The following is a 115,343-nucleotide window of genomic DNA, read 5'->3' as shown; positions in this document are numbered from 1 at the left end:
TGAAATCGTAATGAATCCATATGTTGTTCTATAAGTTCAGTTTCCCGTTTGAAAGCAGGCACTCTCTTAAATATACTTAAAGTATCTTGCTGTATATTGGGCATTAAACTTTCGATATATAGTTTCCATTCTTGCAATAACTCTTGGCCAACTGATGTCACAGTAGTACTAATGACCTTTATAAATGCATGGAAAGATGTCTTCTCCAAAACCACCTGCGGATTCTCAATAAATAATTGCGCCTTATCGTTTGCTATTACTTCTACAGGGCTAAGCATCTCTGTTAATTCTGGACAAGGTATCCCAGCATCTCGCATTAACAAGTATTTAGACCGAATCTTTGCTAATTCGATAAGAGCATTACGAAGTTCACCCTGACGTGTTTTATACAATTGAATCTGTTCTTTATTTTTTTCTAATAGCTTTTTTTTCTCTACTAACTCAATGAATGTTGCCGCTTTTACAGCAAGCATTTTCCCATCTCCTTTAAAAAGATTTAAAAGCTAATTCAACTAAATCCAAATCCTTTTGTATATCATTTCTAATTGTTTCGAGTTCCAGTACTGCTTCATTGCCTTGTAGGTGAACCAGATCATTTTCAACTTTTTTAGTAGACTGCTCTAAAAATTTTTCTATTATTGTTAAGCTATTCGTAATATCTGTTATATGTTTTGTAGCCAATTTACCTAAAGAAACTGCCAGTTCTAAACCATGTTTTTTTTCATTATCACTAATAATTCGGACTATGTTACTAATTGATCTAGCTTCTAGAGTAGCAGTAGCCGCCTGAATTTCATGTTGATCTCCTCGTAATGTTGCAGATGAAACAGCAGTTTTTAGTGCTTCGTTGACTTGCATAGCAGTTGCCTTTCCGTCTAACGTATCCCCAAAGGTCTCCTTCATTTTTTCCGTCCACTTCAATTTATCTTGATGCTCAGACTCCATCACCTGGCATACTTGCATGCGTAACATATCCGAGCATTTAATTAATTTATCAAATGCACCCACCTTATCATCTGGAGGTAAGGTTAAATTACTCAAATTCAAATTCATAACATGATTATAAACTATTGAAGCATCCACCATTCTCACACGATTTCTGGTTTCACCTTTAATGATAGACAACCTTGCTAGCGCTATACTTTTTATTTCTTCTCTATGAAGGAGTAATAATTCAAATAATTTAATCCACTCTGATGTCCTTACGCCACTTGGTAAAGCGATAGGGTTAAAAAGAACTTCAGTTATGCCTTCAGGAGAATTATTCTTAACTCCCCCCCCCATTGCGGCAGTTATTGCAAGCACATCTAAAGCCAGTGGAAGAGGGTCGAATGCTTCATTATTTAAAGGAATTTGACGCATCTGCTTTATTAGCATGGAACACCATTGCTCAAGATAACGGGCAGAGTAACGTAAAAATTCAGATCCTTTGTTAAATTCCCAGTGCTTATAGTATTGATGGTAGATCAACCCTTGAAGAGTAAGTGCTGTATCTTTTCGTTCATTTTCCCTACATGGTAAATTCAAACGAATTTGACCTAACGCTTGCTTTTGCTGTGTAGATTGAGATTCAAAATTTATACTTCGTTTTGACCATAGGCCGTTATCTTGGAACCATTTCTGATTTATTTGCTCAAAATCCCAGTTAATATAATCATTAACTGCCTCAAACAAAATATCACGCATAAATTGTGAATGACTTTGACTTAAAGAACCCCCGTTAGCCCATTGATCTAGGATCTGTATACGTTCCATCAAGGATTGCGGTAATTCATCATCAAGCGACCTTGAGGTAGACTCAATTTCATTTTTTAAATTTTGCTTATTCTCTGGAGAGTGCTCTCTTATTGAAAACTGATCTTTTGACGTATAATCAATAACTAATTCTCCGTTTGCTTGTTGACTAGTTGCTGCCTCTTGCAAGAAAACTCTTCGATCATGTAAAGGTGGAAGGTTGAATGCTTCATGAATAAAAGGATGAAAATCAACTACATCGTATTCTTCTGTCCACAATTCAATTAAAGCTAATCGTCGGTCATAATGAACTGGATCAAGGCGTTCTATTTCCTTTTGGGCTATTACGGAAAGTCGATTTATGGATTTGCCACCAAAATGGTCGAACAACGCCGGTGATGGAAATTGTCCTTCACATATTGGTTCTGCGTAATTCTCTAAAATATAACGCAATACTTTTCCTATTAAGAGACGAGGATTGAAATTCTCCTCTGAGGTTCCTCTTTTGTACATTATTTGAAGTGCCTTTTTGTTAAAAGGATATAATCCAATCCCATCTGTTTGTCCGAATGCTTCGTGACATGATTCAACAAAAGAACAGTCCTCACATGCAGACCTCAACGGTTTAGTATTCTCTTTATCTAAAGCCCACTGCCTAATTTCTTGCTCAGGAGTACGCAAAGCATTTAGATATTTAGCAGAAAATCTCTCTATCTCTTCTGGGGGCACTAAATCTTCTCCAACATCAAGCGTCACCCTAAAGGAGATTCTTGTTAGGACAGTATCTTCAAACCTTTGGAAATATCCAGTTGTACAGCCAAGAGCAACGCGCATATTACATAGTTTGTCTTTTTCCTCTTCATCTTCTAATGTTTTGGTATCATTATTTTTAGCGGATGTGTAGATAAGCGCATCAAGTAGTTGATAATCAATGCCTTGTAGTACAGTGAAATCTTCTATGAGTAAAATAAGTTCAATATTTTTGGCTGCTAATTCAATACGTATCTGATTCATGATTTTTACCAAATCGGTACTAGACAAGCTAAGCATTGTAGAAATCGCTTGATCCAAATTTCGATTGATCCATTCAACTGCCTCTTGCTGTAGTTGATAATCTGCTACAAGTTCACTATAAACATACTGAGCATCTTCGCTTGCACGGTTAATATATGTCAGATTTATTGGTAAATCCTGAATAGTGAATTCTCGACGTTCATTTAAGCGGCCTCCGTTACCACCAACAATATGTTCCGCCAACTGATGGATAATCCCATCTTCTTTAAACCACTCGTGAATGAATGCTGGATCGCGGAATAGATGAGGTAAATTTTCCATGAGAAACAGTTCAGCATCACTTAAGCGTTCAACCACATGGTTACCATTCTTACCGATGGCAAGAGTAATGTTGTTATGTAATATTTCTTTTGCTTGTTCGGACGTTATATTACCTACTGAATGTCGGACACGTTGCCGATATTCTTCAAACAATGGATCTTCGAGATCTTCCAATATCATAAGGATGATTTCTTTAAGGTTTGTTAACCTTGGAATAAGCAGGACCTTACGTCCTCTTTTATCTATCTTTGCATGTAACCAGCGAATAAGATGTGATTTCCCTGTTCCTGATTCTCCAAGAATGGGAACAAAAACTTGATCTTTTCCAGATGTAAAGTTATTTAAGAAAGTTGTCTCATCGTAAGATGCACCTTTGTCGTGAACTTTTGGGCTTGCCGTCTGTTTATACATCTTAATTGGATGGTGAGTAGCAAGAAATAAGTGCTGCTGAACATGTAGCGCATCCTTATCCATAACTTTATATACTTGCTCTGTCTGCCAACACAACAATGGCTTCAAATCTCTTCCTCCTATCCATTCCATGTTATTTCAGAATAACGATATTTTTTCTCTTGTGCCGTTAAAACGTAAACGTCTGCATCCGATTTCATCTTCAAATCAACAATGCCTTCGTCCTGCAACCTCAGCCAAGCATAAGAGGTTGACTGTGATAAGTGATTCTGAAGCAGTTCTTCTGTTCCATATATGTCATTCATTTTTCTCCGATAACTACCATGCTCAAATACCGGGCATAACTTTGCCAATCTATGAACAATCGTATCTATAAGATGAGTTTGACTGTCATGAAATAGTTCAGGTAGAAAGTATCTAATTACTTTTGTAGGGTCTGGTATCAGTTGTTTCAATATACGAGTAGTAAAACCTAAATACAGAGACCAATCTTCAAACTGACCATAACGAGCATCACTAGAACATTCCATTTTGTCGTTTAATTGCTTTAATAGTGCTTCTTCAACTTCTTTCCAATTACCAGGTGCTCGATATGGGTTCTGTGACAAGTACCATGCAATGATTCTTCCTAAATCATCATTTTGCCCTTCCTCTGGAACTAATGCTCTTTTTCTAATGGTATGTGGCAGAAGCATAGCTATTTGGGAAGATATTGATCCCTTTGGAATCGTTGTATCGGTTATTTCCAAGAAGTTATTCTCTTGCTGAATAAGTCCAAATGAAATCATCTCAGGGATTGTTTTCCCAATAAAATCCGTTTCACTACGCTCCAGATTTTGAGAAGCAAAAACAGATGGCATAATCATCTTCTTAAGTGCATCAATCTCTAATCGTTGTCCATTCATTTGAGCCATCAGTGCATAAATGGCATATATACGTGCTGGAGAAGCTTCTGGTGTTTTAATTAAACTCATATTCCGACCTCCTGCTTAAAAACTTCATACTGATAAAATCGTATATTCGAGGTATTCTGCAACAACGTTTCAGGACGTATTGGATTCGCCATTGTACTAGAAACTATAAAGATAACAGGATTTTCTTTGGTAGTTGGATGCTCCATCCAACGAAAAACATTTACTGAATCTTCTGGTTGTTCATTAATAACCAATGTAGGTATTTGCCACTTTACACGTGCACGACGTGAATGTTCACCTAAAGAAGATGTAAAGAATATATGTCGTTGTGACAATGCTTCATGTTCCTTTATCCATTGAATCCATTTTGAATCTGCAACAATATGCCGGATTCCTTGATGTAGAAACCATTGAATTGTCCTAAACATATTTTGTTTTTCTCGCATACTGTAAGCATTTTGCATACTTCCTTTTGCTTCCCTAAACAATAACAACTGATGTCGGACAGGATCTAAGTACTTTTCAAGTAATTCTGTTGTAGTATTTTCAGCAGGCCATTGAAGGGGGTACGATGTGCCAGGAACTCCTCTAGGAAGTTTGTTCGTTCTTCGACATGCTGGACATCCTCCACAAGCTGGTACAGCAACAACAGAATTTTTTGTGTATATTCCTTCAGAATGATCGTTAATAGAATAGAGATCTTTCAACACATCAGAAACACATTCTTCACCTTTCAGTAACCTATTAATAAGATCGAACTCTTCTCTATCATTCCCCCTGCTCGACCTCCTATATTTCTCCACCTCATTCCAGAAACTTTCTTCTTGATGATGGTGTTTTAGAATCCGTACAACTCGTGTAATATTATCATTTGAATCTGAAATCTGTCCCCTTACTCCCCAATCAAATTCAATTATCCCCATACGCGACATCATTGTTAGAATACGTAGGTTCCACTGTTCATTATAATCATTTCTACCATTAATTCTTTTAGAGCGCTTACCAATCGGGAATAGAAAAGTATCTATTTGCCCTGGAAGTTGCTGTTTTCGTGCAAACATCCGGTCCCAACGAAGACGCCCTTTTTCTACTCCAATCAGTTGAGCAGCACTCATTCTTCTTCCGCGACTAACATCTTCTTCATCATAAATAAGAAGAGAAAGGCATGCCTTCCCATCTCGCCCACCACGACCTACCTCTTGATAAAAACGGTCTATGCTTTCAGGAATACAGACATGGATGACGGCACGAACTTCCGCTTGGTCAACACCAAGTCCAAACGCTGATGTAGCAACAATAATATCCAACTGCCTTTTGCTCCATAATTGAATAATTGCTTCTCTATCATCTTGTCCCGTATTTCCATGAAAAACACGAATTCGTTTGTACCCATCCGCCAGAATTGCTGAGTATATTTCTTCGGCATCCTTAACTTCGGTGGTATAAACGATAAGAGGACGTGGTAGACTTCGGATTGCCTCCAACATCTTATTAATTTTCTCCGTTCTGCTTGAACACTTTCTCATCCAATAAGCCGGTTCTGGTCGAAGAGTTACCGATGAGAACATCTTAAGTTGTACCGGACTACCGAATAGAATTTGTAATGTTTCCAAACAATCTTCGGTCACAGTTGCAGAAAGTAGTAACGTACGGAATGGAGTAACTGAATGACGCAACATCATTTTACGCCATCCTGCAAGTTCTTGAAAAGCAGGACGAAACCCCTCACCCCAGCCAGAAACAATATGCGCTTCATCAATGACTAACATCTTGAAATAACCACGCTCAGCAGCAATCTGCAACGAATAATCTAAAGATTCAAGAACACTTTCTGGAGAGGCAAATACGATACGCTGCGTTCCATTCATTATCGATTCTTGAATTTCTTTATTTTCTCTTTGACGTGAACTACTGGAAAAATATGCAGATGGCCGATTAATCAGTGGCATTAATGCACGTTCCTGATCCAAAGCTAGTGCAACGGTTGGAACTACGACGACCGTAACGCCTTCTTGTCTTGAGAACAGGAGCGCTGGCAATTGTCCACACAAACTTTTTCCAGTTCCAGTAGGAAGGTTTAATAATATTGTTGCATCTTGAGGTGAAGTAAGCACAGTGCGCACTGCAGCACGCTGTGCATTACATCTGTAATTCAGTCTATTTACTTCCTTTAAAAATGGATCTCCTTCTACTTCCTTCATTTGATTACGTGGTTTCAATGCAAAAAGTGGTCTTTCAGGACCTTCTTTATCGGCCTGTGGGAGCCAATTAGGCAACCAAGTCTCAGCACACAATAAATACGAATCCCGAACTTCATCCAATATAACTATTCCAACTAATTTATACATTAATTCATTTGGCCAATTGGCTCTGCGAGGGACACGCAGAAATATGCGCTCCCCTCCACTTCTTTCAGATTCATAACGTAAAACGCCCCGAATCAGTGCTGCTAAATCCATCCCAATGGCACCACTCTGAATTGCTTCAACAAATCTACTAATAAAAGGATTGCTTGGTTTAAAGATTAAGTTTTCATTTAGAATCCATTCCTGCAATTCATCAAATTCATTCAAAATGTGGTTCCTCCTCTTCGCACTGACTTCAACAAGTCCCTTCCTGATAAAATTATAAATCCTGCCGAATCCAACTGAACTTTGGGTTGCTTTATACCCTGGACTAGAGCCTCATACTGCTCCTCGTCAAATACATCATATGTTACCGAATCACCTTCGAAAAGTTTTCTCATCTCCACTTGAACTTTTAAATAATTGAAATGGTTGATTGCAACTTCTGCTTTTGTTCTGCATTTTTCAATAAACTTAGGATCCTCATTTAAATATTGGCGTGACTGGGATGAAATCAAATCACATACTTTTTGCCATTGCTTTGTTGTAAAAATGTCACGTATTACTTTTAATCTATCTTTTATTATACTCGTATCCGTTCCACCGTCTTCCACATCACAATAGGGCCTAGCCAGCAAGTATTCAAGTTCGTCATCTACTCTATTGCCTTGATAATCAAGTATAACTTCGACATAAGTAGGCTCGAAGAACTTATCCAATAGTCGTTGATATACTTTTGAATCCACTTGGAGACCCCTTACCTCCAATAGATTTAATAACGGTTTAAGATCCCCCTCTACAATGTAATGGAGGCGAAATCCTAACCAATCTGTATCTTGTGTCCAAGACTTTACTTTTCTCCAAAATGCATAAGTTTGACCTCGATCATCCTTACGTAAATATTCACTAAGAATATCAAAGAATGGATCACCAAGACGAAACAATTTGTAGTTGTTGTTTTTAATCACAATTTCGCGATCAAAGCAACCTGGTCTTTCCATCTGCTCGTTAAGAGCAACCAAGTGTTGCGTAGGTAAAAGCGTGCCAAAAGCGGGCTTGTAGATAATTCGGCCTTCTTTTTCAATTTTTTTAAATCTCATAGCTTCACATACCCAAGGCTCAAGTGATTGCTGTATTCTCTCTGGGTTGCTTTCGTGAAGAACTAACTGATCAAAGAAACCATTTGCCTGTTGCTCATGAGCATCGATTTCATCAATAATCTGTTGTTCAGCAATCCGCACTTTCTCATCATGAATTTTAACCCTCATTCCCTCTATGCTTTTTTCTAACCCTGGTAACCCATCAATATAAAGATCGCGTAAAACGTCGGGTAGGATAGCATCAATGAAAAATTGCAAAGATGATATTGAATCGTTATAAATATTTAGGCCTTCTTTCAAAAATTGATGCCATCCCCACTGATAATTGACCTCTGCATCTGGGCCAGTTAGAACTGATATTCGAAATGGCTTATTACGACCTATACGATCAAGTCGTCCAATTCGCTGTTCCAGTTGATTTGGAGCAAACGGCAGGTCATAATGAATCATTTCATCTGCAAACTGAAAATTACGACCTATTTCACCAGTTTTATCACATACGAGTATCTGACACTCGCTATTATCACGAAAATTAGTTGTAACTAACTCAATTTGCTCTCTATTCAATCCCATATAATATCCGCCTACTGCCTCATCACCAAACGTTTCTTTCAGAAACTGAGTAACCTGCTTACAGACACGAGTATGTTGAGTGAATACTATAATTTTTTGAGGGGACATTTTTTTTTGTTGTGCCCGTATTTGAGTATGTTGAATCATTGTCGCTAGTAATTGATTTTTATCCCCCATTTCACTAGGGTAAGCAAATACTCTCAATAGGCGATCCAACATTTCTGATTCTCCCTCAAAATGCGGAGTCTCAACAATATACTGCAAATTAATTTTACTGAAGATTTCAGACATATCTTCTATCAGTTTTTGTTCTTTACGAATTTTAACTAGATCACGAAGCAAATTTTCATCGGTGCATACTGCTTCAAGAAAAGACCTCCAAATACTAAGCCGAGGGGAAGTGACTGCACTTTCATCCTCCCATACCTCCCTCTCTGCTGCCCACGATTCTATACGATAATCATCCAAAATAAGATGAAGTTCTTCCGTTCTCTCATCCAGATCCCACTCTTCCATAACCGATAGCTCTCCCCTGTGATGTTGAAACAAGGATGTAGCATTATCCCTTCGATTACGAAGCATCCGACGATGTAAGCGATAGGTTTCTGATATATGTATCCGTATCCGGCGTATCAATTCCTTCCTTTTTTCTTCATACTTTGAATCCAAATTAATTTCCAATTCGTCTAATAATGACAGTAGTAATTTATCTTCACTAAAGAGAATTCGGAAATTTCCAATTCGTCGCTGGATTAAGAACGGTTTCGTCTCCTCTCGGAATGACAAGAGACTTTTACCTACCTCTTGTCGCTTATCTAGCTTATACCTAAAAGCATCAATGTCCTCTAAGCGGTGTTGCTCAGGAGCCAAAATATGCAGCATAGACAAGAACTCCCATTCATTGTTTAGCACTGGAGTAGCAGATAACAAAAGCAATGTTTTGGCACTATGACATATACTCTTTAAAATGTCATATTGTTTTTGTTCAACAGGGTCCTTAGAGAAGGCCATTCTTGCTAGTTCATGTGCCTCGTCTACAATAATAATGTCTGGTATGTTGTTGTATTTATTATCAATAGATTCTAGCCCAGCAAAATGAATTCGCTCAGGGAATTGATCAATTAAACAACGCTGTGTTAATTCTTCTTCCCACTGAGTTAACAAATATTTAGGAGCCAAAATGATTGCTTGATGATTTGGATGATCCAATAGCTTCTGACGAAGAATTACTCCTGCTTCGATAGTTTTGCCCATTCCGACCTCATCTGCAAGTAAGTATCGAGGAACAGGATCCTCTAAGACGCGTCGAATCACCTCAACTTGATGAGGAAGTATTTCAATGCCCGAGGAGATCAGTCCCGTCATTCCGCCAGCTACTGCTCGCTGTTCTATTAGCATCTGTAAAAATGAATTGCGTCTCTGATAAAAAAAAGATGTCTCCTGCCCTAGAATTGACAACACTTCCATAGGATTAGTAGTAGAATCAGCACATCGGACAAAAAGATCCTTTTGAGAAATATAACGAGAATATGTATCTGGAAAATCTACTTCATACTCGTCATCAAGTTTGCGAAGAGCCCTTCCCATCTTCCACTCGTCTTTTTCCACATCATAGTAGTAACATCTCGACTGGTGTTCCAATACTACCGATTTAATATCAAGTATAGAGAACCAGTCACTCGTTTGTTTATTAATTGAATGAAAATAAGTTACCTCAACTGTTTTCTTGTCTGCTGAGATGGTTGATAAACTTCCAATTCCCATTGAGTTAGAAGTGACTGTAACAAATGAACCTACATAGATTCTAGACATTGAACTCCTCCAAGTAGAAATTGAACTCTAGTAAGTACTGACGATCTGATTAAAAAAATAAGACCCTACAAAAGTAGGGTCTCTCTAAGTCCAAATTATAGTTTAATATATTTCAAGTGCCACTACGCCCTTATTGTTAGTATAATCATACCAAATACCAAATGATTGTCAATCTCTGTATTGTAAAAATACGGATGAAACTTCTTTTGAATTACTTCCCTAGGAGACCACGTCTTCTCCAAACAAATTACTTCAAACCCCACGCTTATTCCCCCACAACAAAGTGTGTAACTGCGGGAGAACTTTAACCTGTTTCAACTCCGTTGATACCATGACTTGATTAATCAACCACTCGTATTTCTCTAATAAAGCAAATACCAAACTTTCTCTATCAACTGTCGTTACATCGCTATTTCCGACCTGCAAAACCAGTCTCATGTGAGGATAGCGCTTATGAACTTTTATAGCATACTGAAGATCATCTTCATCAAAAATGACTACTTTAATACATATTTCATTCGGACTATTATTCAAGTTCTTGATAACCCCATCTAATCTATCCCAATCGGTTATCATTCCTGAACTTGGTGGTTTTGGGGAAACCGTCAAGTCGTCAATATCCGCCATCCAATCTTGCCATCTGCTTCCTTGTGTTTCTAACCCAACTCGAATCCCCTTATCATGAAGCAAATCGACCAAATATCCAATATTCTTTATAAGTGCTGGATTACCGCCAGAAATTGTTACATGCTCGAACGTAGTTCCACCAAGAGAATTCAATTCATCGTAAATCGTTTGAGCAGATAATTGTTTAATTTCATTCTTTGCAGAACCATCCCATGTAAAGGAGGAGTCACACCATGAACAGGAATAGTCACAGCCAGCCGTCCGAACAAACATCGTTTTTTGTCCGATTACCAAGCCTTCCCCTTGAACAGTTGGCCCGAATATTTCTAAAACCGGGATAGAATTTTCTCTGTGAGTCAATCTGCCATCCACTCCCGTCTTGCTTCAGCATAGCTGGTTGGCGTTTCGAATAACCTTACAAACTCAGTTCTTGCGTCCACTTCTTTTGATGAGTATTTTTCCGTACTTAGTGCCGCTTCCATCTGCTCATACAGCCAAACAACTATGTTTTCCGCAGTCGTGTTCATTAATGGCAATGTTTCATTTAGATATCTGTGGTCTAAGAATGGTTCAATTTGCTCACGCCAAATTGTTTTCAACATGCTAAAGTCTATCGTCAGGCCAATCTCATTTGTATAGCCACTTATTCCAAAAACCACCTTATAGGTATGGCCATGTAGATTTTTGCATTTGCCTTCATAAGCATGTAAATGATGCGCGGCGTCAAAGGTGAATTCCTTACTGACCAATACTCTGCGCTGATGATATTTTAACTGATTTTCAGTAATATCCATTCCAAACTTTTGCAATGCATCTACAATGACAAATTGTCCTGGTACTTTATTCATGACATTTGCTCCAAATTTCTTGTCTGTAAAAAAGTATCCAGACCAGCTTTTCTCAACTGACAAGCCGGACAATTACCACAACCATCCCCGATAACCCCGTTATAGCAGGTTAATGTCTTCTTACGTACAAATTCAAAAGCACCTAACTGATCAGCCATCTCCCACGTCTCTGCTTTATTAATCCACATCAACGGAGTATGAATGATAAAGTTATGATCCATCGCTAAATTTAACGTTACATTTAGAGATTTAACGAAATCATCCCTGCAGTCGGGATAGCCACTGAAATCTGTTTCGCATACACCTGTTACAATATGTCGAGCCCCTACTCCTTTAGCAAAGACCGCCGCGAAACTTAAAAACAAGTGGTTTCGTCCTTCTACAAATGTACTTGGAAATTCGCCATCATTATGAACAATTTCTACATCATCACGTGTCAACGCATTTTGAGTTAATTGGCCGAGTAGGCTCATATCAAGTAAAGTCCATTTTACTCCTAATTCATCAGCAATTTGATTAGCACATTCAATTTCTAATGCATGCCTTTGACCATAATTGAAGGTGACAGCCTCCACCTCATCAAATTGCTTCATTGCCCAAAACAAACAAGTTGTACTATCTTGACCGCCACTAAATACTACAACGGCTTTTTTGTTTTTTTTATCCATTTGCTTAACCTACTTTCTTACCAGTCTCATTTTAATGTTAACAGATGTGCTACCTTATCGAAAGTTGACTATTTATCGTCTCCAACAACTAATCTAATCTCTACAACATCAAACAAGTTGGGGAATTTTTCTTTAATCTCATCCAGCAGACGCTTCCATTGTATTGGAGGAAGTGTACTATATCCATTTTCGATAAGTAATCGGATATGCCGTTTTATGGAGGGCCTAATTTGTGGGCTTTCGTTGATTTTTTCTAGTAGGTGACAGATACTTTCAACATCTTCACAATCAAAATCATTTCTGATTACTTGAAGAAGGTGCAATTTGGTCTGCTCATGTTGAAGTTTTCTTTCGACCCGCTCTCTTAATTCATAGAAATCTATAGATTGCCATTCAGCAATTAAGGAACTCAACTCAGCACCAATATGTTTCTTTTTCCCTAGACGATTTACACCATTCCCCAATCTAATCAGGAGTTTCTTTATATGCTCTAAATCCCCTAACTTAATTTGAAGATCCAGCAGATACTTCACTAAATTTCGTGGAGTAAGAGCAAGGCAGTTTTTCAAACTTTCCAATTCCTGAATAATAATTATTAAGTTAGCTTTACTCGCCTCTAATTCAGACCAGATTACTTCGTCCTTTTCATTGATCTTCGCTTCTTCTTGTCTATAGTTTGTTTGCGCACAACTCTCAGTGAGAAGATTTGCAACTTCAAGCATTATCTCGTCAAAATGTTTACTCAACTGCCTTAACTCATTAAATAAATTAGTAGCACTTTTATATTGAGCGGCGAGTGCTTGATCATCCAATTCTTGTTCCAGCAAAGTGTAAGCAACAAAGTCTTGTTGTGTAATACTCTTCTTCCCGCTAAAAGCTTTAATTTGTTCAGCAAGTTCTATCAATTTCAAATTATTGGAACCAAGTAAAAATGGAATCATGTTCATCCTTTTTTCGAGTGACTGCTTAAAGCTCTCTTGAAGTAATTCAAAGTATTTATGGTAACTTTCTTTCAATTGGGATAGAAATACCCTTAGAGTAGTATCTCCAATTTGGTAGTTTTCTAAGATTTTCGATGGCACAAGATTCATAAACCAATAATCAAATTCTTCATTCGTCAAAACCGCTTTACTAGGCGGCTGAAAAAAGTTATCACGTAACAAGTACCAATCTGAATAACAATCCTCAAGAAGAGCTAATAATTCTGTTCGGAATGGAGAATATTCAATTACATTTGAGGCCCAAGATGATTTGCTGTATATTTGAGCATTTTGAACCCAGTTTTTCATACCGTACACAAATACAGGAAGATTCAACCCAAGAGCCTGTTCAAGAGAATTAAGCCATTCATCATGGATTGACTCTGCTTGATGTATCCATTTAGCAATTTCATATTCATTGGAATTTTTCTGAAATATCCTTACCTTTTCTGAATACTTCATGGTTTGAAAGTTGGCAATTTGAATAGCAGTAAATCCTCTGCTGACGCTTATTGTAGACTCATCCTTGTTATTCTGGAGTGTAATCGGATACCTTGTTCGATTCACAACTTCATTTCGCTGAATGGATGATGAAGTTTTGGATGTGAATGAACGGGACATATGAATTCCCTTTACAGCATCATGAACCAATGCAGCTACCCCGGATCTAACCGGCAATAATAATTCTTCATTTACATCTCTTCCTTCTACCCAATCTCTAACCACTGCCTTTTCATTGAAACCATTATTACTATCTTTTTTCGGCTCATCAAGAAATTGCTGCTCCTCTCTTAAGCTACTTCCAACACTATTTAGTTTCACAGTGATTTGATTATCCTTATATCCAAAATACCTTAATACAGGTTCTGAAATTGTAATCTTCTCCGCTTCTTCAGAGGCATACCATTCTGCGAGAGTTTTGATAAAAACATCCGAATGCTCAGCGAACATCTCCCTCCTTATTATAGGAAGTATTCTACTAATATCTTTCTTACCTCTTAGAAAAAAGCGAATAACTTCTTTACTATTCAAAATCATGTAACGTAATTTCCCTTTTCCCATTGGAATTGCATCATACGTTCTCCTTAACATATGGCTATTAAATGGAAGCAACTGAACTTCAATATCATTTAATTTAGATTCAATCTCACTTGATTCTGTGGTAATACTTGAACATTGGTCGTAGTACGGACACTCAGGAGCGCATTTAAAGCCTTGTGTTGCTTTCAACTGTGTAAGGTACTTAGCCATATAAGGTATTACTTGTCCACGATCTAGGTTGAAAAAGTCTTTCCCTGATTCGTCAGATAGCCATAACTTTTTTACCCGGTCATTTATGGTGTCAAGATTTTGGATTCTTTGTGTAAGACTGAATCCTTGTTCTGTATCCTGAACCGCGCCAGGCGTTAGACCAATTACTACATCCCAATTCCCCTCTTCTAATGTAATAAGTTGATCCAATATATTGGTTGCGTAAATATTAACCGATTGAACAAGATCGTCAATGAGTAGCAATGGACGGATACCCTTGCTTTTTATCTGCTGGGATAATTGTTTAAACAGGGTTCCAATGTCCCGTCCTTCAAACAGAAAATGGTCCAGTTTCCGAGAAAGTGTTTGTCGAAATGTTGCATACTCCAGGGGGATATTAACAGTCGTGTTAGCAAGTAACGATTCGAATTGCTCACGATGTAGAACTTCTAGTGGTTTTTTGATTCTTCCTCGTTTAACTTGAGAAGTAAATTCAATAATATTCTTCTCAATTATTGATCTCAACAATAGTGCTGCTGGAACAATTTCCTCATCTGATTCTAGCGATTCGGCAAGTGCCGTCCAGACCATTTGGTTAACAAGCGTAATAGGCTTTTTAAGTAATAGCCCCCACTTATCTTCGTCAATACAAACATCTAAAGACAAATTTAATGCGTTTAAACATTTTTTGATTAGTGTCTGAGGGTTTAACTCTGTCCGTGAAATTCGTACCACCGGTCGTTCAGATACCTCCACTAACCATTTATCTTTTAGCCAACGAAGCAGTTCAGATTTCCCTGATCCCGTCGAACCAAATACTAAATAAACCCTGTTGCCATCAGAATCAACTTCCTTGAGTTCTTCCAGCAATTCGCCTTCCGTAACCTCGGCGATCAGTTGATTGTCATTAAATCTATGCATTACTTGAGGGAAATGGGTCTTTCTAAAATACTCAGGCGATTGGTCATAGCGCTCGTCTGCAGTTCCTACTAAAAGTTTAAGCGAATTTTTGTTGAGACAGGGCATCATTTAAATCACATCTCCTCTCCACCTTAATCCAATTTAATTCATTTTTGGGACCATATGACTTATAGTGTAAATCTTGCATGTAACTCAGTTCCAACACCCCTTCTTGATGTAATGCCATTAAAGAAAAGATAACCCCTCTGTATATATTTCCTTCCGCTGTTAAACATGGTATGACCGGATGAATAATATTTTCACAAAATGGATGCAATCCGCCCTCCCATGCCTCATTCCCCTTAATGATACTTTTCATTAACGAAAGCTGTGGAAGTGCATAGAAGCCTGAATATATACGTCTACCCAATCCCCAGCATTCCATCATTCGCTTCCATGCATTAACTTTCTCATGCCCAACTAATGTTTTCATTAATTGGCTATTGATTTGGTAGTGAATATTGCTAACAAACAATCTATCCGGCTTGACAAATAATTGTTCAAATAGGGAAGCAAATATTTTATCAAGCGAATCGCTAGGTAGATCTTCAGAAATTGAAAGTTTCCTTAATTTTAATAAAACCTCTTTGTTGCACCATGGTTTGTCTTGTAGAACAAAATATTTACATTTGTCTTTATATACAAACTGTAAATCCTCTAATACGGTCAAACCGCATTCAATTAAAGATGTGATGTCCCCGCTGTCCACATGCTGAAATTTTGCTTTTAACTTCTTTAAATCCAGTCCTGGATTAGTTCTTAAATTTTCGTAAATCACTTCAATTTCCGGTCCGTAGCACATTTGAAACAACATGCTCGCTCCTCCTCTTCTTATTTTCTAAAATATCGTTAAACGTTCTAAGTAAGTGGTAATAGTTATGGATTGATCTTAACTTCATATATTCTCTTGGGGATGGGACTAAGATCTGTTTTGCATCATTTTCACATACAGGGCATTCACAATTAAGCGGATTTTCCAATCGTGGACTTGTGGGTTTAGCTCGAGATTCTGAGAGGAAAAAGGTTCTAAATGGTCTGCTGTAGAACACTTGAAAGAACGCAGCTGCCATCGTTGGTCGTGTTGAATCAAATGAATTTACACCAATATCAACCATTGCACTAAGTTGGGGAATCCCTGTTACTCCAAAGACATGTAAGTTTGAAGACCCAACAACATCTGCAGCACTTCTGATCATTTCAATTTGGTGCGTCTGATGTTTAAAAAGTAACGATCCAATTCCAAATTTGGTATACCCCATCTTGATCAGTTCATATGCAGAGAACTCAATACTAGCTTGGTCATAACCTTGGATGACTCCCATTGGTTGAACATATTTCGGAAGATTACACTTATGAAAAATATTGAAATACTCATAAGCGTTAAATAGCGTTCTTTCTATCGCCATGTAACGTTCAGATAAAGAGGACTTATTTAACAATGGTTCATCAAAATGAACCATTTGAACATTTGCTTCTTTTTCGCAATCTTCTAAGATCGAGAGTTGAATATCAAAAACATCTTTTAGTGGAGGCCTAATTTTTTGTTTAACATAAAACACTGATCCACAGTCTAGTATTAGCTTGCTAGGTTTATTTTTATACCTTTTTACCCCACCTCTATTGTCAGGTATAGCACTAATTAAAACTGGACATTGAGGAAAGTAATCACAAAATACAGCATCACTGTGTGACCAACCAATATAAAATTCCATATTCTTATCTCCTTTCACAAAAAATATTACGTGATCATACGTGATAATTTGATTTTAGCACAGTTTACCATCTCTCATCTACTCTTGGAATAAAAAAAAGAAGCCATCAGGCTTCTTTTATCCATTGTCTCCATATTTCATATATTAAATCGCGTTGTGCATCATTAAATTTATAACTTCCTTTATTAACAAATAACACTGGGTTGTCTCTGTCAAAAAACTGACCTTTCCAATTTTCATAATGAAATTCTTTTGAGAGTAGGGGCAGCGGCAGATTGGTTAACTGAGAATCCTCAGTCCATTGCTCCATGAAATATCTAATATAGCAATACCAAGCAATGGCTGAGTCGGCAATGGATTTTTTTCGGAACTGTTTCCTCTGTGCTACAGGAAGATACCCTAGTACAGGATAATCATTCATTATTGAGTCAACATACTTAATTAAATCTTTAGCTAATCGAGGACATAAACTCCGTTCAACTCGATACCTTTGAAAATCCTTAAAAATATCATGCAGTGATCTAGTGGTCATTAATTTAGTGGAATTGCTGCTTATTTTCTCCCCCTTCTCAATCAACCGTTCGAAACGCTCAAAAGACATTAATTGATGCATACAGTAACTAGGAAAATACTGGGCTTCAGATACAATTAGAACGACGTATTCATCACTTATACTGCCGCTGGGCAATTTATAAGTAAACCGGGGGTTCGTCACTTGTAACTTATTGTTTATTAAACTTACCACAGCATCATAATTTACTAAAATGACGTCTTCACCAATTACATCAGACTGAATTATAGGAAAACCCCAGTCTTTAATCGCACCTAATGGCATTACCGCAAAATAAACGTCATTATTCTTTCTGGTTAAATTGCTTACGTTTTCAAAAGTAAAAACCATGGAATTTCCCCCAACGCAAATATGCCTTAGTGTACCACACTAAGGCGTAACTGCGCACTATTTATTCCACCGTTTTTTCAATTCCTGGATTTGACTGTAGTAGACATGTGTATTATGAAACCCTCTCCGTCTGTTTCTATTATTACCTCTGAATACAATCACATCAATTCCAATTTCCTTACATATATTACAATCACATTGTTCCCATGGACGTTCAGACAAAACCTCTCTGTAGAGATCCTCATGCACTTCACGGTTTTCCCCTAGAATTTTATCGTATTCTAGTATAGCTTCAAGTGTAGATGATATTTCTCTTTCTCCATCACTGAATTCCCTTAAAGCGATTAATGCCCCCTGTTCAAGCCTCTTATAATCATCAAACTCAATCTCATCATTATTTTGCATCATTTTTTTTACTCTTCCGGACGTTTCTTTTGCTTCGGGTATTCTGATCGCTGTGTAATGTTTACCACTCAAGGTATGATAGTTATGCCCTGTTCCTAACCACGCTCTTCTCAAAGGGGAAGAGGAGTCAAAAGAAGTAACACCCAGTTTATGGAATGATTCCATTGTTTTCATATCTCGTGCAACCCCAAACAAGTGCATACGAAACGTAGGATCAGGAATAACAGGTGCTATTTCTTTAAGAATTTCATATATTTTTTCGGATTGTTCTCTAGCCAATCCACCCAAGGCAACATAGTCATAGCCTAGTCCAATAAGATGCTCTACTGCTCTTCGGAAAGAAGGCGGGTCCCATCCTTGGACTATACCTATCGGATGAAATTGATAGTTACTTGTTTCCCTATTTTCCCTATACATGCGTATAAACTCTTCCGCCATAGTAAGGGTTAGTTCATAACGCCGGTTTCTAATATTTTCATCTCTCTGGAAGGGACCCACTATTAGATGGTCAATTGACACCCCATAATCAAAACCCAGGTTGTGATAGTAATCTATAATCTCTTGAGTCGTATACGGCGGTACTTCTTTATCAATATAACTAAAGGCACCACAATCCCCCATAATCGGGTATTCCCTAGGTAGTCGATAAAAATCGTGTAACCCCATATCATTAATCATCAGATTTTTTTGCTTAGTAGCATTATCGATATTCACTTTAGAAACAAGCAGTCCATCAAACTGAGGTCTTTCAAAAATCTGATGAGCATACACATCATTTTCTAATGGATTCCTGTTTTTTTCAGAGAAATCAGCCATAAAGTCATAATTTGGATCGACTCTATCATCATTCTCTGGAAGATAAAATCTGGGTTCCTCAATGCAATTTATAGCCACTAACTCATCTGGTACAGGAAACATTTCATTATAGAACCGTAATAAGTCTTCTTTTTCAGATGAATCACTAAATAACTCAGGTTGTTTTGTTGAATCAATTGAATCCAAAATAAACTCTCTAACCTGATCAGGATGATTCATTATTGTACTCCACTTCTGATCTATGTTAGATGTAATAATATTCCTTAATAAATGTGCAAAAAGATACCCTTTGATTCCTATCAAACCATATTTTAACGTTTTAGCTTCTTTTTCTCCAATAGTTAATACATGATAATCGTCCCAGTTTAGAATTCGAGAACGACTGGATGCTCCTGCAAAAAAGATCGCTTTTTGATTACTTTGTAACTTTAATGGCCACTCCACCGCTTGCAAGTATTTGTCTCCAAGCAAGAAAAAAACAAGATTATAATCGGCAACTTTCTTTTGTAAATTTTGTGTAATTTCAAGTTGACGCGCCCATTTTTTTATAGTCTGCGAGTCCATTGTATTAAAAGTCACTTCATACGGAACAATTTGCGCATCTTCATTCAAAAGACCATAACCCGCTGAAATAATGCAAAGATCAATTTCCCCGCCTTGTTTCCGGTATTCTTTAATACCACTCATTAGCGCAAGGTGTTGACTCCCTGTATACATTTCATCAGCACGTTCTTTGAACTCCAACAATTCTGCTTCTCTTTGTTTCAATACATTTTCATTTTTGAAATCATCAAATACAAGTTGATTTATCGGTTTGTGTAACTTCTCTCCAGTACAAGAAGTGACAACAAGAATACGTTTTGACAAAATCATCACATCCCTTATCAACACAATATAAAATAGGGCGAGAACGCCCTATTTCTAAACAGCTTTTGTGTGTTTCAAAAAAAAATTTTTAACAATAATTGCAGCAAGTATTTGAACCAATGTCTTAAAAATGATTTGACCAACAATCGCCAGAAATACAGCATTCCAGGGAAGAATATTAGCTCCCAGTGGGGATAGTCCCACAATAACAAAAATAATACTATCTAGTATTCCACCAACAATACCACTGTATGCTACCCTCATATGAAAAGGTAGTTTAAGGCGCGAATAGATTTCGGTATCTGTGGTCTCAGATACCGCAAATGTAATGATTGAAGCAAATACAATCCAAAGTGTATCACCAAGTAAATATGATGTTAATGCTGATAAAACCATTGCTATTAAAATGAGGAAATAGGTCTTCCGCCTACCAACAAAATTTTGTACAAAATCGCGGAATATAAATGTTGCCCCTATTATAAATGTCCCTGCCGGAATAATAAAAGGTCCAATAAAAAATGGGGGTACTCCTGCTGTTACGACATTTGATAAAACAATAGCAAGCAAATAAGCTAATATCGTAAAGTATTTAATATTACATCACCTCTTCAGTCCGGTCACCCTCTAATTATAACACCACTTTTTGTTCCGAGCTACCCTCACCAAACAAAATAAAACTACAAATTTCGACTCATTCTGCTAAAAAAAATATTGAGAGAGGAATTTTCTGCTTTAAGTTGAATAATTATATGAACACTTTTTCCTTATAACTTGGTTGAAAAAATGGAGGTTATTTAATTGAACAATTATGGTAAATCTGCTATTCGTTCAGTAGAACTCATTCATTCTGGTGAAGTTTCCTATACAGAAGAAGCATGGGAAATAGCGACTAGAGAATTTTTTACAATTAAGACCAAGGCATGTCCCAGAAGTGCTTTTCTAGGATTATGCGAGGCAGGTTTGATAAAAGATGTGTATCAGACACATATCAAACAGCCTCTTAAAGCTTCCACTAACAAAGACCATACAGTAGAAGCTGTTAAACTACTTTCAGAGAATGAAGCATATGCTTCATTTAAACCGCTTCAATTGTGGCGAACTCTTATGAATGGAAATCCTAAGTCTCATAATTTTCAAATGGATGTTGTTTTGGCATTATGGAAAAATGATTTGATTGTTCCTTATAAATCTCTTGTCGCACTTTAGAATTTCAAAGTTGGCAATCAGAATTATTACCAATTGTTTCGTTTCTTCCTAACTGACTATCAATTAGAACATTATGCATATTGACGGTAATACTATCGAATACTAATTCTACCCTTATTTTTCATTTCATCACGCCCCTTGGGAATAGCCACGCCTGTAAAGGAGCCAAGACGAGTTCACGTCAACCTTTACAGGCCATCGTGATGAATTGCTAACTTGTTCGAGCATCGCATACCACTCATGTGAGGTGATAAAATCCTGCGTCAATCCCTCATCAACACCGCCACACTCTCCACATGCACTGTATGCGGAAACATATCCACCGGCGTAACCTCTACCGTGCGATATCCGCCATCCTTCAGCACCCGCAGATCCCTTGCCAACGTAGACGGATTACAGCTCACGTACACCACGCGCTCCGGCTTCATCTCAAGAATCGTCTCCAGCAAGCGAGGGTCGCACCCTTTACGCGGAGGATCAACCACGATGACATCGGCCTCGATGCCCTGCTCTTTCCAGCGCGGAATCACGTCTTCGGACGCGCCGACTTCAAACTCTACATGCTTCATACCGTTCAGTTCCGCATTCGCACGCGCATCCTCGATCGCTTCCTTCACGATTTCGACCCCATACACCTTCTTGGCATGTTGGGCCAAAAACAGGGATATCGTCCCAATGCCACAATAGGCGTCAATCACGGTCTCCGCTCCGGTTAATCCTGCATACTCCACCGTTTTACCGTACAGTACTTCTGTCTGGGCAGGGTTCACCTGATAGAAGGAACGCGCGGAAATGGCGAACTTCACATCGCCTATATAGTCATGGATGACCTCACGACCCCACAGGACGCGGGTCACATCCCCGAAAATAACGTTCGTTTTGCGTGTGTTAACATTTTGGCAAACACTCACAACAGCCGGGAGCTCCTCACGAATAGCAGAGATCCACTCGTTAACACATGGAATCCGCTCGCCATTGGTCACGAGTACAATCATCATCTCCCGGGTAGCAAAACCGATCTTCACCACGACATGGCGAAGCAAGCCCTGACCTGTCTCTTCATTGTAGGCGGTGATGCCTAGCTTCCGCCCAATGGCTTTGACGCGGCTGACGACCTCGTCGTTCTGTTCATGTTGGATTAGGCACGTTTCCATGTCGACGATCCGGTGGCTGCCGCGGGCGTAAAAGCCGCCGACCAAGCCACCTTCCGTTACACCGATAGGTACCTGGGACTTGTTGCGGTAGCGCCAAGGCTCGCTCATGCCGAGTGTCGGACGCACGAGGATTCCCTCTCGATCTGAATTGCCAGTATCTTGTCCATCTTCCACACGCGTCTCTCCAGCACCTGCCGCCTCACGCACCACCCGCAGCTTCCCGATCCGCTCCAGGTTGTCCACCACCAACTGGCGCTTCCACTCCAGCTGTCCGGCGTAACTCATATGCTGCAGCTGGCAGCCGCCGCATTGGTCGTAGATCGGGCACGGTGCCGCGATGCGGTTCGGGCTCTGCTCGACCAGTTCCAGCAGCTTGGCGTAGCCATACTGCTTCTTGGTCTTGAGCACCTTCACCCGGGCCTTCTCGCCCGGCAGGGCGCCCTGAACGAACAGGGTGTAGCCGTCGGCACGGCCGACCCCTTCCCCGTCATGGTTCATTCCTATAATATCGATCACGACCTCGTCGTTCTTGGCCACCGGCAGGTCGAGGAGGGCGGCCGAAGACACCGCCGGCTTGCCGCTGCGGCGCGTGTCGCTTCCCTTGCGGTTCTTCTTCATGATGTGCTGTTCACTTCTTTCCGTTCAACTTGTCTCTTGCTACTCTATATTCCCCATCGGATCATCATCCATTATAAAAGCGGATGCTCTCCGTTACTGTTCCTTCACTTAAACAACAAAAAGCTCCCCCAAGGGAGCTTATCGCACAAGCTCTCGTCCATCATTATACGGGAGCTTCCTATGTTATTCAATCCAAGAACCTGCAAATCCAATCATTTACTTACAACAGCCTGGAGTCTTAACGGCGACTCGCAGCCTGTTCCATCTCTTCCAATGGCCCATTGCCTCAATCGCCTGCCTATCCCTGATATCCTGGCTATTACACTGACTCAGACAAAACAACCATGGGTCATATACGCACTCGGCGCTATCTCTAGCCTTGGGTTATTGCTTAGTTAGCATTTCGGATCTGACTCCCAACTATCGGCCAGACCACCGTGTCTTATGCACTCGATGCTATCGCCCAACAGTCAGCTATCGCTCCCTACGCACACCAACGCCATTTCTCACAACCGCCATCTCACCCAAAAATCCTTAAATGCTGCGGCAGGACACGGAACGTGCCCGGCAGGACGCCACCGAACTCGCCGTCCAGGTTCAGCTGAACCGGTCCGGGAGAGACGACCTCCATATAGTCGGTGCGGAAATGCACGACCTTCTTGTCGTTGATATGCTCGCCGCGCAGGGCGAGGGTAGCGACGCGTACGAACTCCGCCAGATTGCACTTGCGCAGCGCAATGACGTCGAACAGACCGTCGTCAATGCTCGCGCCCGGCGCGATTTTGTCGAAGCCGCCGACCGAGTTGCTGTTGGCAATGAGGAATACCATGAATTCGTCATGGATCGCCTCATGACCGCTGGCGTTGATGATGAGCTCCTGCGGCGTAAGGCTGACCATTTTCTCGATCCCCTTCAAATAATACGCCAGCTGCCCGATCATCGTCTTCAGCTTGCTCGGCACCTCGTAGGTGAGCTCGGTCAGCGTACCACCGCCCGCTATATTAATGAAGTAGCGATCATTGGCTTTGCCCACGTCAATCGGACGTGTCTCGCCTCGAATCACCAGATCGCAGTACTCCTCCCAGTTCTTCGAGATGCCGAGTGCCCGTGCAAAATCATTCGTGGTCCCCATAGGGAATATGCCGAGCGGCGGAAGGTTATCCCTGCCAGCCATCCCGTTGATGACTTCATTGATCGTTCCGTCGCCTCCGGCGGCAATCACAAGATCGTACCCCCGCTCTACAGCATCTGCAGCTTCACGGGTAGCATCTCCCTCCCCCTTGGTAGCATGACTGGAGGTTTCAATGCCAGCACTGTCCAGACGGTCCAAAATATCAGCAAGCCGACGCTTCATCTCCTCCCGGCCGGAGGTTGGATTATAGATTAACCTTGCACTTCTCATTAACGATACGCCACCTACTTATGATTTCAAGGATTGAAGAAGAAGTTTGGCCTGCGACTCCATCCACTGCGGAAGCAGCGGGTGTGGAAGCAAAGTCCTGCCGGAATACCGGCACTCAAGCCCCTCGAGCCGATCGGGTATAACCTTCTCCGTAAAATACCCCTCACTCAAAAAAAGCGGAGCTACGATCACATCGCAGCCGCGCTCCATCCATGCTGTCACTTTGTCCCGCACATCGCCGGGACTGAGTAAGGCATAATCCGCGCTTGTACCGCTTACTTCGCTAACTCGCCGTGCCAATGAGTTAATACCCTTTTCCCAGCGGCGGCGAAACAGATCATGCCTGCTGCCGTGTCCGACAAGAAGAATGACCTCCTTCGCCGGATTCACGGACAGCTCTCTTACTTTATCCCATACCATTGCGGCAATCTCGGGGTCGTCATCCATCGGCGCACCGAAGTGAATCCGGGATCGTACCCTGAACGGCGCAAGGTTGGTTTCCATGTCCGGAACAGCCTTCGCTCCTATAGCATAAGCTATTTCGTCAACATGTGTGCTGCCGGACGAGACAAATAACGGAATGACCACGATGTCAGTGACACCCTGATCCTCCAAGGCCGTAATGCCGTCCTGAATCAGACGGCCTTCTACCAATTCCAGATAGGAAGATACGACCGGTATATCCATGTCGGGACGCCAATTCGTGGACAGCTTCGTCCACCAGCGATACCCAGTTCTGTTCACGCGAACCATGACTAATAACCAGCACACCCGGCTTCGTCATGATTTTAACGCCCTAAACGCTCCAGCGTCATTTTATAACCGTCATTGCCGTAATTCAGGCAACGCTTCACACGCGAGATGGTTGCGGTGCTTGCTCCCGTTTCTGCTTCAATCTGGTTGTATGTGCAACCCTTGCCAAGCATACGCGCTACTTCGAGCCGTTGTGACAAGGACTGGATTTCGTTCACGGTGCAGAGATCATCGAAGAATACATAGCATTCTTCCACACTGCTCAGGGTTAATACAGCTTCGAATAATTGATCGATGCTTTTATCATTTAACTTCTTTAATTGCACTGGATGATCATCCCCTATTGTTACTGTGTATAACACTCGCACTCCCATTGTACCCGAGCGGATATAGTCTTTTCAAGCATTAACGATTTCACGCACTGCAGGACAACCATTACGAGAGGTCATTCACCCTGATGTACTCTCTTATTTTAACCTAACGAAGGACACGCCAAAACCTTCCTGGGCCATCGCCCGATTCCGCTCCTATCCCGAAAATAGGGGTATTCGCCTAAACCCATCGCCCGCCCGTATCATACAGTATAGTATCTTAACTCACAAAGGAAAGTGATATCATGACTGGTCATTCTCACTATTATCATCGCCGACCTTCCTCTTCTAAGCGCTCGCTAAGCGAATATGATTCACTGCCGCAGGAGCCAACGTCATACCCCGGTATTTCTCCATACAGCGATTTTCCAGAAGTCGGCGAATCCAATCTGTATCCATACGCTGACGCTCTTTCAAACGATACGCTGCCTGTACCGGGCATGGAGGCTTCGGCTTCGGCTCTAACACCATCCAGCAACTCTGGCGGCGGGGGTCTGGCAAGTCTCCTCGGCGGAGGCGGCAGCGGGAGTGGAGGCGGAATAAGCAAACTCCTTGGCGGCCTCGGGGTCAACAATCTGAGTGACGTCAAGGGCCTCATCGATCGGATGGGGGGCATCGACGGGCTGGTTAACAACATCGGCAAGGTACAGAAGGTCATGCAGGGCTTCCAGCAGCTTGCGCCCATGGTTTCCCTGCTTGCAGGCGCGTTCACGAAGAAGAAGGGCGGCCGCGGATCATCCACGGCATACACGGACCAGAACGACGACTACGAATACAGACCGCGGAAACGCCGGTCCTCGGGGGGCAGACGACATTCCGGCTCGCGCAAAAGCTCAGGATCACGCAAAGGCAGACGTCGTCGTTAATCTGAAGTGAAATCTCGGCATCAGCACCAGCACCGCGCATTTCAGCAAGACCACAGCCTCTGAACAGCTGAGACGATCTGCTCTGACCAACAGCGCAGCTGCGCCTTAGCGAACAACAGGCGGGATAAATAGTAAGCTCATACATGACGAAGTAGGCTCCGGTCTGTCAATTCCAGACTGGAGCCCTATCTTTTTTCCTAAAATATGATCCTATTCAGCGCGTCCAGTCCCCTTCGGGACCGGCTTCTTGCTGCTCGTCGCTCTCGAGTGACTTCAGGCGGAACCAATAAGAGCCGCGCAGACCGGAACGCAGCAGCATCGTAATGCTGCCCAGCAGATACAGCACCGTCGCAATCCGCTTCATCTGCGGATAGAACATCAGAATGCTGCCCGCAATGAACAGCAGCCCTGTCATAATTTCGCTGATGACCATGCCAACCTCGTAACGGTTCGTAACGGCCAGCTTACGCTTTCGTTTCCAGGCCGAGCGGAACATCCGGCGCAGGAGCCGGTTACGAACAGGCTCATCTTGGTGACGCGATGTACGCTTCTTGGGATGTGGTTTGAGCCCAGGCTTCATATGCAGTCCCCCCTCAGCAAGCTTATACCCCTTACGGAAGAACAAGAACCACAGCGATTCAGCATTGGCCTTTTTTATGTAGGACAACCCTTCCCGATAATCCGATCAACATTTACCTAACACTTGGAACGGCAGAGACACTGGAAGGAAGTCCGTCTGATTCAGAAGAGCTTAACGACTTCACGTCCACGAACCCTCTTATTTAAACCAGCCTCGCCGAATAAACCACGTCACCATGCCTCCGCCGAGCACAAACATCAGCAGAAGCACAAGGAAATATCCATAATGCCACCCAAGCTCCGGCATATTCTCAAAATTCATCCCGTAAATCCCGGCGATCAGGGTGAGCGGCATGAATATGGTCGTGATGACCGTGAGTGTTTTCATAATCGTGTTCATCCGGTTCGAATTCACCGATATGTAGCTGTCCCGAAGATCCGCCGTCATCTCGCGGTCCGCCTCAATCATGTCCGCCAGCTTCAGCAGGTGATCATAGATATCGGAAAAATAGGCATGGTGCGCGTGATGCTCCATATGCTGCGAATTCACGATCCGGTACAGCAGATCCCGCATCGGCACGACCGTCCGCCGCAGGCGCAGCAGTCTGGAACGAAGCGCAAACACCTGATTCATCAGGTCCTCAACGGAATCCTTCTCCCCTTGGCTTTCCAGCTCGGCCAGCTCATCCTCTATGGCAAACAGGCTTGGGAAATACTGATCCACCAGCTTATCCATAATGGTATACGCCGTAAAGCTTGGACCATCCTGACCGAGCGGTCCCTTGCCGGCGACTGAGGTCACCCGTTCCCAGGCATCATCCATTTCGGACAGCTCCTGCTGGTGGAAGGAGACCACAAACGCAGGGCCCAGAAACAGATCCACCTCCACCGCCTGCAGCGTATCCGGCTGAAGCGCATGCAGGACAAAAAACTTCGTTTGTTCGTAATAATCCAGCTTGGGCCGCTGCAGAATGTGCAGACAGTCCTCCACCGCCAGCGGATGAAAATGAAAATAACTCTCCAGCATCCGCGCTTCCTCCGGCGTGGGATTGCTGAAATCCGCCCAGATCCAGGCGTAGTCCTCCATCCGGATCTCTTCGAGTGAAAGCCCGGTGACCGTTTCATAGCTTGGCGTAATGCCTAATGTGCGAATCATGATAGCATTCTCCCCTTCCCTGCACCTGCTGTTTTCTTTAAACAAAAAAAGCCAATCGATTCCTGATTGGCCCCACAACTATCCATAATCTATGTGTAATGTAGCGTTAATTGGTTTAGAAAAGAATTTTAAATATGATGCCTGCCAGCACGGCCGTAATCGGAATGGTAATAAACCAGGTTACAATAATACGTCCTGCCAGCGACCATTTTACAGCGGAGAAGCGTTTTGCTGAACCTACCCCGAGTATGGCCGATGTGATCGCATGCGTCGTACTGATTGGCAAGTGAAGCAGCGTAGCTGAAAAGATAACGGAAGCTCCCGTGAAATCAGCAGCGAATCCGTTGATCGGCTCGATTTTGAAAATCTTCGTGCCCATGGTTTTGATGATCTTCCAGCCACCTACCGAGGTCCCAAGGGCCATCGCCGTAGCTGCAGAGAGTTTAACCCAGAATGGAACTTCCATCTCGGACAGCTGACCTGACGTAACCAGGGCAAAGGTGATAATCCCCATCGCCTTCTGTGCATCGTTGGTACCGTGCGTGAAGGATTGCAGTGCCGCGGTAAAAATCTGCATAGTACGGAAGCCTTTGTTCACCGTATGCGGACTGCGCTTCGCAAAGATGACTTTTAGCAGCTGCATCACCAGATAACCGATAACAAACGCGATAATGGGTGACAGGATGAGCGCAAGCACAATATCGGTAAATCCGCCATAATTCAGCTTATCACTACCCGCTCCAACGAATACCGCCCCTGCCAAAGCTCCGATCAGAGCATGGGAAGAAGATGACGGCAAACCAAACCACCAGGTGACCAGGTTCCAGATAATCGCTGACAGCAGGGTTGCAATCACAACCTGCAGACCGTTATCCAGTGCTGCGGGATCCGCCACGCTGCCCCCTATCGTCTTGGCAACGCCGGTAAACATCATCGCACCGACAAAGTTCATGCCGGCTGCAAGTAAAATTGCCGCACGCGGCTTCAAGGCCCGGGTTGATACCGATGTTGCTATGGCGTTCGCCGTATCGTGGAACCCGTTAATGAAGTCAAATGCAAGCGCCAAAAAAACAACAATTACTAGTACTACCATCGTTGTATCCATAGTTCAGGACTCCCTTACGAGTTGCGCATAATGATGGATTCCAGCATATTAGCCACGTCTTCGCAGGTGTCCGTGGTTGTCTCAAGTCGTTCGTAAATCTCTTTTTTCTTGATCAGCAGAATCGGGTCAGATACCGTAGCGAACAGATCCTTGATGCTGATACGCAGCAGTTCGTCGCCTTGGTTCTCCAGATCGTTCAGGCGAATCGTGTACTCACGAATAGCCAGAAGTTTTTTCTGGGAGAGCAAATGAATGGCTTTCTGGATTTCATAAGCCGATTGACGCAGAATTTCCGCAAACTGCACCATGTATTCATCAGGTTTACCCAACTGATACATATAGAATCGGGATGCCGTAGCCTCCAGTCCGTCCATCACATCGTCCAAGCTGGTTGTCAGGTCCATAATATCGTCGCGTTCGATTGGCGTGATAAACGTTTTGTTGAGCTCGGTGATAATTGTATGTGTATAGGTATCACACTGCGACTCATATCTCTTCATTTCGTTGGCGAATTCAAGCACATCCTGAAGATTGGAAACGTGCTGCGAAAAATAATCTGCGGCTTGTACCACCGTATCGGCCATATTCTCCAGCGTTTGGAAGAATATATCCTTCTTCTTCAATTTCATACTCTTAACCCCTTTTTTCGATAAATTGCCGCGAACGTCCTTAAAGATAAGACAACCTTGAATATCTTATCACATCCATGGCAGGGTGTGTATAGAAAAGTAACACTCAAAAATGTGAGAAAACAACAGCTGAGTTAATGTATGGATATCATTCCATTTCCCTTGCCTATTAACATCTCCGTAAGCGTGCAAATTATCCCAGAACCGTGTCGATTATCCGAACTTAGAACCTAAGGATTCGAGATGGTTACATGGCTTTCAAAAGAAGGCGCATTCGGCACAATGTTGAAATAAGTCGTTCCCGGAACCAGCGGCACTTCCTTGCCATCCTTCACAAAACGGATCGCATCACCCGCAGCTCTTGCCCACTGGCCCGTAATGACCTCTCCACGCTGGAACAGCATCGCTTCCCCGCCAGCTTCCACGTTCACGGCAAGTCTGCCCACATCATCCAGCACCTTATGGTCTGCCCCGAGGACAATTACATTCGCAGCCTCAAGCTGAACGTTATCGTTGAGATCCACGTGCGGAGATCCATTGACCGACCGTTTGTACGTATTCGAGGAGCCGTCATACTGATAATCCACCACATAGCTGTCCAGTAAAAATTTGATTTCGACCTTCTCTGCGGGTTCGCCGGAAACCCCCTCCACGGGTTCAGTGCCCTCTGCCCCGTCGCCGCTTGCAGCGATTGTCTCCGGATAGAACGTATACTGCGGCACCTGCACATCGTTGCCGTAATTGAGCTTGGCCGCTCCTTCGCGGAGCTTCTCGTCGCTGGAATACAAATTATGCGGAGCTTTGCGGTCGTTGGCCCTCCAGAAATAGGCCCCTGCATTTCCGATCTCATCCATGTCCTGCTTGCGCTGCTGTTGAATGATCGTATAAGCTTCAGGGCTGCCTCCTGCATGCACAAGAACGCCGCCATAGCTCTCGCCCAGATTAATCAGATATGGGCGGATACTGCGAATCGGTCCGATCTTCTCGATCCCGGACTGGCTTTGAAAGATGCCGATCAGTCTCGTGATTCCTCCCTCCGCCAGAACTTCATATACCATATCCGCTTGTCCCAGACCCGACTGCGGCCTAGCAGCTGGTGCGTTATTGATCATAACGGCCAGCGGCCTCTGCGTCAGTGACGCTTCTAACGGCAATCCCGTCAGAGGTGCGTGATAAGGAGAAGACGTATTCTCCTGCGTTTCTTCTGCCGGCTGCTCTATTGGAGCCTCCACCTCCGGTGTCGGAGCAGGCTCCGCCTTCTTATCCCCATTGCATGCTGACAGCAGCAGAACAACCGCAATCGACAACAAGCTTGTCCTCCATGCAAACCTCTTGAAAGACAAAGACCCTTTGCTAAACATATTGTTTCCCCCTATGAACGCTCCCGTTACTTATTACCCTAATATTCCAACCCTTTTACCCGAAATTTCCAACCGACGTTTCAACTTTAATTTACATTTAATCACAAAATCCGTGCTTTGTCTGTATATACAAGGGATACAATCGGCTAAAAAATACCCTTGTTGCGATTGACTTGGCAGCGCTTTATGGCTCTCTGCCGCAGGAGGCAGATGGGCGATTGAGCAATCATTCAAGCAGGCCCGGACATGTACTGAGTGTGCGAGATGCGGTGTGCACGAGATACAAGGGTGCAGGACTCGTGATGTAGAGATTGCCAGTACACGTATTGTATAGGGTGCTGCGTTCGTGAAGGTGTGGAGTGCAGTGACACAAGATGCATTGGGTGATGCGTTGCTTGCAATGTATAGAGTGCTGTGTTCGAGATGTATGAAGTGCAGTGTTCGAGATGTACAGAGTACAGTCCACATGTTGCACAGGATCTAATGACACAAGATGCTTGAGTCGGGTGGCATGTTATGTACGAGATAAGTAGATGCTCAGAGATAGTGCTCACGCAGTACCAAGGATCCGCTGCGAGCGGCTTATTCTGGAACGTTCACAACTTTGTGATATTTATCACATATATTGTGAATATTTTCACTTATAATAAAGACATAGAGAAGGTGATCACTTCTAGACAACAAGAACCCACAACATGGACATCGAAAACACAGCAATTATCCAAAAATCAAAAACTCACTTAAGGAGTGGTTTATATGTTTAACAACTGGCTGAGAACAAACAAATTTGCAATGTGGCTGCTGACCATCATTCGGGTCTACCTCGGATACGAGTGGATGACGGCAGGCTGGGGTAAACTAACCGGCGGCTTTGATGCCGGAGGTTTCCTGCAAGGCGCGATTGCCAACGCAAGCGGCGATCACCCGGCGGTACAAGGCTGGTGGGCAGCGTTCCTCGAACATGCGGCACTTCCGGGCGTGAACCTGTTTAACTTCATCATCCCACTCGGTGAATTCCTGGTCGGTCTCGGACTGATCCTCGGTACCTTCACCACCTTCGCCGCACTGATGGGACTGGTCATGAACGCCGCGTTCCTCTTCTCGGGTACGGTAAGCACCAACGCCCAAATGCTGCTGCTTGAAGTACTGGTCATCGTAGCCGCTACTAATGCCGGTAAAATCGGGTTTGACCGTTGGGTACTGCCTTACCTCCGTGGTGTGTGGGGCCGGATTACGCACCGCGCCAGCGAGCCTGAAACAACGACAACAAATTTTAAAAAGCGCACAGCTTAACATAGTCTGATTCACCAGAAAAGATGATGGGAACTTCGGTTCCCGTCATCTTTTTTTTCATGCCAAGAACCCAGGCCAAATCGCACCTTACGCGAATACTGTATTTAAATACAGTTTTTTGCAAATATGAATAATTTGTTTAGAGACGACATTAAATAGATCGTTGCTGTTTTTTTCGGTGATCTTCGCTTTAACGAATTTCAAATTTGCAAAAATCTGAAAACAAAAAAGAGAATGATTATTCATGGAGGAGTGGTGCTGGTGTTTATTCAATGGTTGCAATCAAGCAAAATCGCAATGTGGCTGCTAACGGTCATCCGGGTGTATGTCGGGTATAAGTGGTTGACGGCAGGCTGGGGCAAGTTAACGGGAGGTTTTGATGCAAGCGGATTTATGCAAGGGGCGATTGCCAAATCTACAGGAGAACAACCCGCGGTTCAAGATTGGTGGGCCGTATTCCTGAAGCATGCCGCACTGCCGGGCGTCAAATGGTTCAACATTATCGTTCCCCTTGGTGAATTTCTCGTTGGGCTCGGTCTAATCCTCGGCACGTTTACCGCGTTCGCGGCACTTATGGGACTTGTGATGAACTCAGCGTTCCTGTTCTCGGGCTCCATCAGTATCAATGGTCAGCTCCTGCTCCTGGAATTCCTCATTATTCTCGCTGCTGCCAACGGCGGCAAGATCGGTATTGACCGCTGGCTTATGCCATATCTCCAGGAGAAATTCACACGCCGGGTCAAAATCAGCAGCGATCCCTCCACTCTTCAGAAGCAAACCGTCTGAGTAGAAGGAGTCCCTATGGTGCACCAATGGCATTCAGCAGAACAGAATCAATAGATTACGTAATACCAGCTTAACTCCAGTTTTAATGTGGTTATCTTTTTCCTCGATCAGGTGGCGTTTGGCTTCCTCTGCTGTCTGAGTCGACTCATTCGATTAACTTTAAGTATATTGTCCGGGCTTTTCCCCTCTGTCGCTTACAGCAGTGAACCACTTCTTTGCCAGCTTAAAACATGAATGTACTGCTCCTGCTAGGCTGGAAAATGCAGTCGTTCTGATCATTACGACTACTCCTTAGCTTGATACCTGCTCTTTCTATTACTTGGAGCCTGAGAGCTTGCTCCTGCTGTGTTGATACGCAGTTGTTCTGCTCATTAGTTTCAGGCACAGTACGGAACAGCTTTGTGCTCCACTCACACCAACGGGTGACTGCGGCATTCCATCCCGGTCATCCGTATCTTATTAGGCAATCCTTGCTCTCCGTACGACCCTTGATCTATATTTATACCGCATTCACATGTTAGACTATTTCTGCACATATGCACCCACAACTTACGACTTCCTGCTTACTCCTGCTAATGAGCGCACTCCTGCCACTGCCTAGCACACCAACTTCAAGCACCTTCACTTACGTTTGCTACATCTACACTTCATCCTACGTACGGTTGTCCCTAATCCTATTCCTCTACACTACCGCCTTACTCATCCGCACTCTTGCCACTGCCCTTTGCACACCAATTTCCTGCTCCCTTACCTTGCACATCACCTTCAAGTACTTTCTACATCTAACTTCATCCAACATACAACTCCCCTAATCATCTTCCTGTACACCGCTGCCCTGTTTGCTCATGTACAATTCCTGACACTGCCCTAAGCACATCAACTCCCTGCTCCTTCGACTAGTTCCTACATTTGAACTTCATTCTGCTTACTGACCTCTACTCTACTCCTTCTATTCCACCACACTTCTGCACCGGCTCATGCTCCCTCCGACTACTGCCCTTTGCACACCAACATGCTGCATCTTCACTTACTTTCTACATCTGCTCTCCATCCTGGCATACTGCTGCTCTCCACTCCTACTCCTCTATCCTACTGCTCTTGAGTTCTCATACTCTTACTCCTGCACATGCTTCCATTTCCAAGATGATTATTTTTTATGATATTAATCACAAATGTGATTTTTATCACATATATTGTGATTTATTTCACTTATAATAAAGACATGAAAGAGATGATCATCTTCCTAAATCAACACCAGCGCACAACTTCAACACATCCGAGAACCAGCAAGGAAGCTTTCATAAAAAAGAAATCATACTTTTAAGGAGTGGTTTATATGTTTAACAACTGGCTGAGAACAAACAAAATTGCAATGTGGCTTCTGACCTTCATTCGGGTCTACATCGGTTATGAGTGGATGGTCGCAGGCTGGGGGAAATTGACGGGCGGTTTTGAAGCAGGCGGGTTCCTGCAAGGCGCGATTGCCAAGGCAACCGGAGATCATCCAGCCGTGCAAGGCTGGTGGGCAGCATTCCTGGAACATGCAGCACTGCCAGGCGTGAAAATCTTCAACTTCATCATACCGATGGGCGAGTTCCTCGTAGGGGTCGGGCTGATCCTTGGTACCTTCACTACCTTCGCCGCACTGATGGGACTTGTCATGAATGCCGCGTTCCTCTTCTCGGGCACGGTGAGCACCAACGCCCAAATGTTACTGCTAGAGGTACTGATCATCGTCGCAGCAGCCAATGCCGGTAAAATCGGTCTCGATCGTTGGGTACTCCCTTACCTTCGCGGCCTGTGGAACAAAGTAACGCACAAAACAACCAAAGGCGACGGCAACAACCCTACACCGCTAAAAAAACAAACGGCTTAATATAGTAACCAACTAAAACTTAAAGGATCTAACCTATTGATTAACAGCCCGACTTGAGCAATCAAGCCGGGCTGTTTTTGTTCTGGCATGCGTTGGGGCATACATTTGAGCATTTGCATACGTTCGAGGTTTAGCATACGTTCGAGGTTTAGCATAATTCGGGGTCTAGCATACGTTCGAGGTTTAGCATACGTTCGAGTTTTGCATACGAGCTTGTACTTTCTTTCGAGCGTTACTTTATAAGGCACTGACTAGTTACTTCAATTTTAGCGGACTCAGCGGACCTTATTTTGACCAAAACCACCTTTTCTTTAACACTAACGGACCAGAGATCCGTTATTCATCGAATTAGCCCCTCATTTTACGTGATATCCGCAATTTAACGGATCGTGTGTCCGATAGATCCCCCAATTGCGAGCAAAAAGCAATAATAGCGGATCTGCGGTCCGGATACAACCCGGCCCAACCCTATCGTGTGTCCGATAGGTCCCCCAATTGCGAGCATAAAGTAAAAATAGCGGATCTGAGGTCCGATACAGCCCGGCCCGATCCTATCGTGTGTCTGATAGATCCCCCAATTGCGAGCAAAAAGCAATAATAGCGGATCTGAGGTCTGATACAGCCCGACCCTGCCCGGCCGACCCTACCGAACGCTGCGTCCGGTGCAACATGAGAGGTTCTCCCCACGACATCTACCCGACTCGCACACATAGACATCTCCCAGCTCAGGCATCCCGCCAATACACAACAAAAGCCGAGCCTGTCATCCAGGCCCGGCTTCTCATTATTCGAATGACCAGCAGTTCAGACTCAAACTGCCATATTGGTAAGATTGAAACAATCGCTTCGCCTTGCGGCCATTATCCGCAGCCCCCATCGCATAGAACAGAGGAACAAAATGCTCCCGTCCATAGGAGGGTACCGCGTCGCTCGCGTGAGGCGCTTTTTTGTCGTACGCAAACAGATTGTGCAGATTCCATTCCGACAGCTGCTCTGCGATCCATTCATCGAACGCAGCCGCCCATGCATCCGGCTCATCACTCTTGTGCACCATCCGCAGATTATGCACCAAGCCGCCGCTGCCGATTATCAGTATGCCTTCCTCCCGCAGATCGGACAGCATCCTACCGATGGAATATTGTTCGCGTGGCGAGCGCTTGGAGTCCACGGACAAGGCCACCACAGGAATATTCGCATCGGGATACATTTTGCGCAGAATGACCCATATGCCATGGTCCAGTCCACGGCCGGTTACGGCTTTGGCATGCAGATTGTTTGCCGAAAACCGTTCACGGATTTGAGCCGCCAGCTCCACGCTTCCTTTAGCAGGATACGTGATCTGGTACATCTCCTCCGGAAATCCATAAAAATCATGCATCGTGCCATGCTCGGCGTCTTCAGTCAGCCGTTGATCCGGATCATCCCAATGAGCAGAAAATACCGCTATGCCTCTAGGTGTCGGCAGCTCCCGTCCCAATTGCTCCAGGAAGCGGATGTACTCGTTGTCCTCCAGGGCCATCATCGGCGAACCGTGGGCAATAAATAAAGCAGGTAACGTCATCGATGCCACCTCCAGCTTCAAAATCAAGGGACAACTCTATTGTAACGTTAAACCGCCCAATATGCCAAATAACTCCCTTAAATACTCCAGTTCTGCCATTCTTGCTGAATATGCTCCTGCTCGTTCAGCCAATCCCGTGTCCGCTGGAGAAGCAGCTCCCGCTGTGGTCCCGCAGAGTAGGTGTGATCCGCCTGGAACACGATTTCCTTATCGCAGCGCCCTTCCGGACGCATCCAGAACACCTTCTGATACAGGAAAGCATAATCCACCGGGATGACTTCGTCCGAGGTGCCATGCACCACCAGCACATTGCCCGTAAACTTGATCGCTTCCTGGAATGGCTGCCCTTGAGCCAAGGAATCGAAAAATACCGGTGTAAACGAGTATCCCAAATAATCAGCGGAACCTGTCTTAACGGAGGTATCATATACGCCGCGCCCGGTGATTTTGACGATGTCATTGAATGGATAACCTACCGCCGACCACAGAATCAAATTCTTCACCCGCCGGTCCCGAACGGCGGTTTGCAAGGCCACCGCGCCGCCCAAGCTGTGTCCGATGAGCGTGATGCGCGTAGGATCGACATCGGCACAGCTGAGGCCATAATCCAAGACGGAACGCGTTTGGGCAATCATTGAATCGAGGCCCTCGCTGCCATAATTCCCAGAGCTTTCACCGCATCCGATATAATCAAACCGGATGACCATATATCCGTCCTCGGCAAACTCGCGTGCCGTTTTGACAAACAACCGATCCACGCCGATCCGGCTTCCGACAAACCCATGGCAGATAACGACGAGCGGAACCCGCTGGCATCTGCCACCTTTTGCCGCTTCTTTTAACGGATAATGTATCGTAGCTGTAAGCTCCTCTTGGTTATGACGAATTGTAATTTGCCGCTCCATGCCGACTCCTCCTTGCGATAACGCGCCTTTATCATTAATATTAATAATTCCGATAAGATTAATATGAATTAATTAAACTTATCTTAGCATCGTGATCAGGGATTTGTCAACGCAATGGGAACGAGGCCGTTTACATCTATTGGATATGGAGCTTTAGCTCAGAAACATGGATTCAGCGATTCCGTTACCTGCTTGACTAAAGCCTACGCCAGAAGACGTAAACCCGCACTACTCATAGCTCTGGCGAAACATGGCATGCGTCTCCTTACGTCCGCTCCAACCATTCATCCAGGTTTCCTCACTCGGTTCATTCCCCCATAAGGTGGAAGCCGAAGAATCCTGCTCATCGCTGCCGGAAGTGTATCCTTCTTCTAACTCACCTACCGTCTTTTCAGCTGAACTGTCGTCGACAACCCATTGCCCGTTAGCCGGTATAGATTCTCCCCCGCTTAATTCATCATCATATAAGTTAGCGCTCATCTGTGATTTCCTCCTTCTTGTCCCTGCACCTGCAGGGAGTCGTGTATAGATTCAGAATGCTTATTATTGTGAAATAGGAGGCGCGGAATTATACCCGTTTCATGAATACGACATGGATTGTTCATGCTACCTTGCATTGCAAGCATGCTGCTGATATGATATATTGCATAACAAGGTAGTTGGCAGATAGCACTTCTTATACAGGGTGCATAGGGTTTTGAGGTCTATCACATTCAGAATAATAATCTTATTTCGACCCAGTACCTTGCATAACAACATACCCAGAGGAGGATCATCGGATTCATGACCACCCAAAGTCAAATGCTCAAAGGCATTCTCGAAGGCTGCATTCTCTCGCTTATGGAGCATCGGGAGGTGTATGGATATGAGCTTGGTACATTACTGGAAGACAGCGGGCTTACGTTTGTAAGCGAAGGCAGCATCTATCCTTTGCTCCTTCGCATGCAGAAAGAACAGCTTATTGAAGGAACCATCCGACCTGCGCCCGGAGCCGGCGGGCCACCCCGCAAATATTACAAACTCACCGACAAAGGCCGGAACATTCTACAACAATTCAAGGAACATTGGGGAACGCTTAAAGATAGCGTGGACCATATTTTAACCCGTGGAGGACAATAAAGATGAATACCAAACAGATGATCAAGGAAAACAACAGGCTCCAGGATGCCATGAAACCAGACAATCTGAGTTATTATCAGGACATGGTTGTATATATTCGTAGCAGCTCCGTCGAGGAATCAAAAGGCGAGGAATTGCTGCTTGAGATCGCCCAGCATCTGCTGGATGCCCAGGCCAAAGGTAAAACAGCCGAGGAGGTATTCGGCAGCGATCCCGAATCCTACTGCAAGGAACTGGTCGAGCAGCTGCCCAAAATGAAAGGCTTAAACCGTCTGCAATACCATCTCATGATTCCGTGGATCGCCTTAACGTGGTTTTTCTTCGTTCAGGCCCTGGTCGGATTTATAACAACGTGGACAGGCGGACCGGTAGAACGCATGACGCAGGTGCGAATTTCAACCCTGGTGCTGATTGCCGGGGGCTCTTATGTGCTAATCCACGCATTGATGAGATGGATGAAGAATGATACCTTTCAGCCCGATGAAGCTCGGCGCAAGATCAACGTGCGCAGCATGGGGATTTATATGGCCATCACGGTGTTGATTCTTATAGCTGGTGTGTGGCTGGGACGGCTGCTGCCGGTACTCACGATTGCGCCATGGATCAGTCTCGTGCTGTTCCTGATCGGGATCGCAGGGACAAAATTTCTTTTTTCGAGCAAATGATACAAACTCGTCATGAATTCGATACGGAAGCATAACAAAATCTTTAATATTTTTTAGTACATTGTAAACTACGGATCTGAAGAAGATGATAGGATAAGGGTAATGTGTGGTAAGGGAGGAATATATATGTCAAAATCCAAAAAATCCGCGATTGCTGCCATCCTTGCACTTATTCTGTCCATCCAGACCGGTGTCATCGCAAGCGCAGCACCCGCTTCTGAACCTCTAGCTGATTCCAGCGCAGCTTCAAGTAAACCCACGGCCTTCGGCAATGCGGTGTACAACAAAGCCAATAAACTGCTGAAGGATTCAGACGTGGCTTACGCCAAGTCTTATATCACCAAGCATATCGGAAGTGTGACCAAGTATCAGGCCACCATGCTGATACTCAAGCTGGAGAACGCAATGAACGACGCGCTCCCTGCAAAAACCGATAAAGTGTACACAATCGGCATTCAGGATAAGCTGATGAACCTCTACAAGTACGGGGAGCCGATTAACACCACCATCAGCAAAGCCAAAGACGAAACGCTGCGGAAGGTGCTCATTAACCTGCGCGACAGCGGCTACCGATTGTACACAACCGAAGGCGTGATATTCCCGATTATAGATTATAAAACGCTGGAGCCTTACAAACCCTACATCAATAAGGATGTTCAGGCATACATCGATATTATGGTCGTAGAATCCGAGAAGCCTGCGGTCAGTGATGCGGCATTGGTTATCTCTTGGTCCGAAGTGATCGACCGGGGGCTTTCACTGGAAGCCTTTCTCACGGCTTATCCCAAATCCAACCGGGCTGCTGACATGAAGCTGAAGCTTCGTTTTACCGAACTAAGTCTGTTTTATGGGTATAACAATACACCGCTTATTAAATACGAGGACAACCTCTTGGATCCGGAAGTGCGGCAAGCCTTCGATAAAGCCCTGAAGAACAGCGACGCCGTATCCAAAAGCGCCCTTCTACAAAAAACTGAAAGCCTGGTCCGATGTGCTTGAGAGCAACAAGGACAAGCTGACACAGGAAGTGGAACAATACCGTGCCAAGGCGGTTCCGGTCGTTGACTAGAAACAGTTGATGGTGAGCATGCAAATGCAGTGGCCTCTATTCACCAGGGCAAGCATCCAATTAAATGTTAACTATGTTAAAAAAGCCGGACTCCCGATGGTAACAGGGGTTCCGGCCTTTTTTATCACACCTGGGCGCTGCCTGATTCTGAAGTTTAAATCAGCAGATTAAACAGGTTCATGTTTTTGTTCAGCTCTGTATAATCCAATCCCTTGCGCTGCATTCGCTCAACTAGCGGACCATAATCCTCCGGTCTCAGAAGCTCGATGCCCACGAGGGCTGGCCCATCTTCCTTGTTATGCTTCTTGGTATATTCAAAGCGGGCGATATCGTCATCCGGACCAAGCACTTCTTCCAGAAACTCGCGGAGCGCACCTGCACGCTGCGGGAAGTTAATCATGAAGTAATGCTTCAATCCTTCGTATATCAAGGAACGCTCCTTGATTTCCTGCATCCGGTCAATATCGTTATTGCCCCCGCTGATGATGCATACCACCGTTTTTCCCTTAATGCGGTCCCGGTTCATATCCAGCGCAGCAACGGCCAGCGAGCCCGCAGGCTCAACAACGATGGCATTCTCGTTATACAGCTCAAGGATGGTAGTACAGGCTTTTCCTTCCGGGACAGTCACAATGTCATCAACCAGCTCGTTGCAGATATCGTAGGTCAGCTGCCCGACACGCTTCACCGCAGCGCCATCCACAAACTTGTCGATCTCGTTCATGGTGACGACCTCGCCCTGCTTCTTGGACTCGATCATGGATGCTGCGCCGAGCGGTTCAACGCCAATGACTTGCGTCGTTGGGCTTACGGTTTTGACATAAGTTGCAACCCCTGCAGCAAGACCGCCGCCGCCAATCGTTACAAATATATAATCCGCTGGCGTATCGAGCTCCTCCATTACCTCCATGCCGATCGTACCGTTGCCCGCGATAATCTTCGCTTCATCAAACGGATGGATGAAGGTCATGCCGAATTCATCGCAAGCCTTGATCGCTTCGGCATAAGCATCGTCAAAGGTATCGCCTGTCAGGATGACCTCCACGCTGCCCCCGCCAAAACGCTTCACCTGCTTCACCTTCTGATTCGGGGTCGTGCTTGGCATATAAATCTTGCCTTTAATATTCAGCGCATTACAGGAAAAAGCCACCCCTTGCGCATGGTTTCCAGCACTCGCACACACGATGCCCTCGCTTCGTTCCTCTTCGGTCAAGCTGCGAATCATGTTGTAAGCGCCTCGGATCTTGAAGGATCGAACTACCTGCAAGTCTTCGCGCTTCAAGTACACTTCGCAGTCATATTTGGCTGACAGCACAGCATCCCGCTGCAGCGGTGTCCGCACGATCACTTCGCGAAGCACGTGGTGTGCGCGTACGATGTCCTCCATGCTGACTGTTCGTTTTGTCGTATACGTCTCTTCCATTCTCTAAGATCACACTCCCACTTCGCTGCCAGGTTTGCGTATATCCCTCCGCTACCCTTCGTTACGTATTTCTATCATTGTATCACTTTTCATGAAAATATCCCGCCCTTTTCTGACATGCTTTCGGAAAAAAGGGCATTTTCACAACAAGTATAAGCCGGTGCACAGCCGGTACCCTGGATAGGTCCATGAAGGATCGGACCTTCCCTTTCAAGAGGTTGACTTCCTTCTGACACTTTACTACTATAAAGTATGAAAGTTAACCTAAATTTTGGGAGGGGTTTTAAATGAGGAAGAAAGTATTGTATGGGTTATTGGCGGGTACGCTCACGCTGGGGATCGGTACAGGCGCTATGGCGTCGTCAGCTTTGGAGCCAATCAAAGCCTATTTGAACAGCAAGATTTCCCTGAAGTTAAACGGTACGGTGGTAACGCCAAAAGACGCAAACGGCAAAACCGTGCTGCCGATCACCTATAACGGCACGACGTACTTGCCTGTGCGAGCTGTAGGCGATCTGATGGATATCGACATTCGTTATGATAGCGCAACTTCTTCAGTACTGATTGGCGGCAATCAGGGATCCCCATCCGAAACCTCCAGTCCGTTATCATTAAGCTCACTCGGAGCCTCCGTATTGGGGACATCGGCCTGGCACACCAAAGATTCCAGCGATACGGTCTACAAAGGCAAGGATTATAAAGACGTTTATTTACATACCAATTCGGCCAAACAAGGCAACAGCTTCCAGATCATGACGGGTAAAAAATATGCCAAACTGCATCTCGAGCTGGCCGTGACTGGCGGTGCGCAAGAAATCGTAATTATGGACCACAACAACTCAACGCTCAAAAAGGTGTCCCTGACTGCTGAAGATGGCCTGGTCGGCGTAGACGTCGATGTATCGGCTGCCGATTTTATTTTTGTGGAGATCGTTGATGAAGGTCCGGGCACTTCCCTGTTTGTTCCTCTGACCAGTTCCTATTTGACAAAATAAGTCCTTGCGATGATTCGTGCGGGCGGAAGGCCATGATATTGAAAGCCGGGGGTTAATGCCCCCGGCTTTCGCGTGTCTATCTGTATGATCTATTTTAATTCTGACAAACACTGCTTCATACCTGTTCGGGTGAGACCACCTGCTTGTTAGTCATCGGAATCACGATCACGTTCCCCGTCTGCGTGGTGATTGTAATCTGACGTTGCAAGATCTCCACGCCCAGCCTTTCTTTCACGTCTTCCATGGAAGGCTCCTCAATAGCGTGAGTGCCGGGAGCGCTGGGAGTGCCATATACCGCAGAAATCAGCCAATGCGTCCCGGGGTCCATCGCCGCCTTCAACGTAGGAATGACGGTCCGGGGATGCAAAAGATTCGTATTCGACTGCGGATAGATGAACTCTGCCGTATCGTAACCGAGCATGCCATAGATGGCGCTGGTGCCGAAAGTGCCGGAAGCCGAAGCTGCTCCATCTCCCGCCCGGGAGCTGCTCAGAGATCCTAAACCTAACGCAAACCCGCCTTCCGCAGCATCCAGTGTCCTGACCGTGCTGATCCGGTGAATACGGATATGCCAGGGCAGGCCTGCAGCAATCCACGTCTGAACCTCCACATCTCTCCACGGCTTCCACTTCGCATATAATACATGCTCCTGTATCCGTGTCTCCTCGCACAATCGTTTCACCCTGTACAGATGATCACCCTCGCTAAGCGCCAGCATGGAATCAAAAGCCCCCTGGGAAAGTCCCCATTCGGCTCTTGGCACACTGAACGCAAAGGCGGTAGAGTAAACAAACTTCTCATATTTGGCGGATGTATGTGTATGCTCGTTCGTAGAGGGATGACCCGTATTAAAAGCTGCCACGTGACCAGCCTTCTCCTCACGGCAAATGACCAGATGTGCCGGCTCCTGCACCGACATGCTTCCTGTGCCTGTCCTTGTTCCTGTCCCTATCCCCGTCTCTGTCTTCGTCATCTCCAGCTCCTCGGCCAACCAGAAAGGATGCTCCTCTGGCAAGGCCAGAATTAGAAACGTCTTCAATGACCAATACACGGAGCCTGGCGAATTATAATTCTCGGACATGATCTGATTCGGGTAGGCATAACCCACCGTTAATACACCGTCCCGGTCAAAAATAGGCTGCTGAAACCACCATCTGAGGTTTCGCAGGACAAGCCCCTTCAGCGATCCCAGACTCAGCCCTTCCAGTCCGGCATAGGCAGCAGCCGACCAGAAGCCCGACTGGGCGAATCGGTAAGTCAGGCTACGTCCGTATGGAATAGCCGCCCCATCGGAAGTAAACCAGTGGACAAAATCACGGGCAAACACCGCCGCCCGCCCCCGGTAACTCTGGGCACGTTCAGGATCCTCATCCCCCATCAGCTCTGCATATACAAGGCCGTAGAAATGAAAGGCATACGGCACGTAGTAATCGCAGTGTCCGCCAACTCCATCGCTATACCAGCCAGCACCCAGATAGAAATCCTCAATCCGTTGAAGATTTTTCTCCAACCGAACTGCATCGTAAGGCAGTCCAGTCTTATGGAAGCCAACGTTCACCAGCACATGGAAGAACAGCCAATTACAATCATGACAAGGATGATGGTTAATCTGATCCAGCCACTGATAGAGATTCGACTTCTCTCTATCGCTCAGCGGCTGCCAAATCCGGTCCGGAACCAAGGCAAAGGCTAATCCGAATACCGCCATCTCCACCAGACGCTGATCATAGTCGCGTACCTCCCCCCAATACTCCGCATGTCCCGGATCGGTTCCCGAACGTATCCCTTGAAGACAGAGCTCCCATAGTTCTTCGTGTGAGCCGCCCGCGATGGCCGGAACGAGTCCCCACAGTATCCGCGAGAAGCCTTCCATCCCTGCGACATTGGCGTAGGCATCCTTACTTGAGCTGCCAAGGATTAATCTGGAATGCCCCGCACTGTAACACCCTTTCAAAGGCTCCAATAGCTGCGAGAGCGCCTCCTGCACATCCAGTCTTGTCTTCAGCGGATTCTGGGAAACCGGATGTGTAAAGCCACCCCCGAGATTTCCAACACCCTCTATGCTCATCTTATATACTCACTCCATTTCCGGGGGTTCTCTGCTCTTATCTTCCGGGCCGGCCTCTATCTGAAACGTCTGCTTTCCCTATCTCCTCATCTCGATCCTCTGTCTGATCTGCCTGCTTTCCCTATCTCTTCTGATCTTCCTCGGTTTCTTCATGTTTCCGTAAAGCTGGTATTTCCTCTATAACTTCCTTCATTTGTTCTTAATACCGAGACTGCCCCCTCATTCTCCATTACTCCCAATAAAATGGACCCTTCTCTCGCAACCGCGCGAGACCTTCCACAAAGAAAAAGTCACCATAAATGAGAGGCACGTCGACATTCTGAGCTTGCGGGTAGTGGCTTGTGCCGTGCAGAATCAAACCCTCCTCTTCATCGTTGTCCCAAGTGCCGTAATTCCGGTACAGCGATTCCAGAATCCGGATCGCAGGCTTCCGGTATAAGGCAGCTTGCCCTTGATCTACCTTGTCGGCCAGAAGCAGCAGTCCGCTTGCCGCACAGGCACCGGCGGAAGAATCCCGGTATATGCGTGCCTCGTCCGGTGCGCGGAAATCCCAGAACGGCACATGATCTTCCGGCAGGTTCGCAAGAAAGAAATGCGCGACCGTTTTGGCTGTATCGAGGTAAACCTGCTTACCTGTATGATGGTAGGCAAGCGTCAAGCCGTAAATCGCCCATGCCGTCCCTCTGGACCAGGCGGATTCCGGCGCATAGCCCTGACCTCCGATGCCTTCGATGCGCTCACCGGATACCGGATCGTAACGAACGATATGATACACGGACCCGTCAGGACGGACAAAGTCCCTGACTACCGTATCCATATGTGCTTCGGCAATATGACGATAGCGCGGATCGCCGCTGACCTCGGATGCCTGGAACAGCAGCGCCGTATTCATGGAGCAGTCGATAATGGCAAGACCTGCATTGTCCTCTCCTTCCGACCACGGATTCCAGGCTCGAATATACCGACCGTTCAAGTTGAAGCGTGCAGTCAGGTAATTGGCTGCCTTCAGCGCCCGGATCTTCGACTCTTCATTGCCGGTAAGCTTGTAAGAGGCCATGCTGGTCAGCATCCACATAAAGCCGAGATCGTGATCCAGACGCACATACTCGTTCAGCACATCGTCCAGACGGAGCTCGCATTGCTCGGCTAAACTTCGTAATGCCGCATCGCCGCTGTCATTGTACAGAAGCCACAGCATCCCCGGCCAGAAGCCGGCCGTCCACCAATGCGGCGCCTCCAGTTGATAAACCCCGTTCTGGCTGGCATGCGGAAAGCCCGCCCCGATCCGCACTGCATTTCGCTGCGTTTTTACAAGCGCCTTCTCCCAGGCCTCCGTCAACCAATCTAATGCCGTTTCTGTTCCCATGCCTCTTCACTCCTCGATTCATATGAATTGAAATCCAAGCCCTATATTCACGCACAAGCCCGGGTCCTTCACGTTAAAATCAATGGCATACCAAGTCGCATCCTTGCCATCATGATCACGGAACGTATAAGCTTTCAGCTCAGGCTCCATCAGCTCGGGATCGTAATGAATCGCCAGACTCGGTCTGTCGTCCATGGAAAGATCCGGCTCCCGGGTACATTCCGAATCTTGAACGGCTGTCCGCTTCCAGGTTCGTTCATCTGCTGCTAGTCCTTCCGCAGCCTCTTCTTTCCTCTGAACCTGTTCCTGCTCCCTAATCTCCCCCTGCTCATCAGCACCCGCTGCCCGCAGCACAACCATCCAGCACTCATTCAGCTGCTTCAGTTCGGGCTGTACCCTTGTCACAATTCGCTCTACCAGGCTGCCCGGCGGCGAATGAAAATTAAAACGGTCACGCAGCGTTAATACCGGTCTCTCCTCCTGCTTGTTCCACTCCAAGGACCTAACGAATTCCCGAAGCACCGGAGCGCGGTAGGCCGAGGTCAGCTCGACCGTGAGCATTTCCTTTTCTTCCCCGGTCGCAGCTTCCAATACAATTGCTTCGCTGTCCGCGCCCTCGCACTGGACATGCCCATCAATAATTGGCACGGAATGGCCCTGTGAGCCGTTGCAATCATAATCGTATCGTCCATCGCCGAAATAATCCGCCGTGTACTCGCCGCAGCCGAGATCCGAGCACCACACCTCTCCCGCACCATACAGAATAAAATGACCAAGATCATTATGGTTGTGAGGCTCGTCATTCCTGCCGCCCTTGGCCGCAAATGCATAGAGTTCCTCTCCATCCGAGACTCTGGAGATCAGCCACCGGGCATCCGGCAAGTAATAGCTTGCCTCCCCCCATTCGCTTCCCGGCTTCCCGGGGTCCCTCCAGATCAGATTGCGCAGAGCCGGAGCCCAGCGGCTGCAATGATCGTCACCGTACGCGGACCGCAGGGAAGGAGGCGGTGTCTCGAAGTCTTCATATAATCCAGCCAAATAATGAGACAAGCCGATATGTACCGCGCTTTCCGGCTGCGAGTCGGAGAAGTTGACAACCGCCCTCCCGCCCAAAAAAGAGCGTTGCTGGAACAAGGCGATGCGGCTCACCTTCTCATCACGGAACCAATCCATTGCGCCTTGGCTGCGCTTAAGCAGCAAATCAGCATAATACACAAAATAACCGAACCCATAGTTCCAGTATCCCAGCCCCTCCAGACAAGCTCCGTCAGCACCAAAGCCTTGCAGATAATAAGCCATGCAGCGCTCCGTCTTCAACAAAATCTCCTCCAGCTCACCCGTATCTTCCATCATCAGAAGGGCAGCAGAGCCGATGGAGCCCGCACAGACGGCAGACCAATTGTGTGTTGCGGTCTCCCATCCAAACTCATGGCTGAGAAATGGGGTGAACAGGCGCCTTGCAACCTCGTCCTCCATCCTCGAGATCAGCAGCGGCGCCAAGCGATCCTGCAGCAGCAAGCGGATTTCGCTGAGGGTAAACCCTGTCTCTGCACTGAACAGGTCGATCGTGCTTCGAATATTAGCGGAGGACTCACCGTTCAGATGGGCCGGCAAACACCAGGTATACTCATCGCAGATTGTCCAGATCATCTCCTGAAGTGCCAGCAGATACTCCTCCTTGCCTGGCTCAAGCAGGGTCAGAAGAGCACACGTATTCAGCCGCCGCCTTCGCTCGAAGTAGACCTTCTCGTATTCCAGTCTCGTTCCCTGCCGGGCGAACCGCGCGAATAAATCATAGGTCAGCTGCGGGATCGGTTCCGCCAGCAGCCGTTCCCCTTCCCGCCGAATCTGGGCAATGTCCTCCTCGTAAGCCCCGCTGCTCTGGATATCTTCCCAGAACGACCTCTGGTCTCCATTCGGATAATACAATCGTAGATCCACCGAAGCCCAGCGGGTCACGGCCGGTTTCAGCTCCTGCTCCCTGCTCATCAAGTACCCCCCATTGCTCTTTTCTTGATAAAATAATGGCTTCGCGTAAGATGTTAATCTGATTACTATCTAAACCATCAACCACTCCGATACTCTATGGGCGTTACGCCCGCATACGCCTTAAATATTTTGCTGAAATAACTTACATTGTCATAGGCCAGGCTTTCGCAGATCTCCCCAACCGTGCGGTCCGTCTGTCTCAGCTGATCCTTGGCGCGCTCCATCTTCATCCGGGTTACGTATTCGATAAAGGTAATGCCGGTTTCTTTCTTGAACAAACGGCTGAAATAACTCGGGTTCAGATGCAGGCTGCCCGCTACCTCATCCAGCGTGATCCTCCGGTCCAGCCGGAGGGACACATATTTGCAGGCATCCGCTACCTCTGATCTTCGGCTGCCTCCAAATCCTCCGCCCAGTGCCTGTGCCGTGGATTCCAAATGCGCGTATAACCACGACCGCAGCTCGTTCAAGGAATCCATGTCCATAATCTCCTTATGCAGCGCATCTGCCGTATAAGCGGGGGAAAGCGATTGCAGAAGATGAAGCCGTAGCTTCATATCCAGCAGGAGCTTCAAGACCCAGTCCTTCACCAATTCCGGCGCAAACCGGTTTTCTTGAATCCAGGCAATCCATCGAGCCGCCGTATCGCGGACTGCATCGAACGCATCCTTGCTAAGCAGCGATTCCCGCAGCTCCGAGCTGGCCTGTTCATAATGGACGAAGGGATCGGATGCTCGGCCAAGTCCCGGCTTTTCCTGTCTTCCCAGAGATCTGGATACCTCCCCCGGTTCCAGATAAAATCGCTGATGCTCGCAAGCCAGCAGTTCGTTCAGCCCAAGCTTTAGCCCCTCCGGACTTGCGCACCCACTGCCAACCAGAAACGACATTCGAATTCGAAGCACGCGCGTGAGTGTAGCCCGGACTCCTTGAAGGCATGCGGCGACTTCATCATATATGTTGTTTTTCAATCCGGGAGCATAGGAGAACAAGAGCAATGAAGTCTTTGCATCATATCCGACATGCACCGCATCCGGATTCAGGTCGTCCAGCACCTCGCGCAGCACGTTGGAGAGAGCAAAATGCAGCGTCTGGTTGGAGGCGAAGCGATGCTTGATATCCCGTGCGTCCTCCAGGTATCCGATAACGGGAAGACAATGATGGCCAGGCCGCAGCACGCCGTACTCCGATAGCTCATGCTGCCATTTTTCCGGAGACAGCAGGGGCTGGTGGATGAAATTTTTAAAACTCTGCTCCTTGCGCAGCTCCCGGGATTCGTCCACAAGATGAATCATGCGAGACCGCTCCCAGCCCTTCTGGACCTCCTCGTCCATCGCCTGCTTGAATCTTCTCAGCAGCTGTGCCAGCTCCTCGGGGTCCAGCGTGTCCTTAAGCAGATAATCCTGCACGTTCAGGCGCATGGCCTGCTGGGCATATTGGAACTCATTATGACAAGAGAGAATGGCAATTCGGACATCGGCCTTGACCTCTTTTATGCGTGCAGACAGCTCAAGTCCGTTCATCTTGGGCATACCGATATCGGTGATCAGAATGTCCGGGGGTTGAGTCCTGGCATGCTCCCAGGCACTCATTCCATTCTCATAACTTCCCATCAGGTTCAGACCCAGCTCATTCCATGATATCGTCTCGGATAATAACTCGATGACCGGATAATCATCGTCTACCAGCATCACGTTATACATCGGCATTCCCTCTTTCCGGTATATGCATTTCGATCACCGTTCCCTGACCCGGCTCACTGTAAACATGGCACTGAAAAGCCTCGCCAAACACCATTCTCATCCGCTCCATCACATTTTGCAGACCTATCCGGGAGAAACTCCCGCTGCCTGCTTCATCTTGTATCGAGGCGTTTGCTGCTCCTTGTCTTATTTTCCGGATGATGGACTCCCTTGTCGCGACCTCCATGCCGATCCCGTTATCCTTCACCTTCAATATAATATGCCTGCCTTCCATAACCGCTGTTATGGCAATCGTTCCCGCATGCTGATTAAACCCATGGATCAGCGCATTCTCCACAATCGGCTGCAGGAAGAGGCGCGGTACCTTAAACAGGAACGCTTCTGCGGCAATATCCAATTCCAGCCGGACGTCCTCCTTCTGCCTGAGATTCATCAGGGCCACGTAATGCGAGATCAGATCGATCTCCTCGTGAAGATAAATTTCATCCTCTTCCCGGCTGATTGTCATGCGCAGCAGCATCGATAAGGAGCCTATCATCTTGGCGCTGTCCGGGTCTCCCCGCTTCATAACCTTCATCCGGATGGAGTTCAGGACGTTGAACAGGAAATGGGGGTGAATCTGGGCCTGGAGCATCCTCAGCTCCGCCTTTCTTTTGCGGGTCTGGTTATCCGATATTTCGGCAATCATCAGCTTGAACCGGTCCAGCATGTCATCGAATAGATGCCCCAAACGGCCGATCTCATCATTGCCTTCGATGTTCGACCGCACCTCCAAATTGCCGCGCTGCACACTCGTCACTACCTTGCCGAGCCGAACAAGCGGCTTCGTGAAGGTCCGGACCAGTGCAATCAGCAGCAGCAAGAAGACCAGGAAAGAGCCCATCTGAAACAGAAACACCCTGCTGAAAATGGCATTGATGTTCACGATTGCCGATTTGTACGGCTGCATCATTACAAGCCGCCATCCGGCAGATGGAATGTCCTGCTGCACCATCAAATATTTCTCTCCGTCCATCGTAACGATGGAGTATGGCTCAGCCGTTCCGGTCTCGCTCAGGTAGGCAAATGGGGTGCCGATGCTGTCCGGATGAGTGCTCGACACAATGTTCCCCTGCCCATCAATCATCAGCACATCGCTGCCTTCGGACAGAGAGTTAAAGATCCTGCTGATTTGATCCTCGGTAAATGTCACGATAACATAACCGTAAACCTCCGAATCCAGAAGCCGAAGGGTGCGCACCACGGACAGCTGATTCGGATGATCGATCCGATCGGAACGGAACACCGTGGGCTCCGGCCCTGTCCACAGCGACTCCAGTCCCCGCAGCTGCTCGACCTGCCTGAACCATGACTGCCGCCTGTAATCCAGCGGATTGTAATCGCTTACGGAATAATTCATATAATAAGCTCCGTTTGTCAGCAGCACGGTAACATAGCTGTGCTCGCCCACCACCGTCAAGCTGTCCAGAAGCTCCAGCACGCGATGCGATTCAACGAATCGGCGGTACGGATCTTCATCCTCATTGCCGGAAGCCACCTGCTTGAAATAGGAATTCAAGGTGGAATTCACCTGGATGTAGTTGGCGATATTGAGCTTGCTCAGGAGCAGGTTCGTGACGGACCCGCGAACCAGCTGCAGCGCATCATTGGCATTGGATACTGCCTGCTGCCGCAGAGCTTCCTTCGTTAAGGAATTGTACAGAATCAAGCTGACAATTGCCGGAACGATAATGCACATGACGGACGCCAGAATCAGCTTATGACGAATGGAGCTGGGCACATATCTTTTGAGCCGTTCAAGCATATCCTTCACCTCAGCCCGGAGTGTTCCTTACCTATACGCTTCGAGATACGATGGCAAAAAAGGGACGAAGGCTCGCCCCTTTTTTTCGTTTATTATACCAGATCATTTTTTGTTGGAATCGATAATTTTGTTCACACGCTCCTGGGTGCTCTTAAGAGTCTGAGCTATATCCTGATTGCCGAGGATCAGCTTCTCATACTCCTCATTCACCGCCTCGTACACTTCGGCCTGATAGGAGGAAGGCGGAGCGATGGCCGAGGCTTTCGATATAACAAGTGTGTCGACAAGCGATTTTTTGTCTACCTTTTCCGGACTTTTGGTGCCTGCCAGGATGGTGTCGATGATTCCCTCCACCTGCTCGCTCTTCACCTGCTGCCAGGCAGGAATGTTCTTGCCCTGTACGATCTGACCTTCCGTTGTGTACCAGCGGACAAACTTGTAAGCCTCTTCCTTGTGCTTCGATTTGGCAGCAACGGCCACATAGTCCGTAGAGACTGATGTCAGTCCGATCGGGTCACTCTCTTTGTTTTTGGGATACGGGGCGACAGCCACTTGGAAATCCAGCGGCACCTTGTCGGTTCCGCCGATCTCGGTATTCATCCAGCTTCCAATCGTGATCATGCTTGCCGACTGGTTAAAGAACTGTGTCCGGTAATTCAGCTTCTGAGAGATAATGTCGGTATAGGGAACAGAAGACTGATCCTCCTTCTCCATCTTCACTCTCAGCTCCAGCGTCTCCCGAAATGTAGGGTTATCCAGATTGGAAGACCCATCCGCCTTCAGGAAGTCGGCATCCTGCGGCTGGTTAGCCATCTTCAGCTTCAGGAATTCCATCCAGCCACCCCCTTGCGGGCCGTGAAAATATGTGCCATAGCGCTTGCTTGCCCCTTCGCCCTGAGTCAGCTGCTTCGCATAGTCCGCATAGTCGTCCCAGGTCCAATCCGTCGGAACGGGAAGGCCCGCCTCCTCCAGGTGGTCCTTATTCAGCAGCACATACCAGGGGTTGAATTTTCCGGGAAGCGCATACACTTTTCCATCCAGATGGGTATCCACTTTATAGTCAGTCTCCACGGTGTAGCCGTCCTTGGCGATGTATTCGTCCAGCGGTTCGGCCATGCCAAGCGCAACCCGCTGGGCATACCCTGCCGGATCGCTGAACATGAGAATATCCATTTGCGCCGAGGACGCGGCTTCAAGGTCCATCTTCTTCATCGCTTCCTGGCTGTCTCCCTTCTCGCTTAGCTGAACCAGCTCAATGGTCACACCGGGTGTTGCATCCTCGTAAGCTTGAATCGTTTTGCTCCAATTGTAGGCTTCCTCCGTACCGTGCGTATACAGCCTCAGATTGACCGTCTCTCCACCCTCGGCGGCTCCTTCTCCTGCCGTACCGCTCGGTTCCTTCGTGCCTCCGCCGCAGCCGGACAGCAGACTGAATGCCATCGTCCCTGCTAGTATCCCTGCCCACCATTTCTTGTTCATCATCGTTATCGAGCCCTCCCCAATCATATCATTCTATAAGAAGCGCGATTCTCCGGGATGTCCTTGTGACTATCCCTTGACCCCGCCCAGTGCAATTCCTTCGATGACACTCTTCTGACCTATGATAAAAACAATCAGCAGCGGGAATATGGCCGACACGGCCGCCGCCATAATCAGCGAATAAAACTCACCGCTTAAAGACGTAAATTTCTGCATCGCCAGCGGAATCGTAAACAGCCGATCCGTTCGAAGAAAGATGAGCGGATTCTGATAGTCATTCCATGTCCAGATAAAACGCAGAATCGCATAGGTAGCCACAGCGGGCTTTACCAGCGGCAGCGCAATGGACCAGAATATCCGCGGATGGCTCGCACCGTCGATTTTGGCGGATTCGATGAATTCCTGGTGCACCCCCATGAAGAATTGCCGCAGCATAAACGTCCCCAGCACGCTGAAACTCCCAAGCATAATGAGGCCGAGATGATTATCAAACAGCCCAATGTTGCGGTACAGGATAAACTGCGGGATCAGAATGGCCTGACCCGGGATCATGTAGGTCACAAGCACAATGATGAACAGCCAATTCCCGGCGGCAAACTGGATTTTGGAGAACCCATAGGCTGCCAGCGCGGATACCATTGCCGAGATGAGGGTTGTGAGCATGCTAACCTTGATCGAGTTCCAATAGTAGAGATAGAAGGGATAATCACCGAACCATACCTCCCTGTAATTCTGGATCGCGTTCCATTCCCGCGGAATCCATTGAATCGGATACACGAACACATCTCTTTCCACCTTAAAGGATGTGACCAGCATCCATATGAACGGAAGGAGGAACAGCATACTCACAACGAACATCACGATGGTTACGAAGAGCTTGCGCCAGTCAACGCCAGCTTGTGTCTGCATATAACGCCCTCCTCCTAGTAGTTGACCCACTTCTTCTGAGCTGCCCACTGCCCCAGTGTAATCAGCATGACGAACCCGAACAGAACCGCGGCAATGGATGATGCATAACCTACCTTCAGGTTAACAAACGCCGTATCGTACAAATACCAGACCATCATCGTCGTAGAGCCGATCGGTCCGCCTTGTGTCATGACGGCGATGATGTCGAACACCTTGAATGTAGAGATAACCCCCGTGACCAGCAGAAAAAAAGACGTCGGTGACAGCAAGGGAAGCGTAATGCGCCTGAACTTGGTCCAGCCGTTTGCTCCATCGATATCCGCTGCTTCGTACAGATCCTTCGGTATAGACTGCAGCCCGGCAATATAGATGATCAGATTGAAGCCGATGGATATCCAAATCGATATCAGCATAATGGAGATCAGGGCAAAGTTCGGATCTGCAATCCATTTGGGCGGATTGGAAATCCCGATTGTCCGGAGGATTTCGTTAATAGGCCCGTAGGACGGCTGGAACAGTACCTGCCATACGACAGCAACCGCAACGATGTTGGATATGTAGGGCATGAAGTAGGCTACTTTAAAGTATCCCTTCATATAGACAAACCGGTCGATCAATATAGCCAGCAGCATCGATATCATCATGTAGATCGGAACCGTCAGAAGAAAAATCAAGTTGTTCCGCACGGACTTGAGAAAGATGTCGTCCTCCAGCAAATGTCGGAAATTCTGAAACCCGACCCACTGGATTCCGTCCCAGCCCTGCACAAAGTTCCAATCGGCGAATCCCAGCACGAGCGTAGCCAATATCGGAAACAGCACCAAAATGATGACGCCAAACAGCATCGGGCTTACAAATAAAATCCCCCATAGATTCTCCCCCCGCCGCAAGGAGCCCCGGGGCTTGGGCCTGCCGGTCATCTGCCGACCAGGCTTCTTCACTGTCTCCATCGTCTGTGACATGTCTGACCACCTCGTTTATCTTGGATGGCTTAAGTATAAAAAAAATACCGTCAAGTCGTTGACGGTATTTTGATCATATTCACTTTCATTTTTACCTTCTATAGGTAAGAAATGTTTAGCACTTGCACATCATGGCATCCAAGGTATTACTGGAACTTCTCCTTAAACCAGGAAGCTGCCATGCCAACCTCTGCACGGCTGAGCTGATGCCCTCCGTTCTCCCACGTGCAGCTTGACATCCGCGCCAGCCTCGCTCAGGAGTGCATTCAGATCCTCGCTCTCCTGCGGAGTGCACATCGGATCGCGCCGGCCAGCCGCGATGAAGACCGGAACGCCAGTCAGATCAGGCAGGGCCTTATCCCGCAACGGAACCATCGGATGGTGGAGTACAGCTCCTTGCAGCGCATCTCCTTCGTGAAACAGCAGGCTCGCGGCGATATTGGCCCCGTTCGAATAACCAACCGCTACGATGCGGCTGCGGTCAAAACCGTACTCGGCTGCTGCCCAGTTTAAGAACTCATTCAGATCCTGCGTACGCTTCACCAGATCCTCTACATCAAACACGCCTTCGGCCAGACGTCGGAAGAACCGGGGCATGCCGTTCTCCAGCACGTTCCCGCGGACGCCTAGCACATTCGAAGCTGGCGAGATCATCTCGGCCAGCGGCAGCAAATCCTCCTCATTGCCTCCGGTGCCGTGCAGCAGTAGCAAGGTCGGTGCCTCGGAAGATGTTCCCTGGCGATAAATATGTGTATGTTCCATATGGATTCCGTCTCCTTTTCGTTAATTTAAATAATCTAATCAGAAAACAGTCTGCAATTCCATCAAAGTCTGCCCTGATATCCAGCTTATATATCTTTAATTTAAGATTCTTCAAATACATCATACCATGGAATTCAAAAAATGCAACATCGCTTCTTCTGCATCCCGCCCGGTTTCTACGCGCATGAAAAGAGAGGAAGCCTCCAATATGGAAGTCTTCCTCTCTCATGTATATTCTCTATATGATTCCGTACGTGTTCCCCCGTAACATCACTCATTATATCAAAAGATGTTTATAATGTCAGTGTATGTTTTGGGATTTCTCACAATTTTTTTGCGATTTCATTAGGTATTATTCCAGATGACTGGATGTGAAACCATATATTTAGAAAAACTGTAATCGTTTGGTCAATACGCCTCTCGGAACCGCAAAAGCCTGTGCCCGCTTGAAGTTCATCGGCGCTCCCCGTACAATCGTGAGTGCCTTATAATATTCGATGAACGGGAAGCCATAGGTTTCCCCGCGTGCGTAAGCATATACATTCATGGCTCTTACCCAAGTTTCATAGGCTTCTTCCGGAATATCGATAAATACCTCGGGATGAAAATCATACGGATCCTCCCAATTGTCCGCATAGTATAAATGCTGGGCATAATGGGATGGAAGCTCTCGCTCAATGGTCTTCAGCCCCGCATAGAATCGCGCATCCTCCACGATATAGTGTGTATTGGCATGATCCTTATGAATGCTCTCCTTCCAGTGGGTGATTATAATGTCCGGCTTCACTTCCCGTATGACATCGGCTACCTGATACTTCACTTCCTCGTCCAGCGGAAGCTCCGCATCCTTATAAGCAAGAAATCGGACATCCGCGCCAACAATTTCGGCGAATTGATGAGCTTCGTCAATCTTCTGCTTCGCGTAATCCTCCGGCGTCATCCGAGGATGCCCCTTCTCCCCCGGCGTTAAATGAAGAAACGTTGCTCGTTGCCCGGCCTGCGTGTATTTTGCTATGACCGCTCCTGCCGTAAGATCCATATCCCCCGCATGTCCGCCAATCGCCAAAATGTGATGCTGCTTTGCTTCCGTCAATTTGATCTCTCCTTTGTAGAAAAAGTCGTAGAATCTATTTTATTGAAGCGGCTTGCTCATAATATCGAACCGGCGCGTCACGTGAAACCCGGCTTTTCGGTATAAATGTCCTGCGGGGCTTTGCTCGCCCGTCCAGAGGAACCACGCACCATGCAGCCCCTGAGCCCGCATAAGGGCGAGACAGTCATACAGCAGAATTTTTCCCAAGCCCTTCCCTTGCATCGACGGGTCCACTCCAAACGGGCCAAATCGTTCAGCAACGCCCTCGTATCCGCCATGCAGGCAAAATCCAACCAGCTTCCCCTGCTCGCGCGCAATCAGGATCTGATCCGTTCTTAATTGCTGCAGCAATCCCTCACGAATCGCCCGGCCCCAATCAGGGTTAAACACGTCCGTTGCAAAATCAATCAGCTCCACCAGATCGCCGTCCTGAGCCAGCTGAAAGGTAAAGCCCTCCTGCTCGCGCTGCTGCTTCAGCTCCGCAACTTCAAGCGGCATATGGAAATTAACCAGGGAGCGATCCATTGCAACCGCCGTGTAATTCCGGGTAAAACTGCTGGCTTGCAGCCATCCAAGGCCCTCAGGATACCGCTCGCCATCGATACCCGGGACCATATAATTCGGGGCATAAGAGGAGAAAAAAACTGTACGGCGTCTATGGCGTCGAAGGAAATCCTCACCTTCCTGAAGCAGCCGCGCCCCAACGCCCTGTCTTCGCAGCGACGGATCGGTATAAAAGAAGGTAATCCAGCCCCGATCCGGCTCCAGCTCGGTTCCGATCATCGGGAGTCTCCGGCGCACCGCATACAGGACGCCTACAATTCGATGTTCCAGCTCGGCCACCCGCAGGCCCTGCGGATCAAAGTTCGGGTCCAGCAGCACCAAGTTCCGAAAGCGAAGACGGGTGATGGGATCTCCCGGCACACAGGCATTCCATAAGGTTGTGATGCCTTCTTCATCTCCAGGCCGATAAGACCTGTAGGTTAGGGTCGTCATAGCGTGTTCCCTCCTCAATTTCTCGTTATAGGTCCCGTTCCGGTTAACGTGAAGCGAAACGGGACCGGATAATCCAATCTTTTGTTCGCGGAATTTGGATATATATTCCCCAGGCTAATCAAACTTTGGCAGCTGTCCATAAGGTGTCATTATTATCCTTCATTTACCGCTGATTACTTAGCCACGGCTCCTGTCAAGGCATTGTGGACCTGGGCACGCAGCTGAGCCACGCTTGTGCTCCTTCCCCCGTATACACGGTTGGTGAGCAGAACGACCGCGAGATCAAACTCGGGATCGATCCACAGGCTGGTACCGGTAAATCCGGTGTGTCCATAACAGCCCGTACTCATCCAATCCCCGGAAGCATCCATCTTATCCCCTTTCAGAACCCAGCCCAAACCGCGGTTCGATCCTTGAATATGCCCTGTATGGGTACGTACAGCGGTACCAGCCGCAGCTTGAGATAAAATCCGTGATACATGGCCTGTCACCTCCGTATGCGGGGCTGCCGGGATTGTCCCCTGTCCAAGCCACATACGGGCGTACAACAGCAGATCGCCTGCGGTCGCAAACAATCCGGCATGGCCGCATATGCCGCCCAAGGCCCGGGCCTTCTCATCATGTACGATTCCGCATAGATGACCTTGTACGGTCTCATCATATTCCGTTGCAGCATAGCCGGTCTGTTCCGGATCAGGCGTCAATGTCGCATGACGCATATTCAGCGGATCGAAAACCCGCTGTTTTGCCGCCTGATCTAGTGGCATACCCAGCACCTTCTCAATGATGCGGCCCAGGGTGAGATATCCCAGATCACTGTAAATCACTTCAATATTCGGTTTGGCAGCGAGCGGCGATGCAAGAACAGCATCCCACATCTGCTCTCTGCTCCAGCCCTGGGCATGCAGGTTCATATCGGCCTGAAGCCCGGAAGTATGTGTCAGCAGCTGCCCTACCGTAATCCCTTCTTTACCGGTCGAACCGAATGAAGGCAGAATATCACTCACTTTTGTGGTCAAGGTCAGAACGCCATCATCGATCAGTTGCAGAATTAACGGGAGTGTGACTACCACCTTGGTCAAGGATGCGCAATCATATAACGTCTCCTCACGGGTAGATACAGGCTGACCCTGAATCCGCTTCGGATTGGCATAACCTGCTGCGTAGTACCAGTCCCTCTCTTGGTGGAGAACGCCGAGCACCGCGCCGGGTGTCGTACTTGCAGCAATCTCACGCTCTACGGCAGCGCATGCCGCTCTCAATCCTCTAATGCCCAATCTTAGCTTCGCTGCGCCAGCTTCCACATTCATCACCGAGTCCTCCCCTCCATTACGACAAAATCCATTGAACAACCAGCTATAATCAAAACAACCGAACGAAAGATATCCAACTCTAAAATCTATACTAATGACATACAAACAGAAGCGGAGAAGCCTTTATAAATGTAAACGTTTCCTAAATCTTATTATAGAGCCTGTAAAATTTTGTTTCAATATTAAATATAAATTATAAAATTTAATTTCATGGTGGATCATTAAATATTTCCATTGAATTGGATATTAAATATTGACACTTGAATCCGCTTTCAATTACAATAATTTTGAAATCAAACACTCGCATAATTTAAGGGCCATGCATTCCGTAACCGCACACCGGTATGGAACAACCCCGGTTTCTCTTCAGGAGATTCCGGGGGTTTTTTGTTGCCCGATTTTGTTGGAGGTGATGCTGAAGCAGCCAGTTAGCAAGATGAACCAAGATTTCATTCTCAATTACATAGGAGGTATACAATGAAGAAGTTTTACAAACTGACCACCGCGTTAGCCCTTAGCTTATCCCTTACCTTGAGCCTGTTTGGCCCAGCATACGCGGCCCCGGATACCTCGGTATCCAACAAGCAGAATTTCAGTACGGATGTCATCTATCAGATTTTTACAGACCGTTTCTCCGACGGCAATGCTTCCAACAACCCGACCGGGTCTGCCTTTGACGGTACCTGCACCAACCTTAGACTGTACTGCGGCGGTGACTGGCAAGGAATCATCAACAAGATCAACGACGGCTATCTTACCGGAATGGGCGTTACCGCCATCTGGATCTCCCAGCCGGTTGAGAATATCTACAGCGTCATCAATTATTCCGGTGTTAACAACACCGCTTATCACGGCTATTGGGCCCGAGATTTCAAGAAGACCAACCCGGCTTACGGCACGATTGCCGATTTCCAGAATCTTATCGCTGCCGCTCATGCCAAGAACATTAAAGTCATCATTGACTTTGCTCCTAACCATACATCTCCCGCCTCCTCTGACCAGCCTTCATTCGCAGAAAACGGCAAGCTGTACAACAATGGCACCCTGCTCGGGGGATACACAGGCGATACGCAAAATCTGTTCCACCATAACGGAGGCACCGATTTCTCCACGACAGAGAACGGGATTTACAAAAACCTGTATGACCTTGCTGACCTGAACCATAACAACAGCACGGTGGACACCTATCTGAAGGACGCCGTCAAAATGTGGCTCGATCTTGGCATTGACGGCATTCGGATGGACGCCGTGAAGCACATGCCGTTTGGCTGGCAGAAGAGTTTCATGGCCACCGTCAACAACTACAAGCCAGTCTTCACCTTCGGGGAATGGTTCCTGGGCGTGAATGAAGTAAGCGCCGAAAACCACAAATTCGCTAACGAATCCGGCATGAGCCTGCTTGATTTCCGATTCGCCCAGAAGGTTCGTCAGGTATTCAGAGACAACACGGACAATATGTACGGTCTGAAGTCCATGCTGGAGGGTTCAGCGACCGATTATGCCCAAGTGGAGGATCAGGTAACGTTCATCGACAACCATGACATGGAGCGTTTCCACGACAGCAATGCCAACCGACGGAAGCTGGAGCAAGCCCTGGCCTTCACACTCACTTCCCGTGGCGTGCCAGCCATCTATTACGGAACTGAACAATATATGGCCGGCGGGAACGATCCCAACAACCGGGCACGGATCCCTTCTTTCTCCACAACGACTACAGCTTACCAAGTGATTCAAATGCTTGCGCCTCTGCGTAAATCAAACCCGGCTATCGCTTATGGAACGACGCAGGAGCGTTGGATCAACAACGATGTGCTGATCTATGAACGCAAATTCGGCAACAGCGCAGCTGTCATCGCTGTGAACCGTAACGTGAACACGCCAGCCTCGATTACAGGATTGGCCACCTCGCTTCCTGCCGGGAACTACGCGGATGTATTGGGCGGACTCCTGAACGGTAATTCACTTACCGTCAGCTCCGGCGGGGCTGCTTCCAACTTCACGCTGGCAGCAGGCGGCACGGCAGTATGGCAGTACACAACAGCGACTACCGCTCCAACGATTGGACATGTAGGACCGATGATGGCAAAACCGGGCGCAACCGTCACCATTGACGGCCGCGGCTTCGGCGCAAGCAAGGGTACCGTGTACTTCGGAACGACAGCCGTTACAGGCGCCAACATTACAGCTTGGGAAGATACGCAGATCAAAGTGAAAATCCCAGCGGTTGCCGGTGGCGTATATAACATCAAAATCGCAAACAGCGGTGGCGCTTCAAGTAATGTGTATGACAACTTCGAAGTACTGACCGGAGATCAGGTCAGTGTCCGCTTTGTGATCAACAATGCAACAACCGCTCTCGGGCAGAACGTGTACCTCTCAGGCAGCGTAAGCGAGCTCGGCAACTGGGACCCAGCCAAGGCCATCGGCCCGCTGTACAACCAGGTCATCTACCAGTACCCAACCTGGTATTATGACGTCAGCGTACCTGCCGGCAAAACCATTGAATTCAAATTCTTGAAGAAACAAGGCTCAACGGTAACATGGGAGGGCGGAAGCAATCACAGCTTCACCGCTCCAGCCAGCGGCACGGCAACGGTCAACGTGAACTGGCAGCCGTAAGCCCCTAATGGGCTAGGCTATTTTCGCAGACTCCATATCAAGCCCACCGGCTCCGGGATTATTCCCGGAGCCGGTCTTCGTGCAGCTAACGACGCGCACCGCGGACAACAAAAACGAGCCGATGAGGGTGTTTCCCTTCATCGGCTCGATATTATTTTACCCTCTATATCCACACCCCGAGAGTAAATTGCTTTTATTGCAATGAGGGTGCAGCGAAATGCATACACAGAGGCGAGGCTTCGACGGAGCAGGCGGAATCATGCTGGAGAAACGAAGTGGTCCCCTTTATCCCCGGGATTCATCATTAGATATGATTTCAATAGAATTCCGGGGATAACAGGGATCGGAAGCATGATCCGTATGCGAAGTGCTGCACGGCCTTCACATTATGCAATGCACATGGTTAACCAAAGCTATTTACGTCCTGAACTTCACCAATGACTGCCGCAAGCTCTCCGACAGCTCCTCCAATCGCGAGGACAGAACAACCAGCTTCTCGCTTACCTTGAACTGCTCGGATGACATCGAAGCGACCTCCTCTGTGGCGGCACTGGTCTCTTGTACGATCGAGCTTGCCTCCGAGATGGAGTCGGTCAAGGTGAGCTGGGATTCGATCAGGCCCTCTATGGCATGAGTCGATTCGCTAATCTCGGTTAAGAGGGTATCCATCTCGTGCCGCACATTATCGAATACCCCCTGCGCTTCCTGTACCGAATGCAGCTGTTCGTCAAAGAGCGGCGATGCCGACGTTAACGCGTCGACGGAGCCCTGCACTTCGGTCCGTATATCCAGGATCATGGCGCCCACCGTCTGGATCGATTCCTTGGAACGGTCCGCCAAGCTTCTCACCTCATTAGCTACGACCATGAAGCCGCTGCCTGCTGCCCCGGCCCGGGCTGCTTCAATGGTAGCGTTAATGGACAACACGTTGGTCTGGTGCGTAATCTCCGACATCAGTTCCAATATTCTGTGAATCGACGAGGTATTATCCTTCAGCTTCTCCGCATTCTGAACGATTGCCCGGTTCACCTGATTGATCCGCGTGGATTTCTCTACCAGACTGTCCATATGCAGTGCACCTTCTCCCGTCACCCGAAGTACGCGATCCGCTGCGGCCTCGATCACTTGATTGGAATCTGAAACCTTGCTCATCTGGACCCCGATGTTCTCGGCCAGCTGATTCTCCCGTTCGGCTTCCATGGCGAGACTTCCGCTGCCCTGCGCAATCTGCTCCATCGCTGCCGCAATTTCGCCAGCTGTGAGTGAGGTTCCTCTTGACGCTTCTGCCAGTTCCTCCGCGGTAGCCAGCACTTCCTTCGCGGAAGCATTCGTCTGGTCAACCAGGGCTGAGATTTGCTCCATCATCTGGTTGAAGCTGTGGCCGAGGCGGCCAATCTCATCCACACGCTGAAAATCTGTCCGAACCCTCAGATTTCCCTGCTCCCCCTCTTCCATCAAACTGCACATCTGATTCAGTGGACGGCCGATAGTGCGCATCATATAGTATCCGATCAGCACTGCAACCAGAATCGCAGCTGCAATGACAACAAGCGTTACGGTCAGCAGCTTATCTGTAGCTTTCACGAAATCACTGACAGGAGCAAAGCCAACCATGTACCAAGGAGCCGTCTTCAGAGGCGTATACACGACCATCTGCTCATTCGCAGTATAATAGGTCCCTCCTTCTGCAGCACCTTCAGGAACCGTAATGGTGGACGGCTGCATTAGTTGCGCCGGATCCATATCGTGTACGATTCGGTTATCTGCGGCAACAATTCGCATTTGCCCGTTATGCCCTATTTTTAAATTAGCCAACACCTCTCCCACGGCCTGATCCTTAATATCCATCAGGAGGATGTACTGCGCATTTGGATTTTTGAGGTTTTTCAGCAATCTCCCCATTGTCATGGTGGGGCTTTTCTCATTCTCCATAAATCCTTTGGTTTCCGTAGGGAACCATACCGGCTCGCCATCAGCTTGAATGATCTGGTCGATTTTGGACTTGATGCTGTCCGCAGAAGACAATCCCAACAAACCTGTAGAATTATAGGAGCCTTGTGCACTTAGACTGGGTGCCACCAGGCGCATGCCCTGCATACGACCATCCGAAGAGGCCGTCCCGTTAAGTTTCTCACGGATACGGTTCTCAGCCTCTGTTTTCTCCCGAATACCGATGTCTGAAGAACTGACCGTAACCAGATCCTCACGAAGCACCGTATCCAGCGCCCATTGACGGGAAGTGGCTTCGTACTGGGACAGCAGGAAATCCAGCTTGTCCGCCGCCTGCATCATCTGACCCGATGTCGCTTCAGACACCTGATCCATAACTGTATCCTTGGATATGAAATACGATAACAACCCCAAGGCCGAAGATAACAGCACAATTGTTGCAAAAAAGATAACAAACAGCTTCATTCCGACTGCCCTAAATTGAAAGCGCCTTGCCATGTTCATATGTATGTACCCCCTGCGTAGCATTCATAAAATACGAAAAGACACAGCAAGCGGTTACCGGCTGTGTCTCTTCGCTGTTCTGTCTATCTTTAGGTCTGATGATGAGTCCGTTGCATGCTACCCTTTGCTTGCACCTGCCGTCATACCGTCCACCAGCAAACGCTGCAGGAAGATAAACAGAATGGTGATCGGCAGCGCGATAAGCACTGAGGCTGCTGCGAACAGAGTAAAGTTACTGTCCTGGGTGGAGTTGACGAGATCCCACAGACCAACGGCAAGCGTCCAGTTTTCTTTAGTCCGGAGCACAAGTCTGGCAAAGATAAAGTCTACCCACGGTCCAACAAACATCGTCAAGCCCATATACGTAATCATTGGCTTCGACAACGGCAGAATGATTCTGCGGAAAATCTGGAAGTTGGTTGCTCCGTCGATTTTCGCCGCTTCATCCAAGCTTCGCGGTATCGTATCCAGGAAGCCCTTCATGATCAGCGTTCCGCCCAGAGGCGCCCCTGCGGCATACACAATAATCATAGCTGCATGTGTATTCAGCAGATCCAGAGAGTTCAGCAAAATGTACAGTGCGATCATACTCATGAAGCCGGGGAACATCCCCAGCACAAGAATGGTCGATAGTGCATTTTGCCGACCCTTAAACCGGAAGCGGGATACGGCATAACTTGTAAGCAATACAAGAATGGTCCCGATAATCATGGAGAATACCGCTATTTTCAATGTGTTCATATACCATGTACCAAACAGGAAGCTTTGGGATGTGAACAACTCTTTATAGTGACTAAGTGTAAATGATTCTGGAATCAGAGTCTTGCTGTACAATGACTTTCCGGGACGGAAAGAAGCCAGAACAATCCAGAGCGCCGGGTAAATACAGCCGATCGCGATGATAACAAGTGTAATATAACTTGCCGTCAGGCGAATCGCATTTCTCGTTTTAATTCCCATTATTGGATCATATCCTCCTCTTTAAATGATCTGGTTCGGCGATAATTGTAAATCGAGAAGGACGCAATAATCATGAAGATGATAATACCGATTGCCGATGCCATACTGTATCTCTGCTGATCCAAAGTCAGCTTGTAGAGCCAGGTAACCAGCAGGTCCGTAGCTCCCGCGTACTGATAATCTCCCACAACCGGGTTACCGTTCGTCAGGAGGAAGATCAGGTTGAAGTTGTTAATATTACCGGCGAATTGCGTAATCAGAACCGGTGCGGTTGAGAACATGATCATCGGCAGGGTGATGATTTTAAACTTCTGGAACCCGGTTGCCCCATCCACGTCCGCGGCTTCGTAGAGATCCTTCGGAATCGTAGTCAGGACACTCATGACCAGGAGCATGGATACAGGTATACCTACCCACATGTTTACGATAATAACGGTGAATTTTGCCCAGATCGGATCTGTCAGCCAAGGCAGGCCTTCCAAACCGAAATATCTTAAGTATTGGTTGATCGGTCCGAACTGCCCGTTAAACATATTACGCATAACGAGCAATGAAATCAGCTGCGGAATTGCATATGGAATGATCAGAATAACGCGCCATACGCCTTTGAAGCGAATTCCTTTTTGCTGAATAAGCAGTGCAACGAGCACCCCGCCAAAATACGTGGTTACCGTTGCAAGCACCGCCCAAATGATCGTCCAGGTCAGGACGCCGAAAAAGGTATGGCTCCACGATTTCAATGCAATCAGATTCGTAAAGGTTTGGAAACCAACCCAGTCTACCAGATTTGCCGGTGGCAGGTTGTTCGGAGCAGAATAGTTCGTGAACGCCAGCAAGACCATGAAGATAATCGGCATGACAGTAAAGAATAAAATACCGATGGCAGGCAAGGTCAGGAATGATTGGGCGAATTTCCACTCAAAAATATAATAAAGGGTCTGTCTGAAATTGTTGGGTTTCACACCCTTTTCCCTTTGTTTTCCAGCATTATATGCGTTTCTGATATTGGCATAGTAACCAAGCAGAAAAATCGCAAACAAAATCAAAGTGATAAGACCTTCAATCAACAGGTTGATGGAATGATCTCCGGCAACCATCTGGGTTAAGCCGTTCACCTTCTCTAAATGACTTCCCTGTTCCCCTAACGATATCATTCCCCAGATAGCATCACCCAGGTTGTTTATGAAGTAGTACAGACTGAATACACCTACGATAAGTAAAAGAACGCCTTTGATCCATTGCCGGTTGTAAAGCTGACCCAGACCCATACAGATGGCTGATAATATGGCCGCTGTCATACGATGTTGACGCATGCTCCCTCCATTCTCCTCTCCATATAATCGAGGAATCACCCGCCGGTTGTTCGGCGGGTGAACTTCTTCATCTTTCTCGTATTATATAAGAACGCTATTACTTAGCAGCTCCACCACTGTTAAGATCTTTAACTTGACTCACAGCTTTATCCAGTGTTTCTTTAACGTCTTTGTTGTTATCCCAAATCTCAGCCAGTGCAGCGCCTACAGGAGACCATACGTTAGCCATTTCAGGAACGGATGGCATCGGCTGGGAAGATTTGAACTGCTCCGTGAATGCCGATACATACTCGTCATTCTTGATTTGATCGTCTTCTTGAGCTTCATTGTTTGTTGGAACCGATCCAACCAATGCACTCAGCTGCAATTGAGCTTCCTTGGAAGTTGCAAAGTCAGCGAACAGACGAGCCGCTTGCGGATATTTCGAGAATGAGCTTACGTACCATGCTTTGATACCGGAGAACGATACGGCAGGCTGTCCGCCAATCGTTGGGATTGGAGCAACGCCGAGTTTGTCGCCAAGCGCTTCTTTGTATCCGCCAAGTTCCCAAGGTCCGTTGATGTCCATAGCCAGGTCGCCGGCTGTGAACAATCCGCGCTTGATATCCGGTGTAATGTCGCCAGATTTAACGGGAAGAATTTCTTTCAGGCTAGCGTATACTTCCATACTCTTAACCGCGCCGTCATTGTTAAGACCGATATCGTTGACATCTGCACCGCCGTTACCGAAGATGTATCCGCCGTTGGAAGCAAGGAACGGATATGCAAAGTACAGGTTGCCCGTTTCGAACATAAATCCGTATTTGTTCTTGGATTTGTCGGTGAACGTTTTGCTGAATTCGATAACTTCTTCCATCGATGTTGGAACTTCTTTTACCAAGTCCTTGTTGTAGTACATCAGGTAAGTTTCAGCAGCGCGCGGGTATCCGTACAGAACGCCGTCATAGCTTACACCTTGGATGGCAGCTTCCGTGTTGCTGCTCTTTGTTTTTTCTTCGTAAAAGTCATTTGGCAGAACCAGGTTTGTAGCTACTGCTTTACCCAGGTTATCGTGAGGGAACAATACTACGTCAGCGCCCAATCCGGATGGACCGTCTTGTGCAAGCTTGGTTACTTGATCGGTGGGAGACAATTCTTCGATGGTCACTTCAACGCCGTATTTCTCGGTAAATTCTTTAGCCACCGCGTCCGTGTAGGCTCTTTCGTCCCGGCTTTCCCATACGATCAATTTAGCGCCTTCTTCTGGCTTAAGTTCCTGTGCTTCTGTATTTTCAGCCGGCGTTTCCTGTGCTGGTGGATTCTCAGCAGGTGCCTCTGTAGCAGGAGCAGCTGTGTTTCCTCCACATGCTGTAATGGAGAACGCCAACGTGAAGGTTGCAGCTAGCGTGAGTAACTTCTTCATCTTCATTCCATGATTACCCCTCTCAAATAAATGATCAGAAAATGTTGGAAATCTGCGCAAACGATTTCAGAAAATTTTCAGTGTCTCTTTTTTTATGTAGCATCTGGCGAGATACTTTGGAAAAATCCCGTTGAGAAAGCGCTTCATTCACTGAAAACATCATACAACATTTAATCTCGAATGTAAAAACGTTTGCACAGATCATTTTTCCTCGAAATAGGCATTTAATCCTATATTATCTTCCATTATCGCTGTGTTTCGTAAGTTATCATAAAAATAGTTGTGCATTCGCTGTGCAATCCTGTAGTTATGCTCGCTAATTAAGACAAGAATTCGCAATAAATGATGATCAATTGAACAAACGTTTGCACACTAATGCGATAGGCGTTAATGAGGCTCCTCATACATCTATTGCTTGCGAAAAAGACCGTTCCTCCAGCATTTATGCTCTCACAGTTACGGAACGGAAGGAGCGCCGATCGTGATCTAAAAAAGATCCAAGGCAGTCCTTCGGTTTCCTCTAAATGATTACACAAAACAGAAGGACTACCGATCCCGATCTAAAAAAAGATCTGCGGCAGCCCTTCAAATTTTTCTGATAGCTGTTCTTGTTCGTTAATGAATACTTCTGCTATTTAGCATTTCCGTTATCATCTGAGTGCCTTGAGTGCAATATCCGTCCGGTTAAACTTGCCTTCAAACGTGATGCCTTCTGCCCGTTCATATGCCTTTGCCCGTGCAGAAGCGATATCTGCGCCTAGACCGACAACGCCGAGTACGCGTCCGCCGTTCGTTCTCCACGTTCCTTCCGCGTCGCGTGCGGTTCCTGCATGGAATACTATGGTGCTGTCCTGCTCGTCCTCCAGACCCGTGATAGCAATCCCTTTCGGATACGATGCCGGATAGCCGCCAGAGGCCAGGATAACGCATACCGCTGCTTCATCGCTCCACTCCAGCTCCAGATCAGCCAAGGTGCCATTTACAGCAGACAGGAACACCTCCAGAAGATCCGTCTTCAGGCGCGGTAATACCACCTGCGTCTCTGGATCACCAAATCTGGCGTTAAATTCAATCGTCTTCGGCCTGCCGTCCGGTGAGATCATCAATCCGGCAAACAGAACCCCGCGGAACGGCCGCCCTTCAGCTACCATCGCCTTTGCTGTCGGCTTGATAATCGTTTCAATGGCCTCTTGAATAATGGATGGCTGAATATGAGGCAATGGCGAATAGGTTCCCATTCCTCCCGTATTCGGTCCCCGATCATCATCGTATGCCGGCTTGTGATCCTGTGCTGCCGACATCGGCTTCACGGTCTCACCGTCGACAAAAGCCAGAATCGACATTTCCTGGCCTTCCAGAAACTCCTCAATGACGACCCGGCTTCCGGCATCGCCGAATACCTTCGATTGCATGATATCGCTGAGCGCCTGCTCTGCTTCTTCCAGCGTGCGTGCAACGGTAACACCCTTGCCTGCTGCCAGCCCGTCCGCTTTCACAACGATTGGCGCGCCTTGCTGGCGCAAATAAGCAAGTGCAGCTTCGTAATCGTCAAACTTCGCATAAGCCGCTGTCGGAATGCTGTACTTGTGGAGCAAATCCTTCATGAAGGTTTTGCTTCCTTCAATCTCGGCAGCATTTTTACGTGGACCAAAGACAGGAATGCCTGTCTCATCGAACGCATCGACAATGCCGTCAGCCAGCGGATCATCCGGACCAACGACGATAAGTCCCACTTGCTTCTCTACCGCAAATGCAGCCAGCTTCTCAAACTCCGATACCGCGATGGGCACGCACTCAGCCAGCTGCCCGATTCCGGCATTGCCAGGTGCACAGTATATCGTGCCAGCCTTCGGACTCTTCGACAGTGCCCATACGATGGCATGCTCTCTGCCGCCGCCTCCGATCACTAATATATCCATGGATCTTCCCTCCCGGTTCATCTCAGGGTATTCACATCGTTTCATTGCATGAATGATTCATAGTGCAAAATCAAATGTACCATGACGGCCGCCTGCTCGGGCTCCAAGTCCCGAAAAGGGACTTGTACGACCTCTTTGGCCGCCTTCCCAGGCTCCAAGTCCCGAAAAGGGGCTTGCGCTGCCATGATAGCAGCCTAGCTCAACGCCCAACGTCCACTTCATCCCCTAAACTTAAAGGCGGCGCCCGCTAAGCATTGCGTCGCCTCTGTCTGTGTTGGGATTAAGGGGTCCCTTGAACTGCACCGGATGGCTGCAACAAGAGAGACTCTGTTGCCATCCTCATTAGTGTTTGAAATGTCTCACGCCGGTGAAGACCATGGCGATGCCGTGTTCATTGGCTGCCTTGATGGATTCCTCATCCTTAATGGAGCCGCCCGGCTGGATGATCGCCGTAATTCCGGCTTTCGCTGCAAGCTCAACCGTATCTCCCATCGGGAAGAATGCATCGGAGGCCAGTATAGCCCCCTTCGCTTTCTCGCCGGCTTGCTCAACCGCAATGCGTGCCGAGCCGACGCGGTTCATCTGACCTGCGCCAACGCCAACGGTCATGTTGTCCGCAGCCAATACAATCGCATTGGATTTCACATGCTTGACAACCTTCCATCCGAAGAGCAGCTGCTTCAGCTCATCTTCAGTAGGCTCACGGTACGTCACGACCTTCAGATCGGCAACATCCAGAGAATGCACGTCGCTTTCCTGGACGATCATGCCGCCTTCAATCGTCGTTACGGCAAGCGTGCTCTGACGCTCCTTGGCAGAACCGAACTCGCCCATCTTCAGCAGACGGATGTTCTTCTTCTTTGTCAGAATTTCCAGCGCCTCCGGCGTGAAGTCCGGTGCAAGGATGATTTCGAGAAAGATCTCCTTCAGCAGATCGGCTGTCGGGGCGTCAATGGTCCGGTTCGCTGCCACAATCCCGCCGAAGATGGAGGTTGGATCGGCGTTATACGCTTTTTGATAAGCCTCCAATACGTTGGTGCCAATGCCAACACCGCAAGGATTCATATGCTTCACGGCCACTACCGTCGGCTCGTCAAACTCCTTCACGATCTGCAAAGCCGCATTCGCGTCGTTAATATTGTTATAGGACAGCTCCTTGCCGTGCAGCTGTTCCGCTGTCGTCAAGGTACCCGCCGGAGCCAGCGGTTTACGATAGAAGGCTGCCTTCTGATGCGGGTTCTCGCCGTAACGAAGATCCTGGATTTTCTCATACGTCACGCTGAAGCGCTCAGGAAGCGGATCCCCCATCACATTCGACAAATAGTCGGAAATGAGTGTATCGTAAGCCGCTGTATGGCGGAATACCTTGGCTGCCAGACGTTTGCGGGTTTCCAACGTGGTGTCGCCACCACCGCGGATTTCCTCGATCACACTGCCATAATCCGCCGCATCGACAACCACGCTTACAAAAGCATGGTTTTTTGCCGCAGAACGCAGCATGGTTGGACCGCCAATGTCGATATTTTCGATGGCATCTTCATACTCGACATCCGGCTTCGCAATCGTTTCCTGGAATGGATACAGATTAACGACAACCATATCGATATAATCGAGACCGAGCTCCTGCATTTGGCGCTTATGCTCCTCGCTGTCGCGAATAGCAAGCAAACCGCTGTGTACCGCAGGATGAAGGGTTTTTACACGTCCGTCCAGAATCTCCGGGAATCCCGTCACATCCGAAATACCGATAACAGGTACTCCTTCCTGAGCAAGAAGATTCTTGGTTCCCCCAGTCGAGATGATCTCTACACCCAATGAAGACAACTCACGGCAAAATTCCACGATGCCGGTTTTATCAGAAACGCTGACCAAAGCTCTTTTGATACCCACGTCCATACCCCCTATATTGAATGAAAATCATAATAGCCTGTCTTGATTCCTTAGATGCTGTCGAACATCCATAATTGCAAATTATTTCCCGAGAAATATCGAACATGTCGATTCGCCGCAAGACCTTGTCCGCTATTATTACAAAAGGCTATTCGGCAATCGTCACATTCCGCCCATTCAGCGAAATCCGCCTCTGAGCAAACCAGGATACGACCTCCGAGTACAGCTTCTGCTCCACATGATGAATGCGCTCCGCCAACACTTCCGCGGTATCGCCTTTCTTGATCTCAACGGCCTTCTGGGCAATAACGGGCCCGGTATCCATGCCGCCATCCACGAAATGAACGGTAACTCCGGTCATTTTCACACCATAGGCAAGCGCTTGTCCAATCGCGTCTTTACCGGGAAAAGCAGGCAGCAGGGAAGGGTGAATGTTGATGATTCGGCCGCTGTAAAACTCCACAAAAGACGGACTTAATAATCGCATATATCCTGCAAGTACAATCAATTCGACACCGCGCTGCTGAAGCTCTGCTGCAATATTCCGTTCATACTCTTCCTTTGAGGCATACTCCTTCGGCTCGAATACAAAGGTATCCACATTCGCCGCTGCCGCCAGCTCCACCACGGGAGCCTGCGGCTTGTCGCATATCAGAAGGCAGATATCGCCGCCCAAGGCACCGCTTAACTGCGCATCCACCAATGCCTGAAAATTGCTGCCCTTTCCGGAAGCAAAAACGGCTATGCGAAACGGACTCATTACACCTCAGCTCCCGTGAAGGTTACGATACGCTCGCCTTCCGTCACTCGGCCGATCACGTAAGCCTCTTCGCCAGCGGAACGAAGGAATTGAAGCGTCGCGTCAGCATCCTGTTCCTTAACGACAAGAACCATGCCGATTCCCATATTAAATGTCGTAAACATATCCTTGTTCGAAATCTTGCCTTTCTCCTGCATCAGCTTAAAGATCGGCAGAATCGGCCAAGCGCCGTATTCGATGTCGACATTGACGCCATCCGGCAGCATGCGCGGAATATTCTCGATGAATCCGCCGCCCGTAATGTGCGCCATGCCCTTCACTTCAATCTCCTTCAACAAACCAAGCAGCGGCTTCACATATATCTTGGTTGGCACCAGCAGCACGTCGCCAAGACGTCCTCCCAATTCGTGAATCTCTTGCTGCAGCGAATAGCCCGCATCCTCCAGAAGCAGCTTGCGTACAAGCGAGAAGCCGTTGCTGTGCACACCGCTAGAAGCCAGTCCAATCACCGTGTCGCCCGCTGCGATATTCGACCCGTTGATCATTTTGCTTTTGTCGACAATCCCGACGGTAAAGCCTGCAATGTCATACTCTCCTTCACTGTACATCCCCGGCATTTCCGCGGTTTCGCCGCCGATCAGCGAACAGCCGGCCTGGTTGCAGCCGTCCGCAATTCCTTTGACAATGGATTCAATCTTGGATGGAATGACCTTGTCACACGCCAAATAGTCGAGAAAAAAGAGCGGTTCTGCGCCTTGCACCACAATATCGTTCACACACATCGCCACCGCATCGATACCGATGGTATCGTGTTGATCCATCGCAAATGCGAGCTTCAGCTTTGTGCCGACGCCATCCGTGCCTGAGACGAGTACCGGCTCTTCATATTGGTCTTTATTCAGCTTGAACAGTGCGCCAAAACCACCCAGATCTGTCATGACCTCCGGTCGGAAAGTCGTTTTGACATGCTTTTTCATCCGCTCTACCGCTTCGTTGCCTGCTGCGATATCCACGCCTGCTTGTTTGTAAGTATCAGACACGCGCTCAACACTCCTTTTTCGTTATGACGAAAGTATCCGTTCACACAACATTTATGGCCTTAATCAATAATCAGCTTAAAGGGTATTCCCAAGAAAACGGCTGTCCACCGCAAATCTAGCAGCTGCAGCCCATTTTCTCTTCCCCGTTAAAATCAATCTGCGTCGGGTAATCATTGTCAAAACACGCCATACACAAGCCGCCCTTATGGCTGTGTTCATCATAACCGCCAATAGCAGATATGAGTCCATCCGGGCTCAAGAACGACAGGGAGTCCGCATTGATCTCACGGCAAATCTCCTCGACGCTTTTTTCAGATGCAATCAGTTCTCTGCGATCCGGTGTATCGATGCCATAGAAGCAAGGATTCTTGAATGGCGGCGACGTAATTCGCACATGCACTTCGGTAGCGCCTGCCTCGCGAAGCAGGTTGACGATCCGGCGGGACGTCGTACCGCGCACGATGGAGTCATCAATCATCACTACGCGTTTGCCTTCCACCACGCGCCGTACAGCGCTCAGCTTCATCTTCACGCCCTGTTCGCGCAGCTCCTGGCTCGGCTGGATGAACGTACGTCCGGTGTACTTATTCTTGATCAATCCGAGCTCATACGGAATGCCCGTCTGTTCGGCATAACCAATCGCAGCTGAAATGCTGGAGTCTGGCACGCCTGTGACCACATCCGCATCCACGAACGATTCCAACGCCATCTTGCTGCCCATCCGTTTACGGGCCGAATGCAGATTTGAACCGTTCAGATCGCTGTCCGGACGGGAGAAATAGATGTATTCCATTGCGCATAGCGCTTTGCGGCCGGCTTCCGTGTAACGCTCTTCACGCAGACCGTTTCTATCCAGAATAAGAAGCTCCCCTGGAGCGACATCACGTATCGCTTCCGCCCCGATCACTTCAAGCGCGCACGTCTCGGACGTGAAGATATACGCATCGCCAAGACGTCCCATCGTCAGCGGACGGAGTCCGTTCGGGTCCGAAGCGACAAGCAGCTTGTCGTTTGTCATGAGCAGGAAGGCGAATCCGCCGACCAGTCGCTTCAATGCATCCTTGGCTGCCTCGACAAAATCCTTGGGCGATCGTGCAATCAGATGCGCAATAACTTCCGTGTCACTCGTAGTCTGGAAAATAGAACCCTCCATCTCCAGCTCACGCCGAAGCTTCGGCTCATTCACGATGTTGCCGTTCGTGGCAATCGCCAGATTGCCCTCACGGTATTTGAAGACAAGCGGCTGCGCATTCGTCAGCCGACTGTCGCCGCTGGTCGAATAACGGACATGCCCGATCGACATCCCGCCCTTCAGCGATTCCAGCTTATCCTTGTCGAACACTTCCTTCACAAGCCCCATGCCGCGGTGATAATTGAAGTTCTCACCATCGGCCACGCAGATCCCTGCGCTTTCCTCCCCTCGATGCTGGAGGGCATGAAGCCCGTAATAGGAAAGGGAGGCGGCATCGGGATGCCCAAACACCCCGAATACGCCGCACTCTTCTTTTAATGTATCAAATATATCGCTCTGACCTGTTCCCTCATTGTAGTAATCCCCTGTCCACAGTCCTTCGGGCATCAGTTCATGAGACATGGAATGGCATCCTCCCAGACGGATTTCAAAGCCTCCACGGATTCTTCCAGCGCAGAAGCACCGTTAATGTTAATGCTAAGCTTGCTTCCGCCAACGAAACCAAGTGCCGTAAATGGTACGCCGGCTTCTTGCAGAAGCTTCTCAAGCGCGTTCTTATGATCAGCGGATACCGACAGCACGATCCGGGATTGGCTCTCGCTAAACAGCGCCACATCGCTGCGAAGCTCGGTCGACCATTCGACCGTTGCACCGACATTGCCGCTGATGCAGCTCTCGGCGAGTGCTGCTGCAAGGCCACCCTCCGACACGTCATGCGCGGATTGAACCAGACCGGATTGGATCGCCTTCAGTACGCCGTCAAGCAGTTTCTTCTCGGTACCGAGGTCAAGCTCCGGCGGTCTGCCTTCCGACACCCCATGAACGACCGCTTGGAACTCACTGCCGCCCAGTTCTGCAAGGGTATCGCCCAGCAGATAAATCGCATCGCCTTCCGCCTTGAAAGCTTGTGTCGTAATATGATCCGTATCATGGATCAGACCGACCATGCCGACAACCGGCGTCGGATAAATCGCGCCCTTCGTGTTCTCGTTATAGAGGCTGACATTGCCGCCAATGACCGGAGTTCCGAGCTCGCGACAAGCCTCGGCCATGCCGTCAACGGCTTTTTCCATCTGCCAGAATATTTCCGGCTTCTCCGGGCTGCCGAAGTTCAGGTTATCCGTAATGGCAAGCGGCTCTGCGCCAGAGCATACGATATTGCGCGCTGCTTCGCTGACCGCAATTCTGCCGCCCCGCTCGGGATCGAGATAGACATAACGGCCGTTGCAGTCCGTTGTCATCGCCAGCGCTTTGCGTGTTCCATGAACCGTCACGACAGCGGCATCCGAACCCGGACGAACCGCCGTGCTGGTACGAACCATGTAGTCGTATTGATTGTATACCCATGCTTTGCTTGCAAGGCTTGGTGAGCCCAGCACCTTCTTAAGGGCACCGCCCAAATCCTTCACTTCTTCATAACGGAGTGTATCCACGGCGGCCTGCTCTTTATAGTAAGCGGGCTCTTGGGATGGTTTATCATAGATCGGACACTCGTCAACAAGTGCTTTCACCGGCATATCGCCCACCACTTCATCATGATGGATCAGCTTCAAGCGGCCATCGTCCGTTACCTTGCCGACTTTGGCGCAGATCACGCCCCACCGGTCGAAGATTTCGCGAGCTTGAGCTTCATCCTTCGGCTCTACCACGAACAGCATCCGTTCCTGGGATTCCGACAGCATCATTTCATAAGGCGTCATGCCCTCTTCACGCTGAGGCACCTGGTCCAGGTACAGTTCAAGACCATTGCCGGCTTTACTTGCCATTTCCGCACTGGAGCAAGTCAGTCCAGCCGCGCCCATATCCTGAATGCCCAGCACGATGCCGGAATCGATCAGCTCCAGGCAGGATTCCATGACCAGCTTCTCCATGAACGGATCACCGACCTGAACGGCCGTACGGTTCGCTTCGGATTCCTCCGTCAGCTCAACGGAAGCGAAAGTCGCGCCGTGAATGCCATCGCGTCCGGTTGGAGGTCCAACATAGAAGACCGGATTACCTACCCCTTTTGCCACACCGCGCTGAATCTTGTCATGGTCGATAATGCCGACACACATCGCATTGACCAGCGGATTGCCTTCATAACTCTCATCGAATACAACCTCGCCGCCTACCGTCGGGATTCCGATGCAATTGCCATAACCTGCAATACCGGATACAACGTGCTCAAACAAATATTTCACGCGATCGCTCTCGAGCTTGCCGAAGCGAAGCGAGTTCAGGATCGCAACCGGTCTTGCCCCCATAGAGAAAATATCGCGAATAATGCCGCCCACACCCGTAGCTGCGCCTTGATAAGGCTCAACCGCGGACGGATGGTTGTGGCTTTCGATTTTGAATACAACCGCCTGGTTGTCGCCGATATCCACGATCCCTGCGCCTTCGCCTGGTCCCATCAGGACGCGCGGACCGCTTGTCGGGAAGCGACGAAGGAGCGGCTTGGAATTTTTATAAGCACAATGCTCGGACCACATGACACTAAACACGCCGATTTCCGTATAATTCGGTTTGCGTCCCATGAAGGAACAGATCAGCTCATACTCGCTGTCCGAAACTCCCATCTGCTTATAAATCTGAAACTCTGCGATCTGTTCTGCTGTCGGTTCCTTAACGGACGTTTGCTGCGCCATGAGTATCCCTCCATGCCTGTAATATGGATGTGAACATTGCCTTGCCGTCATCCGAGCCGAGCAGACTGCTCACCGCGCGCTCCGGATGCGGCATCATGCCGATTACGTTGCCGCGCTCGTTGCAGATGCCTGCGATATCCTCTACCGAGCCGTTCGGATTGTTTTGATACGTAAATACGATTTGCCGGTTGTCCCGGAGCTTTTGAAGCGTTTCTTCATCACAGTAATAGTTGCCTTCACCATGGGCGATCGGAATGACAATCTCTTGCCCTTCTGCATAATCGCGCGTAAATGGCGTCGTATTATTGTTCACTTTCAGCACACTGTCATGGCAGCGGAATTTCATCGAATCGTTGCGGCGCAAAGCCCCTGGAAGGAGTCCCGCTTCCGTCAAAATCTGAAATCCGTTGCAGATGCCAAGAATATACTTGCCCTCTTCCGCCGCCTTCGCCACTTCATTCATAACCGGGGCGAACCGGGAAATCGCACCACACCGCAGATAATCTCCGTAGGAGAATCCGCCGGGTACCAAAATACAATCATATGGGGAAAGGTCGGTTGCCGTATGCCATACGTAATCCACCGGCTGACCAATCGTCTCTTCTACCGCCTTATAACAGTCAATGTCGCAATTCGAGCCAGGAAAGACCAGCACTGCAAATCTCATCGGTTTAGCCCTCCAATTCATAACGGTAGTTCTCAACCACCGTATTGGCCAGAAGCTTCTCGCACATTTCTTTCACACGCTGCTCGGCTTCCTCACGGTTATCCGTACCCAGCTCAAGCTCCATATATTTACCGATGCGAAGACTCTCTACTTCCTTATATCCGATTGAATGAAGTGCACCCTGTACCGCTACCCCTTGAGGGTCCAATACGCTCTGTTTAATCGTGACGTAGACCTTTGCTTTCAACATTGTTTCCTGTTCCTCCTCGGTATATATGAATGAAATGGTTTATAAAAGCTTACAAGCTGACACCCGTGATTCGGCTGTAAATATCAGTGTAGCGGCGTGTTGTTTCCTCCACCACGGCTTGCGGCAGGGGACCCGGTTCACTGTTCTTATCCCAGTCGGACGAAGCGAGGTACGTGCGCACCGGCTCCTTATCCATACTGTCAATTTCAATGTCGAGCGCATAATGGTTCACATCCCAGAAACGGGAGGAATCCGGCGTAAAAATCTCGTCGATCAGCACGATCTCTCCATCGATCAAACCGAACTCAAATTTGCAATCTGCCAAAATAATGCTGTGCTTGCTGCAATAGTCGCGGGCGAACTTGTAGAGCATGAGGCTGCGATCCTGCAGCTGCAATGCCAGCTCTTCACCGACAAGCTCTTGCATCCGATCAAGCGAAATATCTTCATCATGACCGACATCGTTCTTGGCAGCCGGCGTGAAGATCGGCTTGGGAAAAGCCTCATTCTTGCGCATGCCCTCCGGCAGCTTAATACCGTTAACCTCGCCCGTGGACTGATACTGCCTCCAGCCGCCGCCGGTAATATATCCGCGGACGACGCATTCGATATCGATGCGCTCGGCTCTGCGGCACACCATGATTCGGCCATCGAGCAGCGCCTTATCCTTGACGGCATCACCCAGGAGATTCACGTCCGTATGCACAACATGATTGCTGATAAGCTGTTCCGTTTGCCCAAACCAGAAAGCACTCAGCTTGTTCAGCACGGTTCCTTTGGCCGGTACAGGCGGCTCCAGCACATAGTCAAAAGCGGAAATGCGATCGGTGACGACGATGAGTACGTGCTCCCCCAGGTCGTACAATTCACGCACCTTGCCCTTGTACAGCAGCGGTACGTTGACCAGATGAGTGGCGGTCGATAATGCCGGTAATGTCATGTGTTCCTCCCCTTGGGGCGACGTATATCTCAATCTGAGACTGTCGCTCCCTGTATTTCTGTCGGATGAAAAATAGAATGCTCAGTATCATGTGGACTAAAGATCTTTAGCTTGTTCATCACTACGAATGCGGATTGTTTTTCCGATCCCTGTTGCCCCCAGATTTCCATGAATATGATTCAAAGGTTAAAATCCGGGGGCAAAGGGGACCGCTATCGCTTCTACAAAACAATTCCGCCTTCTCCGCTGTAGAACTTCTTATACCGACATCCTTACTCCAGCCCCAGCTTGGCAAAAATCGTATCCACATGCTTCAGGTGCCAGCTTGGATTAAATGCATCCTCAATCTCCTCAGCGCTGAGCACCTCGGTGATCTCAGGCGTGGCTTCCACGATCTCGCGGAATTGGCGCTGCTCTTCCCATGCCTGCATGGCGCGCGGTTGAACGGTATCGTACGCTTGCTCGCGGCTGAAGCCTTTATCGATCAGCTTCGTCAGGATGCGGCCCGAGAAGGGAACGCCATAGGTGCGAGCCATGTTGCGCTTCATGTTCTCCGGGAATACCGTCAGGTTCTTCACGATATTGCCGAAGCGGTTCAGCATGTAGTTCAGCAGCATCGTCGCATCCGGCAGGATGATGCGCTCTACCGAGGAGTGGGAGATATCCCGCTCATGCCAGAGCGGCACGTTCTCGTAGGCGGACACCATGTGACCGCGAATGACGCGCGCCAGGCCCGAGATGTTTTCCGAACCGATTGGATTGCGTTTGTGCGGCATCGCGGAAGAACCCTTTTGACCTTTAGCGAATGCTTCTTCTACCTCGCGAACCTCACTCTTCTGCAATGCGCGAACCTCAGTTGCAAACTTCTCAAGCGATGTAGCGATGAGTGCCAGGGTTGCCATGTATTCCGCATGACGGTCACGCTGCAGCGTCTGGGTCGAGATCGGCGCTGCCTTCGTGCCGAGCTTGCGGCATACGAATTCTTCTACGGAAGGATCGATGTTGGCATATGTTCCGACCGCCCCCGAGATTTTACCGTATTGGACGCCGTCAGCCGCATGGCGGAAGCGCTCCAGATTGCGGATCATCTCTTCATGCCACAGCGCCATTTTCAGACCAAACGTTGTAGGTTCAGCATGAACACCATGCGTTCTGCCCATCATCGGGGTATGTTTGTAGGCCAGTGCCTTCTCTTTCAAAATACCGATAAAGCGCAGGATGTCCTGCTCCAAAATATCGTTAGCCTGCTTGAGCAGATACCCCATCGCGGTATCCACCACGTCCGTCGAAGTCAATCCATAGTGGACCCATTTCCGTTCCTCGCCCAGGCTCTCCGATACCGCGCGGGTAAAGGCGATGACATCATGGCGGGTTTCCTGTTCAATCTCATATATCCGATCCATATCAAAAGTCGCATTCTGTCGAAGTTTAACGGTGTCTTCCTTCGGAATGACGCCAAGGTCTGCCCATGCCTCACATGCGCACAGTTCCACTTCCAGCCACGCTCTGAATTTGTTCTCCTCGGTCCAAATCGCTCGCATTTCCGGTCTGCTGTAACGTTCAATCATCGTTTAATCCTGCCTCCAAATATTCATTTTCTCCACCCATTCCAGGGCGGCATCCACATCCCCGCACAAGAGGTTGATATGTCCCATCTTGCGGTTAAGCTTCGCCTCGCTCTTGCCGTACAGATGAAGTTTAGGCACAACACCCAGAGACTCTGCCAGCGTATCCTCATTACCGAAGCGCTGCACGACCTCCTCCAGATGCTGGCCGAGCACATTCACCATAACAACCGGGCTCAGCAGCGTGGTATCTCCGAGTGGGAGATTACATATGGCTCTCACATGCTGCTCGAATTGGGAAGTTGAGCAAGCCTCCATCGTGTAGTGGCCCGAGTTGTGCGGACGTGGTGCAAGCTCGTTCACATACAGCTCGCCATCCTCGGTCACAAACATCTCCACGGCCAGCAGGCCAACCGCTCCTAAGCCTTCAGCCACGCGTTCCGCGAGCTGACAGGCCCTGCGCTGAACGTCGCTTTGCACACGCGCAGGTACAACCGACAGGTGCAAAATATTGTTGACGTGCACGTTCTCTGCCGGCGGAAAGCTCTTCACGATACCGCTTGGGGTGCGTGCAGCGATCACGGAAATCTCGCACGCAAACTTCACAAACTTCTCCAATACGAGCTCCGTTCCACTGGCTGCCAGCTCCCTGTAAGCCGACTCCAGCTCATCCTCGCTGCGGAGAACCGCCTGCCCTTTACCATCATAACCTCCCGTAGCGGTCTTAAGCACGCACGGAAGTCCAAGCTCAGTGGCGGCCGACTGCAAATCTGTAAGGCTTGTTATCTCACGATACGGCGCAACCGGCACGCCTGCGGCTTCAATTGCCGCCTTCTCACGCAAACGGTGCTGTGTGGTATAGAGCAGCTTGCTTCCTTGCGGAACATAAGACTGCTCCTCCAGAAGCTTGGCTACGCCCGCATCGACATTCTCGAATTCGTACGTAATGACATCAGCACTCTCTGCCAATTGACGTGCAGCTTCGACATCATCGTAACCTGCCGTAATCTGCTCAGCCATCTGACCGAGCGGCGAGTTCGGCGTCGGGTCCAGCGTGACGAACGAATAACCCATCCGGATGCCGTCCAGCGCGATCATCCGTCCAAGCTGGCCGCCGCCCAGAACGCCAATGACGGAACCAGGCAAGAGCTTTTTACCGGATCCGGTTGTCTGCTGTGTTCCGTTCTCCATCATAAGTTATTGCTGCTTTCCAGCACTTCGTCACGAATACGGTCACGACGCGCCTGCACTCTTTCACGAATCCCTGCATCCGAAGTACCCAGTATTTGAGCTGCGAGAAGTCCAGCGTTAGTGGCCCCCGCTTTGCCGATGGCTACGGTCGCTACCGGAATGCCCCCTGGCATCTGTACGATCGACAGCAATGAATCCAGACCCTTCAGCGCTTTGGATTTAACCGGAACGCCGATGACCGGCAATACCGTCTTGGATGCGACCATACCAGGCAGGTGCGCGGCTCCACCAGCTCCGGCGATAATGACGCGAAGCCCCCGGCCCTCCGCTTCCTCGGCATAACGGAACATCAGGTCCGGTGTGCGGTGAGCAGATACGACTTTTTTCTCATACGGAATTTCAAGCTCGTCTAACACCTCGCATGCATGGGACATCGTATCCCAATCCGATTTGCTTCCCATAATAACTCCTACTTGTGCTGACATGAGTTACCCCCGCTTTCTTCGAAATTCGACAATTCGTTGCTGACCACTGAAAAAAGTCCGATCCCGTAAACACAAAATCTGTGCAGGTCTCGGACATACAAGGATTACGAACGCTGCTGCTCCAAGCAGAAGAGTCATTCGCATCCGCCGCCAAAGAGGCAAACAAGAAGTCAGGCCCCGTTGTTGCCGCACCGTTTGTATTCCCTCGTAGTCCGAAAATTTACGGTTTTCGGGTAGAGACTTCCGGGCCATATCCCCGGTTTTATACGAGAAATATTAAATTTCATCAATCACGCTTCATAAGTTATTTTGAACCTCAACATCCTCAGTTTATCAATTTCTGACACCTAGTGTCAACCTAAACACGAACAATCAGATTTGCACAAAAAATAATGTTCGTATCTGGCAAGTGGGGCGTGCAGCAGCAAAAACTTCTTGGAGACTGCGGGCTTTATAAGGCCTGCCAATTGGTGGATATGAAAAACTGTAAGCAGTACATGTTGAGCAATTAGCAGCGCTGCGCTGACGCATCGTGATTCCGATCGCTGTTAAACACGGGAAACTGGATTGAACTATAATGGATGTTTCCCGTGTTTAAAGGCGAACGCTGGCGCTTCTCCATCCACGATTCGTCCGCTCCGCTGGAGCATATTCAATGGAGATTTTTTTGCTGCTGCATTGAGGGTAAGGGAAAAGTATTATCGCAGAATAAAATAAGATCGTATTCTGCTCTTTAATTGTAGTTACTTACACGAAAGATGGGGGCTAGAGTCGAAATCTTATCATCCGACATCTGGGGGGGGGGTTATCTTGCGAGATAAGAATGGAAAGCCTCTGACGTTTATACTGTCTTATCTTTATAAAAAAAGGGACGCTCTCAGCGTCCCCAACATCATTATTTCACGACCAATACTGGAACCGTTGCATGCTGCACCACGTTATGGCTGACACTCCCGAGCACAAACTCGCGAATACCGCCAAGACCGCGGCTGCCGATAACGATCAGGTCACTGCCGTTCTGATCTGCATACTCCAGAATAACTTCAGCCGGAGGACCCTGAATCATCTCCACCTGACCAGGCACTCCAGAATTCTCAATTCGCTCGCGGATCTCCTCAGTCGTCTGCACGGCAAGATCGTAAACATCTTTATTGAGTGAAGCTGGAATCGGAGCTAGCCCTTCCCCAACGAAAAAACGCGGAAAATCGTAAGCATGAATGACATCCAGCGCAGCTCCCGGCGTTACCTTCGCAAGTTCAACCGCACGTCCGAGTGCTTTATTCGCTGCCTTGGAGCCGTCGTAAGCTAGAAGAATTTTAGTAAAAAGCATACAGGCCACCTCTTTCTGTTGTTAAAAGACCTACTACTTATTATTAAACAACTTCATACCCATATGAAACGAGCTAACTGAATTGCTGTTCGGCTGTCCCCTTATGTAAAAACCAGGCTAATCCGACTTCAACCCCAGAAGTACGTATACAGCGCAACGTTCACGATTAATAACAGCGGTACTCCGATTTTAAAAGATAAATGCCTTGTCTTATGACGTTTGCGGTACATCGCAATCCATACGCCCAAGGCACCGCCAAGTTGCAGCCAGCAAAAAGAGCGTTCTCTCCGGAACACGATCCCGTCCCAACCGGGCACGCCGCTTATCCTCGGACATGACCAGATAGGCTACCGCATTGATAAAAATAAACCAAACGATCAGTGCAGGTCTCACGTTGGCTCACGCACCCCCATTTCAACTGATCCATGCTGCTCAATCAGCCATTAGTTCTACCATCATTATAAAACCGCAGGCTATTGAAGACAATGCCCGGCAATCAGCCCTGCCGCCGCATCATCTGCGAATGCCATTACGAGGACACCGGTTTGCCGGCAAGAACCGACTCCCCGATGCCCAGCACAATGACAACTAAGATAATCGAATCATTCGACCGTTACGAAAGCTCAAGATTCATTCTTGGGTATTTCGTTCAGGCTTGGTACATAGTCTGCAGCCTTTTTCGGTTTGAGGGTTTTACTCTCCTCAAGAATGCTTGATTTGTTCTGCTGATTTTCGGTTTTTCTCGCTTTATGATTCGGCATGCAAATCACCCCCTGTCCGTAGAATGGGCCATTGCGCCGGAGGTTATGCTAACAGCGGCAAGAAAAAAAGCATTTCGAGCATCTGAGGTCTCATAAACAACCGACTACTCCTTGCCCTTCTGTTCAAGAGCTGCTTTCAACAGGTCGCCCAGATTCGAACCGATCGACTCCTGTTTGCTGAATTGCTGTACGAGCTTCCGTTCCTCCCGTTTGTTCACATGTTTGGCGTCCTGCTTCAGCGTTTCGGTAATGCCGCAGCCAAGGCACTGCACAAACATTCCCGCCTTGCCTTCTTTCATCTCCATCTTCTTATGGCACTGCGGGCAGCGACGGTTTGACAGACGTTTCTCACCGGAACGCTTATATCCGCAATCTTCGCTCGGGCAGACCAGCAGCTTGCCGCGCTTGGTCTTCTTCTCCAGCAGCCTTGTACCGCAGTCCGGACAGTGGCTGTTCGAGACATTATGCGGCTTATATTCCGCGTCGCTTCCCTTAACGTCGGTGACCAGTTTCTTGGTCATGTCCCGAATGCCGCGCAGGAACGGCTCCGGCTTGCCTTGCCCCTTCGCGATCCGCTCCAGCTCAGCCTCCCAGCGTGCCGTAAGCTCCGGTGTTCTCAGCTCTGGAGCGACAAGCTCAATCAGTTGCTTGCCCTTACCTGTCGGATGCAGGGATTGCCCCTGCCGTTCGATGGTGTCCGAGCTAACCAGCTTCTCAATGATGTCCGCCCGGGTCGCAGGTGTTCCAAGACCGTGCTTCTCCATCTGCGAGAGCAGTGCCGCCTCGTTGTAGCGCTTGGGCGGCTGTGTCCGTCCCGGTTTCAGCACGCAGCGAACCACCTTCACCGTCTCTCCTTCCTTCAGTTCAGGCAGGAGTTTGCCTGAGGACGCACCCTGGGCATCCTCAGGCTCATCATCGCCGTCATCATCATAATCACCGCCATAGACCTCACGCCATCCGCTGTCCTTGATCGTTGTCCCTTTCGCGTAGAGCAGCTCTCCTTCAATCTGCACGGTTACCGATACGTTATCGTACCGGGCAGGAGGATAGAATAGGCTGATGAAGCGGCGCACGATGAGATCGTACAGCTTCCGCTCATCAACAGACAGCTGATTAAGCAGCACGGTTTGCTCCGTTGGAATGATTGCATGATGGTCCGTTACCTTGCTATCATCCACAACCCGTTTGCCTGGCGATATATTTTTGCGCAGCAATGGACGTGCAAGCGATGCATAAGGTCCTATCGCAATGCTCGACAATCTCTCCTTCAACGTCCCCACCATATCGGATGTCAGATAGCGGCTGTCCGTACGCGGGTAAGTGACCAGCTTATGCTGTTCATACAGGCGCTGCAGCACATTCGAGGTCTGCTTGGCCGAGAACCCGAACCTGCGGTTGGCATCCCGCTGCAGTTCGGTCAAATCGTAAGCCAGCGGATGCGGCTCGTTTTTCTCGCTCTTCTTCACGCTGGTGATTTTCCCGGTGCTGCCTTCCAGCTTCGACTTCAACTTCGCGGCCTTATCCTTCTCAAACAGACGACCGTCTCCGCCCGCCGGACGCCACGAAACCTCGAAGCTTCCCAGATCGGCCTGCAGTGTCTCATACTCTTGGGAGCGGAAATGGACAATCTCCTTCTCACGGTCCATGATCATTCCGAGCGTTGGCGTCTGAACCCGGCCTGCCGACAGCTGAGCATTGAATTTGGTCGTAAGCGCACGCGTTACATTGAGGCCAACCATCCAATCGGCTTCCGCCCGGCAGCGTGCGGACTCATACAGTCGATCAAACTGCTGTCCCGGCTTCAGCGATGCGAACCCTTCCTTGATTGCCTTATCGGTCTGGGAAGAAATCCATAACCGCTTGAACGGCTTGTTCCACTTCGCCATTTTCAGAATCCAGCGCGCAAGCAGTTCCCCTTCGCGGGCGGCATCGGTAGCAATGATCATCTCCCCGACATCCTGTCGCTTCATCAGATGCTGCACCGTCTTGAACTGGTGGCTGGTTTCCTTAAGCACTTTAAGCCTGGTGTTATCCGGCAGGATCGGCAAATCCTCCAGCACCCAGGTTTGATATTTCTTATCATAATCCTCGGGTTCTGCAAGACCTACCAAATGCCCAAGCGCCCAGGTCACAATATATTTCGGTCCTTCAAAATAATTCTTCTGCTTCTCTCGGCTGCCCATCACTCTGGCAATTTCCTTCGCGACGGACGGCTTCTCAGCCAATACTAATACTTTCATAGCCCTCCCCTTCCTCTGTTCCCCTATTATAACCTCCCTTCGTTTATTTCCACAAAAATGAATCAGATCGTTCGCTTCGCGAGCCAGGCAAACGTATGGCTGGCACATATCGGGCAGCCCTGGTTCTTCAACTCCTCAATGATGGAGAAATCGCCCTGGATGCCGACCTGGAGCACGCCAAAACACCGCAGGGAGTTTGTCCCAACGGTGTCCACGTAACCCTGTTAATATTTCTATATCATGAAGCTGAATCCTATCCTATAGATTTCCATCCCATTCAGTTCATATCTTTATTAACGTATCGTCCATGATCGGGAACGGCAAGGTGGTTGAACTCTCGGGCCAGCCGATCCAGCGAATCCCTCATCTCATCCCCGTGCATCGACACGCCGTGTCCAGTTATTAGAATCCGGGGTTTTAATTCAGCCAGGCGGCGAACCGATTCCTTTGCAAGGTCCCAATCCGGTGTAAAGTACATCGGTGGGCCATGCAGCTCCTTCTCCTGCCCTATGACAGCTAATGCAGATTCCTGCTTCACCGTAATGACAGCATCTCCGGCAATTAGAACGCCGTCTGTAGCGCGATACAGGGAGATATGACCGGGACTATGCCCTGGTGTATGAATCCACCGCCAATCAGCGAGATTCGGCACCGTGCCATCATGGGGCAATGGACGAATTCGTGAGCCCAGATCGATCGCTTTATGAGGATACATCGGGGCGACACGGGCCATTAATCCACCGCCCACGCTTGGATCTGCTGGAGGGTAATCCTCATCTACCAGTCAGGAACGGCATTTCGTTCCGGTGAGCGTAGACAGGTACGCCCCGAGCGGTCCGACTAATCGTCCTTCACATTGCCCACATGGTACAAAATGGCCGTGCGTAAGCACAATACAGACAGGCGGACGAGCGAACCTTTTTTCTGCTGCCTCTGCAATCGCTTCTTCAAAATTACCCAGGCCGCTGTCCACCAATACCCAATCACCTGAACTCGGCAGGCCAATCATCTGGATGTTCACCATCACGGTGCGCATAGAAAGGATATCCGGCACAATCTCTTCAGACTCTATCGCACCCGTCTTTAACATACTGTGATCATTCATTATGAAAAGTCGCCCCCATCCTCGTTATAAAGTGCTTCTTGTAATAAGATACCCGTTTTGACACTTTTCAACGAGGAAACAGGGGAATGCTACTGAATCATTTTGTTGAGACGCTCCAGGTAACGCCATCGAGTAATAAAGAAATACATGATCTGTATGCTAAGGAAGAAGATAAAAATCTTCAAACTGTGACCTACAATGGAGAAGTCGACCAGCTGCTGAAGGGCAACGAAGGCAACGCCGCTATGGATCAGTGCAATGAGCATCGGAAGGAAGAACATGATGACAAGCTGCTTGGTGATGATGATGCCAAGCTCTTTTTTACTGAGACCGACCTTGGCAATCATGCGATATTGCTGTTCATCCCGTGCAAGATCCGCATACAGGCGGAAATAGACAAAGCTTGCTGCAAAGGTAAAGAAGACGATGCCAACCAATCCGCTTACCATGAGTAAGATGCCGTTCTGCTGCTGGGCGTTTTTCCAATCGAAATACAACGATTTTAGATAATAGCTGTTGTCTTCATTCTCGTTAAAACGTTCCAGAATCGATCTGGACACGTCCCCGGTATTCTTCCAATCCTGCACGTAAAATGTATGGTAGGCCGCATAGCCGTATTCTTGGTCCTGCTGTGCCTGCAGCGCATCCTCGTACAAGCGGTCGGATACAACCAGCGTCTCCCCGTAGCTTTCGGGTACCGCAATGAACGTTTCGGCCTTGAGCACCTTGACGATTTCCGATGTTTTGCCGTTTAATACCTCGAACTGATCAGACAAAGGACCGTCGATGCGGTAGCTGTTCTTCTCCGAGACCGTTCCCGGAGTCAGAATTCCTTCCAGATCGCCCAATGTTTCTGCCGGGTAACCCAGCGATTGAATGAGACCGTTATATTCGCTCAGCTTAATCAGCTTAACCCCGTTATCCGTGAAAATCGGGGTAACCTCTGCCTCCTTATAATCCAGTCCTCCCTTCTTGAGCTCCTCCCTGATGATATCCAGATGCCGATTCCCTTTATCCTCATCCTCGTCATACATGGAATATGTGTAAGCATAAGGGTTCTCCATCGCAGACAAGCCCGGATCCCCAATCGCCAGCGTCGTCCCAATGCCGGTAAAGGCGGATGCCGAAATGACCGATACAAGGAAAAACATCACTGCATTGTCCTTGATTCTGTACAGCAGCTCCGATACCGTCAGCAGGTTGGTTTTGCGAAAAAAGAATCGTTCCCTCTTCTGCAAGTACCGCATGAAATAAACGCTGAACTGGGTGAAGAGAAAATACGTGCCAGTGATGACCAATACAACACCGCCCAGCAGCAGCAATAGATTGAAAATTTGGAGAATGGCAAAGGCCATAACCATGCCGTATCCCGCAGCAATCAGGAAAACGGCGAGCACAGCCAGCCAGGGTGAGGCTTTCGGCTGGGGCTTGGGGCTTTCCTCCGCTTTGACAAGAGCGAGCAGCGTGCCCTTACGGAGCATAAGCGAGGAGAACAAGGCAATGAGCAAGAACAACACGGCGTAAGCCACTGCCGTCATCACAAGCGCTTGGAGTGGAAAATAAAACGGCAGGCCCTGATCCACAGCCATCAGCTTGGCGCTGATTAACAGAATGAGCTTTGAGAACAGCATGCCGATTCCCATACCGGCGATGATCGCAGCAGCGCCAATCAAAATATTTTCGATAAACAGCATCCGATTCAACTGTTTGCGGGACATTCCGAGTATCATCAGTATGCCGAATTCCTTCTTCCGAACCTTGATAAAGGCCCCAACGGAATACAGCAGGAAAAAGAATGAAAAGACAAACACAATATATTGGGATACCGTCATGCCCATGGTTCCCAGCATGCTCAGGGTTCCACTGGAGGAGACCAAGCCGTCCTTGAGCTGCGGGTGAAACGAGAGCAGGCCATAAGTAAAGAAAATCATGACAGAGAAGGCACTGCTCAGAAAGTGGGCGATATATGTGCGCTTGCTGCGCAGGACATTATTAATGGCGAACTGGCGAAAATTCATGTCCCGAACCCCCCAGCAGCGATAACACGTTGATAATTTTCTGATAAAAAGCCGACTGGCTGTCACCGTACGTGATCTCGTTGTACAATTGACCGTCCTTGATAAACACCACCCGATTGCAGTAACTTGCGGCCACCGGATCATGGGTGACCAGCAGCATGGTCACTTTGTCTTCCTTGTTTCTGCGATCCATGATCTCCATGACGTCGCGCGCGGATTTGGAATCCAGATTCCCCGTCGGTTCATCCGCAAGCACCAGCTTCGGAACGTGGATCATCGCCCGCGCTACAGCTGTCCGCTGTGCCTGTCCCCCTGAAATTTCATAGGTCCGCTTATCCAGAATCGATGTAATGCCCAGCTTCTCTGCCAGCACGCCGACCCGTCGGTTCATCTCGTCCAGATCGACACCGTCCAGCGCCAGTGGCAGCAGAATATTCTCCTTCACGGTCAGTGTATTAAGCAGATTGAAGGACTGGAAGACAAACCCGAGCTCGCGGCGGCGGAACATCGCCAATTGATCCTGTGACAGACGAAACGGATCTTTCCCGCCAATGCTGATCTCACCGGATGTGGGACGGTCGATGGTGGATATCATGTTAAGCAGCGTCGTTTTCCCGCTGCCGGAAGGTCCCATAATGCCAACGAACTCCCCTTCGTCGATGCTCAAATTGATATTGGAAAGCGCCTCGTGTGACACCGCAGCCTTGTAGACTTTGCCCAGATTGCGGACGTTCAATATTTCCATCTTGTTAAACCTCACTCTCGTTATTTCGTAATCTTGTAAGGTTAGTGTATAGCATCCCCCGGCCTTCTCCTATCGATCACTCTTTCACCAGTCTTACATCGGTGTAAGATTCACTTTTCCCCAAATCTGAAAGACGTCAATACATACTTAACCATAAGAAAAAACCTTATCTCTGACAGATGTCTTCAACCGAAGTCATTTCCCGAGATAAGGCTCCTAGCTTAACAGCTTGTATGCTATGGCTTGCTATGGCTCCAGTACAGCCTCGATATGACAAATCCGGGGCGCAGAGCGGAACAGAATCATGCTTGATCTTCCCGCAGCTGCATCTCTAACGAGAATAACGCGATCAATGAAATAAGCCTCATCCCTAGAAAATCAGCCTCACGGTTGTGCCTTTCCCCGGCTCGGATTCCAGCTCAATCCGGTGGTTCATTTTCTGGACGACCTCCTTGACGAGGTATAAGCCCATGCCTGTGGACTCCTTCAGCTTGCGGCCGTTCTCCCCGGTATAGAACGGGTCGAACACCCGGTTCATATCGGACTTTGGAATTCCCATTCCCCGGTCCGTGATCTCCAGCATCACATGACGGCCATCCTCCGAGCGGCGAGCTTGAATCGTCACCTTGAATCCGGTACCGGCAGAATATTTAATGGCATTGGAGAGCAGCTGCAGCATAATAAACCGCAGCCACTTGGCATCCGTCTGAACCATAAGGTCTGGATCCACCAGCAGTTCGGGATATACATGACTATGGATGAAGAAGCGCTTGTTCTCATGAACCGCGTCGACAGCTATCTGGTTCAGATGCACCGGCTCTACGCTGAAATCCTGCTCGAAAGTTTCGAGCCTGGACATATACAGCACCATCTCAAGCCCCCGCCGGATTCGGTCGGATTCCTCGGAAATGCTCTTGAACGAATCGTTATCGTCCTCCTGCGTGATCATCTCAATGACCGAGAGCGGCGTTTTCATCTGATGCACCCACTGATTCATGAAGATCATATGCTCTTTGCGCCGTCGCTCCCACTCCTCCATGACCGTGCGGTATTGACGGTACTGTTCTTCCATAAGCTCGCTGAGAGCGGTTGGCAGGGGAGCGGATTCATTATGCTTTATCGATTCCTCCAGCGATCGGATGGGCTGTGACAGCCGCTCATAGAAATCCCGGTGCGTGAAATACCGGAAAGCCAAATATCCCCCCAGAATGGTTAAACCAAGAAAAACCGCATAGGCAGCTGTTACCGGATGATCATAACCGTCATACCAGAAAACGAGCAGCACCACAAACAGCGCTGCAAGCGTGAACATAATCAGCGGCAGATGCTCTCGCCAGAACAGCTTTTTCATGACTGCCTCTTCCACACCGTATGAAGTCGGTATCCCGAGCCGCGGACCGTTTCAAGGGCATCCTCAATGCCCAGCTCGGCAAGCCGTTTCCGTACCCGGTTAATATTGACGCTGAGCGTATTATCGTCAACAAAGGTATCATCCCATAACTTCTCCAGAATGGTCTCGCGCGTAACAAGGCGGGGACTCCGGCTTAGCAGCGTCTCGAGGAGAATCGTTTCCTTTTTCGTGAGAACGGAGGTCCGTTCGTCCAAACTCATCTCCATTCGCTCGGGATACAGGACAAGCCCGTCCTTCTCCACCGTACGTTCGGCGGATGCTGTCGCATAATCGCCATATACGCGCCGCAACTGACTGTGGATTTTGGCAATGACGATATCGTAGGCAAATGGCTTCGTAATATAATCGTCCGCTCCGTTCTCAAGGGCTCTTAATTGATCCGGGGTTCCGCTTCTGGCAGATATGAAAATAATGGGGCAGGTGGATAACGACCGAATTTGACGACACCAATAGTATCCGTCAAAGCTCGGCAGATTCACATCCAGCAGAACCACATGCGGCTTCAGCTCCTGGAACTGTTCCAGCACCTGATCGAAATCCTCAACAATAATCGCTTCGTTGCCGTACCTTTCGATATGCGATTGCAGCAACCCCGCCAGCTTCGGGTCATCCTCTACGACCATGATTTTGTACATCCGGCTCTCCCTCCGTGCAGCGTCAGGCACTTCCCCTCCTATCCGGATTAGCAGCCTGATGGTTTATGGTTCCCTAACGATAGCCGCTTCAAAAAAGTTTATCCCGTCAGGTGAAGTGCCTTGCACATACACCCTGCTGTTCTCTTCAGCCGAACGGCTGAGGAGCATCGTATCTCCGAGTCTGGCCTCGTTGTGATATGTAATCTTGAAGCCCGTCACTTTCCCTTCCTGTAGCTCCTGCTCGTCCAGCACATCGAAGCACAGATCCGCATACCGGGCATTATTCAGATGCCCGTTCACATCAATTCCACTGTATCGAACTTTATACGTATAGGCCTCTGCAAGCTGCACGCCTTCAGCCAATACGGCTTTGTTTGGCAGCTCTCCTACCGATTCTTTACCGATCGGCACCTCATACGGGAACATGGAGGGACGCAGGATTTTCCGTTTGTGAATATCCACCAGCGCCCATACCGAGCGGGCTTCACCCAGCTTTTCTCCGTCAGCATTTTTTATCCGATAATCCCGATGCCACAGAGCCCCCTTGGAGCCGCGGCTCCAGGTCTCGACATGGACGGTCTCCATATCCCTTGGCATTCGCCCCATATCAAGCTCAAGCGTAATGAGCATCCAGCCCATCCCCCGCTCAATCATCTCCTCGCGACTGATCCCAAGCGCCTCGACATGCCGGTCTGCCGCCCTTTGCAAAATACTGAGCAGCGAGGACCAGCGGCAATCCCCCCGAAAATCCGCATCAACGGATTGAATAGTATATTCTTCTATCCATTTCTCTGCCATGAGCCTCATGCCAACTCCTTTATAATTTTCACGTTCATGATACTTCAAGCATAATCAAAAGCCCTCTATTTATCAAAAGAACAACTCCCTTTTGTTAGCTGGAAAAAAATGATTTTATCAATGTTCGGGATCAATCCGGTTTAAAAGTCACTTCTTTGGTTAATAGTAAGGCACAAACAACTATAACTTATACGAGGTGATAAACATGAGTTTTCTTTGGTCATTAATTGTCGGCGGTATCATTGGTTGGATAGCAGGTTTGATTATGGGCAGAGACATTCCCGGCGGTATCATCGGTAACATCATTGCTGGTTTTGTCGGTGCTTGGCTGGGTGGACTTTTGCTCGGGTCTTGGGGACCGGAAATGGGAGGTTTCTTCATCTTGCCTGCCCTGATTGGTGCCGTCGTCCTTGTCTTTATCGTCAGCCTGATCATGGGCTCGATGAGACGCGGCCGCTCGTAATGAGCTGAAGTCTAAAACCTTGACTTCCACTGCGATGTACCGCTATTGCCGATACAGACGTTCTCACAGCGGTACCGCTAAATGCTAAGTCAAAGGAACATTTTTACCCATCAAAACAGGGTGCCTATTCGCCGCCATGGCTATAGGCACCCTGTTTTTACGTATCTTCTTACGATATGGGAAGACCCTGCTCCTTCGCATAATGGCCCCAATGCGGACTGCGGCCGTCAATGTCGCGGAAGCCGTATTCATCCGACAAATCCCAGCTGGTCAGCGCTCTACCGCTCTTGGCTGCAACATCCGGATCAGCCGCCAGCGCCGCAACCCCCTGCGCCAGCAAATACGGCGTCTCCGACGCGATGAAATGCGGTTCTTGCGTTGCGGCATCCTGCCAATTCTCTTCTGTAACACCGAAGTGATCCAGCATTTGTTCGGAACGCAGAAATCCGGGTGTAACGGATAACACGGTTACATGATAGGGGCGCAGTTCCTCTGCCATTGCTTCTGCCAGATGAATCGGCGATATTTTGGCCAAACTATAATACAAGTTCCCGCGATATCGGTAAGTAGAGCCATCCGTAACCTCAATGACCAATCCACTTCCATTATCTACCATGAGTGGAACACCGTAATAGCTTGTGATCATATGCGTGGTAACCGCACGCTCCTGCATTAACAACCCATCGGACAGGAACTGTTCCCAGAACGGAACATTCCAGTGTGTAAGATGCTCGCCACCCCATATATCATTGACAAGAATGTCGAGTCGCCCATCCTGCTCCTCACGAACTCGCTCAAACAGAGCCTTCACCTGCTCTTCCACGGTATGGTCACATTGCACGGCAATTCCGGTCCCTCCCCGCTCTGTCACCATATCCGCCGTATCGTTAATGGTCTCTGATCGCTTAATATCCGATGCTTGTCCCCGTACGCTCCGTCCTGTGCAGTACACCGTTGCCCCCGCCGCACCCAGCATAACCGCAATAGCTCGACCCGCACCGCGCGTCGAACCTGCAACGACAGCAACCTTGCCTTGTAGCGGCTTACGATTTTCGTTAATCATAGCGTAACCTCCATCATATAACAGATTTTCTCAACACCTTCATCCTATCAGGCTTATATGACATCCATTGTCTTATATCCATGCTACAATACATTTATCTTCTACAGTTCTTAAAAGAGGTGACACGATATGAGAGCCGACCGTTTACTGTCCATCATGCTGATGCTTCAGAACGGTGGTAAAAAGAACACCCGTTATTTGGCGGAGCAGCTCGAGGTATCGGAGCGAACGATTATACGCGATATGGAAAGCCTGAGCTCGGCCGGCATTCCCGTTTATGCGGAGAGAGGTTCCCACGGCGGTTGGGTGCTGGAGGAGAGCTATCGTACAAACCTGACGGGCATGACGCCTGACGAACTCATCTCCCTGCTGGTTTCCAGCCATAGCCCGCTGATCGGAGATTTAGGCATAGGCAAACAGTTTGATGCCGCTTATCAGAAATTATTGGCTTCATCCCCGCGCTCCATTCGGCAGGATGCCGAAATCATTCGGGAGAAAATCCATATTGATGGCGCTGGCTGGCACGCTTACCGTGAATCGCATCCGTACCTTACGGTGCTTCAGGAGGCAGTATGGCTGGATCGCGTACTCCGCATTCATTATATGAAGGGAGAGGAGCGTGTCGAGAGAATCGTCCTTCCCCTCGGACTGGTTGCAAAGCGGAGCACATGGTATGTGGTGGCAGAATCCCAAGGCGAACTGCGGACTTACCGCGTATCCAGAATCGTGGATGCCGTGATGACCGATGAGACGTTTCATCGTCCGGCTGATTTTGACTTGGCCCAGTATTGGGAGGAATCATTGACACGGTTCATGCAGAATCTACCGCAATATCCGGCACAGGTTCGAATGACCGTTTCTCTAATCAAACGTTTTGAGCGGGAGCGATATGTGAAAATCATTCATTGCGACACGCAGAACCCGCAGGAAGGGTGGATAACGGCCGATTTGGAATTCAATACGTTGGAATCTGCGTCCGCGTTTCTCTTAAGCTGCGGGGCGGAAATCGAGGTGCTTGCACCCCAGGAGCTCCGTGAGCATGTCAGCTCGGCTGCGACTGCCATTGCTCGGCTCTATCAACAGTGAATTCATAAGCAATATGAAAAAAAGCATCAGGAAGCCCATCAAAAATTGCGGCTTGCCTGATGCTTTTTTAGGTTAATCCCGTGAGCCCGGATTTATTGAATGGTATGGATGGGCTTCAGGTTGGCTTCGATCTGCTCCCTCTTCGGCTCCAGGAACGGCGGCAGCGCCAGGGATTCGCCAAGATGATCGATATGCTCATCCGTGTCAAATCCAGGTCCGTCGGTAGCCACCTCGAACAAAATGCCATTAGGCTCCCGGAAATACAAGGAACGGAAGTAGAAACGATCGACAAATCCCGAATTTGAGAATCCCACATCCCCAATCCGGTCAATCCAGGAACGAAGCTCTTCCTCATCCTCGACGCGGAATGCAACGTGATGAACACCGCCTCGTCCAAGGCGTTCCTGTGGAAGGTCTGTTCTTTCCTCGACATGAACTTCTGCGCCCGTACCGCCTTCCCCGGTTTCGAATACAAGGATATCCGGCTGCCCGTCTACAGGCGAGGCATACTGCCCTTTATAACGGAAGCCCATCAGCTCCGTCAATACCTTAACCGTCTGTAACACACGAGGTACTGTCAGCTGCACCGGACCTAAACCGATGATGGCGTATTCTGCCGGAACCGGCCCCTTTTCCCAAGGAATGCCCCCAGGAACTCCTTTGTTATTTTCATCCGAAACCAGAATGATCCGCTGGCCCTCGAAATCTCTGAATAGCAGTGTCAATCGACCGGCACGTTCCTGTATCTCCTCACGTTCTACGCCGTATTCGTCCAGTCTCCCGGTCCAATATTCCAACGCGTGGTCACTGGGCACTCGCAGGGAGGTTGCCGAAATACTGTTGTTTCCCTCACGGGTCCTGCCAGCCATCGGAATTTCGAAGAAGGTAAGCTCGGTTCCCGGATTTCCTTTCTCGTCGCCATAAAACAAGTGGTACACGGAGACATCATCCTGGTTTACTGTCTTCTTGACCAGCCGCATGCCCAGCACCTTTGTATAAAACTCGAAGTTCTGCGAAGCTGCTGCTGTAATTGCGGACACGTGATGAATTCCTTTGAACTTCATGACCTCAACTCCCATCTATAATGTTTTTTCTCTAATAAACGAAATCATGTTCACCATTGTAAGCACATATACGCTAAGACTAGACGATGCTTCGAAAACAATCTCTTTATACAGGCAGCTGCGCTTTGGCCGCTGTTTTCTTCTATCGCTGCTCCATCGCAGCGGCTGGATCTTTGCTAATTTCAGTTTAATATTTAACTTAGTCATCGTCAAGTCTTAATATTAAGATATTTAAAATGAAAATAACAGACTCCCTTTTCCCGTCATTGCAGCCGGAAGAATGGATCTGTTATTTATTCCTTGTTACGCTATTTGGGATCCGAATGCTATCCTCACAAGTTTGGATCTTGAACTCCATGGAGGATCCTTGCGCTTTTATGTCTTGGATGTCGCTTCTTCCCGATACTCGGAAGGGGTTTTGCCTGTTATTTTCTTAAATACCTGCGTGAAATACCGCGGATCCTGGTACCCTACAAGCGGTGCCACCTGGTACACCTTCACATCCGTATTCAGCAGAATGCTCTTCGCCTTCTCAATCCGGCACTCCGTCAAGTATTCCAGAAACGTATATCCCGTTGTTCCCTTAAACAAGGTGCAGAAATGGCTGATGCTCAAATCCGCCAGCTCCGAAACCTCTTCAATGCTGAGATCCTTCTGATAATTGTCCGCAATGTACTCCTTGGCTTTTCCCATCACAGCCTGAACATTGTCCTTGGCCTGCCCCGATCGGCTCTGTGCAATCCATTTGCTGAAATGATTCTTGATGACATCCATCAGCTGCTGCAGGGTGCCGGAAGCATAAAGCTCCTGCAGCAGCTCCTCTAACGACCACTCAAACAGAACCTTCATATGCTCAAACTGCCGATACAGCACAACACTCATCTCCAGCAATACCCGCTCAGTCATTTCCCTGCTGAATGCATGCTCCTCTATATAAGCCCTGGTCTCATCAAAAAGCTCCAGCAAACGCTCCTTATGAAGCGTGCGGATGCTTTCGACCATCAGCGACTCCAGATGTTTCGGGTATCCTGCTTCGCTGGCCGTTTCCATAACTGAATCCGCAGTACCGATAAACACACCTTCTTCACCGGAATAGAAGCGCTGATATAACGCGCGTACTGCCGTCTCATAAGCCGTTCCCAAGCGGTCGATCCCCGCCATGCTGGAACTGAAGCCAACAGAGCAGGACAGCTTGGTGTTGCGCTTGATCAATTGAACAAGATCCCGGCCAATGTCCTCCTGTCGCTCCCTCGCAAGACTCGGAAACAACAGCACCCATTCCCCGCTGCGGAAAGGAAATACCGTCAGCCCTCCATGCTGCACGGACCATTCCTCCAGAACATTGCGCACGGCAAAGAGCCATAGACGCTTCTCATCCATGCTCCACTGCTCATTAAGCCGCAAATAGTGATCCAGTTGAATGACAGCCATCGTGTAGCCATGCTCCAATTCGCTGTCTTCCAGCCACTGCATATGCTGGAGCGGACTCCGGTTGCCCTCGATGAACTCCGTTAGCATCCTTTCCCGAGCCAACAGGGATAATACCTTGATCGAGTGAAGCATTTGATCATCCGCCATTTGCTTCTCCAGGGTTCTGGCTGCTCTGGCAATCGTTTCGGTCAGCTCATCGTGATCGATCGGCTTGAGCAAATAATCAAAAGCCCCTTCGCGCAATGCTTCCCTCGCGTATTCAAATTCACCGTAGCCGCTAATAAATATGATCAACCGACGCGCCTGATCCGCCTTCAGTTCCTTCATGAGTGTGATGCCGTCCATTCCCGGCATGCGGATATCGCTAATGATCATATGCGGCGATACCTCGCGCGCCAGCTTCAGAGCGCTATCCCCGCTCTTCGCCTCCCCTACGACCTCCAGTTCAAGCTCATCCCAGGGAATCGCTGCCTTTAGACTGCGCAGGATGATAGGCTCGTCATCGACCAGCATCACTCTGAATTTACCGTCCGCTCCGCTCATGGCTTCTCCCCCTGTCTTTATGGTTACTCCGTCACCGTGTTCCGTCTAAGCTGCCAATAGCGTATCGAGGACTTCTGAATTTGCTCCAGCGCATTGTCAGCATCGATCCGTTCTCCAATCATGTCCTCGATCACTTTAAGGAATGAACTGTTCACTTCAGGCGATAGCTTGTTGTCATACGGGAGGAAGGTACTCGCAGAATCCTCCATCAGCTCCGTAACCTGGGCAAATACCGGACCGGTTTTCTTGGAATCATAGGTTATCTTCATGGAAGGAACGCGCAGCCCTTCATACACCAGCCGGGTCTGTACCTCCGTGGTATAGAACATGCCCAGCAGCTCCAGGGCCGCTTGCTTTTTCGGCTCATCCAAATCCGAGGAAAGTCCGATGCCAATGGTGTAACCACCTGCCAAGGACCGTTCCTCTCCGGAATGCAGGGATGGGAAGGGGATAACCCCCACCTCATTCTGAAAATCCGGATGATCCTCATTGCGAAACAATGTAATATCCCAGCTGCCGTTCAGATACATCGCTGCCTTCCCTTCCGTAAACTGAGCGATGGCTTCCTCGGTGGAGAGATCGTTGGCATGGGGACTGAACGCCCCTTCGCTGATCCACTGTTCCAACTTCTCAAAGGCCTTCAAATACGACTGATGCTGAAAGCTAACGCCATCCTCTCCTTCAACCAGCCTGTCGATGAGTTCCGGTCCCGCATAACGATCCATGAAATAATGGGCAAAAATCCCTGCCGGCCACCGATCTTCATTCCCTAATGCAAAAGGGATCTTATCGTTCGCCTGGAGTACCCGGATCACTTCATCCAGCTCTTCCATCGTCTTCGGAGGCTCCAGATGCAGCTTCTGGAATAAAGCCCGATTATAATAGATCGGCTCCGCATGGCCCTCAAAAGGCAAACCATAGACCCGGTTATTAAAGGTCCAGTGGTGCAGATCCTTGAACTGCTCCCTCAAGCCGGCATTCTCCAGAAATTCCGTTAAATCCATCAGCCGGTTGGATCTGGCATACGGCACAATTTCAGCTCCGCCAAACAGGACAAACATATCCGGCGGCGTCCCGGTGACCATCTCGCTCTTCAGCTTTTGTTCCCGATGGATTGTTTGATCGATGCTTTCAAAGTTCACCTTCACATTTGGATGCGCTTTCTCATAAGTGCGGACGACACTCTCAAAAATAGCCAGCACCGGCTTGTCATGCTCCTTGTTCCAGAAATGCCGGAATGTCAGCGTGATTTTCTCCGGCTGCGCCTCCTGGGCCGGTCCCTGGTTCTGCACTGTAACCCACACAACAGAGAGCGCGAGCAGAGTGGCATAGCCTACAATCCAGCCCCAATTCCAAAACCATCTCACGCTGCGCCGCCTCCTTGTCATGTCAGTATTTTCGGAATACGAATTCGTATCAATGAACCGTGACCGGGGGAAGAACAGATCATAAGTCCGTAACGGCTGCCAAACCGTATCCGCAGCCGCTCGTGCACGTTTTTCAGCCCAACTCCGTTTTCCCGATACTTCTTCAGCTGTCCCTGATCCGTATTCCACAGCTTGATCAATGTCTCCGGATCGAACCCCGGCCCGTTATCCTCCACGTCAATTACGATATCCTCATGGTCCTCCGACACCTTGATGGAGATATAGCCGCTGTCCTCCATCGGCTCAATGCCGTGGTATAAAGCGTTCTCCACAATGGGCTGTACAATCAGCTTCTGCGTAACGTAGTGCTTCAGCGAATCCGGAAGCTCAATTCCGTATTCAAACTTCTCTTCAAACCGGAATTTCTGTATCCGCATATAATGCTGGACATGCTCCAGCTCCATATGGAGGGGGATCAGCTCATGATGCTCGCTGATGCTGATGCGCAGCAGCTTACCCAGGGAGACCACCATTTTGCTGATATCCTTGTTGCCCTGAAGGACAGCCATCGAGTTAATCGATTCCAGTGAATTATATATGAAATGCGGATTGATCTGAGCGACAAGCGCCTGCAGCTCCGCTTCCTTCTTCCGGGCCTGCTCCATCTCGACCTGACCAATCAGCTCATGGATCTGCGAGCTCATCCGGTTAAATCCGTCGATTAACAGATCCGTCTCATCCTCTGCCGCATGATGCGATGGGATCGGAACGAATATTCCCTGCTTCACTCGCTTCATCCCGTTCACCGCACTGATGATGCTGCGGACCATTCTGCGCACAAAAAAACGGTCGAACAGAAACGCCGACAGCAGCGAGATCAATCCCAGGATCAAGGCAAGGTTACGGATGGAGACCGATTCGGCAGAGATGAGTTTGCTTGGCGTGATGGCGACGAGAAACCATTCCTTATTATGAGAAGGGGAATACGTGATGAGCGATTTTTCATCTAAATATGGATCGACATAGTATCCTTTCCCATTCGTATAACTGTCCGAGAGAAACGGAAATTCCGTCCGCTCCCCGATATGCTCGCCTGATTTCGTAAATACGATATGGCCCTGCTTGTTGACCAGCAAAATATCGCCCTGCTTCAGCGTTGCCGCCTCCCAGAAGACTTGGTCGAGGAGATCCGGCTTCACGTAAATCACAGCCGTCCCGATATCCTCCAGAGAGTAATAGTCCTTAATCACTCTGGACTGAATCAAGACGGGAGCACCGGATGAAGCAGAGCCGTTCTCTCCGGGACCGACCCATACGGGGCGACCCTCTGCCTTCACGACCGCTTCATACCAATCTTGCCGCCTCAGCTCAGCAAGCTCCATTCCGCCATCTGTATGATAAATCAATTGATCATTCGAATAAAAAGCAAACGAGGCAATCATCGGATGATTGATCAGATTGTTGATCTCCTGCCTCCGGTCATAGGTTACCGCGTAGTCCGGCTGCTTCAGCATCTGCTGAACCGATTGCTGGGTAATCGCGGAGTTCGAAATCGTCGTAATTTCGTTCAAGGCAAACTTCAGCTTCCGGTCCGTTTCCAAGAGCGAAATCCAGTAGAAATCATTCGACTTCTTCTCCATCGCTTCCGAAAAGCTGTAATAAGAAACACCGCCCAGCGCAATGACCGGGATGAAGACCAGAAGAATAATAGCCAGCAAAATCTTTCGGCGGAGTTTCATGAACCATTTCCTCCCTCCACTCTACTATGTCTATTATTCTTCATGGCAGGTGGCATTCCTTGTCAAAGTTCCCGCGCCTTTTAACTTTTTATGGCGCCTGATGTCAGACCCGCGATGACATAGCGGCTGAACAGCAGAAAAACAATAAGCAGCGGCAGTGTTGCCGTGAAGGTTGCCGACATGATCATCCCGAAGTCGAGGCCGTCCTTATTGGTGAACAGCTGCTGCAATGCTATTTGAATGGTGTAATTCTCTCGGTTTTTCAATACGACGAGCGGCCAGAAGAAATCATTCCACACATTCATGAAATTCAATATCCCAAGCGTGGCCATCGCAGGCGTCACAACAGGAATGGCAATATTCCAGAAGATCCGGAAATGTCCGCCGCCATCAATCCGCCCCGCTTCGATCAGCTCGGTATGAACGGCAGATGTGATGTACTGCCTCATCCAGAAAATACCGAAGGCATTGACCATGGCCGGGACGATCAGCGCTTTGTAGCTGTCGATCCAGTGCAGCTTGGCCATAATGACATACTGTGGAAGCACGCCTAACTGAGCCGGCACGAGCATGGTAGCAATGACAAATACAAACAGCGTCTTCTTCAAAGGAAACTCGTACTTCGCAAAAGCATACCCTGCCAGCGTGCAGAGGAACACAACGGACACTGTAACCGATGTCGACACAACGACGGAATTCAACAAGGCTCTGAAGAAATCCGTGCGCTCCAGCACGCGTGAGAAGTTATCCAGGAACTGCGTTCCTGGTGTGAGCAGCGGCGGAATATGGAATGCCGCATCCTTGTCATTGGTAGCCACAACGAACATCCAGTAGAACGGGAAGATCGATACAAGCGCACCCAGAATCATTAACAGATAGAAAAAGAATTTTGCGATTACACCGGGTTCATCCGGTTTTTTACGGCTTATGGCAACTGAACTCATGCTTTTTTACCTCCCGTCTCCCCGCCTTCACGGCCCAGCATCATGTTCAATACCGAGAATAGGATGGTGGCGACAAACAAGAGGACCGCCGTTGCCGCAGCCGTACCGAAGAAACCGTTCTTAAATGCTTCATTATACAGATACGTTACCATCGTTACCCCTTCCTGACGTGTAGAGCCTGTGCCGGACTGACCGAGGAAGACATAGGGCTCCGTAAACAGTTGAAGCGCACCAATCGTCGATATCAGGGTAACGAACAGGATAAACGGACGCAGGAGCGGCAGTGTAATATAGCGCAGCTGCTGGCCCCGGGTTGCGCCGTCGATTTTGGACGCTTCATAGATATCAGTCGGAATGCTCTGCAGCCCCGACAGAAAAATAATGGCGTTATAACCCATCCAGCGCCACATCACCATGGACGAAATCGCGATTTTGACTCCCCACCAGCCGGAATTGAACGGAACGCTCTCCGCACCGAAGGTATTCAGCATCCAATTCACCATCCCGTTGTTGCCGAACATGGTACTGAACACCAATGTGACGGCTACGATGGACGTGATATTCGGCATAAAATATAGAATGCGGAACGTGTTCTTGAATTTGTTCAGGGCCGAATTGAGCATAACCGCAACAAATAATGCCACAATGAGCTGCGGCACGGTTCCCATCAACGCCATAATGAGTGTGTTGCTGAAAGCGATCCAGAATGTCGGGTCACTTGTAATCAGCTCGTAGTTCTTGAACCCGACATATTTCATCGGTCCGAGTGCGTCCCACTTGAAGAAGGATAGATAGATGGTAAATACAATCGGATAGAGTCCAAAGATTGCAAACAGTATAAAAAATGGAGATATAAACGTATACGCCGTAAACCGGCTGCGCACGGTCTCCGTCAACAAGCGCCGCTTTTTCGGCACGGATTGCGATGACTTTGCCGTTGCTGTGTCTGCCATAAATGCACCTCCAGGTGGGTAAGGATAAATCCGAAGCCGAGGGGAGGGCTATATCCCATCTCGGATTCGGATGCATCACTTGATATGAACGAGCTAAGCGAAAGCTTATCCTCAGTTTCTTAGCTGCGATCGACCAGTGTCTTAATTTGTTTCATTGCGCTTTCCCACTCTTTTTGCGGGTCCGCTTTCTTCTCCAGCACGTTCTTAAGCGCGTTCTTGATAATGGTATCGGTCTGGTCATGCAGCGGTCCGTAATACACCGGCTTGATACGCTCGGCTGACTTGGCATATGCTTCGGAAATAACCTGACCGCTGAAGAATTCATCCTTCTCTTCCGTGAAGGAAGGCTCGCTGTAAACCGCAGGAATGGACGGGAATAAGCCGCTATCCTTAAACGATTTCAGCTGGTTCTCCTGGTTCAGCACCCACGAGATAAATTCATACGCTTCCTTCGAATGCTTGCCTTCCTTCGGCAAGGTCAGGAACGATCCGCCCCAGTTGCCTGCTCCTTCAGGGAGCTGGGCAATTTGCCATTTGCCTGCGGTGTCCTTGGCATTACGAATAGTACCGGCAATCCAGGCCGGGCCGAGCATAACGCCGAAGTCTCCATCATTAATCGCTTTTTGCCATTCAGGGGACCACAGTATCCAGTTGCCGATCCAGCCCTCCTGAATCCCTTTGACCGTAAAGTCATAAGCTTTTCTCACTTGCGGGTTCGTATCTCCTATAAAGGAACCGTCTTCTTTGTTGAAATAGATTTGATCCGGCGATTGGTCGCGAACCCCGTTGTATACCAAATCCGTCAGGTCAGCAAACGGTTTACCCGTTTTGCCTGTGAATTCCTTGGCCACGCTTGCGAATTTATCCCATGAATCAATCGCAGCGCTGAACCCGTCCGGATCCGTAGGCAGTCCCGCTTGCTCAGCCAAATCGGTACGGTAGTATACAACCGTAGGGCCGATGTCTGTAGGAAGACCCAGTTGGAACGAGCCATCCACCGATGTGGCTTGCTTCCATTTCCATTCCAGATAGTTGCCTTCTACATCTTTGGCACCGAGATCATACAGGTTATAGAACTTATCCTGGTTGTTAATAAAGCGTTCCATAAAGGCAATCTCAAGTTGAAAAATATCAGGTGCGCCAGAGCCTGCGGACAACGCCGTTGTCAGATTGTTGTGATGCGCCGTCTGGTCCGACGTATTCTGAAATTTGAACGTGATGTTCGGATGCTCTTTGGTGTATTCCTTAGCCAGATCCTCATAATTGGTCGTACCCAATGACCAGAAGGACAGCTCGATTTTCTCTGTAGATGGTGCTTCTTCCTTCGTATTGTCCTTCTCTTCGGTGCTGCCTCCCCCCGGAGATTCAGCCGTTTTGCTTCCGTTGCCGCCTCCACACGCCGCCAGCGAGAACACCATGATGATACTCATGAGCAGCAAACTCCATGATTTAAACCTTTTCATTCTTCTACCCCTCTTCCATCAAACGTATTTTTCTTTTATAGTCTAATGAAAGCGGCACCAAATTTTGAGGAGGCAAACTTTCGAATTTGAGTTGAATTTATTACGATTCACGTTTGTCCACTTCGTAATTCCACCACAAAAAAACCGCATATCGAATGTCGATAGCGGTCTTACGGATATTTTAGATGTGAAACTCTCGGACTGATGAGCCCTTTGACAGCCGGATGATTCCTGCGGTGGTGGTGGTTTTACCTATGCTGCCTTTCCGTATTCCTTCGGAACTTGGCGCCTGTCCATGACAGGTCGATTTCTTATATCATGCAAGAGATCATATCGTCCATTTAACGATGGAGCCGGCATAGGTCATTCCCCCGCCAAATCCATAGAGCAGCACATGGTCTCCTGCTTTCAAGCGTCCTTCATCCACGGCCAGCTGAAGCGCAAGCGGAATGGAGGCTGCCGATGTGTTTCCCCGGTACTCAACGCTGGTTAACGTTCGGTTCATTGAAAAAGGCCCTCGCTCGTTGATCGCTTCGATCATGCGAAGATTGGCGCTATGCGGTACGAACCAATCCACTTCGTCCGCGGTCATGCCCCCTTTGGACAGTAAGGTACGGACACCCTCCGGAATGTTCCGAATGGCCCACTTATATATCTCACGGCCATTTTGAACAAGACACCCGCTCTTTAACTCCGCTCCGTCCATCTGCTCGGAAAGGGCTGTCTTGTACAGATGAATGCCGCCTTCGCCAAACGTACCTGATATGGAAGCTGCAATGCTCGGCGAATCCTCATCCCGCTCCAGCAGTACAGCGCCAGCACCGTCCCCAAACAGAACACATGTCGTTCGGTCGGTGTAATCCGTAATCTTCGATAAGGTTTCCGCCCCAATGACGAGTATCTTGTTGTAGGCTCCCCCGGATATTAATCCGTCGGCCATCTGAAGTGCATATACAAATCCCGCGCAAGCTGCATTCAGATCGAGTGCCCCCGTACTGGTTATGCCCAGCTTCGATTGCACGCGAGAGGCCGTGCTTGGAAAAGAATATTCCGGCGTGCTTGTAGCCACAAGAATCATATCGACATCCTGCACGGTAACACCGTACCGATCAACCATATCTCGCACAGCACGAATGGCAAGGTCAGACACGAACTGATCCGGAGCAGCTATCCGACGTTCCCGCATGCCTGTGCGCTGAACAATCCATTCATCGCTGGTCTCGACCATCTTCTCTAAATCCGCATTGCTTAATATCCGTTCAGGTACATAGGTCCCGATTGCTGTAATCCTTGATTTTGATTGGCTCATCATACACACCTCCAAGTTTATAATCATTATATCACCAAGTACTAGTACTTGGTACTAATTTATTTTATATGCAGATATGATTACCCTTCACCAACTTCACATCCCTCTAAACACAGGCGAATGGAGGCTGTGAGAATCCCGCGAACAGCCTATAAGGCCATGAGAACCCTACGTGGTAATCTATGAAACACAAGCAAAAAACCTCCATCGCCAATGAAGCGACAGAGGTTCCTGGATTCCCAACTATTAGAAGTGTACTTCCTCACCCACCGAAATGGAGTGAATGTGAATATGGGGATCGGTTAATTCCTCGACCAGACGGACTCGTAACCGGTCCGTTTCTGCTTTGTCTGCATGAACAAGCACGGTATGCTGCGCCGGTATAGCGGTTATCATCTGCCGAACGTCCGCCAGACCCTGATGCACTTTATACCTGATTTTCATAACAGAACAATCCCCGTAATCCTCTGGATGCTGAAGGAGACGCTGTCCAAAGGTTCCATTAGAAACATGCCCAGTGAGCAGAACCAGGTTCCGGGAATCTCTGGAAAACCGATGGTAGTACCACTGTGCCAGATCCGACTGCATCATTCCGTCGGTTACGAACCACAACGAGGCTCCCTGTTTCTCAAGCCATGACTCGCGTTCTGCATCGCTACCGGGTACAATCCAATTATTTTGGCTCAGCAATAACTCAAGCTCGCTTTTCATTCCCTGACCGGAATCCGTGCTGCGAAGCCACTCCGAACGGCAAAGCAGCCGCTTCATCCCTTCGATCAGCGGAGCTTCAGTCACGATCGGGATATGCCCCCAATTTCGGGATGCCCAGAGAATCATTTCTTGACCCCGACCCACAGCCGGGACCGGCAATAACACTTTTCCTCCGCTTTGCAGCGTGCTCTGAATCGTTTGCTCCAATTGCCTCAGCCTGTCGGCCTGTGAATGAGCATCCGTCCCGTAAGCTGCATCTACAATAGCCAGATCCAGCAGCATGGCGGATGACGTGTCTGCAAGTGTGGGGTTATCGTCCTCCAGCAGCAGAGATTCCGAGGTATAATCGCCCGAATAGAAGATCCGTTTTCCTTCGGCCTCTACCAGCAACCAGACAGAGCCCATCAAATGTCCGCTTCTCCCCCACATCACCTTAACACCGGGGAGCGCGTCAAACCATGTCAACCTCTTCGCCTCTTCCTCCAGAAACCGATAGCGGATAGCACGCTGATCTTCTTCCCTATAGGGAAGTTTCTCGCCCACCCGTTCCGTATACTCCCGCCAGGAGGCGAAATAGGCCGTTAATTGTGCCGCCGTCTCCCGGGTCGTCCATACCTCCCCCTGATATCCAAGGCGATACAAGAGCGGAATCGCCACCGAGTGATCCTCATGAGCATGAGACAGAAACACCGCATTAAGCTGCGGAACCTGCTCCGGCTGTATAATCGGATAGACCCCGGTTCCTTCCTTCATAACACCGCAATCCAGCAGCAAATGGACCCGATTGCCGCTCAGCAAATAGGCGGAGCGGCCATGCTCGCCCGCACCGCCCCACACTGTCAGTTTCATCATGATGCATTCCACTTTCTTTTAGAATTCATGGCTTCGACCATCAGCAGCAGCACCACCGTCATTCCGACGGAGACCACCGCCATAGCCATGCCGAGAGACACCTGGCCCTGCTCAAACTGGGCAAATATATACGTAGCCGATGTCTGCATCGAAGGCGGCAGAATGAGCAGTGACCCAACCAGCTCCCGCGACGCAATCGTGAACGTCATAATCCATCCCGCCAGCATACCCGGCATAATCAGCGGCAGCAGAATCCGCCGCAGTATAAGCAGCGGACCGCCTCCGAATACCTGGCCTGCTTGAAACAGGGTGCCATCAATCTGCGTAAAGCTGGCCTTCACATACTGCACCGTGTACGGCAGGAACAATACAACATAAGTAAGAACGACCATTCCATAGGTATTATAGAGCGTCAACGGCATCCATGGTGCATTCCAGAACAGGATCAATCCGACCACCATCACGATCCCGGGCACCGTGTTGGGCAGGAGGCTAAACAGATCAATGACCCGCTGCATCCGCCCCTGGGACTTGCCAATCGTTAGGGCAAATCCAGTACCCAATACAACCGCCACCGTTGATGCCGCAAGCGACAATCCCAGACTGTTACCAAGCGCTTTCAGGCTGACAGATCCCCATGACAGCAGTTCCTTATAATGATCGAGCGTCAAATTATCTATAGATAATCCGGCTCCCCGGAGCTTCATCAAGGAAGCGGCAATGACGGAAAAATAGGGGATTCCAACCGACAATATTAGCAGCAGCCCGATATATAGCGCGCTGACTGCGCCTTTGCTGCCGCGCAGCGAATATCTTTTGGAGCGCTGGCCTTTACCTCCGACAAGGCGATAGGTAAATCTCCGGCTGACCGTGGACTGCATGTACCACATCACCAGACAGACGGACAGCAGTACTGAGGCAAGCGAGGTGGCTTTACCGAAATCAATCGGCCAGCTTGATATATATTTGTGAATTTCCGAAGTCATCACATAATATCCGATACGTCGTCCGAATGTTGCCGGTGTGCCGAATTCGGCAATGGTTTTTACAAACACCAGCATCGCGCCCATGCCGTAAGAGGATAACAGCAGCGGCAGGATAATTTTTCTGAACCGATACCCTGCGCCTGCGCCGTGAACCGCGCCGGCCTCCTCCAGATTGCCGCCGATCCGAATCAGCGCATCCCGCAGAAGCAGGTACAGGAAAGGGAACAAGTGCAGGCTCATAATCAGCACCATGCCCCCGAAGCTGAAGAATGACTCGCTCCACCTCGCTGCTCCCGGCAGCCATTGCTGTAAATATCCGCCCTTCTGCATGAATAGAATCCAGCCCATCGAACCGATATACGGCGGGGTCATGAACGGTATCATCAGAATCACATCCACCCACCGATGCTCTCCCAGCCGGGTCTTGGCCATAATCCACGCGAGCGGAAGCGCGAACAGTGTTGATCCTGCCACCACGCATACTCCGAGCCAAATGGACTGCAGCAATATGCCGGACAGCTCATGGCCCGCTATCGTTCGTATCGGAGCCAGCCAATCCAAGTGCTGTTCCGGGTATATGCTTTGCCAGAATATAAGGAGCAGTGGCACGCCAATGCTTATGATAAGAAGAAACAGGGCGAGAATAACGCCCAGTTTCCGAAAAAATGTCTGACTGTCCATGATGACAGGTCTCACCGCTGTTCACCTCACATGCCTTTTACGTGATTCACTTTTAAACGGTTTATTTGAATACCTCGGAAAAACGCGCGGCCGTTTCATCCCCGTGATCATTCATCCAGGACCAGTCCACCTTAAATACCGGAATATCCTTCAGATTGGTGCGTCCCTCAGCCTCCACATCCTCGCGGCCCGGAATCAGATAAGCTTCTGCCACCAGTTTCTGTGCCTCGTCAGACAGCAAGTAGTCAATAAAGGCCTTCGCATTATCCACATTCGGGCTGGATTTCAGAATCGCCGCAGGTCTTGGACTCACAACGGTTCCTTCTGCCGGATATACGATATCAAGCGGCTCCCCTTTGGCTTTGGCCGAATATGCCATATAATCCACGCCGGCAGCAACCATACTCTTGGCACCGGTGATCACCGGGTCGAGCGCTTCCTGATTCGCCCCAGCCATCGCGGTGCCATTGGCTTTATAACTCTCGAACAATTCCCAGCCTGCATCGCCTTTTACACTCAAATACCCGGTGATGAAATCAAGCGCGGATCCCGACAGCGTTGGATCAGGAATGTTGACGGCATCCTTCCACTCCGGCAGACCCAGGTCCGCCCAGCTTTGCGGTGGCGTTGATACCAGATTAGTGTTGTATACAATCCCCAGTGCAGATGCGCTTGTGCTGAAATAGTTTCCTTCCGCGTCAGACCAATCCTTATTCAGCTTGTCCGCATTGGCGGCTTCCGGATAAGGCAATGTCAATCCATCCGCCTTCAACGCCTGTGCGGACGGAAGCGAAGCGAGAATGACAACGTCCGCGACCGGATTTGATTTTTCCGCTTCCATTCGCGCCAATATTTTGCCTGTTGTGCCTTGGAACATCTCGACCTTCACGCCGGTCTTGGCTTCAAATCCGCTCACGATATTGTCGGCAAGCTTCTGCGGTCCTGCGCTGTACAATACGAGCTTACCGCTTGCTGCAGCCGTACCCGATTCGGACGGCTGGCTGTTATCCTGAGCGGGCTTAACCGAATCGCCGCTCGGCGCGCTCCCGCATCCAAACAAACTCAAACTCATTACCGATGTCAATAATAACAGCGTGCTTTTTTTTCCCAACTTCAGACCCTTCATCTCCCCAACTCCCTTTCATCATTAGCCTGCGACAACAGGCGTCTGTTCTGCTGTATTTTGTTGCGTACTTCTACCTTGAAATGAGCCTTCATCCATCCGGCATATACAACGGGGAGAAACGTACAGATTAACGCGTTCCCCAATGACCACTCTCTTGTCCAGATAAGCTGTCCACTTGTTATCCGACTCGTCCAACTGCAGCCGGATTTCATATCGCTCGCCTACATAGCTGACACTCAGCACCGTTGCCTGATAGCATAAATCCTCTGTGCTGCTTCTGTTCCAGGTCACATGCTCCGGCCTCACCATCGTCTGATCAGGCGTCAGCCAGTTGGACTTGCCGATAAACGAAGCCACGAACGGGTGGCTTGGCGCTTCATATATGGTCTCCGGGGTTCCCCGCTGCAGCACCTCCCCCTTCCGCATGACCACAATTTCATCCGACATCGACATGGCTTCAACTTGATCATGGGTCACATAAAGCGCAGTCAGTCCCATGTCCTTCACCAGTGACATCATTTCGATCCGCATCTCCTCCCTAAGCACCGCATCCAGCGCGCTTAAAGGCTCATCAAACAATACGAGAGCTGGACGTATAGCTACCGCTCTGGCAAAAGCAACCCGCTGCTGCTGTCCGCCGGACAGCTGGTGAGGATAACGGTTCTCCATCCCCTGCAAGCGGACCATAGCCAGTGCTTCGGTTACCTTTTGCCGGAGATCCGCTTTATGCTTCGCCGCCTTTAATCCAAACGCCACATTCTCGTATACCGTCATATGAGGCCAGAGAGCGAAATCTTGAAAGACCATCCCAAAATTCCGTTTGTGCACAGGAACGTCAACTCTTTGGTGCACCGAGTAAATACACCGGTCTTCCGCGTAGATTTCTCCTCCGTCCGGCTGTTCAAGCCCTGCAATCATTCGGAGAAGTGTCGTTTTGCCGCAGCCGGACGGCCCCAGCAATGTTGTGAATTGACCATGACGCAGCGTTATATCGGTAGGCAGCAAAGCGGCTGTACCTTGAAACGACTTATGAATGCCCCTGATTTCAATCTCCACTTTCGATCCCTGCCTGTCTTCTTAAGCTGTTTCCAGTGTAATGCTCACGTTTAAGCGTTGTATTAGACTAATGTAAACACAGAATTAACTTTTTGTTTGAATTCTGTTGATACTCATAGATTAAATCTATATAGAGAGCATAAATAAGGAACAACTAACACCCAAGGGAGAGATGCAAACGTGAATCTGATGAAGCTGCAAATCGTGGAACTGATCGACCGTCATCATCATATGACCAGCGTTGCGGAGATACTCGGCATCAAGCAGCCAACCGTTACTTTTCATATGAAGTCACTGGAGGAAGAGCTGCAAGTCCGATTGTTCGAATCCCGAAGCGGAAAAACATTTCTCACCGAAGCCGGACAAGCCCTGCTGCATTATGCGGTTAAAATAAATTCGCTTGCCAGGGAATCCGAGCGGGTCGTCCGGGAGTACGACAGCTTGTATCGAGGAACACTCCATATTGGAGCCAGTTATGTCCCCGCGACCTATCTGCTGCCCGCGATCTTGAATACCTTTTCCCGTGAATTTCCCGGCATTCGGATATCCTTATCCGTTAAACCTTCACCGGTTATCCGTGATATGCTGGTCCGGCACCAGATTGACATGGGCATCATTTCGTCAGAGCCCTTTACGGGTTTCGGCCTGCAAGCTGAATCCTTGTGCAAGGATGATTTAACCTTGATATGTTCCCCAGGCCATCCACTCATACAATCGGATATGCTTCAGCCCGAACACATTGTTCGCACGCCCTTTGCCCTGCATGGAAGCGAATCCAGCACAAGGCAGCTGACGGATCTTTGGCTGCAACAGCACAGCCTGCATATGCGGAGTCCCGTGGAGCTGGACTCACTGGAAGCGATCAAGCAGCTTGTGTTATTGGGCGATCATGTCTCCTTTATGTCGCGAATGGCTGTGCAGCGGGAGCGGCTGCAGGGATTACTGCACGTCCTGCCGATTCCCGGTCACAGGGCATCCCGGCATATTTACAGCGTTCATAACCAGGACCGTCTTCCTTCCGTGCAAATTCATCGTTTTCAGGAGGTGCTGCGGGAGATGGGCAAACAATTGGAGCAGGCACTCTAATAAAGCGAGGATATTTATTTCGGGCAGCGAGCGAATATAAAATGGATGCAGCTATTCAATAATTCTATGGATATTTTATACAGTTCATCCTCTCCGTTAACAGCTAACAATCAATCGACGCTTAAAGTAGGATTGAACCTAAATCCAGCTTATGGGAGTGATTGTATTGAGAAGATGGAAACAGCTGACATTGTCTTTCATGGTAAGTTTCGTGGCCCTGGGAAGCGGTGTGACCGGACTCCACGCATCACAAGTTTCAGCCGCTGCCAATGCCGTGCCTTCCTATGAAGTGAAGTTCCTTGCCAAACCCGAAGCCGTTCTAGGAACCAGCGGGAGTCTTCGGAATGACGTCATTCAGACATTCGGACTGGCTTCTGTTCCCCAAGTAATCGGGGTAGCTTACTATGACACGAACCATCTGGAACTGGATGCCGAAGGCTGGAATGTCCGTTTCCGCAAAAAAGAGGACAAGGATAACTACGAGCTTACCTATAAAAAACGGTATCCCATCCTAAACGGAGATATTAACGCCGCGCTAAGCTTGGCAAACCGTGAGGGCTTTGATGCTTCGGATGACAACTACGAGGCAGAGATTGATTGGGGATACGGCAAACAAACGCTTAGCTTCTCTAACACCAAGAAGGTGAACACCACAACAACCGGCACACAGCTTCCATCGGAGCAGGAATCCTTGGCTTTGCTGCTGGATAAACTGCCCGGTAAACTCAAAAAATGGTCCTCCCCCGATTGGGGTCAACAAAAGCTTTCACAGTCCCGCCTTCATGGTCCGCTGACCTTCTATCGTTACGAAGGCACGTGGGAGGGGCAGAAGATGAGCCTTGAAGTATGGCCTATTCGCAACGCAGAGGGCACAGGAACCGAGAATCTGATTGAAATCTCATTCAAAACAGCTGATGCTTCGGTTGCCTCCCAACTTCGAACCGAACTTATGGACACGCTGATGTCTAACGACTGGCTCCTCCCGATCGATGGCTTGAAAACTCAGCTGATCTTGGAAAGATATTAATTTTGGAAAAAAAGGACGTCCGCAAAGACCTTAGGTCTTGTTGGGCGTCCTTCTGTTCGTTGCCATCTCCTCCATGTAACCACCTCATAATGACTAACGTACGCAGTGAGTTTTGTTAGTGGAGGTTGGGTTTGGGGACTGCTATGGGAAAGTGTCACGGATGATCTACCTTTGGAAAACTAGTTGCAAGTACTGCTGAAGACTTGTTACTAAAGACTGTTACTAGAAACTGCTGCCGAAATCGACTACTGAAATCGACTACTGGCCCCCTCTACTGCTGATGAAGCCCATCTTTTCAGAAAATCGTTCTCGGGGTTCTTGATCTCTACAGACGCAAACCACTACTGTAAAGCCACTACTGTAAAGCCACTTTTGGTGTTCTTCTTGATCGCTAACGGACTTAGATGACGCTATTCGCGGAAAAATGAAGCTATTGAAATTCTAACGGACCAGATTGAGCTTATATCGTCAAAAATGCGAT

At 48.7% G+C, this 115,343-nt stretch carries 92 protein-coding genes, 4 pseudogenes and 1 riboswitch (1 of these 97 running past the window's edge); of the genes and pseudogenes, 15 read left to right on the top strand and 81 right to left on the bottom strand.

The genetic code is table 11. The annotated features are described in order from the left end of the window. From PVOR_RS06610 to PVOR_RS06545, 14 genes are all read right to left on the bottom strand, one after another. Window positions 1-473 carry the 5' portion of a hypothetical protein gene (locus tag PVOR_RS06610; protein ID WP_006208349.1) on the bottom strand. It extends 232 nt beyond the left edge of the window, so only the first 473 of its 705 coding nucleotides appear in the window; it begins with the start codon at window positions 471-473; its stop codon lies off the left edge, out of view. A 13-nt stretch (window positions 474-486) separates the two neighbouring features. Beyond that, window positions 487-3,588, bottom strand: a complete 3,102-nt coding sequence (gene dpdH, locus PVOR_RS06605; RefSeq protein WP_006208348.1) for a protein DpdH — start codon at window positions 3,586-3,588, stop codon at window positions 487-489. 11 nt (window positions 3,589-3,599) lie between these two features. Next, on the bottom strand, window positions 3,600-4,454 hold the full coding sequence (dpdG, locus tag PVOR_RS06600; RefSeq protein WP_006208347.1) for a protein DpdG: 855 nt from the start codon (window positions 4,452-4,454) through the stop codon (window positions 3,600-3,602). After that, window positions 4,451-6,967 (bottom strand): protein DpdF, encoded by a 2,517-nt coding sequence (gene dpdF / locus PVOR_RS29075; RefSeq protein ID WP_006208346.1) that lies wholly within the window; start codon window positions 6,965-6,967, stop codon window positions 4,451-4,453. The genes dpdG and dpdF overlap by 4 nt, the downstream gene beginning before the upstream one ends. Beyond that, window positions 6,964-10,224 carry a protein DpdE gene (gene dpdE, locus PVOR_RS06590; protein ID WP_006208345.1) on the bottom strand — a complete coding sequence of 1,087 codons (3,261 nt, stop codon included), beginning with the start codon at window positions 10,222-10,224 and terminating at the stop codon, window positions 6,964-6,966. The genes dpdF and dpdE overlap by 4 nt, the downstream gene beginning before the upstream one ends. Window positions 10,225-10,476: 252 nt before the next feature. Continuing rightward, window positions 10,477-11,211, bottom strand: coding sequence for a 7-carboxy-7-deazaguanine synthase QueE (gene queE / locus PVOR_RS06585; protein ID WP_006208344.1), 735 nt, complete (start codon window positions 11,209-11,211; stop codon window positions 10,477-10,479). Further along, complete coding sequence (gene queD / locus PVOR_RS06580; RefSeq protein WP_006208343.1) at window positions 11,208-11,699, bottom strand: 6-carboxytetrahydropterin synthase QueD; 492 nt, start codon at window positions 11,697-11,699, stop codon at window positions 11,208-11,210. Before queD ends, queE begins: the two co-directional genes overlap by 4 nt. Continuing rightward, window positions 11,696-12,367, bottom strand: a complete 672-nt coding sequence (gene queC / locus PVOR_RS06575; RefSeq protein WP_006208342.1) for a 7-cyano-7-deazaguanine synthase QueC — start codon at window positions 12,365-12,367, stop codon at window positions 11,696-11,698. Before queC ends, queD begins: the two co-directional genes overlap by 4 nt. Window positions 12,368-12,435: 68 nt before the next feature. Further along, a complete protein-coding gene (locus PVOR_RS06570; protein WP_006208341.1) occupies window positions 12,436-15,627 on the bottom strand; it encodes a hypothetical protein in 3,192 nt (1,063 codons plus the stop codon). Further along, on the bottom strand, window positions 15,596-16,372 hold the full coding sequence (locus PVOR_RS06565) for a hypothetical protein (RefSeq protein ID WP_006208340.1): 777 nt from the start codon (window positions 16,370-16,372) through the stop codon (window positions 15,596-15,598). The genes PVOR_RS06570 and PVOR_RS06565 overlap by 32 nt, the downstream gene beginning before the upstream one ends. Beyond that, the gene (locus PVOR_RS06560) at window positions 16,338-17,270 is read right to left on the bottom strand and encodes a queuine tRNA-ribosyltransferase (RefSeq protein ID WP_006208339.1); all 933 of its coding nucleotides are present in this window, start codon (window positions 17,268-17,270) and stop codon (window positions 16,338-16,340) included. Before PVOR_RS06560 ends, PVOR_RS06565 begins: the two co-directional genes overlap by 35 nt. A 106-nt stretch (window positions 17,271-17,376) precedes the next feature. After that, window positions 17,377-18,171, bottom strand: a complete 795-nt coding sequence (locus PVOR_RS06555) for a hypothetical protein (protein ID WP_006208338.1) — start codon at window positions 18,169-18,171, stop codon at window positions 17,377-17,379. A 57-nt stretch (window positions 18,172-18,228) separates the two neighbouring features. Continuing rightward, window positions 18,229-20,265 carry a tRNA-guanine transglycosylase DpdA gene (gene dpdA, locus PVOR_RS06550; RefSeq protein ID WP_419144496.1) on the bottom strand — a complete coding sequence of 679 codons (2,037 nt, stop codon included), beginning with the start codon at window positions 20,263-20,265 and terminating at the stop codon, window positions 18,229-18,231. 48 nt (window positions 20,266-20,313) lie between these two features. Beyond that, window positions 20,314-20,826: a VUT family protein gene (locus PVOR_RS06545; protein WP_006208336.1), complete on the bottom strand. Its 513-nt coding sequence runs from the start codon at window positions 20,824-20,826 to the stop codon at window positions 20,314-20,316. Between the two features lie 231 nt (window positions 20,827-21,057). On the opposite strand from PVOR_RS06545, the gene PVOR_RS06540 reads away from it, so the two are divergent. Continuing rightward, entirely contained in the window at window positions 21,058-21,465 is a 408-nt protein-coding gene (locus PVOR_RS06540) for a DUF6979 family protein (RefSeq protein ID WP_006208335.1), read from the top strand. A gap of 263 nt (window positions 21,466-21,728) precedes the next feature. Here the strand turns inward: PVOR_RS06540 and rlmD are convergent, their stop codons facing one another. From rlmD to PVOR_RS06520, 4 genes and pseudogenes are all read right to left on the bottom strand, one after another. Continuing rightward, window positions 21,729-23,237 (bottom strand): 23S rRNA (uracil(1939)-C(5))-methyltransferase RlmD, encoded by a 1,509-nt coding sequence (gene rlmD, locus PVOR_RS06535; RefSeq protein WP_006208334.1) that lies wholly within the window; start codon window positions 23,235-23,237, stop codon window positions 21,729-21,731. Between the two features lie 520 nt (window positions 23,238-23,757). Continuing rightward, window positions 23,758-24,639: a diacylglycerol kinase gene (locus PVOR_RS06530; RefSeq protein ID WP_006208333.1), complete on the bottom strand. Its 882-nt coding sequence runs from the start codon at window positions 24,637-24,639 to the stop codon at window positions 23,758-23,760. A gap of 18 nt (window positions 24,640-24,657) precedes the next feature. Continuing rightward, window positions 24,658-25,423, bottom strand: a pseudogene (locus PVOR_RS06525) (sirohydrochlorin chelatase). Window positions 25,424-25,427: 4 nt separating this feature from the next. After that, entirely contained in the window at window positions 25,428-25,718 is a 291-nt protein-coding gene (locus tag PVOR_RS06520) for a YerC/YecD family TrpR-related protein (RefSeq protein ID WP_006208331.1), read from the bottom strand. Window positions 25,719-26,008: 290 nt separating this feature from the next. Here PVOR_RS06520 and PVOR_RS06515 point away from each other — a divergent pair, with 290 nt between their 5' ends. Continuing rightward, window positions 26,009-26,629: a hypothetical protein gene (locus PVOR_RS06515; protein ID WP_006208330.1), complete on the top strand. Its 621-nt coding sequence runs from the start codon at window positions 26,009-26,011 to the stop codon at window positions 26,627-26,629. A 214-nt stretch (window positions 26,630-26,843) separates the two neighbouring features. On the opposite strand, the gene PVOR_RS06510 is transcribed toward PVOR_RS06515, so the two are convergent. The 5 genes from PVOR_RS06510 to PVOR_RS06490 form a co-directional block, all read right to left on the bottom strand. Continuing rightward, window positions 26,844-27,209 carry a YrhK family protein gene (locus PVOR_RS06510; RefSeq protein WP_036640922.1) on the bottom strand — a complete coding sequence of 122 codons (366 nt, stop codon included), beginning with the start codon at window positions 27,207-27,209 and terminating at the stop codon, window positions 26,844-26,846. A gap of 198 nt (window positions 27,210-27,407) precedes the next feature. Continuing rightward, complete coding sequence (gene corA, locus PVOR_RS06505) at window positions 27,408-28,364, bottom strand: magnesium/cobalt transporter CorA (RefSeq protein ID WP_006208328.1); 957 nt, start codon at window positions 28,362-28,364, stop codon at window positions 27,408-27,410. Window positions 28,365-28,479: 115 nt separating this feature from the next. Beyond that, on the bottom strand, window positions 28,480-29,469 hold the full coding sequence (locus PVOR_RS06500) for an inorganic phosphate transporter (protein ID WP_006208327.1): 990 nt from the start codon (window positions 29,467-29,469) through the stop codon (window positions 28,480-28,482). A 14-nt stretch (window positions 29,470-29,483) separates the two neighbouring features. After that, window positions 29,484-30,098, bottom strand: a complete 615-nt coding sequence (locus tag PVOR_RS06495) for a DUF47 domain-containing protein (protein WP_006208326.1) — start codon at window positions 30,096-30,098, stop codon at window positions 29,484-29,486. A 230-nt stretch (window positions 30,099-30,328) separates the two neighbouring features. Beyond that, the gene (locus tag PVOR_RS06490; RefSeq protein WP_052649260.1) at window positions 30,329-31,459 is read right to left on the bottom strand and encodes a DUF3048 domain-containing protein; all 1,131 of its coding nucleotides are present in this window, start codon (window positions 31,457-31,459) and stop codon (window positions 30,329-30,331) included. Between the two features lie 756 nt (window positions 31,460-32,215). On the opposite strand from PVOR_RS06490, the gene PVOR_RS06480 reads away from it, so the two are divergent. The 3 genes from PVOR_RS06480 to PVOR_RS06470 all read left to right on the top strand — a co-directional run bounded on the left by PVOR_RS06480 (window position 32,216) and on the right by PVOR_RS06470 (window position 35,414). Then, window positions 32,216-32,752, top strand: coding sequence for a DoxX family protein (locus PVOR_RS06480; RefSeq protein ID WP_006208323.1), 537 nt, complete (start codon window positions 32,216-32,218; stop codon window positions 32,750-32,752). Between the two features lie 261 nt (window positions 32,753-33,013). After that, window positions 33,014-33,538 carry a DoxX family protein gene (locus tag PVOR_RS06475; protein WP_006208322.1) on the top strand — a complete coding sequence of 175 codons (525 nt, stop codon included), beginning with the start codon at window positions 33,014-33,016 and terminating at the stop codon, window positions 33,536-33,538. Window positions 33,539-34,874: 1,336 nt separating this feature from the next. Beyond that, on the top strand, window positions 34,875-35,414 hold the full coding sequence (locus PVOR_RS06470; protein ID WP_006208320.1) for a DoxX family protein: 540 nt from the start codon (window positions 34,875-34,877) through the stop codon (window positions 35,412-35,414). A 784-nt stretch (window positions 35,415-36,198) separates the two neighbouring features. Here PVOR_RS06470 and PVOR_RS06465 read toward each other — a convergent pair. From PVOR_RS06465 to PVOR_RS06455, 3 genes are all read right to left on the bottom strand, one after another. Next, window positions 36,199-36,975, bottom strand: coding sequence for a DODA-type extradiol aromatic ring-opening family dioxygenase (locus PVOR_RS06465; RefSeq protein WP_006208318.1), 777 nt, complete (start codon window positions 36,973-36,975; stop codon window positions 36,199-36,201). Between the two features lie 77 nt (window positions 36,976-37,052). Further along, the gene (locus tag PVOR_RS06460; RefSeq protein WP_006208317.1) at window positions 37,053-37,880 is read right to left on the bottom strand and encodes an alpha/beta hydrolase; all 828 of its coding nucleotides are present in this window, start codon (window positions 37,878-37,880) and stop codon (window positions 37,053-37,055) included. A gap of 228 nt (window positions 37,881-38,108) precedes the next feature. After that, window positions 38,109-38,360 (bottom strand): hypothetical protein, encoded by a 252-nt coding sequence (locus PVOR_RS06455; RefSeq protein ID WP_006208316.1) that lies wholly within the window; start codon window positions 38,358-38,360, stop codon window positions 38,109-38,111. Window positions 38,361-38,663: 303 nt separating this feature from the next. Between PVOR_RS06455 and PVOR_RS06450 the strand changes: the two genes are divergently transcribed. The 3 genes from PVOR_RS06450 (at window position 38,664) to PVOR_RS06440 (ending at window position 40,663) form a co-directional block, all read left to right on the top strand. Beyond that, entirely contained in the window at window positions 38,664-38,999 is a 336-nt protein-coding gene (locus PVOR_RS06450) for a PadR family transcriptional regulator (protein WP_006208315.1), read from the top strand. Window positions 39,000-39,001: 2 nt separating this feature from the next. Further along, window positions 39,002-39,664 carry a DUF1129 family protein gene (locus PVOR_RS06445; protein ID WP_006208314.1) on the top strand — a complete coding sequence of 221 codons (663 nt, stop codon included), beginning with the start codon at window positions 39,002-39,004 and terminating at the stop codon, window positions 39,662-39,664. Window positions 39,665-39,790: 126 nt separating this feature from the next. Beyond that, entirely contained in the window at window positions 39,791-40,663 is an 873-nt protein-coding gene (locus PVOR_RS06440; protein WP_006208313.1) for a hypothetical protein, read from the top strand. Between the two features lie 224 nt (window positions 40,664-40,887). Here the strand turns inward: PVOR_RS06440 and ilvA are convergent, their stop codons facing one another. Then, window positions 40,888-42,156, bottom strand: a complete 1,269-nt coding sequence (ilvA, locus tag PVOR_RS06435; RefSeq protein ID WP_006208312.1) for a threonine ammonia-lyase IlvA — start codon at window positions 42,154-42,156, stop codon at window positions 40,888-40,890. Window positions 42,157-42,443: 287 nt separating this feature from the next. Here ilvA and PVOR_RS06430 point away from each other — a divergent pair, with 287 nt between their 5' ends. Beyond that, window positions 42,444-43,151 (top strand): hypothetical protein, encoded by a 708-nt coding sequence (locus tag PVOR_RS06430; protein ID WP_006208311.1) that lies wholly within the window; start codon window positions 42,444-42,446, stop codon window positions 43,149-43,151. A 115-nt stretch (window positions 43,152-43,266) separates the two neighbouring features. Here the strand turns inward: PVOR_RS06430 and PVOR_RS06425 are convergent, their stop codons facing one another. From PVOR_RS06425 to PVOR_RS06370, 12 genes and pseudogenes are all read right to left on the bottom strand, one after another. Next, window positions 43,267-45,219: a DUF2264 domain-containing protein gene (locus PVOR_RS06425; RefSeq protein WP_006208310.1), complete on the bottom strand. Its 1,953-nt coding sequence runs from the start codon at window positions 45,217-45,219 to the stop codon at window positions 43,267-43,269. A gap of 229 nt (window positions 45,220-45,448) precedes the next feature. Then, window positions 45,449-46,585, bottom strand: a complete 1,137-nt coding sequence (locus tag PVOR_RS06420) for a glycoside hydrolase family 88 protein (protein WP_006208309.1) — start codon at window positions 46,583-46,585, stop codon at window positions 45,449-45,451. An 18-nt stretch (window positions 46,586-46,603) separates the two neighbouring features. Beyond that, on the bottom strand, window positions 46,604-48,574 hold the full coding sequence (locus PVOR_RS06415; RefSeq protein WP_006208308.1) for a heparinase II/III family protein: 1,971 nt from the start codon (window positions 48,572-48,574) through the stop codon (window positions 46,604-46,606). 77 nt (window positions 48,575-48,651) lie between these two features. Next, window positions 48,652-50,274, bottom strand: a complete 1,623-nt coding sequence (locus tag PVOR_RS06410) for a response regulator transcription factor (RefSeq protein ID WP_006208307.1) — start codon at window positions 50,272-50,274, stop codon at window positions 48,652-48,654. Continuing rightward, window positions 50,267-52,078 carry a sensor histidine kinase gene (locus PVOR_RS06405; protein ID WP_006208306.1) on the bottom strand — a complete coding sequence of 604 codons (1,812 nt, stop codon included), beginning with the start codon at window positions 52,076-52,078 and terminating at the stop codon, window positions 50,267-50,269. The genes PVOR_RS06410 and PVOR_RS06405 overlap by 8 nt, the downstream gene beginning before the upstream one ends. 102 nt (window positions 52,079-52,180) lie before the next feature. Beyond that, window positions 52,181-53,560 (bottom strand): ABC transporter substrate-binding protein, encoded by a 1,380-nt coding sequence (locus PVOR_RS06400; RefSeq protein WP_006208305.1) that lies wholly within the window; start codon window positions 53,558-53,560, stop codon window positions 52,181-52,183. A gap of 66 nt (window positions 53,561-53,626) precedes the next feature. After that, a complete protein-coding gene (locus PVOR_RS06395; RefSeq protein ID WP_006208304.1) occupies window positions 53,627-54,466 on the bottom strand; it encodes a carbohydrate ABC transporter permease in 840 nt (279 codons plus the stop codon). Window positions 54,467-54,480: 14 nt separating this feature from the next. Continuing rightward, entirely contained in the window at window positions 54,481-55,428 is a 948-nt protein-coding gene (locus tag PVOR_RS06390) for a carbohydrate ABC transporter permease (RefSeq protein ID WP_006208303.1), read from the bottom strand. Window positions 55,429-55,574: 146 nt separating this feature from the next. Then, window positions 55,575-56,190 (bottom strand): annotated as a pseudogene (locus PVOR_RS06385) (alpha/beta hydrolase). Window positions 56,191-56,575: 385 nt separating this feature from the next. Then, window positions 56,576-57,283, bottom strand: a complete 708-nt coding sequence (locus PVOR_RS06380) for a PIG-L deacetylase family protein (RefSeq protein ID WP_006208301.1) — start codon at window positions 57,281-57,283, stop codon at window positions 56,576-56,578. A 39-nt stretch (window positions 57,284-57,322) separates the two neighbouring features. Beyond that, entirely contained in the window at window positions 57,323-58,279 is a 957-nt protein-coding gene (locus PVOR_RS06375; protein ID WP_006208300.1) for a GNAT family N-acetyltransferase, read from the bottom strand. Between the two features lie 173 nt (window positions 58,280-58,452). Then, window positions 58,453-59,589, bottom strand: a complete 1,137-nt coding sequence (locus tag PVOR_RS06370; protein ID WP_006208299.1) for a serine hydrolase domain-containing protein — start codon at window positions 59,587-59,589, stop codon at window positions 58,453-58,455. A 480-nt stretch (window positions 59,590-60,069) separates the two neighbouring features. On the opposite strand from PVOR_RS06370, the gene PVOR_RS06365 reads away from it, so the two are divergent. After that, complete coding sequence (locus PVOR_RS06365) at window positions 60,070-62,211, top strand: alpha-amylase family glycosyl hydrolase (protein ID WP_006208298.1); 2,142 nt, start codon at window positions 60,070-60,072, stop codon at window positions 62,209-62,211. 12 nt (window positions 62,212-62,223) lie between these two features. On the opposite strand, the gene PVOR_RS32460 is transcribed toward PVOR_RS06365, so the two are convergent. The 20 genes and pseudogenes from PVOR_RS32460 to PVOR_RS06275 form a co-directional block, all read right to left on the bottom strand. Continuing rightward, window positions 62,224-62,352 (bottom strand): hypothetical protein, encoded by a 129-nt coding sequence (locus PVOR_RS32460; RefSeq protein ID WP_268741779.1) that lies wholly within the window; start codon window positions 62,350-62,352, stop codon window positions 62,224-62,226. Window positions 62,353-62,628: 276 nt separating this feature from the next. Further along, window positions 62,629-64,665: a methyl-accepting chemotaxis protein gene (locus PVOR_RS06360; protein WP_006208297.1), complete on the bottom strand. Its 2,037-nt coding sequence runs from the start codon at window positions 64,663-64,665 to the stop codon at window positions 62,629-62,631. 117 nt (window positions 64,666-64,782) lie between these two features. Beyond that, entirely contained in the window at window positions 64,783-65,625 is an 843-nt protein-coding gene (locus tag PVOR_RS06355; protein WP_006208296.1) for a sugar ABC transporter permease, read from the bottom strand. Then, entirely contained in the window at window positions 65,625-66,938 is a 1,314-nt protein-coding gene (locus PVOR_RS06350; protein ID WP_006208295.1) for a sugar ABC transporter permease, read from the bottom strand. Before PVOR_RS06350 ends, PVOR_RS06355 begins: the two co-directional genes overlap by 1 nt. A 97-nt stretch (window positions 66,939-67,035) precedes the next feature. Then, on the bottom strand, window positions 67,036-68,346 hold the full coding sequence (locus tag PVOR_RS06345) for a sugar ABC transporter substrate-binding protein (RefSeq protein ID WP_006208294.1): 1,311 nt from the start codon (window positions 68,344-68,346) through the stop codon (window positions 67,036-67,038). A 644-nt stretch (window positions 68,347-68,990) separates the two neighbouring features. Next, complete coding sequence (gene purD, locus PVOR_RS06340; RefSeq protein WP_006208293.1) at window positions 68,991-70,259, bottom strand: phosphoribosylamine--glycine ligase; 1,269 nt, start codon at window positions 70,257-70,259, stop codon at window positions 68,991-68,993. A 41-nt stretch (window positions 70,260-70,300) separates the two neighbouring features. Next, entirely contained in the window at window positions 70,301-70,444 is a 144-nt protein-coding gene (locus PVOR_RS30560; RefSeq protein WP_006208292.1) for a hypothetical protein, read from the bottom strand. A gap of 157 nt (window positions 70,445-70,601) precedes the next feature. Continuing rightward, entirely contained in the window at window positions 70,602-72,149 is a 1,548-nt protein-coding gene (gene purH / locus PVOR_RS06335; RefSeq protein ID WP_006208291.1) for a bifunctional phosphoribosylaminoimidazolecarboxamide formyltransferase/IMP cyclohydrolase, read from the bottom strand. Between the two features lie 148 nt (window positions 72,150-72,297). Then, entirely contained in the window at window positions 72,298-72,909 is a 612-nt protein-coding gene (gene purN, locus PVOR_RS06330; protein WP_006208290.1) for a phosphoribosylglycinamide formyltransferase, read from the bottom strand. Further along, on the bottom strand, window positions 72,909-73,949 hold the full coding sequence (gene purM / locus PVOR_RS06325; protein WP_006208289.1) for a phosphoribosylformylglycinamidine cyclo-ligase: 1,041 nt from the start codon (window positions 73,947-73,949) through the stop codon (window positions 72,909-72,911). Before purM ends, purN begins: the two co-directional genes overlap by 1 nt. A 115-nt stretch (window positions 73,950-74,064) precedes the next feature. Further along, a complete protein-coding gene (purF, locus tag PVOR_RS06320) occupies window positions 74,065-75,543 on the bottom strand; it encodes an amidophosphoribosyltransferase (RefSeq protein ID WP_006208288.1) in 1,479 nt (492 codons plus the stop codon). After that, on the bottom strand, window positions 75,528-77,771 hold the full coding sequence (gene purL, locus PVOR_RS06315) for a phosphoribosylformylglycinamidine synthase subunit PurL (protein ID WP_006208287.1): 2,244 nt from the start codon (window positions 77,769-77,771) through the stop codon (window positions 75,528-75,530). The genes purF and purL overlap by 16 nt, the downstream gene beginning before the upstream one ends. Then, window positions 77,749-78,438 carry a phosphoribosylformylglycinamidine synthase subunit PurQ gene (purQ, locus tag PVOR_RS06310; protein WP_006208286.1) on the bottom strand — a complete coding sequence of 230 codons (690 nt, stop codon included), beginning with the start codon at window positions 78,436-78,438 and terminating at the stop codon, window positions 77,749-77,751. The genes purL and purQ overlap by 23 nt, the downstream gene beginning before the upstream one ends. Window positions 78,439-78,442: 4 nt before the next feature. Further along, the gene (purS, locus tag PVOR_RS06305; RefSeq protein ID WP_006208285.1) at window positions 78,443-78,688 is read right to left on the bottom strand and encodes a phosphoribosylformylglycinamidine synthase subunit PurS; all 246 of its coding nucleotides are present in this window, start codon (window positions 78,686-78,688) and stop codon (window positions 78,443-78,445) included. A 49-nt stretch (window positions 78,689-78,737) separates the two neighbouring features. Next, a complete protein-coding gene (locus PVOR_RS06300) occupies window positions 78,738-79,628 on the bottom strand; it encodes a phosphoribosylaminoimidazolesuccinocarboxamide synthase (protein ID WP_006208284.1) in 891 nt (296 codons plus the stop codon). A 272-nt stretch (window positions 79,629-79,900) separates the two neighbouring features. Beyond that, the gene (purB, locus tag PVOR_RS06295; protein WP_006208283.1) at window positions 79,901-81,196 is read right to left on the bottom strand and encodes an adenylosuccinate lyase; all 1,296 of its coding nucleotides are present in this window, start codon (window positions 81,194-81,196) and stop codon (window positions 79,901-79,903) included. 3 nt (window positions 81,197-81,199) lie between these two features. Beyond that, window positions 81,200-82,387 carry a 5-(carboxyamino)imidazole ribonucleotide synthase gene (purK, locus tag PVOR_RS06290; protein ID WP_006208282.1) on the bottom strand — a complete coding sequence of 396 codons (1,188 nt, stop codon included), beginning with the start codon at window positions 82,385-82,387 and terminating at the stop codon, window positions 81,200-81,202. Continuing rightward, complete coding sequence (gene purE / locus PVOR_RS06285) at window positions 82,384-82,869, bottom strand: 5-(carboxyamino)imidazole ribonucleotide mutase (RefSeq protein WP_006208281.1); 486 nt, start codon at window positions 82,867-82,869, stop codon at window positions 82,384-82,386. Before purE ends, purK begins: the two co-directional genes overlap by 4 nt. 188 nt (window positions 82,870-83,057) lie before the next feature. Further along, a riboswitch (purine riboswitch) is annotated at window positions 83,058-83,159 on the bottom strand. Window positions 83,160-83,764: 605 nt separating this feature from the next. Continuing rightward, on the bottom strand, window positions 83,765-84,199 hold the full coding sequence (locus PVOR_RS06280; protein WP_006208280.1) for a universal stress protein: 435 nt from the start codon (window positions 84,197-84,199) through the stop codon (window positions 83,765-83,767). Between the two features lie 128 nt (window positions 84,200-84,327). Then, window positions 84,328-84,592: pseudogene (locus PVOR_RS06275) on the bottom strand (DUF1294 domain-containing protein). A 1-nt stretch (window position 84,593) separates the two neighbouring features. Here PVOR_RS06275 and PVOR_RS30320 point away from each other — a divergent pair. Beyond that, the gene (locus tag PVOR_RS30320; RefSeq protein WP_138917771.1) at window positions 84,594-84,791 is read left to right on the top strand and encodes a hypothetical protein; all 198 of its coding nucleotides are present in this window, start codon (window positions 84,594-84,596) and stop codon (window positions 84,789-84,791) included. Window positions 84,792-84,822: 31 nt separating this feature from the next. Here the strand turns inward: PVOR_RS30320 and PVOR_RS30960 are convergent, their stop codons facing one another. The 9 genes and pseudogenes from PVOR_RS30960 to PVOR_RS06240 all read right to left on the bottom strand — a co-directional run bounded on the left by PVOR_RS30960 (window position 84,823) and on the right by PVOR_RS06240 (window position 93,912). Beyond that, window positions 84,823-84,960 carry a hypothetical protein gene (locus tag PVOR_RS30960; protein ID WP_006208278.1) on the bottom strand — a complete coding sequence of 46 codons (138 nt, stop codon included), beginning with the start codon at window positions 84,958-84,960 and terminating at the stop codon, window positions 84,823-84,825. 104 nt (window positions 84,961-85,064) lie between these two features. Further along, window positions 85,065-87,200: a DNA topoisomerase III gene (locus PVOR_RS06270; protein ID WP_006208277.1), complete on the bottom strand. Its 2,136-nt coding sequence runs from the start codon at window positions 87,198-87,200 to the stop codon at window positions 85,065-85,067. 62 nt (window positions 87,201-87,262) lie between these two features. After that, window positions 87,263-87,415: a hypothetical protein gene (locus PVOR_RS30555; RefSeq protein ID WP_160163977.1), complete on the bottom strand. Its 153-nt coding sequence runs from the start codon at window positions 87,413-87,415 to the stop codon at window positions 87,263-87,265. Between the two features lie 62 nt (window positions 87,416-87,477). Further along, window positions 87,478-88,224, bottom strand: a pseudogene (locus PVOR_RS32755) (MBL fold metallo-hydrolase). Between the two features lie 170 nt (window positions 88,225-88,394). Further along, window positions 88,395-90,323: an ABC transporter permease gene (locus PVOR_RS06260; protein WP_006208274.1), complete on the bottom strand. Its 1,929-nt coding sequence runs from the start codon at window positions 90,321-90,323 to the stop codon at window positions 88,395-88,397. Then, window positions 90,298-91,068, bottom strand: coding sequence for an ABC transporter ATP-binding protein (locus PVOR_RS06255; RefSeq protein WP_006208273.1), 771 nt, complete (start codon window positions 91,066-91,068; stop codon window positions 90,298-90,300). Before PVOR_RS06255 ends, PVOR_RS06260 begins: the two co-directional genes overlap by 26 nt. A 370-nt stretch (window positions 91,069-91,438) precedes the next feature. Next, entirely contained in the window at window positions 91,439-92,419 is a 981-nt protein-coding gene (locus PVOR_RS06250; RefSeq protein ID WP_006208272.1) for a sensor histidine kinase, read from the bottom strand. Then, complete coding sequence (locus PVOR_RS06245; RefSeq protein WP_006208271.1) at window positions 92,416-93,114, bottom strand: response regulator transcription factor; 699 nt, start codon at window positions 93,112-93,114, stop codon at window positions 92,416-92,418. Before PVOR_RS06245 ends, PVOR_RS06250 begins: the two co-directional genes overlap by 4 nt. A 63-nt stretch (window positions 93,115-93,177) precedes the next feature. Then, window positions 93,178-93,912, bottom strand: coding sequence for an acyl-[acyl-carrier-protein] thioesterase (locus PVOR_RS06240; protein ID WP_006208270.1), 735 nt, complete (start codon window positions 93,910-93,912; stop codon window positions 93,178-93,180). Between the two features lie 205 nt (window positions 93,913-94,117). Between PVOR_RS06240 and PVOR_RS06235 the strand changes: the two genes are divergently transcribed. After that, window positions 94,118-94,375 carry a GlsB/YeaQ/YmgE family stress response membrane protein gene (locus PVOR_RS06235; RefSeq protein WP_006208269.1) on the top strand — a complete coding sequence of 86 codons (258 nt, stop codon included), beginning with the start codon at window positions 94,118-94,120 and terminating at the stop codon, window positions 94,373-94,375. A gap of 169 nt (window positions 94,376-94,544) precedes the next feature. Here the strand turns inward: PVOR_RS06235 and PVOR_RS06230 are convergent, their stop codons facing one another. Further along, window positions 94,545-95,438, bottom strand: coding sequence for an SDR family oxidoreductase (locus tag PVOR_RS06230; RefSeq protein ID WP_006208268.1), 894 nt, complete (start codon window positions 95,436-95,438; stop codon window positions 94,545-94,547). A gap of 129 nt (window positions 95,439-95,567) precedes the next feature. Here PVOR_RS06230 and PVOR_RS06225 point away from each other — a divergent pair, with 129 nt between their 5' ends. Next, on the top strand, window positions 95,568-96,524 hold the full coding sequence (locus PVOR_RS06225) for a helix-turn-helix transcriptional regulator (RefSeq protein WP_006208267.1): 957 nt from the start codon (window positions 95,568-95,570) through the stop codon (window positions 96,522-96,524). A gap of 92 nt (window positions 96,525-96,616) precedes the next feature. Here PVOR_RS06225 and PVOR_RS06220 read toward each other — a convergent pair whose 3' ends face one another. The 12 genes from PVOR_RS06220 to PVOR_RS06165 form a co-directional block, all read right to left on the bottom strand. Next, window positions 96,617-97,588, bottom strand: coding sequence for a ring-cleaving dioxygenase (locus tag PVOR_RS06220; RefSeq protein ID WP_006208266.1), 972 nt, complete (start codon window positions 97,586-97,588; stop codon window positions 96,617-96,619). Between the two features lie 375 nt (window positions 97,589-97,963). Continuing rightward, window positions 97,964-99,562 (bottom strand): response regulator, encoded by a 1,599-nt coding sequence (locus tag PVOR_RS06215; protein ID WP_006208265.1) that lies wholly within the window; start codon window positions 99,560-99,562, stop codon window positions 97,964-97,966. Between the two features lie 23 nt (window positions 99,563-99,585). Next, entirely contained in the window at window positions 99,586-100,929 is a 1,344-nt protein-coding gene (locus PVOR_RS06210) for an ABC transporter substrate-binding protein (RefSeq protein ID WP_006208264.1), read from the bottom strand. A gap of 17 nt (window positions 100,930-100,946) precedes the next feature. Beyond that, window positions 100,947-102,668 (bottom strand): cache domain-containing sensor histidine kinase, encoded by a 1,722-nt coding sequence (locus tag PVOR_RS06205; protein ID WP_006208263.1) that lies wholly within the window; start codon window positions 102,666-102,668, stop codon window positions 100,947-100,949. A gap of 80 nt (window positions 102,669-102,748) precedes the next feature. After that, window positions 102,749-103,612, bottom strand: coding sequence for a carbohydrate ABC transporter permease (locus tag PVOR_RS06200; RefSeq protein WP_006208262.1), 864 nt, complete (start codon window positions 103,610-103,612; stop codon window positions 102,749-102,751). Continuing rightward, window positions 103,609-104,565 carry a carbohydrate ABC transporter permease gene (locus PVOR_RS06195; RefSeq protein ID WP_006208261.1) on the bottom strand — a complete coding sequence of 319 codons (957 nt, stop codon included), beginning with the start codon at window positions 104,563-104,565 and terminating at the stop codon, window positions 103,609-103,611. Before PVOR_RS06195 ends, PVOR_RS06200 begins: the two co-directional genes overlap by 4 nt. 119 nt (window positions 104,566-104,684) lie before the next feature. Continuing rightward, entirely contained in the window at window positions 104,685-106,028 is a 1,344-nt protein-coding gene (locus PVOR_RS06190) for an ABC transporter substrate-binding protein (protein ID WP_006208260.1), read from the bottom strand. Between the two features lie 328 nt (window positions 106,029-106,356). Beyond that, the gene (locus tag PVOR_RS06185; protein WP_006208259.1) at window positions 106,357-107,337 is read right to left on the bottom strand and encodes a ketoacyl-ACP synthase III; all 981 of its coding nucleotides are present in this window, start codon (window positions 107,335-107,337) and stop codon (window positions 106,357-106,359) included. A 246-nt stretch (window positions 107,338-107,583) separates the two neighbouring features. Next, window positions 107,584-108,900, bottom strand: a complete 1,317-nt coding sequence (locus PVOR_RS06180; RefSeq protein ID WP_006208258.1) for an MBL fold metallo-hydrolase — start codon at window positions 108,898-108,900, stop codon at window positions 107,584-107,586. Then, on the bottom strand, window positions 108,897-110,567 hold the full coding sequence (locus tag PVOR_RS06175; protein WP_040680287.1) for an ABC transporter permease: 1,671 nt from the start codon (window positions 110,565-110,567) through the stop codon (window positions 108,897-108,899). The genes PVOR_RS06180 and PVOR_RS06175 overlap by 4 nt, the downstream gene beginning before the upstream one ends. Window positions 110,568-110,628: 61 nt before the next feature. Beyond that, window positions 110,629-111,693, bottom strand: coding sequence for an ABC transporter substrate-binding protein (locus PVOR_RS06170; RefSeq protein WP_006208256.1), 1,065 nt, complete (start codon window positions 111,691-111,693; stop codon window positions 110,629-110,631). 21 nt (window positions 111,694-111,714) lie between these two features. Further along, on the bottom strand, window positions 111,715-112,749 hold the full coding sequence (locus PVOR_RS06165) for an ABC transporter ATP-binding protein (protein ID WP_006208255.1): 1,035 nt from the start codon (window positions 112,747-112,749) through the stop codon (window positions 111,715-111,717). 189 nt (window positions 112,750-112,938) lie between these two features. Between PVOR_RS06165 and PVOR_RS06160 the strand changes: the two genes are divergently transcribed. Both PVOR_RS06160 and PVOR_RS06155 read left to right on the top strand, forming a co-directional pair. Next, window positions 112,939-113,835, top strand: coding sequence for a LysR family transcriptional regulator (locus PVOR_RS06160; RefSeq protein ID WP_052649262.1), 897 nt, complete (start codon window positions 112,939-112,941; stop codon window positions 113,833-113,835). A 157-nt stretch (window positions 113,836-113,992) separates the two neighbouring features. Continuing rightward, window positions 113,993-114,862, top strand: a complete 870-nt coding sequence (locus tag PVOR_RS06155; RefSeq protein ID WP_234972797.1) for a hypothetical protein — start codon at window positions 113,993-113,995, stop codon at window positions 114,860-114,862. The last annotated feature ends 481 nt before the right edge of the window (window positions 114,863-115,343 follow it).

This window comes from Paenibacillus vortex V453, assembly GCF_000193415.1.
GTDB lineage: Bacteria > Bacillota > Bacilli > Paenibacillales > Paenibacillaceae > Paenibacillus_AQ > Paenibacillus_AQ glucanolyticus.
This window is presented reverse-complemented; position numbering and strand designations above follow the sequence as displayed.

Coding starts and splice junctions, on each gene's coding strand:
- dpdG (WP_006208347.1), bottom strand. CDS start 4,454: ATGAGTTTAATTAAAACACCAGAAGCTTCTCCAGCACGTATATATGCC.
- dpdE (WP_006208345.1), bottom strand. CDS start 10,224: ATGTCTAGAATCTATGTAGGTTCATTTGTTACAGTCACTTCTAACTCA.
- queD (WP_006208343.1), bottom strand. CDS start 11,699: ATGAATAAAGTACCAGGACAATTTGTCATTGTAGATGCATTGCAAAAG.
- queC (WP_006208342.1), bottom strand. CDS start 12,367: ATGGATAAAAAAAACAAAAAAGCCGTTGTAGTATTTAGTGGCGGTCAA.
- PVOR_RS06570 (WP_006208341.1), bottom strand. CDS start 15,627: ATGATGCCCTGTCTCAACAAAAATTCGCTTAAACTTTTAGTAGGAACT.
- PVOR_RS06565 (WP_006208340.1), bottom strand. CDS start 16,372: ATGTTGTTTCAAATGTGCTACGGACCGGAAATTGAAGTGATTTACGAA.
- PVOR_RS06560 (WP_006208339.1), bottom strand. CDS start 17,270: ATGGAATTTTATATTGGTTGGTCACACAGTGATGCTGTATTTTGTGAT.
- PVOR_RS06555 (WP_006208338.1), bottom strand. CDS start 18,171: ATGGTTTTTACTTTTGAAAACGTAAGCAATTTAACCAGAAAGAATAAT.
- dpdA (WP_419144496.1), bottom strand. CDS start 20,265: ATGATTTTGTCAAAACGTATTCTTGTTGTCACTTCTTGTACTGGAGAG.
- rlmD (WP_006208334.1), bottom strand. CDS start 23,237: ATGAAGAAGAACCGCAAGGGAAGCGACACGCGCCGCAGCGGCAAGCCG.
- PVOR_RS06530 (WP_006208333.1), bottom strand. CDS start 24,639: ATGAGAAGTGCAAGGTTAATCTATAATCCAACCTCCGGCCGGGAGGAG.
- PVOR_RS06515 (WP_006208330.1), top strand. CDS start 26,009: ATGACTGGTCATTCTCACTATTATCATCGCCGACCTTCCTCTTCTAAG.
- PVOR_RS06510 (WP_036640922.1), bottom strand. CDS start 27,209: ATGAAGCCTGGGCTCAAACCACATCCCAAGAAGCGTACATCGCGTCAC.
- corA (WP_006208328.1), bottom strand. CDS start 28,364: ATGATTCGCACATTAGGCATTACGCCAAGCTATGAAACGGTCACCGGG.
- PVOR_RS06500 (WP_006208327.1), bottom strand. CDS start 29,469: ATGGATACAACGATGGTAGTACTAGTAATTGTTGTTTTTTTGGCGCTT.
- PVOR_RS06495 (WP_006208326.1), bottom strand. CDS start 30,098: ATGAAATTGAAGAAGAAGGATATATTCTTCCAAACGCTGGAGAATATG.
- PVOR_RS06490 (WP_052649260.1), bottom strand. CDS start 31,459: ATGTTTAGCAAAGGGTCTTTGTCTTTCAAGAGGTTTGCATGGAGGACA.
- PVOR_RS06480 (WP_006208323.1), top strand. CDS start 32,216: ATGTTTAACAACTGGCTGAGAACAAACAAATTTGCAATGTGGCTGCTG.
- PVOR_RS06470 (WP_006208320.1), top strand. CDS start 34,875: ATGTTTAACAACTGGCTGAGAACAAACAAAATTGCAATGTGGCTTCTG.
- PVOR_RS06465 (WP_006208318.1), bottom strand. CDS start 36,975: ATGACGTTACCTGCTTTATTTATTGCCCACGGTTCGCCGATGATGGCC.
- PVOR_RS06460 (WP_006208317.1), bottom strand. CDS start 37,880: ATGGAGCGGCAAATTACAATTCGTCATAACCAAGAGGAGCTTACAGCT.
- PVOR_RS06455 (WP_006208316.1), bottom strand. CDS start 38,360: ATGAGCGCTAACTTATATGATGATGAATTAAGCGGGGGAGAATCTATA.
- PVOR_RS06450 (WP_006208315.1), top strand. CDS start 38,664: ATGACCACCCAAAGTCAAATGCTCAAAGGCATTCTCGAAGGCTGCATT.
- PVOR_RS06445 (WP_006208314.1), top strand. CDS start 39,002: ATGAATACCAAACAGATGATCAAGGAAAACAACAGGCTCCAGGATGCC.
- PVOR_RS06440 (WP_006208313.1), top strand. CDS start 39,791: ATGTCAAAATCCAAAAAATCCGCGATTGCTGCCATCCTTGCACTTATT.
- ilvA (WP_006208312.1), bottom strand. CDS start 42,156: ATGGAAGAGACGTATACGACAAAACGAACAGTCAGCATGGAGGACATC.
- PVOR_RS06430 (WP_006208311.1), top strand. CDS start 42,444: ATGAGGAAGAAAGTATTGTATGGGTTATTGGCGGGTACGCTCACGCTG.
- PVOR_RS06425 (WP_006208310.1), bottom strand. CDS start 45,219: ATGAGCATAGAGGGTGTTGGAAATCTCGGGGGTGGCTTTACACATCCG.
- PVOR_RS06420 (WP_006208309.1), bottom strand. CDS start 46,585: ATGGGAACAGAAACGGCATTAGATTGGTTGACGGAGGCCTGGGAGAAG.
- PVOR_RS06415 (WP_006208308.1), bottom strand. CDS start 48,574: ATGAGCAGGGAGCAGGAGCTGAAACCGGCCGTGACCCGCTGGGCTTCG.
- PVOR_RS06410 (WP_006208307.1), bottom strand. CDS start 50,274: ATGTATAACGTGATGCTGGTAGACGATGATTATCCGGTCATCGAGTTA.
- PVOR_RS06405 (WP_006208306.1), bottom strand. CDS start 52,078: ATGCTTGAACGGCTCAAAAGATATGTGCCCAGCTCCATTCGTCATAAG.
- PVOR_RS06400 (WP_006208305.1), bottom strand. CDS start 53,560: ATGATGAACAAGAAATGGTGGGCAGGGATACTAGCAGGGACGATGGCA.
- PVOR_RS06395 (WP_006208304.1), bottom strand. CDS start 54,466: ATGCAGACACAAGCTGGCGTTGACTGGCGCAAGCTCTTCGTAACCATC.
- PVOR_RS06390 (WP_006208303.1), bottom strand. CDS start 55,428: ATGTCACAGACGATGGAGACAGTGAAGAAGCCTGGTCGGCAGATGACC.
- PVOR_RS06375 (WP_006208300.1), bottom strand. CDS start 58,279: ATGACGACCCTAACCTACAGGTCTTATCGGCCTGGAGATGAAGAAGGC.
- PVOR_RS06370 (WP_006208299.1), bottom strand. CDS start 59,589: ATGAATGTGGAAGCTGGCGCAGCGAAGCTAAGATTGGGCATTAGAGGA.
- PVOR_RS06365 (WP_006208298.1), top strand. CDS start 60,070: ATGAAGAAGTTTTACAAACTGACCACCGCGTTAGCCCTTAGCTTATCC.
- PVOR_RS32460 (WP_268741779.1), bottom strand. CDS start 62,352: ATGAAGGGAAACACCCTCATCGGCTCGTTTTTGTTGTCCGCGGTGCGC.
- PVOR_RS06360 (WP_006208297.1), bottom strand. CDS start 64,665: ATGAACATGGCAAGGCGCTTTCAATTTAGGGCAGTCGGAATGAAGCTG.
- PVOR_RS06355 (WP_006208296.1), bottom strand. CDS start 65,625: ATGGGAATTAAAACGAGAAATGCGATTCGCCTGACGGCAAGTTATATT.
- PVOR_RS06350 (WP_006208295.1), bottom strand. CDS start 66,938: ATGCGTCAACATCGTATGACAGCGGCCATATTATCAGCCATCTGTATG.
- PVOR_RS06345 (WP_006208294.1), bottom strand. CDS start 68,346: ATGAAGATGAAGAAGTTACTCACGCTAGCTGCAACCTTCACGTTGGCG.
- purD (WP_006208293.1), bottom strand. CDS start 70,259: ATGGATATATTAGTGATCGGAGGCGGCGGCAGAGAGCATGCCATCGTA.
- PVOR_RS30560 (WP_006208292.1), bottom strand. CDS start 70,444: ATGGCAGCGCAAGCCCCTTTTCGGGACTTGGAGCCTGGGAAGGCGGCC.
- purN (WP_006208290.1), bottom strand. CDS start 72,909: ATGAGTCCGTTTCGCATAGCCGTTTTTGCTTCCGGAAAGGGCAGCAAT.
- purF (WP_006208288.1), bottom strand. CDS start 75,543: ATGTCTCATGAACTGATGCCCGAAGGACTGTGGACAGGGGATTACTAC.
- purL (WP_006208287.1), bottom strand. CDS start 77,771: ATGGCGCAGCAAACGTCCGTTAAGGAACCGACAGCAGAACAGATCGCA.
- purQ (WP_006208286.1), bottom strand. CDS start 78,438: ATGAGATTTGCAGTGCTGGTCTTTCCTGGCTCGAATTGCGACATTGAC.
- purS (WP_006208285.1), bottom strand. CDS start 78,688: ATGTTGAAAGCAAAGGTCTACGTCACGATTAAACAGAGCGTATTGGAC.
- PVOR_RS06300 (WP_006208284.1), bottom strand. CDS start 79,628: ATGACATTACCGGCATTATCGACCGCCACTCATCTGGTCAACGTACCG.
- purB (WP_006208283.1), bottom strand. CDS start 81,196: ATGATTGAACGTTACAGCAGACCGGAAATGCGAGCGATTTGGACCGAG.
- purK (WP_006208282.1), bottom strand. CDS start 82,387: ATGATGGAGAACGGAACACAGCAGACAACCGGATCCGGTAAAAAGCTC.
- purE (WP_006208281.1), bottom strand. CDS start 82,869: ATGTCAGCACAAGTAGGAGTTATTATGGGAAGCAAATCGGATTGGGAT.
- PVOR_RS06280 (WP_006208280.1), bottom strand. CDS start 84,199: ATGCTTTTTACTAAAATTCTTCTAGCTTACGACGGCTCCAAGGCAGCG.
- PVOR_RS30960 (WP_006208278.1), bottom strand. CDS start 84,960: ATGCCGAATCATAAAGCGAGAAAAACCGAAAATCAGCAGAACAAATCA.
- PVOR_RS06270 (WP_006208277.1), bottom strand. CDS start 87,200: ATGAAAGTATTAGTATTGGCTGAGAAGCCGTCCGTCGCGAAGGAAATT.
- PVOR_RS06260 (WP_006208274.1), bottom strand. CDS start 90,323: ATGAATTTTCGCCAGTTCGCCATTAATAATGTCCTGCGCAGCAAGCGC.
- PVOR_RS06255 (WP_006208273.1), bottom strand. CDS start 91,068: ATGGAAATATTGAACGTCCGCAATCTGGGCAAAGTCTACAAGGCTGCG.
- PVOR_RS06250 (WP_006208272.1), bottom strand. CDS start 92,419: ATGAAAAAGCTGTTCTGGCGAGAGCATCTGCCGCTGATTATGTTCACG.
- PVOR_RS06245 (WP_006208271.1), bottom strand. CDS start 93,114: ATGTACAAAATCATGGTCGTAGAGGATGACCCGAAGCTGGCGGGGTTG.
- PVOR_RS06240 (WP_006208270.1), bottom strand. CDS start 93,912: ATGGCAGAGAAATGGATAGAAGAATATACTATTCAATCCGTTGATGCG.
- PVOR_RS06235 (WP_006208269.1), top strand. CDS start 94,118: ATGAGTTTTCTTTGGTCATTAATTGTCGGCGGTATCATTGGTTGGATA.
- PVOR_RS06230 (WP_006208268.1), bottom strand. CDS start 95,438: ATGATTAACGAAAATCGTAAGCCGCTACAAGGCAAGGTTGCTGTCGTT.
- PVOR_RS06225 (WP_006208267.1), top strand. CDS start 95,568: ATGAGAGCCGACCGTTTACTGTCCATCATGCTGATGCTTCAGAACGGT.
- PVOR_RS06220 (WP_006208266.1), bottom strand. CDS start 97,588: ATGAAGTTCAAAGGAATTCATCACGTGTCCGCAATTACAGCAGCAGCT.
- PVOR_RS06215 (WP_006208265.1), bottom strand. CDS start 99,562: ATGAGCGGAGCGGACGGTAAATTCAGAGTGATGCTGGTCGATGACGAG.
- PVOR_RS06205 (WP_006208263.1), bottom strand. CDS start 102,668: ATGAAACTCCGCCGAAAGATTTTGCTGGCTATTATTCTTCTGGTCTTC.
- PVOR_RS06200 (WP_006208262.1), bottom strand. CDS start 103,612: ATGAGTTCAGTTGCCATAAGCCGTAAAAAACCGGATGAACCCGGTGTA.
- PVOR_RS06195 (WP_006208261.1), bottom strand. CDS start 104,565: ATGGCAGACACAGCAACGGCAAAGTCATCGCAATCCGTGCCGAAAAAG.
- PVOR_RS06190 (WP_006208260.1), bottom strand. CDS start 106,028: ATGAAAAGGTTTAAATCATGGAGTTTGCTGCTCATGAGTATCATCATG.
- PVOR_RS06185 (WP_006208259.1), bottom strand. CDS start 107,337: ATGAGCCAATCAAAATCAAGGATTACAGCAATCGGGACCTATGTACCT.
- PVOR_RS06180 (WP_006208258.1), bottom strand. CDS start 108,900: ATGATGAAACTGACAGTGTGGGGCGGTGCGGGCGAGCATGGCCGCTCC.
- PVOR_RS06175 (WP_040680287.1), bottom strand. CDS start 110,567: ATGGACAGTCAGACATTTTTTCGGAAACTGGGCGTTATTCTCGCCCTG.
- PVOR_RS06170 (WP_006208256.1), bottom strand. CDS start 111,693: ATGAAGGGTCTGAAGTTGGGAAAAAAAAGCACGCTGTTATTATTGACA.
- PVOR_RS06160 (WP_052649262.1), top strand. CDS start 112,939: ATGAAGCTGCAAATCGTGGAACTGATCGACCGTCATCATCATATGACC.